At 43.0% G+C, this 115343-nt stretch carries 92 protein-coding genes, 1 riboswitch and 1 other annotated feature (2 of these 94 cut by a window edge); of the genes, 42 read left to right on the top strand and 50 right to left on the bottom strand.

What is annotated here, in order from left to right:
• From C505_RS22525 to cysD, 8 genes are all read right to left on the bottom strand, one after another.
• On the bottom strand, positions 1-144 hold the 5' portion of the coding sequence (locus C505_RS22525) for a type II toxin-antitoxin system HicB family antitoxin (RefSeq protein WP_018693402.1). The gene continues 60 nt to the left of window position 1, outside the view; the window shows 144 of its 204 coding nt (coding positions 1-144); its start codon is at positions 142-144; its stop codon lies off the left edge, out of view.
• A gap of 11 nt (positions 145-155) precedes the next feature.
• Positions 156-320, bottom strand: a complete 165-nt coding sequence (locus C505_RS24090; protein ID WP_083938354.1) for a type II toxin-antitoxin system HicA family toxin — start codon at positions 318-320, stop codon at positions 156-158.
• A 159-nt stretch (positions 321-479) separates the two neighbouring features.
• The gene (locus C505_RS0114740) at positions 480-797 is read right to left on the bottom strand and encodes a ComEA family DNA-binding protein (RefSeq protein WP_018693401.1); all 318 of its coding nucleotides are present in this window, start codon (positions 795-797) and stop codon (positions 480-482) included.
• Between the two features lie 59 nt (positions 798-856).
• Positions 857-1666: a 3'(2'),5'-bisphosphate nucleotidase CysQ gene (cysQ, locus tag C505_RS0114735; RefSeq protein WP_018693400.1), complete on the bottom strand. Its 810-nt coding sequence runs from the start codon at positions 1664-1666 to the stop codon at positions 857-859.
• Positions 1663-2259: an adenylyl-sulfate kinase gene (gene cysC / locus C505_RS0114730; RefSeq protein ID WP_018693399.1), complete on the bottom strand. Its 597-nt coding sequence runs from the start codon at positions 2257-2259 to the stop codon at positions 1663-1665. The genes cysQ and cysC overlap by 4 nt, the downstream gene beginning before the upstream one ends.
• 9 nt (positions 2260-2268) lie before the next feature.
• Positions 2269-3999, bottom strand: a complete 1731-nt coding sequence (locus tag C505_RS0114725; protein WP_018693398.1) for an SLC13 family permease — start codon at positions 3997-3999, stop codon at positions 2269-2271.
• Positions 3996-5405, bottom strand: a complete 1410-nt coding sequence (gene cysN, locus C505_RS0114720; protein ID WP_018693397.1) for a sulfate adenylyltransferase subunit CysN — start codon at positions 5403-5405, stop codon at positions 3996-3998. Before cysN ends, C505_RS0114725 begins: the two co-directional genes overlap by 4 nt.
• Positions 5405-6319, bottom strand: coding sequence for a sulfate adenylyltransferase subunit CysD (gene cysD, locus C505_RS0114715; RefSeq protein ID WP_040440050.1), 915 nt, complete (start codon positions 6317-6319; stop codon positions 5405-5407). The genes cysN and cysD overlap by 1 nt, the downstream gene beginning before the upstream one ends.
• A 283-nt stretch (positions 6320-6602) precedes the next feature.
• Between cysD and C505_RS0114710 the strand changes: the two genes are divergently transcribed.
• On the top strand, positions 6603-7013 hold the full coding sequence (locus tag C505_RS0114710) for a hypothetical protein (protein ID WP_018693395.1): 411 nt from the start codon (positions 6603-6605) through the stop codon (positions 7011-7013).
• Positions 7014-7257: 244 nt separating this feature from the next.
• On the top strand, positions 7258-9426 hold the full coding sequence (locus C505_RS0114705) for a S46 family peptidase (protein ID WP_018693394.1): 2169 nt from the start codon (positions 7258-7260) through the stop codon (positions 9424-9426).
• A 64-nt stretch (positions 9427-9490) separates the two neighbouring features.
• Here the strand turns inward: C505_RS0114705 and C505_RS22520 are convergent, their stop codons facing one another.
• The 12 genes from C505_RS22520 to C505_RS0114640 form a co-directional block, all read right to left on the bottom strand.
• Positions 9491-12094 carry a GNAT family N-acetyltransferase gene (locus C505_RS22520; protein WP_018693393.1) on the bottom strand — a complete coding sequence of 868 codons (2604 nt, stop codon included), beginning with the start codon at positions 12092-12094 and terminating at the stop codon, positions 9491-9493.
• A gap of 304 nt (positions 12095-12398) precedes the next feature.
• Positions 12399-13685: a hypothetical protein gene (locus tag C505_RS0114690; protein WP_018693391.1), complete on the bottom strand. Its 1287-nt coding sequence runs from the start codon at positions 13683-13685 to the stop codon at positions 12399-12401.
• Between the two features lie 295 nt (positions 13686-13980).
• Positions 13981-14628: an MBL fold metallo-hydrolase gene (locus C505_RS0114685; protein ID WP_018693390.1), complete on the bottom strand. Its 648-nt coding sequence runs from the start codon at positions 14626-14628 to the stop codon at positions 13981-13983.
• 74 nt (positions 14629-14702) lie between these two features.
• Entirely contained in the window at positions 14703-16517 is a 1815-nt protein-coding gene (locus tag C505_RS0114680) for a M14 family metallopeptidase (RefSeq protein ID WP_018693389.1), read from the bottom strand.
• 7 nt (positions 16518-16524) lie between these two features.
• Positions 16525-17208 (bottom strand): type 2 periplasmic-binding domain-containing protein, encoded by a 684-nt coding sequence (locus C505_RS0114675; RefSeq protein ID WP_157369071.1) that lies wholly within the window; start codon positions 17206-17208, stop codon positions 16525-16527.
• Between the two features lie 177 nt (positions 17209-17385).
• The gene (locus C505_RS22515) at positions 17386-18240 is read right to left on the bottom strand and encodes a DUF695 domain-containing protein (protein WP_018693387.1); all 855 of its coding nucleotides are present in this window, start codon (positions 18238-18240) and stop codon (positions 17386-17388) included.
• An 89-nt stretch (positions 18241-18329) separates the two neighbouring features.
• A complete protein-coding gene (locus C505_RS0114665) occupies positions 18330-19442 on the bottom strand; it encodes a LamG-like jellyroll fold domain-containing protein (protein ID WP_018693386.1) in 1113 nt (370 codons plus the stop codon).
• A 109-nt stretch (positions 19443-19551) separates the two neighbouring features.
• Complete coding sequence (gene pulA / locus C505_RS22510; protein WP_018693385.1) at positions 19552-22677, bottom strand: pullulanase-type alpha-1,6-glucosidase; 3126 nt, start codon at positions 22675-22677, stop codon at positions 19552-19554.
• Complete coding sequence (locus C505_RS22505) at positions 22674-24305, bottom strand: alpha-amylase (RefSeq protein WP_018693384.1); 1632 nt, start codon at positions 24303-24305, stop codon at positions 22674-22676. Before C505_RS22505 ends, pulA begins: the two co-directional genes overlap by 4 nt.
• Positions 24306-24451: 146 nt before the next feature.
• Entirely contained in the window at positions 24452-26893 is a 2442-nt protein-coding gene (locus C505_RS0114650) for a glycogen/starch/alpha-glucan phosphorylase (protein ID WP_018693383.1), read from the bottom strand.
• Positions 26886-29000: a 4-alpha-glucanotransferase gene (gene malQ, locus C505_RS22500; RefSeq protein ID WP_169337049.1), complete on the bottom strand. Its 2115-nt coding sequence runs from the start codon at positions 28998-29000 to the stop codon at positions 26886-26888. Before malQ ends, C505_RS0114650 begins: the two co-directional genes overlap by 8 nt.
• A 168-nt stretch (positions 29001-29168) precedes the next feature.
• Positions 29169-31169 (bottom strand): hypothetical protein, encoded by a 2001-nt coding sequence (locus C505_RS0114640; RefSeq protein ID WP_157369069.1) that lies wholly within the window; start codon positions 31167-31169, stop codon positions 29169-29171.
• A gap of 449 nt (positions 31170-31618) precedes the next feature.
• Between C505_RS0114640 and C505_RS0114635 the strand changes: the two genes are divergently transcribed.
• The 4 genes from C505_RS0114635 (at position 31619) to C505_RS22495 (ending at position 36025) form a co-directional block, all read left to right on the top strand.
• The gene (locus C505_RS0114635; RefSeq protein ID WP_018693380.1) at positions 31619-31891 is read left to right on the top strand and encodes a hypothetical protein; all 273 of its coding nucleotides are present in this window, start codon (positions 31619-31621) and stop codon (positions 31889-31891) included.
• Positions 31892-32166: 275 nt separating this feature from the next.
• Positions 32167-32421: a hypothetical protein gene (locus tag C505_RS0114630; RefSeq protein WP_018693379.1), complete on the top strand. Its 255-nt coding sequence runs from the start codon at positions 32167-32169 to the stop codon at positions 32419-32421.
• 209 nt (positions 32422-32630) lie between these two features.
• Positions 32631-33644 (top strand): cytochrome-c peroxidase, encoded by a 1014-nt coding sequence (locus C505_RS0114625; RefSeq protein WP_018693378.1) that lies wholly within the window; start codon positions 32631-32633, stop codon positions 33642-33644.
• Positions 33641-36025, top strand: coding sequence for a hybrid sensor histidine kinase/response regulator (locus C505_RS22495; protein ID WP_018693377.1), 2385 nt, complete (start codon positions 33641-33643; stop codon positions 36023-36025). Before C505_RS0114625 ends, C505_RS22495 begins: the two co-directional genes overlap by 4 nt.
• A gap of 7 nt (positions 36026-36032) precedes the next feature.
• On the opposite strand, the gene C505_RS23775 is transcribed toward C505_RS22495, so the two are convergent.
• Entirely contained in the window at positions 36033-36815 is a 783-nt protein-coding gene (locus C505_RS23775; RefSeq protein ID WP_083938352.1) for a substrate-binding periplasmic protein, read from the bottom strand.
• A gap of 62 nt (positions 36816-36877) precedes the next feature.
• On the opposite strand from C505_RS23775, the gene C505_RS0114610 reads away from it, so the two are divergent.
• A complete protein-coding gene (locus C505_RS0114610) occupies positions 36878-37153 on the top strand; it encodes an acylphosphatase (protein ID WP_018693375.1) in 276 nt (91 codons plus the stop codon).
• A 119-nt stretch (positions 37154-37272) separates the two neighbouring features.
• Positions 37273-37482: a cold-shock protein gene (locus tag C505_RS0114605; protein WP_018693374.1), complete on the top strand. Its 210-nt coding sequence runs from the start codon at positions 37273-37275 to the stop codon at positions 37480-37482.
• A gap of 204 nt (positions 37483-37686) precedes the next feature.
• Here the strand turns inward: C505_RS0114605 and C505_RS0114600 are convergent, their stop codons facing one another.
• Positions 37687-38301 carry a hypothetical protein gene (locus C505_RS0114600; RefSeq protein ID WP_018693373.1) on the bottom strand — a complete coding sequence of 205 codons (615 nt, stop codon included), beginning with the start codon at positions 38299-38301 and terminating at the stop codon, positions 37687-37689.
• Positions 38302-38617: 316 nt separating this feature from the next.
• Between C505_RS0114600 and apbC the strand changes: the two genes are divergently transcribed.
• The 3 genes from apbC (at position 38618) to C505_RS0114585 (ending at position 42914) form a co-directional block, all read left to right on the top strand.
• Entirely contained in the window at positions 38618-39688 is a 1071-nt protein-coding gene (apbC, locus tag C505_RS22485) for an iron-sulfur cluster carrier protein ApbC (protein WP_018693371.1), read from the top strand.
• 3 nt (positions 39689-39691) lie between these two features.
• A complete protein-coding gene (dcd, locus tag C505_RS0114590) occupies positions 39692-40285 on the top strand; it encodes a dCTP deaminase (RefSeq protein ID WP_018693370.1) in 594 nt (197 codons plus the stop codon).
• Positions 40286-40400: 115 nt separating this feature from the next.
• Positions 40401-42914 carry a putative bifunctional diguanylate cyclase/phosphodiesterase gene (locus C505_RS0114585; RefSeq protein ID WP_018693369.1) on the top strand — a complete coding sequence of 838 codons (2514 nt, stop codon included), beginning with the start codon at positions 40401-40403 and terminating at the stop codon, positions 42912-42914.
• On the opposite strand, the gene C505_RS0114580 is transcribed toward C505_RS0114585, so the two are convergent.
• Entirely contained in the window at positions 42903-45011 is a 2109-nt protein-coding gene (locus C505_RS0114580; RefSeq protein ID WP_018693368.1) for a TonB-dependent receptor, read from the bottom strand. The genes C505_RS0114585 and C505_RS0114580 overlap by 12 nt on opposite strands.
• A 114-nt stretch (positions 45012-45125) precedes the next feature.
• Here C505_RS0114580 and C505_RS0114575 point away from each other — a divergent pair, with 114 nt between their 5' ends.
• Together C505_RS0114575 and C505_RS22480 are read left to right on the top strand one after the other, a co-directional pair.
• Positions 45126-46247: a DUF917 domain-containing protein gene (locus C505_RS0114575; protein ID WP_018693367.1), complete on the top strand. Its 1122-nt coding sequence runs from the start codon at positions 45126-45128 to the stop codon at positions 46245-46247.
• Positions 46248-46260: 13 nt separating this feature from the next.
• Complete coding sequence (locus C505_RS22480; RefSeq protein WP_051090613.1) at positions 46261-48225, top strand: hybrid sensor histidine kinase/response regulator; 1965 nt, start codon at positions 46261-46263, stop codon at positions 48223-48225.
• A 90-nt stretch (positions 48226-48315) separates the two neighbouring features.
• Here the strand turns inward: C505_RS22480 and C505_RS0114565 are convergent, their stop codons facing one another.
• Complete coding sequence (locus tag C505_RS0114565) at positions 48316-49308, bottom strand: hypothetical protein (RefSeq protein WP_157369067.1); 993 nt, start codon at positions 49306-49308, stop codon at positions 48316-48318.
• Positions 49309-49492: 184 nt separating this feature from the next.
• On the opposite strand from C505_RS0114565, the gene C505_RS0114560 reads away from it, so the two are divergent.
• On the top strand, positions 49493-50098 hold the full coding sequence (locus C505_RS0114560; protein WP_018693365.1) for an SMI1/KNR4 family protein: 606 nt from the start codon (positions 49493-49495) through the stop codon (positions 50096-50098).
• Between the two features lie 233 nt (positions 50099-50331).
• Positions 50332-50490 carry a hypothetical protein gene (locus C505_RS24395; protein WP_018693364.1) on the top strand — a complete coding sequence of 53 codons (159 nt, stop codon included), beginning with the start codon at positions 50332-50334 and terminating at the stop codon, positions 50488-50490.
• A 19-nt stretch (positions 50491-50509) separates the two neighbouring features.
• Here the strand turns inward: C505_RS24395 and tadA are convergent, their stop codons facing one another.
• A complete protein-coding gene (tadA, locus tag C505_RS0114550; RefSeq protein WP_018693363.1) occupies positions 50510-51004 on the bottom strand; it encodes a tRNA adenosine(34) deaminase TadA in 495 nt (164 codons plus the stop codon).
• Between the two features lie 294 nt (positions 51005-51298).
• Between tadA and C505_RS0114545 the strand changes: the two genes are divergently transcribed.
• A complete protein-coding gene (locus C505_RS0114545) occupies positions 51299-52681 on the top strand; it encodes a class II fumarate hydratase (RefSeq protein WP_018693362.1) in 1383 nt (460 codons plus the stop codon).
• A 62-nt stretch (positions 52682-52743) separates the two neighbouring features.
• Here C505_RS0114545 and C505_RS0114540 read toward each other — a convergent pair whose 3' ends face one another.
• Together C505_RS0114540 and C505_RS0114535 are read right to left on the bottom strand one after the other, a co-directional pair.
• Positions 52744-53910 (bottom strand): porin, encoded by a 1167-nt coding sequence (locus C505_RS0114540; protein ID WP_018693361.1) that lies wholly within the window; start codon positions 53908-53910, stop codon positions 52744-52746.
• Between the two features lie 19 nt (positions 53911-53929).
• Positions 53930-54655: a substrate-binding periplasmic protein gene (locus C505_RS0114535; protein ID WP_018693360.1), complete on the bottom strand. Its 726-nt coding sequence runs from the start codon at positions 54653-54655 to the stop codon at positions 53930-53932.
• Positions 54656-54926: 271 nt separating this feature from the next.
• On the opposite strand from C505_RS0114535, the gene C505_RS0114530 reads away from it, so the two are divergent.
• Together C505_RS0114530 and C505_RS23770 are read left to right on the top strand one after the other, a co-directional pair.
• Positions 54927-56108, top strand: a complete 1182-nt coding sequence (locus C505_RS0114530; protein ID WP_018693359.1) for a chorismate mutase — start codon at positions 54927-54929, stop codon at positions 56106-56108.
• Between the two features lie 141 nt (positions 56109-56249).
• On the top strand, positions 56250-58514 hold the full coding sequence (locus tag C505_RS23770) for a putative bifunctional diguanylate cyclase/phosphodiesterase (RefSeq protein ID WP_018693358.1): 2265 nt from the start codon (positions 56250-56252) through the stop codon (positions 58512-58514).
• On the opposite strand, the gene C505_RS0114520 is transcribed toward C505_RS23770, so the two are convergent.
• The 7 genes from C505_RS0114520 to C505_RS0114490 form a co-directional block, all read right to left on the bottom strand.
• The gene (locus C505_RS0114520; protein ID WP_018693357.1) at positions 58511-59284 is read right to left on the bottom strand and encodes a DUF481 domain-containing protein; all 774 of its coding nucleotides are present in this window, start codon (positions 59282-59284) and stop codon (positions 58511-58513) included. The genes C505_RS23770 and C505_RS0114520 overlap by 4 nt on opposite strands.
• 128 nt (positions 59285-59412) lie before the next feature.
• Positions 59413-59772, bottom strand: coding sequence for a 50S ribosomal protein L19 (gene rplS / locus C505_RS0114515; RefSeq protein WP_018693356.1), 360 nt, complete (start codon positions 59770-59772; stop codon positions 59413-59415).
• Between the two features lie 36 nt (positions 59773-59808).
• Positions 59809-60573 (bottom strand): tRNA (guanosine(37)-N1)-methyltransferase TrmD, encoded by a 765-nt coding sequence (gene trmD, locus C505_RS0114510; protein WP_026317989.1) that lies wholly within the window; start codon positions 60571-60573, stop codon positions 59809-59811.
• Positions 60574-60576: 3 nt separating this feature from the next.
• Entirely contained in the window at positions 60577-61107 is a 531-nt protein-coding gene (rimM, locus tag C505_RS0114505) for a ribosome maturation factor RimM (RefSeq protein ID WP_018693354.1), read from the bottom strand.
• A gap of 22 nt (positions 61108-61129) precedes the next feature.
• The gene (gene rpsP, locus C505_RS0114500; RefSeq protein WP_018693353.1) at positions 61130-61378 is read right to left on the bottom strand and encodes a 30S ribosomal protein S16; all 249 of its coding nucleotides are present in this window, start codon (positions 61376-61378) and stop codon (positions 61130-61132) included.
• Positions 61379-61667: 289 nt separating this feature from the next.
• The gene (locus C505_RS0114495; protein WP_018693351.1) at positions 61668-62216 is read right to left on the bottom strand and encodes a hypothetical protein; all 549 of its coding nucleotides are present in this window, start codon (positions 62214-62216) and stop codon (positions 61668-61670) included.
• 11 nt (positions 62217-62227) lie between these two features.
• A complete protein-coding gene (locus tag C505_RS0114490) occupies positions 62228-63976 on the bottom strand; it encodes an OPT family oligopeptide transporter (RefSeq protein ID WP_018693350.1) in 1749 nt (582 codons plus the stop codon).
• Positions 63977-64388: 412 nt separating this feature from the next.
• Here C505_RS0114490 and C505_RS24390 point away from each other — a divergent pair, with 412 nt between their 5' ends.
• The 4 genes from C505_RS24390 to C505_RS0114470 all read left to right on the top strand — a co-directional run bounded on the left by C505_RS24390 (position 64389) and on the right by C505_RS0114470 (position 71356).
• Positions 64389-64583: a hypothetical protein gene (locus C505_RS24390; RefSeq protein WP_157369061.1), complete on the top strand. Its 195-nt coding sequence runs from the start codon at positions 64389-64391 to the stop codon at positions 64581-64583.
• A 36-nt stretch (positions 64584-64619) separates the two neighbouring features.
• Positions 64620-67157, top strand: coding sequence for a M4 family metallopeptidase (locus C505_RS23765; RefSeq protein WP_018693348.1), 2538 nt, complete (start codon positions 64620-64622; stop codon positions 67155-67157).
• Between the two features lie 125 nt (positions 67158-67282).
• Positions 67283-67996, top strand: a complete 714-nt coding sequence (locus tag C505_RS0114475; RefSeq protein ID WP_157369059.1) for a hypothetical protein — start codon at positions 67283-67285, stop codon at positions 67994-67996.
• Between the two features lie 309 nt (positions 67997-68305).
• Positions 68306-71356 carry a hypothetical protein gene (locus C505_RS0114470; protein ID WP_157369057.1) on the top strand — a complete coding sequence of 1017 codons (3051 nt, stop codon included), beginning with the start codon at positions 68306-68308 and terminating at the stop codon, positions 71354-71356.
• A gap of 64 nt (positions 71357-71420) precedes the next feature.
• On the opposite strand, the gene C505_RS0114465 is transcribed toward C505_RS0114470, so the two are convergent.
• Positions 71421-72005 carry a DNA-3-methyladenine glycosylase I gene (locus C505_RS0114465; RefSeq protein ID WP_018693345.1) on the bottom strand — a complete coding sequence of 195 codons (585 nt, stop codon included), beginning with the start codon at positions 72003-72005 and terminating at the stop codon, positions 71421-71423.
• Positions 72006-72191: 186 nt separating this feature from the next.
• Here C505_RS0114465 and C505_RS0114460 point away from each other — a divergent pair, with 186 nt between their 5' ends.
• The 4 genes from C505_RS0114460 (at position 72192) to C505_RS0114445 (ending at position 78267) form a co-directional block, all read left to right on the top strand.
• Positions 72192-73073: an MbnP family copper-binding protein gene (locus C505_RS0114460; protein WP_018693344.1), complete on the top strand. Its 882-nt coding sequence runs from the start codon at positions 72192-72194 to the stop codon at positions 73071-73073.
• Positions 73074-74228, top strand: a complete 1155-nt coding sequence (locus tag C505_RS0114455) for a methanobactin export MATE transporter MbnM (protein ID WP_018693343.1) — start codon at positions 73074-73076, stop codon at positions 74226-74228.
• The gene (locus tag C505_RS0114450; protein ID WP_018693342.1) at positions 74225-75382 is read left to right on the top strand and encodes a hypothetical protein; all 1158 of its coding nucleotides are present in this window, start codon (positions 74225-74227) and stop codon (positions 75380-75382) included. The genes C505_RS0114455 and C505_RS0114450 overlap by 4 nt, the downstream gene beginning before the upstream one ends.
• Before the next feature lie 182 nt (positions 75383-75564).
• Positions 75565-78267: a TonB-dependent receptor gene (locus C505_RS0114445; protein WP_018693341.1), complete on the top strand. Its 2703-nt coding sequence runs from the start codon at positions 75565-75567 to the stop codon at positions 78265-78267.
• Positions 78268-78520: 253 nt separating this feature from the next.
• Here C505_RS0114445 and C505_RS0114440 read toward each other — a convergent pair whose 3' ends face one another.
• From C505_RS0114440 to C505_RS0114420, 5 genes are all read right to left on the bottom strand, one after another.
• The gene (locus C505_RS0114440; RefSeq protein ID WP_018693340.1) at positions 78521-78970 is read right to left on the bottom strand and encodes a flavodoxin; all 450 of its coding nucleotides are present in this window, start codon (positions 78968-78970) and stop codon (positions 78521-78523) included.
• Between the two features lie 134 nt (positions 78971-79104).
• Entirely contained in the window at positions 79105-79965 is an 861-nt protein-coding gene (locus tag C505_RS0114435; protein WP_018693339.1) for an AbfB domain-containing protein, read from the bottom strand.
• Between the two features lie 185 nt (positions 79966-80150).
• Positions 80151-80759: a response regulator gene (locus C505_RS0114430; RefSeq protein ID WP_018693338.1), complete on the bottom strand. Its 609-nt coding sequence runs from the start codon at positions 80757-80759 to the stop codon at positions 80151-80153.
• A gap of 157 nt (positions 80760-80916) precedes the next feature.
• Positions 80917-81654, bottom strand: a complete 738-nt coding sequence (gene truC / locus C505_RS0114425; protein ID WP_018693337.1) for a tRNA pseudouridine(65) synthase TruC — start codon at positions 81652-81654, stop codon at positions 80917-80919.
• Between the two features lies 1 nt (position 81655).
• Positions 81656-81985 (bottom strand): YqcC family protein, encoded by a 330-nt coding sequence (locus C505_RS0114420; RefSeq protein ID WP_018693336.1) that lies wholly within the window; start codon positions 81983-81985, stop codon positions 81656-81658.
• 94 nt (positions 81986-82079) lie between these two features.
• Between C505_RS0114420 and C505_RS0114415 the strand changes: the two genes are divergently transcribed.
• The 3 genes from C505_RS0114415 (at position 82080) to C505_RS0114405 (ending at position 84166) form a co-directional block, all read left to right on the top strand.
• Complete coding sequence (locus tag C505_RS0114415) at positions 82080-83159, top strand: DUF3549 family protein (RefSeq protein WP_018693335.1); 1080 nt, start codon at positions 82080-82082, stop codon at positions 83157-83159.
• Positions 83150-83455 carry a DUF3301 domain-containing protein gene (locus C505_RS0114410; protein ID WP_018693334.1) on the top strand — a complete coding sequence of 102 codons (306 nt, stop codon included), beginning with the start codon at positions 83150-83152 and terminating at the stop codon, positions 83453-83455. Before C505_RS0114415 ends, C505_RS0114410 begins: the two co-directional genes overlap by 10 nt.
• Positions 83456-83551: 96 nt before the next feature.
• On the top strand, positions 83552-84166 hold the full coding sequence (locus C505_RS0114405; protein ID WP_018693333.1) for a hypothetical protein: 615 nt from the start codon (positions 83552-83554) through the stop codon (positions 84164-84166).
• Between the two features lie 31 nt (positions 84167-84197).
• Here C505_RS0114405 and C505_RS0114400 read toward each other — a convergent pair whose 3' ends face one another.
• A complete protein-coding gene (locus C505_RS0114400; RefSeq protein WP_018693332.1) occupies positions 84198-84410 on the bottom strand; it encodes a hypothetical protein in 213 nt (70 codons plus the stop codon).
• A gap of 258 nt (positions 84411-84668) precedes the next feature.
• Positions 84669-84797 (top strand) — a sequence feature (His leader region).
• A 19-nt stretch (positions 84798-84816) separates the two neighbouring features.
• Here C505_RS0114400 and hisG point away from each other — a divergent pair.
• Genes hisG through C505_RS0114350 form a run of 10 tightly spaced genes read left to right on the top strand, consistent with a single transcriptional unit; the run spans position 84817 to position 93218 of the window.
• The gene (hisG, locus tag C505_RS0114395) at positions 84817-85710 is read left to right on the top strand and encodes an ATP phosphoribosyltransferase (RefSeq protein WP_018693331.1); all 894 of its coding nucleotides are present in this window, start codon (positions 84817-84819) and stop codon (positions 85708-85710) included.
• A 4-nt stretch (positions 85711-85714) separates the two neighbouring features.
• Positions 85715-87037 carry a histidinol dehydrogenase gene (gene hisD, locus C505_RS0114390; RefSeq protein ID WP_018693330.1) on the top strand — a complete coding sequence of 441 codons (1323 nt, stop codon included), beginning with the start codon at positions 85715-85717 and terminating at the stop codon, positions 87035-87037.
• Between the two features lie 4 nt (positions 87038-87041).
• Positions 87042-88154, top strand: a complete 1113-nt coding sequence (gene hisC, locus C505_RS22465) for a histidinol-phosphate transaminase (protein ID WP_018693329.1) — start codon at positions 87042-87044, stop codon at positions 88152-88154.
• Positions 88151-89224: a bifunctional histidinol-phosphatase/imidazoleglycerol-phosphate dehydratase HisB gene (gene hisB / locus C505_RS0114380; RefSeq protein WP_018693328.1), complete on the top strand. Its 1074-nt coding sequence runs from the start codon at positions 88151-88153 to the stop codon at positions 89222-89224. The genes hisC and hisB overlap by 4 nt, the downstream gene beginning before the upstream one ends.
• A complete protein-coding gene (gene hisH, locus C505_RS0114375) occupies positions 89221-89820 on the top strand; it encodes an imidazole glycerol phosphate synthase subunit HisH (protein ID WP_018693327.1) in 600 nt (199 codons plus the stop codon). The genes hisB and hisH overlap by 4 nt, the downstream gene beginning before the upstream one ends.
• Positions 89817-90572: a 1-(5-phosphoribosyl)-5-[(5-phosphoribosylamino)methylideneamino]imidazole-4-carboxamide isomerase gene (gene hisA, locus C505_RS0114370; RefSeq protein WP_018693326.1), complete on the top strand. Its 756-nt coding sequence runs from the start codon at positions 89817-89819 to the stop codon at positions 90570-90572. The genes hisH and hisA overlap by 4 nt, the downstream gene beginning before the upstream one ends.
• The gene (hisF, locus tag C505_RS0114365; protein WP_018693325.1) at positions 90536-91309 is read left to right on the top strand and encodes an imidazole glycerol phosphate synthase subunit HisF; all 774 of its coding nucleotides are present in this window, start codon (positions 90536-90538) and stop codon (positions 91307-91309) included. Before hisA ends, hisF begins: the two co-directional genes overlap by 37 nt.
• On the top strand, positions 91306-91929 hold the full coding sequence (gene hisIE, locus C505_RS0114360; protein ID WP_018693324.1) for a bifunctional phosphoribosyl-AMP cyclohydrolase/phosphoribosyl-ATP diphosphatase HisIE: 624 nt from the start codon (positions 91306-91308) through the stop codon (positions 91927-91929). Before hisF ends, hisIE begins: the two co-directional genes overlap by 4 nt.
• Before the next feature lie 38 nt (positions 91930-91967).
• Entirely contained in the window at positions 91968-92459 is a 492-nt protein-coding gene (locus tag C505_RS0114355) for a VOC family protein (protein WP_018693323.1), read from the top strand.
• Between the two features lie 3 nt (positions 92460-92462).
• Entirely contained in the window at positions 92463-93218 is a 756-nt protein-coding gene (locus tag C505_RS0114350; protein WP_211215081.1) for a substrate-binding periplasmic protein, read from the top strand.
• 102 nt (positions 93219-93320) lie between these two features.
• Here C505_RS0114350 and C505_RS0114345 read toward each other — a convergent pair whose 3' ends face one another.
• The 9 genes from C505_RS0114345 to nhaD all read right to left on the bottom strand — a co-directional run bounded on the left by C505_RS0114345 (position 93321) and on the right by nhaD (position 112045).
• A complete protein-coding gene (locus C505_RS0114345) occupies positions 93321-94934 on the bottom strand; it encodes a D-arabinono-1,4-lactone oxidase (protein WP_018693321.1) in 1614 nt (537 codons plus the stop codon).
• 77 nt (positions 94935-95011) lie between these two features.
• The gene (locus C505_RS0114340) at positions 95012-96862 is read right to left on the bottom strand and encodes a carotenoid oxygenase family protein (RefSeq protein ID WP_018693320.1); all 1851 of its coding nucleotides are present in this window, start codon (positions 96860-96862) and stop codon (positions 95012-95014) included.
• 297 nt (positions 96863-97159) lie between these two features.
• The gene (locus C505_RS0114335) at positions 97160-98062 is read right to left on the bottom strand and encodes a tetratricopeptide repeat protein (protein WP_018693319.1); all 903 of its coding nucleotides are present in this window, start codon (positions 98060-98062) and stop codon (positions 97160-97162) included.
• A 145-nt stretch (positions 98063-98207) separates the two neighbouring features.
• Positions 98208-101075 (bottom strand): TonB-dependent receptor domain-containing protein, encoded by a 2868-nt coding sequence (locus C505_RS0114330; RefSeq protein ID WP_018693318.1) that lies wholly within the window; start codon positions 101073-101075, stop codon positions 98208-98210.
• A 386-nt stretch (positions 101076-101461) separates the two neighbouring features.
• A complete protein-coding gene (locus C505_RS0114325; protein WP_157369055.1) occupies positions 101462-102832 on the bottom strand; it encodes a hypothetical protein in 1371 nt (456 codons plus the stop codon).
• A 335-nt stretch (positions 102833-103167) separates the two neighbouring features.
• Complete coding sequence (locus C505_RS0114320; RefSeq protein WP_018693316.1) at positions 103168-104076, bottom strand: GGDEF domain-containing response regulator; 909 nt, start codon at positions 104074-104076, stop codon at positions 103168-103170.
• Complete coding sequence (locus tag C505_RS23760) at positions 104069-108874, bottom strand: response regulator (RefSeq protein ID WP_018693315.1); 4806 nt, start codon at positions 108872-108874, stop codon at positions 104069-104071. The genes C505_RS0114320 and C505_RS23760 overlap by 8 nt, the downstream gene beginning before the upstream one ends.
• A 209-nt stretch (positions 108875-109083) precedes the next feature.
• Positions 109084-110424 carry a lysine-sensitive aspartokinase 3 gene (gene lysC / locus C505_RS0114310; protein ID WP_018693314.1) on the bottom strand — a complete coding sequence of 447 codons (1341 nt, stop codon included), beginning with the start codon at positions 110422-110424 and terminating at the stop codon, positions 109084-109086.
• A 139-nt stretch (positions 110425-110563) separates the two neighbouring features.
• Positions 110564-110737: riboswitch (Lysine riboswitch) on the bottom strand.
• 66 nt (positions 110738-110803) lie between these two features.
• On the bottom strand, positions 110804-112045 hold the full coding sequence (gene nhaD / locus C505_RS0114305) for a sodium:proton antiporter NhaD (RefSeq protein WP_018693313.1): 1242 nt from the start codon (positions 112043-112045) through the stop codon (positions 110804-110806).
• Between the two features lie 145 nt (positions 112046-112190).
• Here nhaD and C505_RS0114300 point away from each other — a divergent pair, with 145 nt between their 5' ends.
• The 3 genes in view from C505_RS0114300 to C505_RS0114290 are tightly spaced (each overlapping or abutting the next) and all read left to right on the top strand, a layout consistent with a single transcriptional unit that may run on beyond the window.
• The gene (locus tag C505_RS0114300; protein WP_157369053.1) at positions 112191-113456 is read left to right on the top strand and encodes a hypothetical protein; all 1266 of its coding nucleotides are present in this window, start codon (positions 112191-112193) and stop codon (positions 113454-113456) included.
• A complete protein-coding gene (locus tag C505_RS0114295; RefSeq protein ID WP_018693311.1) occupies positions 113443-114063 on the top strand; it encodes a condensin complex protein MksE in 621 nt (206 codons plus the stop codon). The genes C505_RS0114300 and C505_RS0114295 overlap by 14 nt, the downstream gene beginning before the upstream one ends.
• On the top strand, positions 114060-115343 hold the start of the coding sequence (locus tag C505_RS0114290) for a coiled-coil domain-containing protein (RefSeq protein WP_018693310.1). It continues 1551 nt past the right edge of the window; only the first 1284 of its 2835 coding nucleotides appear in the window; its start codon is at positions 114060-114062; its stop codon lies off the right edge, out of view. The genes C505_RS0114295 and C505_RS0114290 overlap by 4 nt, the downstream gene beginning before the upstream one ends.

The raw sequence follows: 115343 nt of genomic DNA, 5'->3' as shown, positions 1-115343 counted from the left end.
AGCGGCTTCTCTCGTATTTGGAACAATTTCTTCAAAAGTATCTGCTGCTGAAAATGCACCATAACCACCCTGGCACAATGCGGGGATCACAATGCCAAATGCGGTGTTATCATCACCAGGTTCAATGCCGATTTTAAAAAGCATATCTACTCCTCTCACATATCATGACGGTTTTTAATTCCAGCCTGCTTCAAAATTTTATTCACAATCCCTCTTCTTAAATTCTTTTTAGGGTGTGGCATAGGGAAAGTGTTGCCATCTGGACTTTGCCAGATCTCATGTGAGCCCTTACCTTGTCGTTTTAAAACACATGCATACACACAGTCTCAAGTGTATAGTTCGCAGACAGTTCAAGGGTCTGTTGTGAACGAGGAATAAAGCGACTCGCTTCATTTAAGGAAGTGGCAGGAACAAGAAAGGCATGAATAAAGCCTATTTATTTTTAAAATAAAGCAGCCAAAAAGCTGCTTTATACTTTTTTAAAGCGTGATTCGATCCTGATTCCGGAGTACAAGGTCTTTACTAATTCCTTTGACCTTTGCCAAGTCATAAATGTCCTGAAAAGGACCATTTGATTCTCGGTAATTAACAATCAACCTCGCCCTTCGCTTCCCGATTCCAGATAAACTTCTTAATAATTTTTCATCTGCGGTATTAATATTGACCTTTGCGACGGCTTTGGCTTGAGAGACGCTTTTTTTGGTTAAGGGTGCCTCATTGGAAACGGCAGGTAAGCTGAGGACACCGAGTGTCATGAAGAGATAAAAAAGTAAGTGACGCATAATCTTTTGATTCATGGTTAGTTTCTCCATCGTATTCAATGGCCAGATCCTTCTGACCAACGGTCACTATTTAATCATTGCTTTGATTCCTTGTAAATGGGAGGCAGGAAATTTTTTACAGACGCAATAAAATAGGGATTTATAAAATCTTGTTTCTGTTTATAAGACAAAGTTTGTTCTGGGTGTAATGCTAGTGTTAGCCTGCCTTGCGCACCAAATAAAACTGCATGTGCCGCAGCAATATCCCATTGACTGGTAGGCCCCAGCCTCGGATAAACAGAAGCGCTTCCTTCAGCCACCATACATAGTTTGAGTGAGCTGCCTGTAGGCAAATATTCATACGCCCCCATCTGCTCACAGTATCCTTGAAGTCGTTCACTTGGGTGGGAACGGCTGACAACGACAACAGGTGGATTTTCTGTATCCAATACTTCAGCAAGAATTGTTTGCTGCGCTTTTACATCTCGTTTAAAAGCACCATATGCCTCACCACCCCAATACAGTAAATCTTTTGCTGGCGCATAGACCACACCAAACACAGGTATCCCATTGTGGATCAGTGCTATATTCACCGTAAATTCACCATTTCGGTTGATGAACTCCTTCGTACCATCCAAAGGATCAACTAACCAAAAAGTTTGCCATTGACGTCTGATTTCAACATCAATGTCAGCGGATTCTTCTGAAAGAATAGGAACATTTGGCCAATGCCGAAGTAAGCCTACTTTAATCACTTGATCAGCGGCCAAGTCTGCCTCTGTGACTGGGCTATTATCCTGTTTGAAAGTTGTACCCACATCGCTGTGATAAAAACGCATGATGGCTGCTCCTGCATCTTGTGTAATCTCTAAAAGCAGCGCAATGTCTTGCGTTGTTAACTTCATATTTTCCCCTTTTTTGTCAAAACCAAATCAAAGACTTGGCGGCTCGCATTATCCAGGCTTTCTCTTTCAGTATCGATGACCAAATCAGGGTTTTCAGGACGCTCATAGGGTGCAGAAATACCCGTAAAATTTTGAATTTCGCCATGACGCGCCTTTTGATATAAGCCCTTCGGATCTCGTTTTTCACAAGTTTCGAGCGGTGTATCGACGAACACCTCCAGATAATCATGGTCACCAATAATCGTTCGGATCTGTTCACGTTCCCGGGCTAAAGGCGAAATAAATGCCGCCAACACAATTGCCCCCATATCCACCATCAAACTTGCAACATGAGCGATACGCCGAAGGTTTTCATCACGATCCGATTGCGAAAAGCCTAAGTCTGCGTTTAGTCCATGCCGAATATTATCACCATCCAGTAAATAGGTGAGTTTATTTTGCTCATAGAGTAACGATTCCACATGTCCGGCAATCGTGGATTTCCCCGAGCCACTCAATCCAGTCAACCAAACGAGGCAACCTCGCTGAGAGAGTAATACTTCTCGTTTTCCACGGGTCACTGCATGCGCGTGCCATACAATATCATCATTCATACATAATCCTTAAAAAGGAAAAAATACAGGGATTAAAAATAGAACTGTCGTGCCATACACGAAGGAGACAACAACCCCCTGCCCGGCAAAGTCACGAAATGTATATCCGCCAGAGTTCATGACCATCAAGTTTGTTTGATAGCCATATGGACTCACAAAACTGGCACTCGCGGCATATGCGATCGCCAAAGCAAAAGGTAAAATACTCACCTGAAGTAAATTCGACAAAGCAAGGGCAATCGGAAACACAATCGCAGCAGCCGCATTGTTGGTCATCATTTCGGTCACCACTAAAGTCATGAGATAGACAATTATCAGAGCAACATAGGGGGTGCTTTGGGCATCCATCCAAAGCGCAATTGGACCTGCTATCCATTGGTGTAAACCGACATCAATGACCACTTGAGAAATGACTAACGCAGAACCGATGATCACCCAAAGATCGTAGGCAATTCGACGTTTTACTTCCCCTAAGTCAATGACCTTGAAAGCAACCGCAGCCAAAATAAACAACAGTAAACTTTGAAATAAGCTCATCACTTGGAATACAGCCAACCCAATACAGCCTAAAAAACCAAAGAGGGCGAATCGTTGTTGAAATACATTGAGATGAGAGGGCGCTTTTTGCTGATCGAGAATAATAAAGTGTTTTTCCAAATGATTCTGTTTGAAGAAATCTTTTCCAACAGCCAGTATCAACCGATCACCTGAGTGTAATCGAATATCCCCTATTTTTCGGCGCTGTCTTTGCCCTTCATGATGCAAAGCCACGACAACCGCATCAAAATTCGCTCGAAAGTCCAGCGTTTTGATTGTTTTGCCTATCATCGATGAGGACTGGCGAACAAAAACTTCAACGATATTCTTTCGATTGCCTAGCCCACATTCTCCCAGCAAGCTCAGCCCTTGAATATGTTGCAATTGAAAGAGGTTTTCGATAATCCCCGTAAAGACAAGCCGATCACCAGTGCACAGTGTTTCATTCGGGTGCACGGGTGAAATAAAGTGACTGTCCCGAATGATTTCGACCAAGAAAAAACTTTGTAATGAGCGAAGCCCGGCTGCTTGTACTGATTGGCCGATCAATACGGAATCCGCTGTCACAATCGCCTCAACAAAATAATCCTGTACTTTTTCTTGTGCGCTTCTTGCATCAGGGAAACGATGCCTCAGTAAAAGGATCGTTGCAAGCCCCATCCCCGCAGCCACAATGCCGACATAGAAAAAATCAAAAAACTGAAATCCTTGAAAACCATAATGCTCTAAAAAGCCATTCACAATTAAGTTCGTTGAGGTTCCGATAAGGGTCAGCGTCCCGCCCATGATAGCCATGTAAGACAGTGGAATGAGTGCATTTTTAAGGACACTAGAGCGAGATTGGCTCAATGTCCGCATCAGAGAAGCAACAACCGCAGTGTTGTTCATGATGGAAGAGAGAGACGCGACAACAATCCCCATTTTCATGTATGCCCGAGAGCGTCCACCCTCGGTAATATACTGACTCATTTTTTGTAAATAAACAGTTCGCTCAAGCGTTGAGGACGCAACCAGAATCAATAACAGCGTCAAAACACTGATATTTGCATAACTTCCGATGAACTGCTCAATATCAATATACCCAATACTCAGTAGAAAAACACTCGCACTCCCAAAGATATACGATGCTTTTCGGCTCATACGAACCAGACAAATCACCACAACAATCAGGGTGACCAGCGTCACCCATTGTGTCAGGCTCATGATTGTTTCCTTACATCCAGTGCCTGCCAGTGTGGAAAGTGTTTTCGGATCAGTTGGTTAAGCTCTAGCTCAAATTCACTCAGAGTTTCATTTGTTTCGCGATGATCAACGTTGTCAATTGAGCGTATCATCCCTCCAGCAACCGTATCATGACTGATCCGGTCAATCATGATAAAAGACCCCGTAGATGAATGTTGCTCAAAAGTATCCAATGGTACCGCTTCTTGAAGCTGAATAGACACTTCAGCAATATCATTCAGTGCAATCCCATCTTTAGACACTTTTGCGCCCAACTCATGAATATCAATATGGGCATCGACTGAAGCAATACGTCCTTGAATCGCACGATGACTAAATAAAAAGTCGTACTGTCGGTCAAGTTGTAGCGCAGTTTCATTCAACCAAACCAATTCGGCCTTGACCAATTGCCCCAAAGCCATGTCTTGATGTGCATGGATCACCACATCACCTCTGGAGATATCAATTTCACGATCCAGCACTAAAGTTATTGCTTCTCCTTCCACAGCACGACTTAAATTGCCATCAAAAGTTACGATCTCTATCACATTAGCTCGTTTCTGAGAAGGTAAAACCAGGATTTCGTCGCCTTGGCGAATCGTCCCCGAAACAACAGTACCACTAAAACCACGAAACGCCTGATCTGGACGATTGACATATTGAACAGGGAAACGGAATGACTCAGATGCAGGGGTCGCATCACATATATTCATGTTATCCAGTAAACGCAGTAAAAACTCTCCCTGATACCAAGGCATCTGCTCTGATCGTGATGCAATGTTGTCCCCACGCAATGCTGAGACGGGGACAAAGTCGATATGACGAAATGCCAGCGTATGACTCATCTGCAAAAAGTCTTGTTTTATCGACTCATATACCGATTCCTGATAGTCCACCAAATCGATTTTATTCACTGCAACAATCACGGTTTCGATCCCCATCAGAGAACACAAATATGCATGCCGTTTGGTTTGCGTGATGACCCCTTTACGTGCATCGATCAAGATCAGTGCGACAGATGAATGAGACGCAGCAGTAACCATATTTCGTGTATATTGCTCGTGTCCTGGTGAGTCTGCGATGATAAATTTGGTCTGATCTGTAGAAAAGTAACGATAGGCCACATCAATCGTGATCCCTTGCTCTCTCTCTGATTGAAGTCCATCCACCAGCAACGAAAAATCAAGCGCATCCCCAGCATTACCAATACGCTTACTCTCATCTTCGAGAAGCGCCAACTGATCATCGAATAATGACTGAGTATCATAGAGTAAACGACCAATAAGCGTTGACTTCCCATCGTCCACCGAGCCACAGGTCATCAATCTAAGCAGCTTTTTTGTTTCATTCATTGGGATGACATTCGAGATAGGTTGAATTGCTGACATTAGAAATACCCCTCACGTTTTTTTCTTTCCATCGAACCAGCCTGATCAGAATCAATAAGACGTCCCTGACGCTCAGAATGACGGCTTTGTGCCATTTCATGAACAACAGACTCAAGCGTATTTGCAGTTGACTCAATTGCACCCGTTAATGGGTAGCAGCCTAATGTTCTAAAACGGACGCTTCTATATTCTGGTTCTTCTCCTTTTTCCAATGGAAAGCGGCCATCATCGACCATGAGCAATGTGCCATTGCGCTCAACAACGGGTCTTGGCTGTGCAAGATAAAGCGGCACCAGTTCGATGTTTTCTTGCAGGATATAATCCCAGATATCCTGTTCCGTCCAATTCGAAAGCGGGAAAACACGGATACTTTCGCCTTTGGTAATTTGGGTATTAAATTTGTTCCAAAGCTCAGGTCGTTGTTTTTTAGGATCCCAACGATGGTGCGCATCACGAAATGAAAAAATCCGCTCCTTTGCCCTCGATTTTTCCTCATCCCTTCTTGCCCCACCAAATGCCGCATCAAATTGATACTGATCCAGCGCCTGCTTCAGCCCTTGTGTCTTCATGATATCCGTGTGCACAGCACTTCCATGAATAAACGGGTTGATATCCATGGCGACGCCTTCCGGGTTTTGATGAACAATCAGTTCCGCACCAATCTTTTTGATAAATTGATCTCGAAAGGAGATCATTTCTTTGAACTTCCATCCTGTATCAACGTGTAGTATCGGAAAAGGAAGCTTTCCCGGATAAAAAGCTTTTCGAGCAAGATGCAATAAAACTGAAGAGTCTTTCCCTATCGAATAGAGCATGACTGGGTTTTGAAACGCAGCGGCCACTTCACGGAAAATATAGATGCTTTCATTTTCCAATTGCTTTAAATAGGTTCGCCTATCATTTGACAAAGACATGGCAATTTCCAACTGATTGATTCGTAGCAAAATCATAGAAACCCTTATTCCTTTTCGCAATATCAAAAAAGAATGTCTTATTTTTTTGTCATATATATTTCAGAAGAAAATGGAATAAGGCGATTAAATACTTTTCGTACCCATATCTATCCAGATAGTGAAATACCATTCTGATTTCTCGATTAGTCCACCAAAATAAACATTCACAAAGTAAGTGCATTTTCGTCTCGATAGTGAAAGAGCAATTTATTCTCTTTCTTGTTTACGCTTAGAGGAATACTTAATGAACGAACAATGCGGGTGTGAACCAACACATCAAAACCAAGAAAGCTTTAATCCTTCTTTTTACAAGTTGCGTGTGTACATCACTAACTATGTACCAAAAGCTGAAGAAGATGACTGCGGTGAAGCTAGTACTGGAAACCTCAGAATTTCTATCAAACTATGTAATACACAAGAGGGTAATTACAATCAAATATCTCTTGTACAATTGGGGCAAGTCATTGACCAGGGTAATGTTGGCCCAGTGATCGCGTATCTTGCAACAACATTAGATGGCGATGGAAATTTTGAAGACAAGTGGCGCGGTTCTACAGCATTAATTGATGGGTCAATGTACCAAAATGCAGCAGGTAAAGTGTTATTCCGTGTGAAGCGTCTCTACGACATTAACCTTGTTGAGTCCGCACCCTAAATAAAAAGATGATATGAAAATCTTGGCAAGCAGATGTTGAATGTACAATCTGCTCGCCAAGTTCAATCAATACTTTTGTAAGCAATGACGTGCTTTCAGGCATGTTTTGGGAGAAATAGGAACATCACTAAACAACATGATTTTTGCGATAAACTGCAATTTTATCCTTTCAGTGCCCATCGCAGGGCAAGTTGGGTTTGTTATACTGGGGCGTTTATCCACTCAAGTGATGTTGAATTAAAAAATGAAAAATGTGATCAAAACGTCCCTGTTGCTGAGTTTGGCAAGCGGTACAGCCCTTGCAAATGAAGGCATGTGGCAACCTCACCAACTACCTGAAATCAAACAAGAACTACAACAGCTTGGCTTGAAAATTCCTGCTGATAATATTTCTAAACTCACTGAATTTCCAATGAACGCAGTGATCAGTTTGGGCGGATGCACTGCATCGTTTGTCTCACCAAAAGGCTTGGTCGTGACAAACCACCATTGTGCATATGGAAGCATTCAATACAATTCAACGGAAAAGAATAATATTTTAAAAAACGGCTTTCTTGCGAAAAACTACGGTGAAGAATTACCAGCAGCACCTGGTTCACGTGTTTTCGTCACGGAAGATGTCATCAATGTGACCGACAAAATTAATGCAAAGCTGTCTGATAATATGACTGGCCTTGAGCGTTATAAAGTCATTGATGCCGCAGAAAAAGAACTGATTGCCAATTGTGAAAAAGAAGATGGCTATCGTTGTCAGGTATCGACTTTCCATAATGGATTGGAATATTTCCTCATCAAAAAACTAGAAATCCGTGATGTTCGTCTTGTGTATAACCCAGCAGCAAGCATCGGTAAGTTTGGTGGCGATATTGATAACTGGATGTGGCCGCGCCAAACCGGTGATTACAGCTTCTATCGTGCATATGTGTCAAAAGATGGTAAGCCAGCTGACTTTAGCAAAGACAATGTGCCGTTCGAACCTAAGTCTTTCTTAAAGGTATCTGCCAAAGGCATCAATGACGATGATTTTGTCATGGTTGTGGGTTATCCAGGCAGAACAAACCGTTACCGCACTGCGGATCAAGTGAAAAACAAATTCACTTGGGCTTATCCAACAGATAAGAAAATGCGTGGCGATATCATCAATATCATCAAAGAAAACTCTGAGCCGGGAAGCGCTGAGCGTATTAAATATGAAAGTACGCTCGCAGGCCTTGCAAACTACGAGAAAAACTTTGGTGCCATGATCGACAGCTATAAGAAAGCTGGTACGCAAGCGAAAAAAGAAAAATTTGATGCCTCTTTAACTGCGTGGATCAATCAAGACGCTGATCGCAAAGCAAAGTATGCTTCTGCACTGACAGAAATGAAGCGTATTCTTGAACAAGACATGAAGACACAAGGCCGTGATAAAGTGGTTTCTTTCATGTATCGCTACTTGCCGATGTTCCGCGCATCAAACAGCTTATTACGTTATAGCCATGAGCAGCAAAAAGAAGATGCAAAACGTGACTCTGGTTACCAGAAGCGTGATGAAAAACGTTTTGTCTCTGGCTTAAAGAGCATTAACCGTCGTTTTGATGCTCAGATTAATCAACAAATTGCATTATACCTGCTTGAGTCATACGCAAAACTGCCAGCGGAGCAGCGTTACAATGCGCTTGATCAGTACTTCCATCTTGAGCAAGGCTTCAAGAAAGAAAAAGTCGCGAAACAGCTGAAAGACATGTACGCAGCAACTGCATTGAAAGACGAGTCAATCCGCCTTGGTTGGATGGATAAAAACGTTGAGTCATTTGCAAAAAGCCAAGACCCGTTCATCAAGCTTGCTGTGCAACTTTACCCTGAGCTGAAAACAAACAGAAAGCAAAGCCGCGAGCTATATGGCCAGTGGACAAAAGCAAGCGCGAAATACATGGAAGCGCTCATTGCATATAAGCGCTCACTCAATCAGCCAGTATATGCAGATGCAAACAGCACGCTTCGTGTGACTTATGGTCAGGTGAAAGGCTATCAGCCACAAGATGGCCTTTGGGCAACGCCTTTCACCACCGTAGAAGGGTTAGCGAGTAAGTATACGGGTGAAGACCCATTTGGCTCACCGAAGAAGCAACTTGAGCTCATTAAAAATAAACAATACGGTAAATACAAGTCAGAACAGCTTGGCACCGTTCCGGTAAACTATCTGTCAACTGTGGATACAACTGGTGGAAACTCTGGCTCACCAACATTAAACGGTAATGCGGAACTGGTTGGCTTGTTATTCGATGGTGTCATTGAAAGTATCATTGGTGACTGGGATTACGATCCGAAGTTCAACCGTTCAATCCATTGTGATACGCGCTACATGCTTTGGGTCATGAAGTATATCGATGGTGCAGATAACTTGCTTGAAGAGATGGAAATCGTCGAGTAATCGATAAACATTTTTATCTTCAAATAGAAGCCCCTGCATTGGGGCTTCTTTGTTTCTGGCTTTATCAAACAACGTTACGTTCCAAAAACATCAACTGAGCATCTTTATGTGACAAGCTGATCTGATCGCTGAAGTTAAACCCAAATTGATTGAATCGAGCAATCGACTTTTGGTTTCTCACATCAGGCTCAATCACGATTCGACTGATATGTTCTTTTGAGAAGACAAACTCAGTGATCACGCTTAAGACTTGATTCGTAAATCCTTTACGAGGTGCACTTGTTGGTGCAACGAAAAGGTGTAACCCAATATCACTTTCCTGACAATCATACAAAGCTGCCATTTCTTCCTCATGCGGCATATAAAGTTGGAATAGTGCAATCGGTTGTTCATCGAGTTTTAAGAAAAAGACATTGTGGCTGTCCATCGCGCTCAAATATTCATACACTTCCTTCACGTCTTCCTGAGTGTATTCTGTCATTCCCCAAAACGCTGCTCTTTCCTCGCTCACCCAACTGTATATCAACGCTGCATCTTGAATCGGGTCAATTTGAGAGATTGTATAAAGTCCCCAATCAACACCTTCTTTTTGATACGTTTCATCTGGAGTTATCACCGTCTGTTCTAGCTGCAATTGCTGCCAGTTCGTGCTCACTGGCAAGAGTTCACCGTGTCGCCATTTGTTGTATTGATCGGCATAATGCGGATCTTCTGAATGACCTGATGCCCCAAATGGGACAATCCACAAACTTTGAGAAATATCACTTAAGTCCCAGACATATCGGGCTACTGGGCCACGCCAACAAATATGTGCAATACCCGGTAAACTACTTGAAGACATCACCGTATCTTGGTCTCCGCCAATCCCAGGCCATGAGGAATCATCGTTGCTCTCTAATGCTTTCCAAGGTGTGACTCGGTGTAAATCTGCCCAACCTTTTGACCATTGCTCCTTGGATTGCGCAACATCGGCTAATGATGCTCTAACAATCAAACTCAGATCCACATCAGGGATCCCTTGTTTAATGATACTTTCCAGCGCAAAACCGATACGCGTTGTTAAGCATAGCCATGGATGGAAAAGCGGTGAATATATGCTGTCATCAACGATTAATTTGCCCAATGGTGTGAATAACGAGGTTGTAGCCAACCGCTTCACAACCGCTGTACGTAATGACGCAAACAGTGCTGCTTCTTGGCTATCTCCATCCATATTCAAATCCCACCGGCATAATTGGTCTTTGATGGACGAAAGTGGCGGTTCAAGATCCGCTTGTGCTGACACAAATTCGATCAGAAGTTTGGCAGAATCGAGTTGTGTATCAGTATGAATGGCCGTCATATCCTTTGGGCCGAACTGTTTTTTTGATGAAAGCAACTGTAGGATCCGTTCCATCCGGTGCGGTGGCGCGAACTCTGTGCCATAACTTTCCGCGAGACCCCTTTGATTTGCCATGACAACCACATCTTCTTGTGTGGAAGATTTTTTACATTGTTGGATCCCTTGCCATTGGTGCTCAATGTCCCACGCAGGAACAATTCTGAAATAATTTTTTGAAGACCTTTGGGGCACAGCGCCTGCAACCCGATAGATAAACCCACCTGATTGATCAGCTGCCTGTACAACATTGACAGGTTCTCGCCAAGCATCGCATGCTTCATCAATATCGGAGACTGTTTTTGCGCGAAGTAAAGCCCGAATTGCATCAAACCCTGAGTCTTCAAATGCACGTGCAGTTGTGCGCAAACTCAACGATATCCCCTCATCAATTTCATCGATGATGATTGGACCACGTTTGGTCTCAAGTACTTCGATTTCGAGGCTATCTTGCCCTCGGATCTCAATCGTCTCATGATGGGAAGAAACAGGCTCAAAACCTGAGACACCAAGTGCAAATATTCCATCCTCACGCCTTTCCAACTTTTCTTCGAACACATCCTGGCAGTCTGCCATCGCATTTGTAATGGACCAAGCGACTTCTCCTGCATGACCAAAATGCTGAACGCCAGGGATACCTGGTACCGCAAATCCAATCACTTCATAATCATCACAAGCAAGATGGATTTGCTGATAGCAGCCCGGCAACTCAATAATTCGGTGCGGATCTCCTGCAAGAATCGGCGCATTGTTTTGCGTTCTTTCTGCACTGACATACCAGCCATTACTCCCTGCACTCCAAACGCCTTCAGCACTAAACAGATTGATATAATTCTCTCCAAGGTGCTTTGACACCTCTTCTCTCCAAAGTTTACTGGGGAAACTGCCCAGTAAGATATGTGTGGAAAGCCAAATGCTGATCGGTGTCCAAGGCGCCCATTTTCCGGGTTGAATGTTGCACTTTTCAAATTCAGTCGTACTTTGTTTTTGCAGACCGGTGTTCACCCCTCTGACATATTCAATCAGCCAGGCTCGGGTCTCACCTTTTAGATTTCTAAAGCAACGCCGGGCCGTGTCATTGAGCTGAAGACGACGCGCAAAAATGTCCCAATCAACGAACTTTTCACCTAAAAATGAGGCACTTGTTCCTTCTGCTCGATGTCGCTCCACTTCAAGCTGCCACCCTCGATCACAAGCAGCATTGTAGCCTTGTGCAAACGAAAGCTCAGCTTCAGTCGAAGCTTTGATGTGCGGGATCCCCCACGCGTCTCTATAGATTTGAAATGTCATGAATTCACTGTCTGTTTAAGAGATATTGTCCGATATGAATAACATCCATACCCCGTGATCATGTCAACAAAGAAGCCCCATCAGGCATACATAAACGGTATTTTTGAAGAACGATAGTCATGGCTGGCAAGCTGACCGAAGAGTCTAAACGTATCATAATGAAGGGAATAATCATAGGAATTATGCGAGGGAAAATGGCTTATCGTGGAAGTATTTTGGAGAAGTGACTCGTGAGAAGATTCGGCTTGATTTCAAATCGTTGAGTTGACCTTCCTCACTCAGGTAAGGAAGGCCAGTTGTATGATTATTTTACTTTTGGCATTACATTCGCACCAGCACGAAGTGTTGCATGCTCAAGAAGTTGCTCTGGAAGTTGTAGATTCTCTAATTTTGCAACAGATACTGGGTCTTTCTTCAACTCTGTTTTTAGCTGTCCTAAAACTTCTTCATAGGCTTTCGCACGCTTGTAGCCATAATTATCTGTCGGGAATTCATGGCGTATCCACGAGCTAAGCTTTTGTGGGATCTTTCCTTGACCAAGTTCACCTTCTAACCGCTTGAATAACGCTGGGCCTCTTAACTTTTCAAGTTTTTCGAAAGTATACATTTCCGGTGTTGGTAAAGAAGATGTGCTCAACTTATCCGCTTTCTTGTCATGTGGCTCTTTCATAAAACTCTCAAAGAGACGAGTCGTATCTTTTGTTTGAACGTAGTTTGAGTCTGTTCTATCCACCCATGCTAAGGCTTGTTGTGCATTATTTGCCAAAGAATGACCATCCTTCTTTAACTGTAAAAAGATATCTGTATAACGCATTTGCGTATCGAATTCAGCCGCTGCATATTGCTGTCCGTATTCTGATGGCGTGATCTGCCCCTTCTGGTAAGCTTGGTTAATTGCCTCAAACTTTGCTGCATTTTTTGCATTACATAACTCGAAAATCAAGTTATCTAATGTTGTATCTAAAGGCGCATTTTTGTCTAACACGACCGTATTGGTTTTTGGGTCAAAGTAAGCACCTGTCAGTAACTTCGGATCTTTATCCGGTGAAGCAAGCTCAAATTTTGTGCCAGGTAGTGTATTCAATAAAAGCTGGATCACCGCTTTAAAAATGGCGCTGTTCTTGATCATATCCATCTTTGATCCAGAAGCTGATTGTTGGGCGCTTACAGTATGTACACTTGCAGCCTTAACTTTCACTTCTTCTGGCTTTTTCTGTGTTTGTTCTGGTTGCGGACTTTGTTGAGATTTTACCTGCTGAAGCAGGGTACGGGTTGAAGTCGGCTCTTTGTGTTTCGCTGGTTGCTCTTGATGCTTTACTTCCTTTTTTTGGACTTCTTGCTGTACTGGCATAGGTTGAAAAGACACTTTTTTAATATTCAGCGGCTTTCTTTGTGCTTGAGGTTGTGATGAACCTTGAACATTATTCAAATACATCGCAATTCTGTTAGAGATTTTTCCATTTCCCTTGTTAGGAAGTGAAGAGACAGGCTTATCACCGACTTGCTGAGCTTTTTCATTTTTTCCCTCAAAGAGCGCTCTTTTAGAGGAAACATTTGAAATTATCTGGGATTTTGGTTGAATCGTCGTCATTACTACATCCTAACAGTTGGTCAAATTCATGTGCCACTTCACACCGAATCTCGAATCGAAAAAATAAGCGCTATATGTCACTAATATTTTAGTAGTAACAAACGGGTCTGATTTGTTTTATGAAGATATGTATTGGATAGAAAAAGTATGACTGAGTATTCTCAATGAGCGATAAATTACCAAGTCCATACGCTTGATATATTTCATTGATTAAAAGTGACTTATTTAGGAACAGGCACTGAGCCGATCCCCAAAACAAGTCGTTTGAGTATCTCTTTTTAAGCGAAGCGTTTACCTATTGCTTCAACGATTTATCTGCAACAAAAGGATTATGTTCGCGTTCATGACCAATCGTCGATGTTGGGCCATGTCCAGGGATAAACGTGACCGAGTCACCCAATGGCCATAGCTTTTTCTGGATAGAGTCGATCAGTTGTTGGTGATCTCCCATCGGAAAGTCAGTTCGACCAATAGAGCCTTGAAATAACACGTCTCCTACCCATACAATTTGATGAGCTTCTTGATAAAAAACGACATGTCCAGGGGTATGACCTGGGCAATGATAAACAGCAAGGGATAGTGCCCCTACCTTGACTGTATCTCCTTCAACCAACCAGCGCTTCGGATGAAATGCCTCAACTTTATCAAACTGGAACATCGCAGCCTGCTGAGGCAGCATATCCAGCCAAAACTGATCATCGCGATGTGGGCCTTCTATCGGCACTTCAAACTCTTCCGCGAGTACCTTTGCTGCACCAACATGATCGATGTGAGCATGAGTGAGCAAAATCTTCTCCAGCGTAACCTGTTTTTCCTTCAATAACTGCTTTAATTTTTCTGGCTCACCACCTGGGTCAACAAAAGCAGCCTGATTTGTCTGTTTACAAATAATCAGCGAGCAGTTTTGTGCAAACGCTGTTACTGGGATCACTTTTAATTCCATCATCACACCTAGGGGTTCTGCGATTCAACTAATTGCGTATGCTATGTCTAATCGATCGCATACGCAACCGACCTTTAATACTCAAACAATACTGGGTACTGCTTGTATCGTTGATCGAAGTATTTTGATTTTTCGTAGAACCAGCGCATTCTCGCCTTATCATCTTTTGCAAACGCCTCGTCGGTCTTCAGCTTTTGTTCGAATGCTTGCTTGAGCGACGGCTCACTTTGCATCATCTGCTGCGCGAGCGGGATCAGGGCATATGGCTCGATATATTCTGTTCGTTGAAAGATCCCATTAAAATATCCCCAAAATAGTAAAGAGTCCGGCGCCTCTGGATAGAGTAATGCAAGGGCTAATTCAGATAAGTTCTGATCCATTTTGATGACATAAGAACCCGCTGGCATCTTTCGTACGATTTGGTTTTGACGAAATTCAGCTGTCACAACGGAGCGGGATTCATAGGGTTCTGGCTTATATTTGAACTCTTTGGCTTCAAACTGAGTCGCATTCACCTCTTCGGCAGTTTTGATGTGAGTGACTTCAACCCCATGTGCTTTTAATATTTCAATGACCTGCTGATGTTCTTGGGGGATCCAAATTGCCTTTGGCATCTGTGCGATGACCTTGGGCTGGTTTTGCCAGTACACGGGAAGTTGCTCATAATGCTGCGCCTTACCCGTCCAACGAACTTGCGCTTTACCCGTAATTGAGTCTGTTTGTTGCTGATAAGCCATCCCTTTGAAAGCGACTTTCTCCGTTGGTTGCTCTGGATAACTCCATCCCAGTATCACTTTATCTGGCTGACGTTGTTTATCATGGTGAATTGCTGATTTCAGTTGCTGCCCTTGTTCGGCTGCCAGCAGTTCTAATGTACTTTTTAAAAGCACATAAGTCCCTAATACGCGTTGCTTGAATGGTTTTAAACTATGGTTTTCAACCAGTATCGTTGGGACATGGCGTACATCACCATAACCATTTGAGTATCGGGGGCTCGCCGTCCAACCAGCAATGCCTTCATGAAAGTTCTTTTTATTCATACCAAATACCAAAGGCCCTGGGATATGCCCCCACTTTTCCAGGTCCTGAGAAACGTGAGGCACATACTTTTCCTTCAACCATGTCGCACTTTGAGGAGAGATCGCCGTAAATGGTTGGTTAAAGCCCATTGTAATATCATATTGATAATGCTCACCATTGGTCACGTGCACATCCAGATAAAGATCGATGTGATATTGTCGAAAGACTTTCACTAAAGCACGCATCTCAGGGGCAGCCAGCTTGGCATAGTCACGATTCAAATTTAAATTCTGAGCCGTTGTCCGCCACCCCATATTCAAAGGCCCGCGTTGATTCACTCGATGATAAGGAGACGTCCACTCATGTCCATCTACATTGAGTATTGGAATAAACAACAAGTTAACGTCATGAAGCAGCTTGGTGTTTTTACCCTTGGTCAGATCCCGTAGAAACATCAATGTCGCATCTTTGCCATCAATTTCGCCACTGTGGATCCCTGCCTGGAGCAATAATGTCGGCTTTTTTTGGAGTGCTTCTGGAGAGACTGCCCCGTGAGCAATCTTGGCAAGCCAGATGGTTCTCCCTTGCGGGCTTTGTCCAAGTGACTCCAACGTGATCCAGTCATATGACTTTTCGAGTTGCTTGAGATAAGTCACCGTCTCTTTGTAACTCAAGGTTTTCGTAAAGTCGGTTTTTTCTGTCAGCGTCTGTTTATCCGGATTTTTTTCGATCAATTGCAGGCTTTTTCCATGCCAGGGTGTATTTTTGGGCAGTAAAGATTCATTTGGAAATAGCGTTGCGCTGATTACAAGTTGGCTACTAGTGACACAGAATAATAGTGCGATCTTACAGAGATGAGAAAACAACATGTCCCCCTTATTTATCTTTCGTTAAGCCCTCCTCCAGCACAGTTAATCGCTGGCGACATCCAACATAATTTCTTGAGCATATCGCGTAAACGGGCATTTCATGGATGAGCGGCTTGCCTATCCAACGTAGGCTATTCTTCTTGGTTGTTGGGATGAATTCAAGTAGTTCATCAAGCATATATTTTTCAACCACCATAAAATCAATCTTTTTTCCGGTAATTGCTTCGATATTTTGCAGATCAGATGGGGCTTCAATTATTTTGAGGTGAGTCCGAAATGCTTCAAACTTTTCACCATAGGTCACCGATGATGTCACGCCAATTCGAAAACCACGTAAGTCATGCAAATGTTTCCAATGGATTGTTGTGCTTTCCTCGGTCAAAAGGCCTGTTTTCAATATAAAAAGAGGTTTTGAAAAGGCCCACTTTTCCATAAGTTGGACGTCTTTCTGATAAGTCAGCGTTATCGCTTTTTCTGGATGCAGCCTCGGGGGGATGTTTTGCCATAAGTCAAAGTACAACTCCAACTCCTTGTCATTCATCACAAGCACATCGGAAATTTTTTCTACAAAAACGCCCTTCCCAGAACTGTACGGGTCCACATAAGGCGGGTTCTCTTCCACTATAAAGCGGTAGACTTCAGCTGCGCCCAAGCTTGGCCAAACCAAAAAAAATACCCAAAGAAGTCTCAATTGTCCTCCTTCATCTCCTTGACTCTTCTCATTCTTGCGCAATAAATTTCATATTGTTTTGCCTTATACAGTCTATGAAAAGATATGGTTTATGAAAGTATTTGATTTACGATAGTATTTGATTGATGAAATTATAATAATAAGGCAATGTCCCACAAGAAAAGCCAGGGGGTTGATTCATGGGTGCTGAGTCCAATTTTTGAAACGCTGTATCAAGTCAACTTTTTCCTCTTTAGAAACCTCATCCCCTTTTGCTTCTTTATCGTCTATGTGAGTATTAACTTCTTCTTTGACTTCCAGCTTTTCCACACTGCTCTCCCATCCATCATACTCTCCGCCTAACTCACCGACAGAACGGGCAATTTTCAATGTATGGCTTGAAATATCACTGAGCCGCATCGTACCGATATGATAAAAGCGAACACAAAATTGCTCATCTTGCTCTGTCACAGACTGAAATTGGTAACATTCCTGCACTAACCAATCTGAAAAATCATCCACCTGCTCCTGCTCAGTAAAATAGACCCAATGAAAGACCTGACGAGCAATTCCTTTATTATCACCATGTTTATTCAGCTGATCGAGCGTCAGCAAATCCCGGATCATTTGCCAATCATCATCGGAAGGGTAAAGCATTTGCCAGTAAAATAACTTTTGAGGGTCATGCTCCATCACAAATCTCGCTTTGTATCCCGATTGATCCAAAATCGGATGGAGTAAGCTGGACAATTCACTTCGCGAACAGGAAAAATAAAATGAATAATAACGACGGCCATCATAAGTCACACGCCCAACAAAAACACCGTTTGTTGAACAAACCGCATCCACGATGATATCCTCGAGGGCACATAGTTTTTCATATTCCTCGTTAGTTGGCATGCCTTCCCGAGTTGGCTTTTTCAGTTTAATTTCTATCCTTAGCAGGTTCTCTCTAGAGTCTGACTCTGCAATATCATCATAAGATTCATTAAAACTAATCCATAACTGACGTTCATCCATCAGCTTAGGATAAAAATGCCAAGTATCGGCCATCGTTACCTATCCGTTTGGAAACTACTTAACCCAGTATACCCTACTATCTAAGAAGCAATTTCCACTGGTCACTTTTTGCCGATGTAAAATTACAGCAATCCCCCCTTTGCTCCAATGCTGTAGCAGCGTCGGCTATTCCCTTTTGCAAAGCGTTGTTTGACTTCCCGTGGTCCTATGCGGCGATGAAATAAGTTTAAATCACCGATATCACCATCAAATAAACCTGTTAAATAAGATGAGCGACTCCCGACACGGAGCACACTGTCGTTTGCCAATGAGTCCTGTCGATCTGTCGGGTCTTGAACTGTGACCAGTTCACCATTTTGATAAAAGCGCAGCCCTTCCTGATTATCTCTATCCACAGATACAATTAAGTGGTGCCATTGCCCATCTGCAATAAACCCTTGAGATTCATAAATTGAACAAGACGCATTAGGCTCATGGCAGTACCAGCTTCCACGGCCCGTTGCGAGCTGTAATGAAATATTCCCTTCATCAATATAGAGGACATAGCCGTGCACATTCTCAACTTGATCTTCATAGCGCTTATCTAAAATAACACGCTGTTCGAGGGAATTCGTTCGTATCCATGCTTCTATTGAAAAGTCTCCTTCTTCAACATCCAAATGATCCTGATCCGCAAATTCAACGTAGTCATCATACCCATCAAGACAATACGCTTTATCTAATTGTTCTGGTGCTAGATAAATCACAGGTCCGTTTTTCACTTGACGACCTGTATTGGATGAAGCGGTGCTTCCTTCAGAGAAATATAAATAACTCACAAAAATACTGGCACAAAATAATGATGAAGCTGTACCAAATATCGTCCACTTTTTCATACTTGGTTTTTGTCGATGCTGAGTTGAATCCTTTGCTATCCACTGCAATTCACTTGAAATAAAATAGCCTTGCCCACGTTTCGTATGAATATACTGATGGCTCTCGTCAGATAATGCTTTGCGAAGGAGACTAATTCGCTGTTTGACGTTTTCTTCACCGGTGATCACACCATTCCAAACCAAATGGATCAGTGCATCATGTGAGAGGGGCTCTGGTGCATATTCCAAGAGTGTTTGCAGAAGCTGAAATGACAAAGTGGAAAGTGGTATTTCCTGTGCGTCTCGGTAAATCTTTTGTTTTTCAAAACAAATCCATAAATCATCAAGCCGTACTGCTTGATGGGCATCCTTTTTTTTCATTATCAAATCTTATTGATTATTTTCCGGAGAAATTAGGGTAAAAGTGTGTGAATTTCAAGTAAATAGGCCGAAAAAATCGGCCTATTTGGTTTCAATTTATTTCCGTTTCTTAAAACGACACTTCTCTGGATTGTTTTTTCTCCAATATCAGTGTTGTAATCGCAGGTATGGTTATGTTTCCATCTGCTTCTACCGTCGCCTGCTGCACGAACAAATCCTTAGAGTTTTCTTGCACAACATGTTGATTCATCCCTTTGAGTGCATCCGATTGGAATTCAACCGCTTGATTTGTACCATTGATGAGCACGACAATGCTTTCACGATTCGGGTCGAGGTCTTCATCCCCAGTTTTGTCAGATATTTTCATCACAATCAATCCTGGGATCTGCAATGGCCCAGTATTGAAAAACTGGATACGCTCCTTCACTTGCTTCGCTGTTTTTAAATGAAACAGCGCACTACTTTGACGAATACGGAGGTGTTCTTGAACCGTATCTCGTAAAAGTGAAAGCTGCGTCGGGGTTAACCCTTCACCTCGCTCTTTTAAAACCTCTCGGATCATTGGCCAGTTTTGGCTGTCCTTATCTTCTCTAGGCAAACCGACATTCCAATTGTGTGATTCTAGAGAAAAATCCACAGCATTGAACCAATCTCCGGAATCAAAGCTATCTCGCTCCATTGACTTTGAACGCGCAAACTCAGATCCCATATGAATAAAGGGGATCCCCTGACTGAATATCGGGATACTGAGTGCCAATCGATGTAAGCGGATCAGCTCATCCATTGTCCACGCAGGTTTTGATTTATACATCAGATTATCCCATAGGGTCTGGTTGTCATGTTTAGACACGTAATTCACAACATCCAACGGACTTTTTGCATAACCAGCAGGCTGTCCATTGTAATCAATGGCTTTTCCCAAAATCGTTTTTCCTTCGTGATCCACCAATGAATAGTCCTGTAAATTCCCGGCCATGGATAAACGAAGCATATCCACTTGATGCAGCGCTTTCTCTTTCAACTCATCAACCAACCTTTCAAAAAATAATCCTGAAGCAAATCCGCGATTTTGACGAAGCGCTCTTTGTGAATCAAATGGGCCACCACCACGAACCATATCTCGCAAACGATCATTAAACGTGGCTATTTCTGTTCCTGCCATATTCCATTGGGTTGCATTTTGTCCACGAGCGTTATTCAAGACTTCTCCGAAGTCCCAACCTTCACCATAAAACTGGGTATCTGAATCAACAGCTTGCACTGCCTTGTATGCATTTTGAATATTTGTACGAAGGTGATGACCCATGAGATCAAAGCGGAAGCCATCAATTTTGTACTCTCTTGCCCAAGTCACAAGTGAGTCAACCATCAACTTTTCCATCATCCGATGCTCTGTTGCGGTATTCTGGCAACAAGTTGAAGTTTCGATTGCACCGGACGATGGATTTTTTCGGTGGTAATAACCCGGGACGATTTTATCGAGGACAGAAGTATTCGCAAGCCCCGCAGCATTGGTGTGGTTGTAGACAACATCCATCACCACACGAAGCCCCATTTGATGAAGCGCCAGTACCATCTTCCGGAATTCGACAATCCGAGTTGTACCTTCAGGGTTCGTCGCATAACTGCCTTCCGGAACCGAATAATGATAAGGATCATATCCCCAGTTAAAGCTATCGATTGGACGAATATCAGCCATCAACTGTTGTGCTTTTTCTGAAGTTACATCTTGTGATTTGAGCACTTCGCGGATTGTCTTTGATTTATCTTCAGTCTGACAAATGGCAACATCTGGCCTCATTTGGCATAACTTTTCCAATTTATCCGATAAATCAACACGTGCTTTTGCATGCTCATTGACTGTCGCAATATCAAAGGCAGGCAGCAGGTGAATCGTATTTACGCCATCTTGTTTCAGTTGCTTCAGGTGTTTGATCCCATGACTGTCCTGTTCTGTAAATGCCAAATATTTGCCCCGATATGCTTGAGAAACCTCATCATCCATCTGAGAAAAGTCACGAATATGTGTTTCATACACAAGCATATTTCTATCTGTTGGCAATACCGGAACCATATGACTGTCCCATAATTCAGGCTTAAGATTTGGTTGAGTGAGATCCACTACCTGGCTGTATTCACTATTCGTAGATAAGCTCAGAGAATATGGATCTGTCACTTCATAGGACTCAACTTGACCGCTTTGAGGATGGAAAACCGTCACACCATAACGATAGAACTTTCCTTCAATATCCAGCTTTGTGTCTAAACGCCAAACACCCTTCTCTTCTTCCATGTGTTTTGGATAGCCTGCTAATCGCTTCTTTTGTGCATCATAGACATGTAGCGAAACAGATTGCGCACTTGGTGCCCAGAGCTTGAATTGGTATGCGTCAGTTACTTTGATTGCACCTAAATTTCCATCGTAAGCATATACATCATCAAGCACACCAGGTGTCTGTACACGGGTTGCTTTCATGACTGTCCCATCTTTTTCATATGCGACAGCAACAAGTTGGCCTTTGAGTGCTGTTTGGATCACATCTGCGGTGGCTTTGACTTGCCATTGTGAAATCTCGTTCAAATGGGGAAAACGAGTTTTTTGAGCGTCAGACTTTTTCTCCAGCTGAATGACTGTCCCATTTTCAATCTTGTGATTTTTCGGACGAATATCCGCATCAAATGCGTAACGCAACTCCACTGTTTCCGCTTTTGCAGCAACATCCCAAATCAATGTATTTTTATCAACCCAATGAGCTGATGCTCCTTCAATTTCTAAGGGATTTCGCCAATCTGGAGAATAATATACGATTGGATCACCATGACGTGTATAAGCAACTTTTCCTTTTTCCAGCTCTATTTTCTGATCACCATCCCCAAGTGCTTTTTCATCGCCCCGGTGGATGATAAAGTGACCGCAGCCATCCATTTTCACCGTATTCAGAATGAAATAAGCACCGAGCGTTTGATGGGTTCCCTCTGGTGGAAGTGGTTTGTCCCAACTGATCCCTTCTAGCTGGATATCCGAATATAGCCCACAGGCTTCATCATTCCATAAGTGCAGCCCCCATCCCTCATAATTTGCATCATCACGCTTGTAGAAAATCGCCACTTGATTTTCTTTGAGCTGAAATGGCAATTTCAATTGTGAGTCCTTCTTCCCACCATCATCTGAACACGCCACCAATGTGGTGGCGAGAGAACACAACAGCAGTCGATGAATTTTTCGTATATTCACTGTTTTTCCTTTTTCTTTTGATGTGTTGAACTATAAACGGTAACCTGCCCACCTTGTGTTTGAAACTCTCCCCAGCCTTCGTTATCAATACGGACACAACCACCTTGCTGATGAAATGATTCTGTAAAACAGTGTCCCGCATGGTGTTGGCCAACATACATACGCTTTACACCACCAGGGCCATCTGACATCACCACTGCGAGTCCATGAGGATGAGTGTCTGTCCCTTCTCGTGTCCAACCAATGATATCCGTATGATCAAAATAGGAATGTTGTTTACCGTATGCATACTGCTGACGTAGATGAAGCAATTGGTCGATATGTTTTTGATGGGACTCAAGGACAATCGTTTGTCCTTTATCGTTGTAAGTTGCACCATAGTAATCTGCATGAAAAATCATGGGATACCCTTCTTCTCGCAGCAAAATAACCGCATAAGCAAGTGGTTTAAACCAGTCTTTTACTGGAGATTCCAGCTGTTGAAGGGGCTGGGTATCATGGTTTTCAACGAATGTGACTGCTTGAATAGGCGAGCGAGACATCAACGTGTTATCCAACAAACCACGCATATCAAAGAAGCCATTCCCGGTCGATGCCTGATGAAAACGAAGATGGAGCGGCGCATCGAGAAGGGACATACGAAAATGTGTTTTATTGAGATATTGAATGAGCCGATCCGTGTCATAGCTCCAGTATTCACCCATCGTAAACAACTCTTGCCCTGTGTGATCGCGCAGTACCTGGAGCCAGTTGGCTAGAAATTCGCTCGACATATGCTTCACTGCATCTAAGCGAAACCCATCTACATGGGTTAAATCCAGATACCATTTTCCCCAGCGAGTCAGCTCTTCAACGACTTCCGGATGTTCTAAATCCAGATCAGCGCCCATTAAGTAGTCATAATTTCCGTTTTCCCAATCAACATCCTGTTCCCAGTTTTTGAGGTCTCCTCGAAATTTATAAATTCGTTTACAATCTGAGGTGACACATCCATCGTTTCCGAGGTTCTGCGCCCAATCAATGCCATCAAAGTGATACCAGTGCCATTGAAAATCTGAGTACTTTCCTTGTCGTCCTGCAAAGTCAAATTTAACCCAGGCATCAATATCGACATCACCCCAGTACTCTGTATTGCGATCATTCTGATCAACACGCACTGCTTTGATCCGCTCCGTCCCATCCGCGCCAAGCTTATGATTAAAAACAACATCTGCATAAATTTGTAATCCCGCATCATGGGCAACGACGATACTGTGTAAGTACTCATCCTTAGTTCCGTACTTCGTTGGGATACTGCCCTTTTGTTGAAATTCTCCCAAGTCATACAAATCGTACGCGCCATACCCGACATCATATTGCCCATTCATCCCTTTATAAGCCGGAGGTAGCCATAACGCGGTGATCCCTTTTGCAGCAAGTGTATGCGCTTCATCTGCGACTTGGTTCCAAAGATCCTGATCGGCGGGAGAGTACCAATGAAAATACTGCATCAATACACCGTTTTGATCATTGCCTTGAGGAGAAGGAAGTTGTTGAGGAGGCACATTTGTGCGTGCAGTCACATTCAAGATGGACAAGCACGCGAAAACGCCGAGGCAAGCCCCAGCTTTTTGAATTATTTTTTGCATCTCTTTATCCTGTTTATTTGCGTTTTTTATTGACGTTTAACGTCTTTTTGTTTTAGTGTTAAAACGCTGTATCTCATACAAAAGTTATTTTTTTGTGGATAAAGTTGCAAACAAATATTGAGGCGCAATTTGCGCCCCACCGTGGATCATGAATGTGCTTTTGTAAGCCTCCAGATCCGTTCTACGTAGTCTTCAATTGAGCGATCTGAAGTAAACTTTCCAGCCTTAGCCGTATTCAGAATTGCCATTCGCGCCCAACGCGGTTTATCGAGGTAAGCTGTCGCAGCCGCGGCATGTGCCTCGCAGTAGCTATCAAAATCGGCAAGGCTCATAAAGTAATCTTTATTCGTGAGGTCTTGATAAAGACGCTGTATCTCAGGTGCATTGCCGAATTTACCATTGTTTAGCCAAGAAAGTGCTTTCGCAAGTGCTGGGCTTTGTTCGATGAACTGCTTTGGTTGATATCCTTTCATTCTCAGAGCATCCGCCTCGTCGACGGTCATTCCGAAGATGAAAATATTCTCATCTCCGACTTCTTCTGCAATTTCAACATTTGCACCATCCAATGTACCAATCGTCACTGCACCATTGAGTGCAAGCTTCATATTGCCTGTCCCAGAAGCTTCTTTTCCTGCCAATGAAATTTGCTCGGATAGATCTGCTGCTGGAATGATTTTTTCGGCCAGACTCACCCGATAATTCGGTAAAAACACGACTTTCAATTTACCGCGAATGCGTCCATCTTCGTTGATCACATTCGCCACTGTATTGATGGTAAAAATGATATCTTTTGCCATCTCATAAGACGGAAAAGCTTTCGCACCAAAAATAAACACACGATCGGGCACATGCATCTCAGGGTTTTCCAAGAGCTGTTGATACAGGTGAACAATATGCAAGAGATTGAGTTGTTGGCGTTTGTACTCATGTAAACGTTTAATTTGAATATCAAATAATGCATTTTCAGACACTTCAATCCCTGTTTCTTCACGGATCACATCAACCAGCTGGCGTTTGTTCGCCTGCTTGACAGCCATAAACTGTGCTTGAAACTCTGTGTCATCTGCAAGTGAAGCAATTCCTGATAATTTACTCAGTACAAGCGGCCAATCTTTATCAATATGACGATCGAGCAGTGCAGTTAGAGCAGGATTACATAACTTCAACCAGCGCCTTGGCGTAACACCATTCGTCACATTGGTGAATTTAGACGGGTAGATCGCATCAAACTCTGGGAATAATTGTGTTTTCACAAGCTTAGAGTGGATTTCAGCAACGCCATTGACCTTCTGAGAACAAATCACCGATAAGTTACCCATATTGATACGTGTCCAGCCATCCTTTTGCACAATCGCTAATTTCTCATGCGTCACAACATCATTCGGCCAATGCTGAGAAAACTCTTCGTTACGGATCAAATCATCCAACTGATAAATGAGTTCAAGGTGTCTTGGTAGTAGCTTCCCAATGAGATCGGTCGACCAGCATTCCAGAGCTTCTGGTAGCAATGTATGATTTGTATATGCGAACGTTCGACGACATAAACCCAGTGATTCCGTAAAGCTCAATCTTTCTTCATCATGGAGTAAACGGAGCAACTCAACAATCGCAATTGCTGGGTGGGTATCATTGAGCTGGATCACAGCGAATTCAGGAAGCGATGACCATGGAGCTTGTGTTGCTTTAAACTTGCGCACAATATCTCCCAAAGAACAGGCACTAAAAAAGTACTGCTGGATCAAACGCAGTTCTTTTCCTTCTGGATGCGCATCATTCGGATAAAGGAATTTATTCACAGACTGTGCAAAATTCGCTTCTTTCTGAGCTTCATGAAAGGCGCCAGATTGAAACTTATCCCAATCAACGATTTGCTCTGCGCGCGCTTCCCACAAACGAAGTGTATTTACTGTTTCCGAACCATAACCAATGATTGGTACATCCCAAGGGATCCCACGGAGTGTGACGGCTGGCTTCCACACTTTCACACGAAGGCCCTCAACTTCTTCTGTCACGACCTGCCCCATTAGACCAATTGATTGCTGAAACTCAGGTCGAAGGCGCTGACTTCCTTCATCAAACTCACGCCAAACTTCTGGTGCTTCAACTTGGGCTGCGCCATGAAATGACTGCTTAAACAAACCATGTTCATACAAAATCCCATAGCCTGTCACCGGATAAGACAAAGCTGCCGTCGAATCAAGAAAACAAGCGGCTAAGCGCCCCAATCCGCCATTACCAAGTGCCATATCTTCCTGAGATTCTAAGATATCAGACAAGCTCAAATCCAGCGTGTCAAAAGCAGCCACTGCTGTTTCCAGCAGCCCCAAATTCAACAAGTTATTACTGGTCATTCTCCCCATTAAATACTCGGCAGAAAGATAAAAGGCCTGACGCTTTGCTTGCCTATCATCTTTCGAGAGCTTCCGAGTGTTCACCTGCTCAGCAATATAAAGTTCAAGGACTCGATGCCAGTCTTCTGACGTTGCCGCGGAGACTTGTTTTCCAATCTGACTGTTTAGTACCCCTTTTAACTCCAAGCACATAGCTTCAACGCTGATCGCGTGTTGTGATAAGTTTTCTTTATTCATAATTTGGCTCTTTCATCAGTGAATGCTGGACAGACAAACGAGTTTGTTGAACGGCTGTTGTCAATTGATGGACCGAAGTTTCCTGAAAGATTTCTGACACAGTTTTTGTCATTCTTAAGCGCCAGTTCGGGTATTCTTTCCAAGTTCCAGGGATATTGACTGCTTTTGTCTGTCCAACCAAATCTTCTAGCTGAACAGTCACCATATGCGAACGGCATGTCGCAAGATGCTGATGCAACGCGCAATTCACAACTTTTGAAAATGCATCGCTGCCTTGGGGTAATTCAAGCATCGTCTGTAGCTGTATCTTCTCTTGATAACGTTGCTGTAATTGCGCCTGATAAACATCTTCCGTCGGAAACAGCCCTATCGACTTGCGCTGTATCAGATCTTCTCCAGACCAGAATCCAGCAATTGTCGGTAAATCATGGGTCGCTAAAACAGCCATGGAGTTTTGCGGGTATTCCTGTGGTGGAATGTATGTCTCATCCTGCTTTTCAAAGAAAAAAACCCGATAGGATAGCAAACCGTATTGCTTCATCTTTTCCCGCATCTGGTCAGGCACAACGCCTAAGTCTTCCCCAATAATCTGACATTGATAACGATGGCTTTCCAGTGCGATAATCCCAAACAGGTCATCGATTGGGTAATGCAAATAAGCACCCTCTGCTGCCGACTCTGCCTCTGGCACACACCAAATCCGGAGTAAACCAAGAACATGATCAATACGCAATGCACCGGCGTGGCGCATGCTTTTTCTGAGCAACTGGATAAAAGGTGCATACCCTTGTTGTTTTAATGTCATTGGATGGAATGGCGGCAATCCCCAATTCTGTCCTTTCAGGTTCATCAGATCAGGGGGAGCGCCCGCGCTTGCTGTCATCAGGTAACACGCTGGATTAGACCAAGTATCAAAACCGCCACGATGACAACCAACGGCCAAATCCTGATACAAGCCAACTTTCATACCGACCTGCTTTGCAAATTCATGACAAGCACTCAATTGCTCTTCTGTTTGCCATTGCAAGAACTGAAAAAATCGAACACGCTTGGCATTTTGCTTCGCAAATGTAATCACAGCTTCAGCATCCACCTGTTGATATTCTTCTGGGAAAGATTGCCAACCAACATAATCATGCCCAGTATCAAAAAAGTGTTCTACCAAAGCCTCAAAAATCGAAGCTTGGTGTAAATGTTCACCTTCATGCTTCAGGTACGCATCAAAGGCTTTCTTTACTTGCTCCTCAGGTGGTCGAACTTCAAATTGTAAAAAAGCTTGATATAAGTTCGACTTTTTTGCCTCATAAACTGCAATGTAATCGACCTCAGGTTTTGACTCGATTGCCGATAGTTCTAAATTCTGCGCACCTGGTACACGCGTAATATCTAAATAAATCCAGTTTAATTGCTTTCTGCTAGAGGGTGAGTAAGGGCTTACATCATGTTCAAAACGGTAATTCAGATGAATAGGGTTGATTCCGATATAGTCAGCCCCTTTTGCGGCAGCTTCATGGATCAGCATTTGTAATGCTGTAAAATCACCAATTCCTTGGTCATTTTCACGACGCAAACTATATAGTTGTGTACTGATCCCCCAAATTTTTGCCTGGGGGTGAGGATGGAAACATCGCGACGGCGTCACAATCAGGGTTATTTTCAGGCTTTGCTCACCAACACCAACATCAACTCCCAGCTCATGATAGCCAGATTGAGTGATTGGCTGCAAAGTGCAAACGTATTGGACGAACTTCTGCTTACCGATCGTTATTTTTTTCGGTTGTGTAAGCGTCAGCTCTCCCGTACTTGATGTCCCATCCTCGGTCGTCAGGATCCAACGGGCAGTGGATAACTCTGACGGTAGGGTAAGTCGAAATTGAATAGGGAGTTGTTGCTGTACAACCAATACCCCTGGGTGAGTCTCTGGTAATTCAGACACATCATGAGGCTCCATTGTATCCAAATGGGCGTCGACACCCAGTGCCCGAAGCACTGATAGTTGCGCACTGGCAGGTATCTCTGTTTTGTTTCCCCATGCATCAATAAACTCATCCGCAATATTGTAGTATTTTGCGAATGCTCGGATTTGTTCAGCTTTATACTGCAACAAGCTATTCTCCCAAGGGTGAGAGACAATCCGCCAAATGTACATCATGCAAGTGGCGTTGCTCTATTTAACACGAATAGCCAAAGTTTACTGAATGCTTTTTTTTGGAACATTGTCGAAACGCGCCAAGCTCTTGGGTCAAATACGCAATTACAATTTACAGAAAATTTGTCAGGTGACGTAAACGGTGGAATTGTTGGACTGAGACTCGGTATGAACACGTTCATGAAGCTGTCTAAACTTCACAAGCTTTATCGCAAAATAAATAGTCCAGAGAAAAGAAATGAAGAAAAATAAAACGGCACGCCAAATCTCAACTGCTGATTGTTGATTCGGTATCAGTAACCGATGATTTTCAACGTATTCATCTGAAAAAACAGAAAATGGTATCGAAGGCGCCTGAACAATCATCGTGCCAGTCATTTCCTGTGCTTTTTCTTGCATGAATGATTGAAATTCAGTCCAAGTCATCGTTGTCAATGGCTTCAGCTCTTGATACTCCATTTGCGTATTGAATGAATAAAAGCGCCCATATTCAATGGAAAAATGTTGTTCCGCCCAAATATCTGGCCATTTGATCAGTGGGTTTTGCTTCAGTGTATCTTCACGCCACTTCGTCATGGCGATCGCCACCGTATTCAGATATTCATTCACATCGTGTGTAATTGAAAATGGCATAGCATCAATGAGCCAGCGCTCTAAAACACCTGGTTTTAAGACAGTATATGTACTTGTCTTGCTTGGAATTTGGATTGATTCGAACTGAGGGTGAAGCTGTCCGCCTTCATCAAACAATGGCTCTGCTTTTGTCGGCAATCTCGATGCTAAATATCGGCATATTCTCTGGATACTCAGTTGAAGGCACTCGCCTGTTAACCAATGTACAAGGTCGGCCGGGGAAAATAAAACAACACGATCATGCAAAACCACCACGTGCTTTCTTACTTGTTCATTCAAGCGCAACCAGCCTTGAACATCTGTGGATGAAAACGAAGGAATATCCAGCTGGTCTAAGTCTCGAATATCAGCCAACCGCCACCAGCCGTTACGATTTAAATTATCAGCACCCATTTCTCTCACGAGCCATATTTGCTCAAACTGAAGAGATTCAAATAATTGAAACCGTCTCTGTTTTAACTCTAAAATCTGATCGATTTTTATTGCTGGTTTTACTTCAGAGAATGAATGTTGAATGTAATGCCAGGGTGAATCAAACCGACAGAGCATAAAGAGGGAAATCGCACAGGCAAACAATCCATATCGAAATGCAGAGGTATATTTCAACTTTGGTGGCGTATAACGACGCGCTCGATATTTATTTTTGGGTAATAGCATCGCCCGTTGATAACCATAATTTGCAGGAATATAAATGTCTCGACTCTCACAGTCCGACAGAACCTGTTCTGATGAGCCATCGTCATGGAATGAAATCCCAGAGAAATCACCCGCTTCACGAAGTTTCCCTTGCAAGGTATAAACAACACGACGACGAGGTGGATCACCATCCCAGATTTTCTTCATTAATACGACGCAGACGAGCGATCCGAAAAATAAGACACAAGATGAATTTAACTGAGCGTCATAAAACACAAGACTAATAAACACACAGAATAAGATAAACTGCGGCCAGGGCGCGTGGCCTTGATTCAGTAAGTACGCTTCACGTCGTGTCATACGGCGTTTATTGATCAATGTTACTTCAGACGTTTCATCGAGTCGTCCACTTTTTTCCTTTTCAGATTCAACAGTCTGTAGTATCTCGTATTGCTCGACTAAAGAAAATTTGTCCTCAATATTCAATATGATTGGGCATTGACCTGGATCGTCCAGCTCGACTAATGTCACTTCAACAACTTGACCACATAGATGATGCCAAGCGGGCAACAGTCTTGCTATCCCATCCAGAAAAGTGACATGAACATGCCGTTTTTGTTTCTGATCCACATCTTGAACTGGCCCTAGATACCCAGCTTGCTTGTACACCCTTAACTCGCTATGGAAGGGGCTAAAGTCGTAAAACTGACCAAAAAAACGGTTGAGGGCGTTTACTTCTGTAGAAGAAAGCTTACGGTGCTTATGTCCAAGTGTGACATGTTTCTCTTGAAGTAACTTTTGATGGAACCCCTGCTCCCGATAAGCACGGAAAAACGGAGCCAATAGAAAAATGCCCATTCCAAGTGTGAATAAGAAGAAAAGAAAAAACGAATGGAACCAGAAAAACATCATGGCTTGGTATAAACTAGCCGTGTCTCAAACAGTTCGGCGTATATTCACAGGGCATCAGCAACCAGCATTTTCCGAGAACTTGCCCTGCAAACACCCGGAAACTAATCTTACAGCATTGAATATTAATACCACATTGATCATCTTTACCGAAGGGGTACATTTGACACGTCCTTATTACAATCTCCATTAGCAAGAACGTGTAGCATAATGATATCTATTAAAAAAATCTAGTGGTAAAGCAGAATTCATGATGAACATCTATCGAGATCTCCTTCTCCGTCTATACTAATAAAATTATATCTTGATCGACGCAAGATAAAACTGAATCTTGTTTTATGGCGAATTATGAGCGCTTTGATGTTCGTTTGTGACGCTCTGCTAGAGGTTTATCAGTGATGAAATTGGAAATCGGAAAGCGCTATCGCGCGAAGTCACCAAAAGAGGTGATTGGTTACTTTAATGATCGTTATGTAACTTCAATTGTCAATGACACTGTCTTTTACCGTACCCCCGAATCTTTTTTTCTAGAAGAACGTGTGATGAAAACGCATATTGAAGAGTTCTTTAGCTGGGTGGACACACAAGCAACCCCTTCAGGGCCTGATGAATTATTTGAAGTGTGGCAGCTCAGCCAAGATGAGTTTGAAAAGTTACAGTTGGGGTGCTGAGGTTGCAGCCTTGAAACAACACGCTCATACTTTTCTTTACATTTTTGCACTGAAAGCTGACATATTTTCGTATAAATTAATATTTCCTACGTAAGATTTGGCTTAGTGGATTATCCTCAAACCTAATCTATTTCAGTAGAGTTAACTAGACTTCGGTAACAAAGATCGGATCCCTCCATCCGGTCTTTTTCTTTTAGTTCAGCTTACGTTCAGAAAAGGCCTGTACAATATTCATACTATTTAATTGTGATGCAGTTGTTTTGTGGTGGTATTGTATGAAATCGTCTCTTGCTCAAATTCTTTCTCTTTTATTTATCTTAACGTCAATCGGTGCAATGCAAGCGAAAGCAACTGAGTCATTATTTGTCGAATTGGTTCATATTTACTCAAATGGAAAACGTGTTAAGACATATAAAGCAATCCGCCCGGGCAACATTAAAGAAGCCTGCTACGAATTCCCAATTGTTGAGTTTCAAAAAGAAACAAAAATTACCGTATGTTCCGATTACATTGTCGAAATTGTTCGGTAATCATCCCAATTTCATGCCCTTCGATTGGGCATGGAAAGAATTAATCCCTTGCAATTTATCCTGATCAGTTTTATGTTCCCTTGAACATAAACTTTGAGTTTCTTTTGATGCATTCTATGCTTTAAGAGCATCAAACCAAAGAGATACTTACTCATTGAATTTTAAGAATTTATGTTAAAAGGATTGCGTTCAGGGGATTTACTCTCAAAATGACCTTAAAAGATTTTGTTTTTTTATGCATTTCATTTGTGGCATGTATTGTATTTATTATTGGTTACCATCTGCATAAAAATAAAACGATTCAACACGAAGAAGTTTTTTCTCCGACACAGTATACATTTCAGACTGTCGAAGGGCCGATTCAACCGCTCCCAAAAGAACTCGTGGTTGACAAAAAGTGGGCTCGTCTTGGCGAAGCGCTCTTTCATAGTACCCTTTTATCGAAAGAAAATGATATTTCCTGTGCATCATGCCACTTTGTAAATGAAGGCGGTGATGATGGGTTAGCCATCAGTATTGGGCATCAAAATCAATCTGGAACACGGAACTCCCCAACCGTGCTCAATGCCGTATTTAATTTCCGCCAATTTTGGGATGGAAGAGCTGCCAGTTTGGCTGAACAAATGGATGGGCCTATTCATAACCCAGTAGAAATGGCTACTTCTTGGCAAGAAGTCATCGAAAAACTCAACAAGGATAGTTATTACCGCTCTGCATTTTACAAACTCTCTCCTGAAGGCATCAATCAGAAGAACATGAAACGTGCCTTGGTGACATATTTGGAGAGCTTGATCACCCCAGATGCGGCATTTGACCGCTATTTACTTGGTGATCAAACGGCGCTCAATGAACAACAGAAGCGTGGATGGGAGAAGTTTCAATCCTTTGGCTGTATCACATGCCACCAAGGTGTGAACATTGGCGGAAATTTTTATCAAAAGTTAGGTCGGGTTGATCTAGTCCCTGAAAAACTACTTAACGATAAAGGGTTGCAAGAGTTTACCAAGCAGGAAAATCATGCCTTCCTGTTCAAAGTCCCTTCTTTACGCAATGTCGCAAAAACAGCGCCTTATTTTCATAACGGTACTGTTAAAGAACTCCAAGAAGCGATTCGAATTATGGGGCGAAGCCAGCTAGGAATGGAACTTGCCGATCAAGATGTTGCAGATATCGAAGCACTGCTTCACAGTTTTTCCGGGGAATTAATGAGTCAAGCGCTATGAACCGATTCCTATTTTTATTCATTGAGATGGCACTCATGTTGCTGTTTACTTACGTTGGGACTCGATTAACCGATCTCGACCTGCAAATTGAGTCACATCAGGAAACCAAGGCTCTGCTTCAGGATATTCGTCAGTCTGTCAATAACTATCAACTTGAAACCTTGAGTGTTGGTGTCGAAGTTTCTCCACATTACGATGAGCAGGCGCAAGTGCAGCTCTATCTCGATAACCTATTGGATGAGTATCAGAAATTACAGCCTGAATCCTCAAAAGAATTGGTCTCAGAAGTGAATACGCTTCATGAAGGCGTCATCGAATACCTATCCATCGTAACCATGATGGGCACATCAAAGCGTTTGATAGCCAGTGCTGAAAAAAAGCTACTTCAGCTTGCGAACCAAGAAAAGCTGGATGCTGAAACACTTCAGACTTTCACACAGCTTCGCGCTTTACTTGTCAAAGTTTACACCTATCAAGTCAATACTGATGAGACTCTTTACCAGTCGATTCAAGATGATTTACGTGTCTATGCACCCCAGTTTAGTGAACTGAAGCAAATAGATATTCAATGGAGCGTGATTGAGAAACATTTACGCTTCATCATGAAGAATGTCGTCCGAGCAAATATTCTCCTCGAAAAATTACGCAATCAAAGTGTCATCGAATCTGTAAATCGTCTCTTCACAGAGGAAGATGAAACTTTATACCAAATTAAAACCGAGTTTCTTGTCCTTGTTATCACAGCGATGAGTCTGTTCTTCATGATTGTCATGTTAATTATGCTGCAACTAGGGCTGGCACTAAAACAAAGTAATCGCCGTGTCGTTGAGGCCAGTCAGGCAAAAGAAAAATTTCTGGCCAATATGTCTCATGAAATCCGTACACCCATGAATGGCGTCCTTGGCATTACTGAACTTTGCTTAAAGAAGGAAAAAGACCCGACAATTATCCAGTACTTAACGAACTTAAAATTCTCAGCAAAATCTCTCGTAACGATTTTGAATGATATTCTTGATTTTTCTAAAATCGAATCTGGCAAATTAGAAATCGAAGCGATTTCTTTTGATATCACGAGCGTGCTCGATAACGTCAAAAACTTATTTCAACAGCATATGAACTCCAAAGCAAAAGTTCAGCTGTTCTTTGAGATGGATGTAAATATACCAAAGTTTATTCAGGGTGATCCTGTTCGATTAGGGCAAGTTATCATCAACCTTGTCTCAAATGCACTGAAGTTTACGGAAAAAGGGACTGTGACAGTATCCATTGATGCAGAGGTTAACGACAGTGGGCAGATGTTCTATCGTATCAAAGTCGTGGATACTGGCATCGGTATGACAAAGGAGCAGCAAAATCGCATCTTCCAAAGCTTTGTTCAAGCTGACCAGTCAACCACACGTAAGTACGGTGGTACTGGACTCGGCTTAGCAATTTGCGAGCAGCTTGTTCGACTGATGGATGGGCAGATATCCGTTTCCAGTGAAGTCGATAAGGGGACGAGCTTTAGCGTTCAGTTTCCATTGGTGATCCCCCAGCTCCACTCTCATAAAGAACAAAATTTACATACGTTGCGTAAACAGAATGTTCTCATCGTCGATGACCATATCATTGCCCGAGATACAATACGAAGCATGTGTGAATATCTGGATATGCACGTGACGACAGCCCATAATGCTCAATCAGCCGTAGAGAAGCTCACCTCTTCATCAATTACCTTCCATTATATCATTCTGGATTGGGAGTTCCCCATGGAAACAGGATTGGATATTGCCAAAAAGTTGAATGATGAACTGGCACATAAGGCCAAATTTATTTTGATGACAGCCTATAGTAAAGAGGAGCTTTATTCTGGCCCAGAGATGGATGTTTTTCATCATTATCTTCAAAAACCATTCTCATTAAAAGAACTGACCGCAGCACTTCTCAATATCGATCAAGACGATATGGAACTCATGGATGAACAAAAAGGGGCACCAGCTTTGCCGACCTACCCCAACAAACATGTTCTCCTCGTTGAAGATGTAGAAGTCAATCGACTCGTCGCAGAACATATGTTGCGCGACTTTGGGCTGAAACTCACACTTGCAAAAAATGGTGAGGAAGCCATTGAGCATGTAAGGCAAAGACATTTTGATCTGATCTTCATGGATATTCAAATGCCAGTGATGGATGGTCTTGAAGCAACAAAAGCAATCCGTGAGAGTGATACGAGTACACCGATCATTGCTTTAACAGCCAATGTATTGAAACAAGAAATCGAAAAATATATAAAGATTGGTATGAATGGCCACATCGGTAAACCATTTGAACAGGATACACTTGGCGAAATACTTGAGACCTTTTTATCTGAAAATACAGCGAAAGAGGTTCTAGCCGACTAAACCCTGTTTATCTTTTCTTACCTTTCAGTTCTGTATTCACTTTTTTATCAAACTTCCCTGTTTCAAGTTCTCTGAGGAGAGCTTGATACTTTCCATTTGCCCTAATACGGGCCAGTCCAATATTGAAGGTTTTCACCCAGTATTGTGCTCTCAAAGCACTTTTGGAGATCATCACATGATATTGACGTGTATCCAGCACACGGGTATCGCGTTGGATCACTGCGCGCTGTTTCGGCGTTAGGCTCGTTCGGATTAAGTATTCACCCACAATTTCTGTCAATGGCGTAATATCCACTCGGCCAGCGAGTACTTTCTGTAATTGCTTTTCGTAAACACCACCTGCGGTATAGTTCAGTTCTCCAGCATCAAGTGCTGCTTGGAGGGCTGGGTATTTTGCATGGCTGTTCAATCCAATCACAAATTTTTTTAAGTCTTTGAATGTCTTCCAACGAAACTGAGTGCCTTGTTTAAAATAAAAGAACTCACGATCTTCAATCACTGAATGCGTAAACAGAAACGATTTTTCTCGCTCCTGAGTCTTCACCCATAAAACTGTGCCGTCAAGCGACCCGACTTCCGCTTTATGATAGGCCCGCTTCCACGGCAGAAATTCCCAATACACTAAGACACCTTGCTCAGCAAAAGCAGCTTCTACAATTGCAGAGCCAAACCCATGTTCTAGAAGATTTTCTGACAAAATTGGCGGCCATTCCCCATTGGTCAGCAATATTCGAGAGCCAATCACGGGCTGGTTCCAAAACATACACAAGAATAAAATAAAAATTCTCATATCATGACCAAGACAATACCTGTAACATCAAGTATAGGGTGTCAAGCAGAGGAAAATAGAAAATGACACAACACGAAGCGATTCTTGCCCTTGTTTCAGGCAAGGTACAAGGGGTATGGTTCCGCGCATCAACTCAAAAAGTTGCACAATCTCTCCATCTGATTGGCTATGCAAAAAATCTTCCAGATGGGCGTGTTGAAGTCAAAGCTTGTGGCGACCATGATTCGATTCAACAACTTATTGACTACCTTCATCAGGGACCAGAGCTTGCCGAAGTCAGTCAGGTCGATTTGCAACACATTGATCCTTTCGAGGCATCAGCATTTAGGACGATATAGACTCAGTAACAAATGTTTGCGTGTAATAAATACACAACTTGTACCGATAATGGAATTGACGTTCAGATCCCATCACATATAATGATAGGTGCCTGTTTAAACGAGTAAGGGTTATTTACATGTCAAATCAATCAGTTGGTACTGTGAAGTGGTTCAATGAAGAAAAGGGTTTTGGTTTTATTCAAGATGAAGGCGGCAGTGATGTCTTTGTCCACTACACAGCACTACGTAATGCGGGTGTTCGTTCTCTCGCTGAAGGCCAGCGCGTTCAATTCTCCTTAGAGCAAGGAAATAAAGGGCCTAAAGCTGAAAACGTTGTCGTTTTATAAGTACAACTTATAATTACAACACCCAAGATAAGCAGGTGCATTGAGATAATTTTTAGCTGCGTGTCTATCTGCACTTGTTTATTCAATTCTTACTGGTTTCACTCCATAAAAAAGGCGCTCTAAAGAACGCCTGATAGAAATCAATCAATCACCGGACTGGTGCAATTGATTTCCCAAGGTCATTGGTCAATAGACAGATTGAACTTATAGAAACTTTTCTAAAAACTGTTGTGTTTCTTTTGAACTTTGTAAGAGTGCATCGGTTTGCTGCAACACGAAGAAATAAGAGCGTGGTGTATCATATGCCAAATACTTCGTCTCACCTTCTTCTTGAATTTGATCACCATACACTTTCCTTAAATTTTCGATTGCTCGCGGAACATCAATAGCTGATACAGCAGGGCGAATTTTCTGGAAATGCACACCAATATTTAATAATTCATCCACATACTTTCGGCGTGTAAACATGATCCCATACTTTAAACCCATTTTCTGAAGTTGCGTATAGGCTGCAAACAATAATTTATATTTGTTTGTCTGGCGATCTTCCACAAACTTGAACAAATTTGTTACCTCTTTTCCTTCCGATAACGTCCCTGGAAGCGCATAGTCATATTCTTCAACAACGAATGGATAAGACTGCTCCGTCAGCGTTGCAATCGCAACCCCACCCAGAACTTGTCCAGCGTCATCCTGATGAATGATCCATGTCTCCACGCCTTCCGCAATCATATAAAAGCCAAATCGCTTGTGGTGTTCTTCTTGTATTTCGTTGATGAGCTCAACATTGTCATTTGCTGAGAAAATGAGCATGCCCATGAGGACCCCCTTTCTTGCTTTTGTTTTTTATTGTTATCTTTAGACTCAAGTTTACATATTCACACTTAAGTATTCGTACCTCTTTGCGAATCACAATCAAGCTTACGTGAAAATGTACCTAATTTATATGTCGTTTATGTAAAGAATGAAAATAGGGTGTCTAAAAATTTGAAAGAATCCTGAAACAGCCTCGAAGAGTCATAGCATCAATCCACTGGACTCATGTACAATACACAACTTGACAATACCATTGTGTTGGAGCGCACCATTTCGTTTCGCGGATATAAACTTGCTATCAAGAAATAGAGTAATTGCCATGACTGGTTTTTTTCCAAGATTTTTTTCCAAAAAAGAGTCTAAACCTTCTGCCGATATCCAAGCACGCATCAAGAAATTTACCCATGAGCTTCTTCCAGAAGGACTCGCGAAGTACACCCATTTTCTGTCCTCAACATGCTGTGTTTTCCAAATTCCATTTCCTGTTGGTCATACTTTGGAACAAGACCTGACCGATTTGTTTTCTGACTCACCTGACTTTAAGTGGTCCATTGAGTTTGTGCCAGATCACTCTCAAAAGACTTATAAACAGATCCAACACATACTACTTGTCTCTTCTGGAAAAGGTGGTGTCGGTAAGTCAACAACAGCTGTTAATTTAGCACGGGCACTTGCGGAAGATGGTGCCAAAGTTGGATTACTGGATGCCGATATTTATGGGCCTTCTATTCCGCTCATGATGGGCGTCAAAGATCAAAAACCCGTCACAGAAGATCAGCATCAACTCAAGCCCATACTGGTCGATAGTGTAAAACTCATGTCGATCGGCTTTTTGGTACCAGAGGAAAAAGCAACGATCTGGCGTGGGCCAATGGCATCTAAAACATTACAACAGCTTCTTTCAGAAACCGACTGGGGAACACTTGATTACCTTATTGTTGATATGCCGCCAGGTACAGGTGATATTCAACTGACGATGTCTCAGCAGGTGCCTTGCTCCGGTGCTGTCATCGTCACAACGCCACAAGATATTGCACTTGCAGATGCAAGAAAAGGTCTGACAATGTTTCAAGAAGTGAATGTACCAATCATTGGCTTAATCGAAAACATGAGTTATTATCACTGCCCCTCGTGCGGCCATGAAGACATGATATTTGGCCAAATGGGTGCACAGGACCTAGCAACAAGATATCAGGTTGAAGTGTTGGGACAGTTTCCACTTCAATCTTCGATTCGTGAAGCAGCTGATTGTGGACATGCACTCTCCCATTTGGATACGCAGGTCGCAGCGCTTTATCGACAAATTGGTCAAAAAGCAGCAAGCAGACTTCACTATGCACGCCAATACGCACAGGCGAAACAACCAGAAATTATCATGACGGATGACTAACCGATGAGACTTTGCGATAAAGATATCGAACAAGAAATTGCACAAGGCCGAATTCAAATCGAGCCAGCACCAAAGAAAGACATGATCAGTGGTGTCACTGTTGATATGCGCCTTGGGCATAGCTTCCGCGTCTTTCGCGATCATGCAGCACCCTTCATCGACCTCAGTGGGCCGAGAGACGAAGTTCAGTCTCAGCTCGAATCAGTGATGAGTGAAGAAATTTACATTTCTGATGACGAAGCTTTTTTCCTTCATCCGGGCGAACTCGCACTTGCCATTACTTATGAATCAGTAACTTTACCCGCTGATATTGTAGGATGGCTTGATGGGCGTTCTTCTTTGGCGAGATTAGGGTTGATGGTACACGTCACTGCGCATCGGATTGATCCAGGTTGGTCTGGCAATATCGTCCTAGAGTTTTACAATAGCGGAAAGCTGCCACTTGCTTTAAGACCACTCATGAAAATTGGCGCAATTAGTTTTGAGACCATGACAGGTGAAGCTGCACGTCCATATCATGCACGCACCGATGCAAAATATAAGCACCAAAGCAGTGCTGTTGCCAGTCGGATCAACGAAGATACAGTTGAAGGGTAAGCTCATCTCCGAAGATGTATGCGATTACTCGAGCGATTTAAAGCGTCGTTTTGGTTTTTTCTGAAAGATTGTTCATACTAGAAAAAACCAATAACGACAATAAGTTCTTGCCACTATGCGCCTAAATCTGGCTGGCTCTCCTAACGATTGGTTCCAATTTCTTCCCATTTTTCTCACTGCATTCCTGATGCTGAGTTGCCTTGGTCTGGTGATCGCTCATGCAAGCGCTTCCAGCTTGGAAATGAAGCAACAACTTAATCATGATGATTCAACCATCTATGCGGTGAATGGTATTAAAATTCAGTCACAATATATCGATTCAACGGATGATGGTGCTGGGGTCGCTCAACATCGCTTTGGCTTTTATCTCTCGAACGATACCGATAAAACCAACCGAATTGTACTCACACCAAATACCATCAACTTTCGTTTGGAGTCGATTCAAGAAACACCAGAAATCCGAGAAAGCTTTCATAAACACGAGCTTTATCTTGTTGAGGTCAACCGAACAAATAACTATGTTATCGTCACACTTCCACCTTATGAAAGCCTGTTCTTCGTGTTATCAAGCCGAGTCTCAAAAAATAACCCATGCTGCCGATTTATCATCACTGACTCTGAAAATTTCGAAACAAACCGCAAACTCTCAACGTTTTTCTGGGGTGGATGCTTTGGTGTTGCATTTTTGACTTGTGCTTATTTTTTGCTTTTATTTTTTCGACTACGTGACCTATCCCTCCTTTTTTTAACCTGCTGGTTGTGCTGGTTTTTATTTGATAGCTCACTGGCAACACCAGTCTACTTGTGGCCATTCCCGCCCATACACCTGAGCACATTTGGTAATAACCTCTTGTCAATTCGACTGACAACGGTTATCGGTCTGTATTTAATCTGCCACGGGCTCGTCGATGCCAGGCGTCCAATTTGGCTTCACTTCATCACCTTTTTATCCTTAGTTGCTTTATCGATTACATCTTCATTCTGGTGGCCTGTGTATACAAATGATGCGCAAGGCGTCCCCTTATTTCTTATTTCATTGATTGCGTTTATTCACCTATCTCACTATGTACGGAGTATTCACTATTCCTGGACACGCCCGATGTTGTTGGCGTGGTTTTCGTTTTTATTTAGCCTTGGACTCACCGTAAGCTCTGATGGTTGGTCATCCTCAACCAATTTCTTCCATGACAATGCTATTTTCCTAAGTAACTTTATTACTGCAACATTACTCGTGTTATCGATGATCAGTCGACTTCGCGAAGGAGAAGCCGCCAAGATTTACTATGTTACCCACGATATTACAACGGGGCTTCCAAACCACCTTGGTATTGAGCACAGTTTGCAATACCGACATGAGCAACAAAAGCCGTATACGCTTGTTCTCATCCGAATTGACATGTTGCAACAGTTAAAGCCATCCATTGGTGAACGAAACGTGAACCGTTATTTATCAGGGATCAGCCATAAAGTCAGAGATGCACTGTTAGCACTGACTGATCTGCTGGATATCGACACCCATGCCAGCAGTCATTGTAAACTGGCAAAAATCGATGAAGATCACTTCGCTATCGCGATTGATGGTACCGTCGCGCGTGACGAGCTGAGTTACTATTTTTTAGCTTTAAAGGATGCTTTCTGCTCACCCGTACAAATATCAGGATTTCGAATTTCAATCCCTTGCTATATTGGGGCCGCATACTTCCCGCAACATGGCGATAGTGTGAAAACAATTATCAAACGAGCGATTCAGTCCATCGAACTGGCACGCTCAAGTTTGGATAATTGTGCTATATTCAGCCCAAAGCAAGGCGATGACTTGCAAGAACACCTCTCCTTGGCTGCCGACTTGCAGCATGCATTAGAAACCAAGTCCCTTCAGCTTTTCTTTCAACCACAAATTAATTTGAGGACAGGCATGATTGTAGGCTGTGAAGCGCTCCTTCGCTGGAATCATCCAGAAAAAGGCGAAATCCATCCAAAAGTTTCTATCCAACTGGCAGAAGACACACGACAGATTAATCAACTTACAGAGTGGATTATTACAGAAGCTTTTCAGTGTCAGGCGAAATTTGCTCAGCTCTCTTCAAAACACAGAATCGCTTTGAATATTTCTCCACGTAACTTAAGAGATAGAGGCTTTATGGCACACTTGCTGACACAGCTCCATGAATACAATCTTTCTCCATCACAAATCATCCTAGAGTTGACGGAGTCCACAACGGTCGAGGATCCAGCAAAAACAATTGAAGTCGTTGAACAACTCAATGCGCTTGGGTTTCGTGTCGCCATCGATGACTATGGCTCAGGGTATTCTTCTTTACATTTTTTGAATGATCTTTCTTTCCATGAATTGAAAATTGACCGAACGTTCATACAAAATATGGCGCTGAAGAAACGCCATGCAAATATTGTAAAAGCAACGATAGAAATGGCAAACAGCCTTGGTGTCCTCGTGATTGCAGAAGGAATTGACCCAGAAGCAGGCGAAGCAACCGCAAACTTGCTGAAACAATACGGTTGTGATCTGGCCCAAGGATATTATTTTTCTGAAGCACTGCCCATGGATGCTTACTTAAAATGGTTGAATGTCAAAAATGAAACCAGACAAACAAAAGTATCAGAACTGTAAGGTCATACTGGCGCCAAACGTCCTTCCACGGCTTGTTGAGCGAATAAATCCAATGCCTTCCAATTCGTTGAAGTCGCTGGGATAACGCTCATCCCACACATTTTTGATAAAAAGAGAAAACCTGAGATCGTCTTTATCCCAATGTTGAAAAATGTTGAGTTGTTGCGTAGCCGATGCACGATGAGTATTCTCAACATCGGTGAAGTAATGTCCTTGGAATAAGTAATCGAGGCGATGCAGCAACGACCAATGGTTCGGTGTTTCCTTCAATAAATTTAGGGTAAAAACCCCACCATAATTTGGCATCATCGGTGATCGTTTTCCATCTTTCACCAAGCCATTCAAGGTGCCTAGTGATAAGGATGTATTCACATTCGGATCCCATTCGTGATGCCACTCAACTTCCATACCTGTGATCTGGGTTTGTGGAATATTCGTTGTTTTACGAAAAGGCGGCGTACTAATCACGGTTGAAAACTGCTGATCGGAATAATCGATTATAAAGATAGAACTATTGAGTCGACTATCGCCATTCAACGTATATTTACTTCCGATTTCATGGTTGCGTGTATGCTCCGCTCTCGTATGATTGCCTGTATTAAAAAAACCAGGACGAAAACCGACAGAGTAGGTATAAAACCACATAAAATCATCTGTCATTTGATTGGAAAGGGATAATTTAGGCTGGAAACGTTTATCTGTTTTTTCCAGTATCGACACAGATGTTCCACTATGTGGATCTGTGGATAAAATACGGTTAGCAAATCCCTCATCGCTAAACTGCTGATTATCATATTGAATATAGTCATATCTGAGCCCAATCGTCAGCTCCCAGTCAGGCATAAAGTCATAATTGATTTGTGTGAAAATGGCAGCAAGCCGATCATATTTTTTATCTGCACGAATATAGATGGATGGTCCAATTACATGGCCCTCCAGCTCTAAAGGAAGCGCGAGAACGACTTTTGCACGCCGAAACTGCCCATAGATACCGCCAAGCCAACGAAAATCAACATCGTCTGCGGAGGTAATCCGAATTTCCCCACTATACACATCAAAATCATCGGATAATTGTTGTAATCGACCAAGGACATTGAAATCAGGGAACACATAGTTGAGCCCTAGAACATCCGTTGCATGCCAATCCGAATCAGCAATAAGATTTTGATCGGCTGAAGCATAAGCGAAAGTTCCTGAGAAATCGGCCCAATCGAGCATTCTTTTCAACCGAATCGAACCTTGCTTAAACTGTCGCTGTTCCCTTCCGATAAAACTCCGCTCTGGTTTTGGGTCATCGGTATCATTCAGATCTGCTGCTGTGGCGACGACATCCTGAAGCACCGCACCCATTTTATAGTTTTGGATCATCCATTGGCTATCGATCAGCCAGTCATCATTATCAAACAGCACCCGACCTTTTAAATAATTTTTATCTTTAAAGTCAAGCCGATCACCCTGTTGGGACTTTAATGTTCCATCTGCTGACTCAATCCCCCCGACTAATCGATAGGTCCAGTATTCATGAAAAAGGCCACCTGAAGACATCCCATCAAACCGAGACAAATCCCCCTGCCCTTTTCGAAAAGCAATTTTATGCTCTGGATCGATGGAAGGCATTCGCGTTGTAATGTTTACAGCACCCGCCATTGCACCGGACCCATAAAGTGCGCCTTGAGGTCCACGTAATACCTCTATCCGTTCTACATCCACCAGTTCCTGGTTCACAAAATCTAGCGCTGCAACCTGAACACCATCAACCACATAGCTGACTGGGGCCATGCCCTGCTGTGCAGTACCAATCCCACGCATCGAGATAAATGATGCACCAGCACGAAAAGTTTCTCTAAGAAATAAGTTAGGGGTTAATTGGATAAAGTCTGAGGGCTCCTCTAAAAATGCTTTCTCGATTACATCATCTCCAAGCGCAGTAATAGCATCTGGAACAGATTGAATCGATTCAATCCGACCACGGGCAATGACTTCGATGATCTCAATATATTCTTCTTCGCCTTTTTTAGGTTGTGATGCGGTAGCGAGACAAACAGGAGCGCACAAAGGGCATAGAATACTCAGAAAAAATCCATACTTTTTATCCATTGAGTTTCGATCCTATACTTATATTTTGGAAACAAATCCTTCGCTAAAGTTTAGACAATGCGAAAAAAAAGCAAGTGAATTTATGATGCTTTTTCAAAAAGCCTGGAGGGCAGGATGGAGACGATCACTTTAACAAACAATGATTTGGAAAACATTGCTTATGGCGCAGCATTCCTTGGATGTGGAGGCGGAGGCCCACTACATCGTGTTGGCGGTTTCATCGAAGCCATCAGTTCCAATCAATATTCCCCAAAATTAGTCAATCCACAAGACCTGTCGAATGACTCATACGTTTGTTGTATCTTCGGAATTGGTTCTCAAATTGATGCACACAAGTGCTCCGATATGATAAGGGCACCATTAAGAGCGACCCAACTTATCCAAGAAGAAGTCGGGATCCAACTGAATGCAATCGTCCCTGCTGAGTTAGGTGCTCTTAATTCAATTATCCCATTTCTGGTCAGTGCACAAACCGGGTTACCTGTTGTTGATGCTGATGGAGCCGGGCGTTCCTATGCTCATGTGGATATGAGTACTTTTAATCTAGTCTCACCTGTCGATCCATATATTGTCTGCAATGATGCTTCTACGCCTGAAGATTTCGTTGCTGCATCGCTTCAGGTGAACTGTCCTAAAAAAGCAGATGAGATATGCCGCGGTATCGTTCGACAGCCTGCATTTGAAGGCGCTGGATGTTGCGCAACCTGGTTTATGAAAGCAGAACAGATGAAAGTCGGTGCTGTCGAATGTGGTATTTCCAGAGCCCTCGCGCTTGGAAGGTTACTCCGCCCGTATCGAGAACGACAGCAAGATCCATTAGAAGCACTCCTCAATTATTTTGGCGAAGATTGCCAGCATCTCGCAACTGGAAAATTATCAAAATTGGACCATCATACTAATCGTTGCATTGACCTCAGTCATTTCGAAATCGTCGATGGTAAACAGTTTGTCACTATTTTCACCTTAAATGAAAATATGATCGCCTGGTCGAATCAGGCACCCCACCCCTTATGTATTGCACCAGATTCAATCTGTTTTATTACAAGTAAAGGTGAAACATTTTCGAACTCTGAAATTGATAAATACAAAGGTGAGGTGGTGCACCTGATTGCAGTTCGCAGCTCCCCGCTGCTCCGGCACCCCAAGATAGTCGAACGATACTTAGATGCTTTACATAAAATTGGATACCCTGGTGGATATTTATCTCTAGAGCAACTTCAGGAACAGTCTAAATAACAGGAGATTTCACATGGCCAGTCTTGACGATCGTGTAACATTGGAGTGTTTGAAGTTGTTGTGGCAGTTTTCTCCAGACAGTATGTTTATTATCAAAAAGTCTGGTGACGAATTTTATATCTGCGACTCCAACCCTGTACAGGAAAAAGCACTTCCACAAGGCCGGGACTTTCGTCGTATCCCATTGTCAAAGATCATTCCCGAAGAAAATTATCAGGGAATTGTCGAGCGATATCATCGTTGTTTAAAAACGGGTCTGCCACTCAGTTATGAAGAAGCAGGTATTGCTGATGACTACTGGTATACCCTCCTTGTGCCTTTGCAGGGAGATGATTCGACGGAAGATAGCTATATCGCAGGGGTTTCGAGAAATATTAAAGAGCTCAAACAGACACAGTCCCGTTTAAAGCAAGCGAAAGAAAGCGCAGAGCGTCTGAATCAGGCTTACTTGAAACTGAATGCAGAATTGGAGCTTCGCGTCGAAGATCGCACAAAAGCATTAGCAAAAGTGAATCAAAATTTAGGGCAACTCGCCAATGACCTGCAAGAAGCGAACGAAGCGAAAACCCGATTCCTTGCCAACATGAGCCACGAGATCAGAACACCTCTCACTGCAATCATTGGGTATGCGGACGGGATCATTGCTGGCGATCTCGATGACAGCGAGATCCAGCCTGCACTCCAAACTATTAGTCAAAATGGTACTCACCTGCTTTCTATCATCAATGATGTCCTCGATTTGACCAAAATCGAGTCAAATAAGTTAGACATTGAATCCATTGATACTGAGTTCTTCGACTTTATGGCTCAGGTAGATTCTTTTGCTGGAAAAATGGCTCGAGATAAAGGGCTTGCATTTGAGATCCTCTTTCAGTTTCCATTACCAACCATCATCAAAACTGATCCAACACGACTACGACAAATCTTGTTCAACCTCATTAATAATGCTGTGAAATTTACCGACAGCGGTTTTGTCACAGTCACCGTTTCGAGTGAGCAAAGTCAGATCTTCTTCGCCGTTCGTGACTCAGGGATCGGCATGTCCGTAACGCAACAAAAAAATCTATTCCAAGCATTTAATCAAGCTGATAACTCAATTTCGAGGCGCTATGGTGGCACTGGACTTGGGCTCAACATTTCTAAGAATTTATCTGAGCGGCTTGGTGGCTATGTTCAGCTGGAAAGTGAGCAAGGCAAGGGAACAACATTTACGGCGTCAGTTGCTTGCGTCCCTTCAGAAGGGGCGAGCTGGGTTTATAACAAACCGCAGGTATACAAAGACAAATCGATTTTGTCGATTCAATCCATCAGTCTGACAGGCAATGTGCTGCTGGCAGAAGATCATCCGGATAACCGAGCGTTGATCACCCGTTTACTGGAGCGGATGAATCTGGATGTTACCGCAGTAGACAATGGCAGCAAAGCGGTCGAAAAAGCATTAGTGATGGATTACGATCTGATTCTACTCGACATCCAAATGCCCGTCATGGATGGTCTGGAAGCCTTTGACCTGATCCAACAAGCAGGCAATGTATCTCCGATCATCGCCTTAACTGCGAATGCAATGAAGCATGAAGTCGATCACTATCTCGGTCTTGGATTTACTGACCACCTCGCCAAGCCAATTGACCGAAAAACCTTTGCCAAAAAAATCATTCAGCACTTGGATATTCAGAGCCATGATGATTTTGATTTACAGTTGAGCGAGGAGGAAATGGGGACACTGAAGAAACAGTTCCTCAAACGACTGGTACACGATATCGAACAAATCACAGACGACCTGCAATCCATGGATATGGATTCTCTTGCGAAACATGCCCATGCATTGAAGGGGTCCTCAGGTTGTTTCGGTTATGAGCTGATCCATAAAGCGTCTTCTAACCTCGAACAAGCAGCGATTAACTGCAACCTGGACGCTGCTCGACAATGGACAAGTAACATTGAAGAAATGGCACAGCACGCTTTAAAGCAAGCATAACGTTCATGATGACAAAAGAATGAGGATGAGGATAAAGAAGGAGGCAAATGCCTCCTTTTATTAACTGTTATCAAAATCAAATATTGAAAACTATGCTGACTTGGTTGGCTTCGATATCAATGTTGGAAATAGTTTTTCAAAGAAGCCCGCTATAAACGCCAAGACAATCAACCCCGTCAGGTGCTGCAAGGTATCAAAAGCAACTGTCCCTTTCGTTTGGGAAAATAATTCAGGGATAGAGGCCTCAATGCCAAGTGGTGCTGGCATAAACCCACTGTCTGCAATAAAAAACAAAATCACACTCGTTCCAAGCCCTATGATAGGTCGCGAAAGCACATTGCTAAAGCGGTAGAGTATTTTCAAATCATCTTTATCTGCATTTTCGAGGTGTGTACGAACGCTCAATAACTGACTAAATGCCCCACCCCATGCTCCCGCAGCACCAACAATCATCACGAGCGTCATTTGTGATGTCACGGACAAGCCAAGAGAGAGGCCAAATACGAGAATCGACACCAAAAACACACTTGTGACGCGATACGAGTATAATTGCCAATAATGGCGTACTTCCTCTCTAATTGTGTAATTCCAATGAAGGTCATTCACAATACGTTGAAGTAAAGCCACTTTGCGCTCGCGTGAAAACCCATCTGTATTTTCCTGTTTAAATTCCTTTTCAATGAAGTCACATAGCCATCGATCCAAGTTTTTCTCGGCTTCAATCTTTCGTCTATCCAACTCGATATCGAGCACCTCATTTTTAAGTAATGGGATCATCTGCTGTTCTATTTGATACAAACGACTCCAATCAGCACAGTTTTCGTTCACCCATGTCTCATTCATTAATAAAAGTGACTGCATGATCCGTGCAACTTTTTCCTTATTCTCTGGGGTACTATCATCCAGATCACCTGCCTGTGTAATTAAAGTTGCAATAAATTGTTGTGTCAGCAGTCGTTGATGATGTAATCCAAATAAATTACGCAATATTTGGAACGGGAAAGCCAGCAAAGAGCGGATAAAAAAATAAAACCGCCGTTTTGGCGAATGGAGCGCTGTGTCTTGTAATTGTTCGTAAATCACTTGAGTGTAATGTTTTGGGAAAAATTGTGTACATATTAGGAAATTCTGATTTATTTTCAATGATTTCTTGTCTTTTTCATAAAATTCATTAGGATGATTTGTATGGTTTTTCATCACCGTATTGTTATTTATCCAAGTGCAAGATGCACAACACATGAAGATACATCGGAAAAGGAGCTTTCGTATGATGACACAGTATCGCCATATTATGATTGAAGATTTTGATGGCAGCCCAACACAATGTGAAATCGCAGCAATTCAATTTGCATTTGGTAAAAAGCTTCCGGACAGCTTTTTAGATTTCCTCGCTGTCGCTAATGGTGGCTACCTCGATTATATCTTTGTCAAAGAAGCCGGGGTAACAGACAAGATCCGCCCTATCTGTTCCATATTCACAACGCGGAGTGACGGTAGGCAATCTCAATTTTCTGATCATTTTTTATTTGAATTGGAATACGCACAACAAACTTATCAATTGGAAAAATTTATCCTTCCCTTTGCTAGGGATCACGAAGATAATCGATTTTGTTTGGATCTGACAAAACCAGATAGAGAACGCGTTATTTTTTGTCGCCAATCTTTTGATTATGGAATGGTGGTGGAAGTTTTAGCCAACCAGTTTTCAAGTTTTCTCAAGCAACTTCAACCTGATGAAGAGTTATTCCTCGAAAAATTAGAGTATGCGGAAGCGATGGGGGATGAAGAAATGTTAGCTCGACTCCAACAAAATCTAAATCGAATTCTCCCCCACTGGAAACTATTGCGTGCTTTCCAACCTTATGTTTCATAGGACAGGTGTCATCAGAGCTTCATACATCTTGATTAAGATTAAGCAATCTGTGGGGAAATCAAAAAACAATACTTTTGTATGATAAAAAGGTAACACATCAGAAAAAGCTTGAAATCAAACCATTTCAGCCCCAAAGTGTTATTGTGATCATTCATAAGATTTCGTAATTAGAACAGGTCATGAAGATAACTTGGCATTCTTGAAAGAAATTAGTCTCACGTGAGGAGGGAATGATGTTAAGACGCCGCCGCATTGCATCAATTAAACGCTATGCATTACAACAAAACTCAACGCGTCGACGCATTTATATGCGCAATCAACACCGTAAGGTCATGCTAAGAAGAAATAAAATGTTTATTCAGCACGAATCTGAGTCACAGCCAACAGCATAACACCGCTGTGGCTGTGTGTTCAGTTCATATCCTTGGTTTGTTGTTTTTCGGCTTTCTTTTGTGCTCTACGCATTTTAAAGAAATCACTGAGTAACTGACCACATTCGGTGTCGAAAACACCTGATGTGACTTCAATTTGATGATTGAGATTTTCCGACCTGACGATATTCATCACAGAACCTGCCGCCCCCGTCTTTGCGTCATTCGCACCAAATATCAATCGACGAATTCGACTGTGCACCAGTAACCCCGCACACATGGGACAGGGTTCAAGCGTGACATAAAGGTCACAGTCCACCAAACGGTAATTCATCATTTGTTGTGATGCCTGACGAATAGCAATCATCTCTGCGTGAGCAGATGGGTCATGACAGCCAATCGGACGGTTCCAGCCTTCCCCAATAATTTTCCCATCATGAACTACAATCGCCCCAACCGGGATCTCCCCGGCATCCCAAGCTCTTTGTGCCAAGGATAGTGCTTTTTTCATCCAATATTCATCATCATGTGACATGCAATGGGTCGACCTCATATCTGACTATCATTTTCTGCAAGTCTAACATGAATCCAGTGCTGACCTGTAATTCAGCACTTATTCAGCTCATTCCTTGCTATTCCATGTCACTTATCAGTCCAACACAAATCAACAAATGAGAATAATTATCATTTACATATAAACTGGCTTGTTGCATACTCCAAACCAGCAAAGATGTCATAGATAAACTATGCTTCAACAATCTATCTTTCATCAATTTATTCTTGAACAAATGGACGTTCAATCAAATAGTTATCATCTGGAGACCAACCCATGGCAAATACAAGAATCGAAAAAGACAGTATGGGGGAACTCGAAGTCCCTTCTGAAGCACTTTATGGCGCACAGACACAACGGGCAGTCAACAATTTCCCAATGAGTGGCCTCACGATGCCAAAGCAGTTTATTCGAGCGCTCATTTATGTAAAACAAGCTACGGCGAAGGCAAATGAGTCACTCTCCTTACTTCCCACTCCAATGGCCAATGCGATTGTCAAAGCTGGCGATGACGTTCTGAACAACGAGCGTTATGATCAATTTCCTGTTGATGTGTTCCAAACGGGTTCCGGCACCAGCTCGAATATGAATGCTAATGAAGTACTCGCAACGCTTGCAACAACAGACTTAGGTGAAACCGTTCATCCCAACGATCACATCAATATGGGTCAAAGCTCCAATGATGTGATCCCAACAACAATCCATGTCAGTGCTGCACTCTCCCTCCATGAACAACTCATGCCTGCATTAACGCATTTAGAGAAAACAATCCACGATAAAGCAAACAGTGTTGCTCATCATATCAAAACTGGCCGGACACATTTAATGGATGCAATGCCGGTGAGTATGGCACAAGAACTCAGAGCCTGGGCGCATCAGATCAAACTGGCACGCCAAGGAGTGGAGCATCACCAAAAAGATATTCTGGCATTAGCCCAAGGCGGAACCGCGGTTGGCACTGGGATCAATGCTCATCCTGATTTTGCACGGGTATTCGCACAGTCGTTAAGCCAAATGACAAAGCTACAGTTCCGCACCAGTGAGGATCTGTTTACATCCATCGCGACTCAAGACAGCGCCGTGGCTTTATCAGGTCAGCTCAAAACCACAGCAGTGGCACTGATGAAAATCGCCAATGATTTACGCTGGATGAATTCAGGACCACTGGCAGGACTCGGAGAAATCGAACTTCAACCGCTTCAACCGGGTTCTTCCATCATGCCAGGTAAAGTGAATCCCGTGATCCCTGAAGCAACAGCAATGGTTGCAGCCCAAGTCATCGGAAACGACGCCACGATTTCTGTTGCTGGACAGTCGGGGAACTTCCAGCTCAACGTGATGCTCCCTGTGATTGGTTATAACCTCCTCCAAAGTATTGAGATCCTTGCAAATGCAGCAACGCAACTTGCTGATAAAGCCATTCACACATTTAATGTCAATGAAAATAATCTGAAAGATGCACTGGCAAGAAATCCGATTCTAGTCACTGCCCTCAACCCGATTATCGGCTACAGTAAAGCCGCAGAAATCGCGAAGAAAGCTTACAAAGAAGGAAAACCGATTGTTGATGTTGCATTGGAAGAAACAGACTTACCGAGAGATGAACTAGAGCGCCTACTCAACCCTGAAAAACTGACAGAAGGCGGTATTCAGTCATAGTTTGTTTCTGATAGACAAAAAAATACCGCTCAATTGAGCGGTATTTTTTTAGGCTTCTCTTCTTAGAAATAATAGCCGACATTCATGTAAAAACGACCACTTGACTCATCAGTCATACTATCCAATGTTCCACCGATAAATGGCATATTCTTCGCCCAATAATAATCCATGACTACGTAGACAGCACCTGCACCTAAAGTCACCCCTGTGGCATTAAAGAAGGTATCTTCTATCTTATCTGTAGGATTCACTGACTTATCCCACATCAGACTAAGGTCATTGTAAACTTTTAATGTTTTAAAAGGTCCCATATTCACATTAAATGTATAAGCCAAGTTTAAATTACCTATTTTGGCTTCCCCTGGAATTGTATCATTGAAGTCAAAATAACCAATAACAAGCCGCTGCATGTCCCCTTCAAGATCATATTCATACTGCGTATATTGAGCCATCACGTTAAATGCACCAAATGTAGCATTAGTATGAAGTGCATATGCGGTCTTTTCACCAAGGTTTTTGACTAAGCACCCATCACTTTTAGCGCAACCATTGAACATTCTCTGGTATTGAAAAGACGCACCAATTTCCCAGTCCTTCGCTACATTAAATGCAAGCCGTCCAATTAAGCTATCGTCTTCTTGTAATACATTAGAAGCGACAACTGCAGTATTCGGTCCTTCTACACCACGTGTTGTGGTTCTAAAGCCAATAACATCAGGTGCATACCGTTCATTTGTAGATGATGAGCCATATTCAGATGACATAAACCAGCCAAGGTCAAGCCTCATCATATCATTTGTATATCGATAGAGAAGGCCCGTATCAAATTCATCTTCCAATCCCACATAATAGTTAATCGACTCAAAGAAATTATTTGAGTTAAATGGCGTATTACCAAATGGGATCAGCTGTATTCCTAACTGTACTCGACTGTTCTTATCAATATCGTAGCCAATCCATCCATGATGAATAAAGTGGTAATCATTATAAAATCGATATTGGGTTGAAAAGTCTATTTCGCCATTTTTACCTGAAACACCAATACGAAAAACATCAAGACCGGCATCACCCCAGCGGTTTTCATTATCCTCAGATGCCCCTTTAGGATAATCCTTCACGGAATATGTAAAACGGATCGCACCGTTCCAATTTACCTTATCCTCTGCTGCCACATACCCCGAGGCACAGACAGAGGCGACTGCTACTGCAATTGTTGCTAGCTTGCGCATAAGAAGCTCCTTTGTATTTTTATATACCAAACTCTTTAATTAAATTATCGAGTTCACCAGACGCTTCTAACTGTTCTAGCGCCTTGTTGATATTCTCTATGACAGTTTTTGCATTAGGGGTACGTTTCGATACAGTCATGAACAAATCCTTTTTCTCAATAGGCGTGGAATCAAAATGCAGGTTCTTCGCCATGCTCCCCAAACTCTTTTTTGCGGTATAAGACAAAACAATCTTATCTCCGATCGTAAAGTCCACGCGACCACGCGCGAGCTTTTTTAAATTCTGTTCAACCTTTCCGACATAGGACTTTGGAATAAAGTCTGCGTCTAATAATGCTTTTGGATAGCTATACCCGCGAACAAGTCCTGCATTTTTTCCTTTTAGAGAGTCATAACCTTCAAAGCTGAGTTTTTTGGCAGCGGGACTCACAACAACCAGTTCATTCGCAGCATATGGTTTTGAGAAAAACATATATTCTTTCCGCTCTTCATTTATCCATACAGCGGGTAAAACATGATAAAGTCCTTCCTCGACCCCTTGTAAAGACCGCTCCCAAGGGACAAATTTAAAATTCACCTGATAACCTGCGGTTTCAAGTGCTTTCATGGTAATTGCAACTGATAATCCGTTTTTAGGGAGATCCTTTCCAGAAAATGGCGGCCATTCGATCGCGGCCACTTTTAAAGTCTCTGCATAGCTTGAAAAACAAGTTAAAAAACAGATAAAAACAAACCCACGAAGCATTCTTTTTCTCAGTTGTTAACATTTGGCCCCCCTAAGTAAAGATCATAACTTCCTTATTCGCCAAAAAATTCTTACTAATTAGTTGACAAGGCCCATATTGCGCGTAGAGTAGAGTTTATGAAACAGATTCAAAGCACAGCAATTCAGTTTTATTTTTATACGCCACCTTAATCTCAGGAGGCGTTTTTGCTATGCGAAAAACTTTAAAAAAGCCTCCCACAACGGGAGGCTTTTTTTTTACCCATTTGAAAGAAACCGAAACGAGGACCCCATGACAGAGCAACTATTGGAATATCGAGAAAAAATTACAGAAATTGACAGTAACCTACTGAAATTACTAGCAGAAAGAAAAAGTCTAGTACAAAATGTTGCTGCTTTTAAGCTTGAAAATAACATGGCGGTACGTGACTTAAACCGTGAAGAGAAACTGTTACTCAAGCTGATTGAGCAAGGTGAAGCACTTGGGTTGCACCCTGTTTTTATCAGCCAAGTTTTTCATGCCATTATTGAAGACTCAGTTCTAAACCAACAAGCGAACCTTCAAGCCAATGTAAATCCTGGCGCACTTGGCCCAGTTAATAAGGTCGCCCATTTAGGTGCTCACGGGTCGTACAGTTATTTCGCAACGCAAAAATATTTTGCGCACCGCGAAGGACAATTGGTCGAAATCGGCTGTGATACGTTTATCGATATTATTGATCACGTTGAAAAAGGGCTCGCTGACTTTGGGATGCTTCCGATCGAGAATACATCCTCAGGTAGCATTAACGAAGTCTATGACCTTTTACAACACACAAATCTCTCGATTGTTGGTGAAATGACGCAACCCGTTCGTCATTGCCTCATGACCGCTGTCGATACAGAAGTGCATGATATCGAGCTTATCTATGCTCACCCACAGGTCCATGCACAATGCAGTCAGTTCCTCAATCGATTGAAGAATGTTACAGTTGAACATTGTCAAAGTACCTCAGATGCTTTTGAGCGTGTTAAAAATGCAGCGTCACCAAAAGTAGCTGCGATTGGTAGCGCTGAAGGCGGAAAAGCGTTTAATCTTTGCGTCATTAAAGAAGCACTTGCAAATCAGAAAGAAAATCACAGTCGTTTTATTGTCGTCGCAAGAAAACCTGTAGTCGTGGCGGAGCAAATTCCAGCAAAAACCACCTTTATCATGGCCACCGATCAAAAGCCTGGCGCACTGGTTGATGCATTGATGATCTTAAAGGCCCACAATATCAATATGTCTAAGCTAGAGTCCCGCCCTATCCAAGGCAACCCCTGGGAAGAAATGTTTTATGTTGATGTGCTGGCAAATAATGTAAACCCGAACTTCAAAGCGGCGATGACAGCTTTAGAGCATACAACACGCTTTATTAAAGTACTGGGGTGCTACCCAAGTGACTCCATCAAGCCTGTATATGTAGCGGAGCAACACCTGCGCTCTGCCAACTAACCCTAGTTCAGGTCCTCTTTCAACAGTGAGGTCATTGCCTCCTCAAAAAAGCCATCGTACTTGTGTGCGATGGCTTTTTTCTTCCAACGTCCTAATATATAAAACGTATCTGATGAATTGCGCAACGCGAATGGCAGAGGAATGAACCCTAGGATCCAGCGACTGAGGTTTTCAACCTACTTTATTTATCTGATTGTCTTTCTTCTTGGCAGTATGCTCTCTGCCTTGGTCTATTTTGATATGGAGGAAATCGAATCTCATTTTATCGGCTTAATTGACGAAAAAATACCAACCCTCAGCCATATTCAATCCTTCAAAGCCCATTTATCTGAGCAAGAACGAGAGCTATACGAATACTACGCGACGACCGAAGAAAAGTATTATCAAAAATTCCAGCTTCTTGCTGAAAAGTCTGATCAACTGATTCTTCTGATGCACAAAGAAGATGAAGCAGGCATTGAGACACAAAATATCTTTATGTACCAGAATAAGATCAAAGATATATCTCAGCTTTTTCATATGAATATGGCATCCTCAGATACCAATTGGGATAAAGCCCGTGAGCAGCTGATGGTCATGAGTGAACAACGAAGAATGATGCTTCCTTTACTGACAAAGATGGAAAGTAAAATCGCATCACAAGTCCGATCTGCATACGATTTAACAAAAAAAGAACTCAACTCTACAGGTGTGACTGTCCTCATTTTTAGTATCAGTATTATTCTCATTGCATTATTTATCGGTCGGTATATTAATAGTTACTTACGTATTTCTGCAAAGAATGAACGCCTCGTTCTATTCACCCAGCGGAACCCAAACCCGATCATCAGTATTACAGAAAGGCAGGGCGTCATCTTCTCAAATCCTGCGGCTAAAAAACTGCTCCATACGCTCAAGTTAGATGCCGACCAAATCAAGTCACTCATCCCTGCAAACTTTGGCCAAATCAAGCAAACGCTGTTTAACTCAAAGGAACCTTGGATACGCATTGATCGGGCATTAGAAGATCGCATCTTAGAGTATGAAGTGCATTGGCTCAAAGATATGCATACTTACGATCTGCATATTATGGACATCACGGAGCGAAAGATTGCTGAAGAACAATTGAATTATCAAGCAACCCATAACCCTACAACTGGATTACTCAATTTATATAAGCTTCAACAGGTGATCATCCAAAGATTGGCATCTGCTAGTGAACAAGAATTTACTTTAGGTCTCATTGAAATGCGTGAGTTCAATCGGCTCATCCGTAGTTACGGCATTGAAATAGCGACAGAGGCTAGAAAAACACTCGCGACACACCTTCGCGCATGTATTGAACAAAAAAAATCCGCTCAAATTTATCAAGTCAATGACCAAACATTCGCGCTCATAATACCTGGAAACCTCTCACTGACAGACATTCAGACTCTCGTATCATCTCTCTTAGAGACTTTAAAAACGAGCGCGTTGACGGCTTGCCACACGTATATCTCACAGCTGGATTTTGGTTTTTGTCATGCACCAGGACACGGTACAACCGTTCAAGACCTGATGCACAGCGCTGGGATTGCACTCGAAGACTCGATAGAAAACGCAGGGGCACACTGGCAGGTTTTCTCTGATGAATTAGGACAAAAGGTTCATCAACGTCTCGAAATTGAGCAGGCAATCCGTGATGCGATCGATCATCAAGAATTCGAGCTTTATTATCAGCCTCAATTGGATATTCAAAATAAAAAGATCATTGGTGTCGAAACCCTGATCCGCTGGCATCATGAGGACCGCTGGATATCCCCTGTTGAGTTTATTCCAATCGCTGAACAAACTGGCCTCATCGTGCCACTCGGCGAATGGATCCTCAAACAAGCATGTATTCAGGCAAAGACTTGGCAAGCATCTGGGTTTCCTGCACTCATCGTCGCTGTTAACATCTCTCCCGTCCAGTTCCGTCACCCAGAGTTTATTGAGATGGTTACCCGCACCATTGAGGACGTCGGCATTGATTCAGCGATGATTGAACTAGAGATCACTGAAGGTGTCGCGCTTTATAATGAACAGGAAACGATTCATATATTAGAGCAACTGCGAGGCCTGGGATTAAAGCTCTCAATCGATGACTTTGGTACAGGCTATTCTTCCCTATCCTATCTACAACAGTTCCCGATTGATAAGTTGAAAATTGATCAGTCATTTATTCGTGATATGACAGAATGTAAAGAAAATCAGGCCATTGTCCAGACCGTTATCGATCTAGCCCAGAACCTTCATTTAAAGGTGATTGCAGAAGGAGTAGAAACACAACAACATCAGGATTTCTTATTGAATAACGGCTGCGATGAAATCCAAGGATATTTGTTTAGCCGCCCCTTAAGCCACCAACAAGCAACCCAGTTTATCGAACAATATATGTCAGGCCCCTAATACGCATACCGAAACCCAAGGGCATAGGTAATATCTCGCCTTTCTACATCAGCGGCTGGCCGGCTGTCATAGGCAATTGTTACGGATGACTTCAAATTGAGACGATCGGTGAGTTTGCTTTCTATTGATGTCTCATTGAATGCACGAAAATCACCAAGATCATCGATTCGGGGCTGCGCTGCAAATGAATTGTTGAATAAGACATGGTCGTTGATCATCGTGTGATAGTGCCAGTACCCATTGAGTCGCCACGTGGATTTTGCCGGGGTATCCGGGGTAGAGAATTTATCTCTTTCATATGTCAAACCAATCCCCAATGCATCTTTATCCTTTTCCCAGCGTCGGCCAGCACCGAGTAACCAACGTAAATCCAGATCTTTAAACTCGTCATGTTCTGCCTGAAGAAAAACTTCGTTCGACCAGTGTTCATCTTGGTAGCGAGTCCAGCGCAAGTGTGCATTCCCCTTATTGGTATCCTTTTCTTTTTGGCTGCTACCATATTCCTTAGAGAGATAGAGCATATAGTGATCTTGTTCAACACGGCGAGATGTAAAGCCAGAGGCGCCATATTGCTGCTTATCTGTATTACCAGCCTTTCCAGCAAACTCCAACTCCACAGCAAGGTATTTTGTTTTTTCAACGGACTGCGCCCTTTCTGCTTCAAAATCCATCGCGGCCTCAACAGGAAAAGCATTTAGCATGAATAAGATAAGAAAAGATTGAAAAACTGGAATTTTTATCACAACGCCATAAGAGAAGAATGTACGCATGACTGACCTTATATACCTATATTTGGTACTTATTATATAGAAAAAAGGCCGGGGATAAACCGACCTTTCCTGCAAACCAAAATAACCGACAACAAATAAAGATAAATCTCAACTTGTTGCCTGTCGTCTTAGTTAAGCTTTTCTTTGATTCTCGCAGACTTACCAGAACGCTCGCGCAAGTAGTATAGTTTCGCACGACGAACCGCACCACGACGCTTAACTTCAACGCTGTCGATTAGAGGGCTGTGTGTTTGGAAAACACGCTCAACGCCTTCACCGTTAGAAATCTTACGTACTGTGAATGAAGAGTGAAGACCACGGTTACGCTTTGCGATAACAACGCCTTCGAACGCCTGAACACGCTCTTTTTCACCTTCTTTTACACGTACTTTAACAACAACAGTGTCACCAGGACCAAATGCTGGCACATCCTGTTTTAATTGAGCTTCTTCAAGCTCTTTGATGATATTGTGACTTACTTTACTCATTGATAAATCTCTCTTATACCTAGAGTTAACTGTCATCTAGCTGCAAGTGCAATCATACTCACGCTTGAAATCTTCAAGCAGTTTCGCTTGCTCCTCAGTCAGAGCTAGGTTTTCCAGTAGATCTGGACGACGTTGCCAAGTCCTTCCCAATGACTGCTTTAAGCGCCATTGTCGAATTGCTTCGTGATGACCACTCAGCAAGACATCCGGAACCTGTTGTCCATTCAGAACTTCTGGACGTGTGTAGTGAGGACAATCCAGTAACCCTTCCGAAAAAGAGTCTTGTTCTGCGGACATTTCATGCCCGAGTACACCGGGTACCATGCGCGATACTGCATCAATCAGTGTCATCGCTGGTAACTCACCACCACTTAAAATAAAATCGCCGATGGACCACTCTTCGTCGATCTCTGATGTGATGACGCGTTCATCAATTCCCTCATACCGCCCGGCAACCAGAACAAAATGTTGATGTGTCGCAAGTTGCTTTACACCTTCTTGATCCAGTTTTCGACCTTGCGGCGACAAGTAAATTGTTTTGACATTGTCACCTGCGGCAGCTTTCGCTGCACGAATTGCATCTTGTAACGGCTGGACCATCATTAACATGCCTGGGCCACCGCCATAAGGTCTATCGTCTACCGTCCGGTGTTTATCATGGGTGAAATCACGAGGATTCCAGCACTTGATATCCAAAATTCCGCGTTTTACGGCTCGACCAGATACACCCTGCTCGGTGATTGCGTGAAACATCTCTGGGAATAGGGTCACTACTCCAAAAGAAATACGTGCTTGTGACACGGCTTAAAACCCGGGGTCCCAGTCCACCAAAATCTTTGATCCCTCTAGATCAACAGACTTGATGACGGTATCCATCACGAACGGTAATAAGCGTTCACGCTTACCAAAAGCGTCGTTGCTATTCGCTTTCACAACCAGCACATCATTTGAGCCAGTTTCCATCAGATCATCCACTTGCCCGAGGTTGTAGCCTTTTTCAGTTACAACATCGAGGCCGATGAGATCTCGCCAATAAAAATCTTCATTGCCAAGTTCAGGCAATAACGCACTGTCCACACCGATTTCGGCATTGGTAAAGCGCTGTGCTGCGTCTCTGTCTGATAACTCAGCCAGTTTCACAACAAGACCTTTATTATGACGTCGCCATTCAGCAGGCAGGAATTCCTGCCATTGTCCGCCAACGTGAATGCGCCACGGACTATATTCGAAAATCCCTTCGGGATCATCGGTGAAGGAGTGAACCTTCAGCCATCCTTTAATGCCGTAAGGGGCACCGAGTTTCCCCAGGACGACTGTCTCGCTTTGCGTTGCCATTCCTACCACCTCAACCAGTTAATTAAGCAGCTTTACGCGCGTCTTTAACTAGTTTTGCTACGCGATCAGAAAGCGATGCGCCTTGACCTACCCAGTGTTCAACACGGTCTAGATCGATGCGTAAACGCTCTGCTTGACCAGCAGCGATTGGGTTGAAGAAGCCTACGTTCTCGATGTAACGACCATCGCGTGAATAACGGCTGTCCGCAACCACAACTTGATAGAATGGACGCTTCTTCGCGCCACCACGTTGTAAACGAATTGTTACCATAACGTCCTCTAATACATTTTGGTTGTTTGCAAACTCCCCCGACAGGGTCGGAGAAGCCCGTGAATTTTACGGATTTTCGCTCTAAATGCAAGGAAAAAAGCCATCAAACCTAACAAAAGTGCTCACGGAACAAACAATTTGTCCAATGGGTAAGCATAGTCAAATCATCATAGATGGCGAACCCTTCCCTGAATTAGGGTTTTGAGCAGCTTTTTCCCCTTCTTTTATCAGCAAAAAATAAAAAGCCCGGATTGAAGTTCCGGGCTTAAAAGCATATTCGAATAAATGATTAAGCGTTTTCCTTTGTTTCTTCGAAAAGCTTTTCAAAGTGCTGCTCTGACTCCCGAAATTGGATCAAGGCTTTTTCCAGATAAGCTTTTACTTCATCCACATAACCATCAGTCGATGCTGACCAGACTCGGTTGACGTAACGCTCACCAGCAGCAAAGCCACTCATCACATCTGCATAATGTTGAAGTCCAAAACGTTGCACCATCGCATTCCGAGACTCCGCAAAGTTGGTGAGATCTTCCCGAAGCAATCTATCAATCTCAAATCGTGCTTCATACGGTGGTAGCGACTCTTTATTGCGATTCAGCTCTTCCAAGTTTTTTACGATGTTTTTTATGCTATCAGACAGAAGATCCATATTTGCACTTAAATGCACATCACACTGGGCTGCTTTTTTCTCACCAGATTTAAGTAGAACGACACCAACACAACCAACAATAAAGAGCGGGACAAAGATAAACCAGTTTACTTTTTCTGGGTCAAGCACACAGATAAAAGAACCCGACAGGAAAGAAATTGAGATAAGTGCGTAAGCAATATTTTTCATGAGCGCTCTCCTTAGATCGTCGACTGGGCGATTTTATGGATGGCAAAGCCTACACCAGCCAGTGCTTCACCGACAATCAAACCCGCCGCAATCGGGATCCCTTTTTCTTCAGCAAAACGCTCACCATATTTCCAGTTGGTCGCCAAGCGCAGTGCAGTACCGATGCTGTAGGTCAAAACAATACTGAAAGGTAGATAGAACCCAAGACCAACTGTAATACCTAGCCCACCAGCCGTTGCACTGAGGAGTGCACCAAGTCCAGCACCAGCCAAGTATTTCTCAACAGGGACATCCCCGCCCAAAATACCTTTCATCATACTGGCAAGTGCCTGCCCCTGTGGTGCAGGCAACTTATCACTACCCAGTGTGTATGCTTCATGTAAAAGGAAGATCAAACCGATAATGAGAATCGGACCGAGCCACGCACCGAGAAACTGGCCTAATTGCTGCATCCGCGGGGTTGCACCAACCAAGTAGCCTGTCTTTAAGTCCATCATCAGATCGGTCGCTTGAGACATCGCAACACAACAGGCCGCACCAACCATGACAGATGCAATAATTGCAGCACGGTCACCAATACCACTGGCAATAAAGATAAGGAGTGTCACCGCAATCAAGGTCATGCCGCTCAGCGGTGACCAGTTTGTCCGGCCAATGCATTCAGACAAAATCACGCCCGCAAGCCAGACCCAAAGTGTCCCAAATACAGCCATCAAAATGCCGCGGCCAATTCCCATTTCTTCTGTTGAGGAAATTGCAATCGCACACAATAAAACAGCGGAACCAGCCACTGCAAAGTAAAGCAGTTTAATTGGCATTTCATCTTTTGATAATGCTGCACCAGATTTCGAAGCATTCTGCATGCTCTTCACCGCAGAGACAACGAGTGGGAACGCAAGAAATATCCCCATAATTGCCCCACCAATGATCATGCCAATCCCGACGGGCTTATAAAGTAAGTCTTTCAAATGATGTGGATCAGAAAGCACTTTGCCAGTCTCTGGATCTGTCGACATCAACCCGGTGACATCCAACAATGGCCCTAGGAACCAGTAACAGACAAAACCACCGATAATAAATGCAATCCCGCCTTTTCCAGCGATATAGCCAACACCGATGGTTAATAAAGAAAGGTACCAGATCCCATTCATATATTCTGGCATTCCAATCACAGCACCCAAATCGAAGTACTCAAACTCATTGGACACCGTCAGATAGCCTGTCACTGCTGCTAATAACGCAGAACCAATCAGCAATTGTGCTTTTTGAATACCTGCACCTGGAGATTTAAGAATAGTTGCCACCGCAACCCCGCCAGGGAACGTTAAGCGTTCATAGTCAATCATTTGCTTACGCAATGGAATGATAAAAGCAATCCCAAGAAAGGCACCAGCCATACAGCCAAAAGCCATCAAGTATGGGTTAAAGTTTGTTTCACCAAGAATAAATAAGGCAGGCACTGAGAACATCATCCCAGATGAAGCACCATTCACAGCACTCGCAACCGTCTGTGTGATGTTGTTCTCAATAATACTGTTTCTTCTTAATAAACCGCGCAGAATCCCGAAGCCAAGTATCGCGGCCAACTCCGACCCTTCAATCGAAAAGCCAAGCGTTAATGATGCATAGCCGATACTTAAAGCAATTACAGCTCCCAAAAAATATCCAACGAGTACCGCGGGAAGCGATAGCTCCGGATATGGTCCTATCCGTACAGGTTGTACAGAGCTTGACCCCGTCGTCGCACTGACCTCAGACACATGATCCCCCTTATGCTTATATTTTTTGATGTATCCGTTTTATTCAAGCCACCCAGGATGTTTTGGAATCAGTGGATTGAATAAAATACAGACACACTTTTGCATTTTTCTTTCGATAAATCTCCGTGTTTTACCACAGGTATCGCCTAGGGAAAATAAAAAATGAGTTTTAGTGCAAGAAAATCCAGACGAAGTTCATCAAAGCATCTGGGCAGATGATGATTCAAATTGATATGTATTTCAGCCAATACAATCCATCACTCAACCCAAAAGTGAAACAAAATGTGAATACACCCGTGTTTCTAATGAACTTTTTTCCTATTTTATTAAAACAATCAAACTTAGTTCCAATTGAAAATACACAATAAACCCCGCAACATTTTCCGCTGCCGTTCCAAAGAGGAAAGAATTTATGAAACTGAGTAAGACAACCTGCTGCGACTACAAAGAGCGTCGTGACGTACGTTTAAGCAGCCCTTGTTCAATTTCCCGAATGGCCTACTTATTTCAATACTGGTGTTTACCTGTGACGGTGATCAGGTATCCACTTGTATTCGAGTCCTATCGTGCGAAAGCCTCTCTTCATTGGTTTCTTTCTATCCGTTAACCCGTTATTTCCTGGCTGTTGGTATTAGGAGTCGTCATGATAACGAAACTATTTCCACTCATACGTTATTTGATGAGCATTTGCTCAGTCACATTGATTTCTTCTGTTTCTGCGACAGAATCAGTCTCTTTTTTTAATCGAACGGAAGCTTTGAACAAGCAGTCTTCGATTGAAGAAGCCTTTTATACGCCTTTCAGGCATGCTCGCATTCATATTGCGAGCCAGTCTTTTGAAAAAAAGCTTCGTAAGCGGCTTCACAATCACGCACAGTTATCCAGCCGTGATCAGCTAAAACTTAGCCATACTAGTCATACGGAGTCTCACCGATATCGAACTTATCAGCAGTATCATATGGGGCTTCCTGTTCTCGGCGCAGAACTCACTCTCGTTTTGGATAAGCAGGATCGCATAATACAGTCCTACGGCACGCTCATCAAAGGGCTTGAAGAGACTGAGTTTTACCCACGGCAGCAAGTCACAACAAAAGATGCGCTCTCAATGGTAAAAAGAATTGTCGACCCAGAGTCTCGTTATCAAATCCAGTTGCAATCCATACAAAGGGCTATTTTTCTCACCCCAGAAAACCACCCTACATTCGTGTTTGAAACAATACTCTTCATGGACACACATGAAGGGCAACAAGATCCAAAGCGTTTATCGATTTTCTTTGATCCACAATCACAATCAATTGTGGAACAAGTTGAAATGCTAACACATTGGCAACCCCCAAAGATTTCGGACGACAGACCTCAACTGAATACGCAGATTATTGTCAGTCAATCCCGTCGCATTGCAGGTGGTGGTCCTGGTGGTAATGAAAAACAACCCCATGCAGGCTACCCAGCTTTAGAAGATGCATTAACAACGTATCCACCGAAAACTTTTTCCGTCTTGGAAAATACTTTATCCGGCGGTAAGAAACAGTGCCTGTTTTCTTCTGATGATGTTGAGACGAGAGACGCCAGACATTTGTCTTCTACCGATCCGCTGCCAGAACACCCCTATACATACGATTGTACAGACTCTAAAGAAAACACCTATCAGTCAATCAATGACGCTTTATCGCCACTCAATGATGCACACTATAGGGCCCAGATCACTTCACTCATGTTTCATGAATACTTTGGTGAAAAACCATTAGGAAAGCTACCGATTATTCAGTATGTCCATTATGGACAACAATATAACAATGCTTTTTGGAATGGAAAGTATCTTGCCTTTGGTGATGGAAATGCAAAAAGCTACCCGCTCGTTGCACTAGACGTCGTCAGTCATGAAATTGCTCATGCATTTACTGAAAAGTCAGGCCAAAAACACAAACGTATGGCACGCCGTGAAGCAAAAGCCATTAATGAAGCATTCTCAGATATGGCAGGAGAAGCCACTGAGCACTTTCTTTATGGTTCGAACGACTGGCAGCATAATGATGAATCTACACGAGGGGATGGCGCGCTCCGATATCTGGATGATCCGACACGCAATGGGCATGGCATCAAGCATATTCGAGATCACTTCCCAAGACAGTCACCTTATGATGCCGCTGGGGTTTTCACCCATGCATTTTATCAACTGGCAACGATCGATAAGCCATGGAATACAAAATATGCATTCATTGCTTTTGCGAAGGCGAATCAGCATTGTTGGCAATCACGCTCAAGCTTCATTGAAGCCGCTGATTGTGTCATGCAACAAGGTGAAGCTGTCGCGTATAAAATGCGTCAAGATGGGGTCAAAAAACCCGATGGAACTCCCTATCCAGCATTTGAATTAAAAAACCATATCCGTAAGGCATTTCAGGTTGTTGGGATCCAACTTCGTCTAAACGATGGCGTCACTGCAACGTTTCAGGCGACACCTTCATTCCTCCAAGTCCAGTTTGTCGCTAGTGCAACTCGGGAGGGGGACGATATTCCCGAAGAACAACTCTCGAACTGGCAGATCCACTGGGATTTTGGAGATGGGACACAACTTGATGGGACTTTAAAGCCGCTCTATCGTTACACACAGGCTGGCGAATATACAGTCACAATGACCCTAATCTCGCCACAAGGTGAAGAAGATCAGATCAGCTTACCGATTTCAATCCAAGCTGATTACTGCCAGGCAATCGGAAAAACAGCGAAGCGAAACTGGCTGAGTCAAGTCGAAATTAATCATGTGAAATATACTTCTGATATTGCACCTTACTCTGATCGCCGTGCCATTCCGGTTCATATTAAGAAAGGGACACATGCGAACTTAAAAATCATTGGAGAGACCGATCTAGGTATTACCCGCCGTCAAAGCAAAGTATATTACCTTTGGCTCGACTTTAACCGAGATGGTCGGTTTCATCCGTCTTTGGAGCTTGTCATGCGAAAAGTCACGGATAAGGACACAATTGAAACATCTATTGATTTAGCCAAGTTCTCTGGACGTTCGCTTTCTGCTCGTTTTATCGTTTCTCCAGAGTTGATCCGCAAGCCTTGTGGCCAGTTTTCCGGTGAGGTTGAAGATTATCGTCTAGAAATGACAGACGAAGCCCCGCTTCGGATCTTGAATATCGGGCGGGGCGCTTCCGTCCTGAAGCCGTAAGTTTCTTGCCAGCCCGCAAGAGCTACACGCAGGCTCACGCGTACGGCCGTGAGCCACATACCGTTCAGCTCTACCGTATAAGTTTTCGTAGCGCTTCTTTTTTACAATATCTGACAGGTGATGTCATGAAATTCAATCTATTGTCTGTATCCTTATCACTGTACACTTTTCATGTTTCAGCCATTGTTGAAACTTCAATTCCCAATGATAATCAACCCGTATCGTTCCGATGTACTCCCGTCGATGACGGTCCCAAACAAGGAGTGAAGTCTTGGTTTGAAGCCACAATTGAGCACCCTTTTGACCTCAATGGTGATCAGCAGGTTCTTGTTTGTTTAAACCGTCATGATGAATCATGTGATTATCATCCAGAAGACAACCCGCACATCCGTCAAGAACTCAATTTGCCATTTAAAGGTCGGATCATCTTAAATGATGCGCTTTATTACATCTACGATACGGGAAATGCGCCGAGGAATCGATTTCGCGTTCAAACCAATATTCATATTCGAGGTCATCAAGGCCGATGGATCCCGATTAACTGGGAGAATAGCCGCCACCGCATGATTGATTTTTTTAACTATCACATTAACTTTGAGAAGAAAATTACCACCATTAACTGGAGTATTCCAAGAAGAGCAGGCGCGTTTGGCAACATTCGGCAATTTTCTCCGAATCAAGCACTGGATTGGCGGATCACCTTTGCTGTTGAAGGCTCACCTGGCTTTCAGCCGGGAACAAAACAGTATGTCATCGAACTCACATCCGGCCCATCGTCGCAAAGTGCCCATTCTTATCCTGTATTATCTCCACTCACCCTATCTCTTGATGGCCGGTAATAAAATTGGCTAAGACACCAACTTTCATCCTCGAAAAGTATCACTATGGAAACAAAGAAGAGTCTCATTGAGACTTTTCTTATATCCACCCTCAACAAAGTTCATGCTATCCACACACATCGTTTACTCTAAATTATCTTTACCATTCAACATATTAAATTATGTATAGCTCATGAAAATAAGCTTAAAGTTACTTATTACTTGAATATTAATTCTTTGGTGTTAAAATAGCTCTTTTTTTGAACAACTCCCAGTAACAAGCGAAAACTATCAAAAGGATCGTTTTCGTCATTTTTTAGTGAGAAAGAAGTGAAAAAACCCGTGATCAACTTTGTACTCCTCTGTATGGGTCTAGTGCAACTCCCAATTTATGCAAATACAACCGCGACAAGCGAAATCGTACAAGGTGAAGCCAACGTATTTCCTGTGAATCCAGTCATTGCTTTGCAGCGTGATGATATTTCTGTCAATACACCCGATTCCATCCTAGCAGATGCGTATAAACCTCGAACGCTCCCAGAAGTCACAAAAATAACAACACAAGATGGCCGAGTGACATATCACCTAAAAGGCTCAAAAGCTTATATTTCTAACTATGCATCTAACGCTGTATCAAATAATGGTCAGTGGCTCCATAGCCGACGTGACGGTCAAGCATTCCAATATGCGAATGCCTATTATCTGGTTGATGCAGCTCAGCGTTATTACGAAAGTTTGCTTCCTGAGGATAAAAAGGAAAGTTGGTCGATTAAGCCAATCCATATTGTTTTAGATAGTACATCAGGCTCTTCCTATAAATCTGACTCTCACACACTTGTTCTTGGTGGTTCAAATATTTTGAATGCTACAAGATGTTCAAATGGCTCAGAGTGTTCAACTGCACCAAATGCAGAAGATAGCGATATAGTTATCCATGAATTTGCGCATATCATTGGTAGCCAAGTTGTTGGTCGTCGAGACTTAAGCATTGTTACAGGTGATTGGCATACAATGGATGAAGCTTTTGCCGACTACTGGGCAATGAGTTATCGCTGGGGGATTTCCAATAGGAATTTTAAAAAGAATACTTGGGCAGTTTGGGCTGAATCAAATAGAGTTAGAAGTGTTAATCAACCAACAAATAAATACGATCCAGAAAAAACGTATACCGGACACCACGATCACTCAGAGCCTGTCTGGTCTACCCCACTGTATCAAAGCTTTCTAGAGTTAGTAGAAGGAGGGCTAGCCCATAAAGATGAAATTGATAAAGTGATAGTTCTCTCCATGGAGAATTTATCACTCCATTCGAATATGCCATTATGGGCAAATTCAATTATAAGTACAGCAAACAAGCTATACCCAAATAAACCAATTGCAGAAGTTTTTGAAAAGCACTTTATTCAACAGGGCATTTTAGAACCTCGAGTTGATATACATCACGTCGATGTATCAGATTTATTGATCCCAGGTCATACGTGGACAATTACGCCAGTGATCAATACGCCTGAATCCAGCAAGTTGACACAAATTTCGGCTGCAATCACTCCAAAAACAGATAATATTGAGGTAATCACGGGTACAATTCATAACACTTCACCAAACCCGTTCTCTTTTTCTGAATTCTCTCAGCCACTTGCAATAAGTACGAAAAATTCTCAGTGTGGTACTAATGCAGAGTTTGATTTAACAATTAGTGCTATTGATAAAGGCGGAAAAGAAGTAGAGTTGAAAAAGTCTTTTTCTGAAACTATCGGCTACCCAATGGAAGAAATGTGGCTTAGATTAAACCGCCTTGACTCAATCGATGATAAAGATAAACGTTCTTCTTCTTTCTTTATTTCTGGTACTAATAAATTAATTAATCATATTAGAATTTGGGTTGATCTGGAGCTAAATGAAAAAATTACGGAGCCTTTTGAAATTATTCTTGAATATGGCTACCCTAGTGAAGAGTTCATCATCTATAGAGGCTCAACAGATAATGGGCGATTGCAACAGTACTTACCAATTTTCCATTCAGAAAAAAATAGTTTAGAAGCTTTAAAAGGAAGAAGCTTAGATACACAATGGGCACTTAAAGTCAGAACAGGGCAATCGACGTATACAAATGGTCAGCTTGATCTTGTTGTGAAACAATGGGGTGTTATTCACCAGACAAAAAGCTTCACTTGTGAGGCTCAGCATCGAGTTATCAAACAAATCTATGCTCCGGAACACACTGAGCAAGAAATCAATACTTATTATCCAGGCTTCCAATCGGATAAAAAATTAGAAAGTTGGTCAACTCTTGAGCAAGAAGGAGTGATCAATACAAGTGTCATACTGGATAAGCTTAAGCTTTCGGTACACAAACTACCTGAACAACAACAACCTGTAATTAATCAAAAGTTTGATACAAACTTGGAATACGCTCAGAACAAGTTAAGCGAAAAGATCGAAATCATTGTGCCAAGTGTATCGCACCCATGGATCATCGAGCCAAGATTGAAAAAAGCTGTTTTTACATCAAATGAAGTCGTTCACATTGCACCAACATTTAATAAGCTGGCAGAAAGCTATCTGTGGAAACAAGTTGATAGCTCAGGCATTAACATAGATCTGAGTGATGCTGAGCATTCTTTAACATTTTTTGCTCCCATTGTGACTCAAAAAACAAATTTAGTTTTTGAGCTTGTTGCTGGTGATAAACAATACAAAAGCGCACCTGTTCGCTTCGAAGTCACCGTTGTCCCAACAAAGCCAGAAATCGTCCGTATGGATAAGAGCTTGCCACAAATCCAATCTGGACAAATGTTGACAGTCCGTTCCAGCATCTTGAACCTAGATCAATCCGGGCAGACTAGATATCAGTGGCGCGGTAAAGATGGCTTGTCATTGAGCAGAGATACAACTCAGGGTTCACTTTCGTTCCAAGTGCCAACGGTCACCACTCAAAAAGAGATGGCGCTAGAACTTATCGTCAAACAAGATGGTATCGAAAGTTCACCAAGAACTGTGTCATTTACAGTACTACCAAAGGCAAGTGCACCATCAAACCCAGTCGTAAACCCACCTTCGACAAATACAGGTGGATCAACACCGCCAAATAATAACTCAGGCGGCACTGGTTCTAATGACCCAGTTCCACCAAAAACGGACACAAATACGGATCCAAAAACACCGGGGGTTACGCCACCGCCGACAAATACTGGGTCAGACGATACTGGATCGAATGACACTGGAACGAACAACTCGGATACAGATAACAATGGACACAATGATGATGTTCCTCAGTTTGAACAGCCACAACAACCTATAAACTCAGGTGAGAGTGGTGGCGGATCGATGTTCTATCTGCTGTTATTACTCCCTGTTGTTTTACGCAGGGCTGTGCGTTAAGGCATTCTTTGCTTAGGACTTGACGCCAATCTTTTATTCTTGAAAGGTTGGCGTTAATCCCATTTCACTTATAGCCTTCAATGACTTCCGATCTGCGATAGCAATCCAAACTATGATCGTTCACCATGCCTGTTGCCTGCATGTGAGCATAGCAGATTGTCGATCCAACAAACTTAAATCCAAGTTTTTTTAATACCTTGCTCATTTGATCGGACTCTTTGCTGGTTGCGGGATAATCACTCAGCGTGTTTAACTCATTGACGATGGGTTGCCCATCCACGAACTGCCAAAGAAACTCACAAAATGAACCATGCTTATCCTGCACATCCAAAAATAGCTGTGCATTATTCACGGCAGAATGAATTTTGAGTTTATTGCGGACAATCCCCGCATCTTGAAGCAGAGAAGCTATTTTTTGGTCATCATATCGCGCGACTTTTTCTGGATTAAAACCATCGAAAGCAGCACGGTAGTTCTCGCGTTTTTTTAAAATGGTATACCAGCTTAAGCCCGCTTGAGCTGATTCTAACATCAAAAACTCAAACATTTTTTGCTCATCCCAAACAGGCACGCCCCACTCTTCATCATGGTAGGCGATATAATCGGGTTTCGTCAGGTCCACCCAAGGACAACGGCATGTGTTTTCCATTGCACTTTTCTCTTTACTGTATAAAAACACAGTTAAGCTAGCTGAATATTTCTTCAACGTCAAGCACTTCCATTGATGATTGTTCAATCATACCAAGGATGGTGTGACAATTTGTCGCATTGCGCCTCACTTGAAATTCAGTATCTTTGCTCCATTATTTTTCCGTCATTTTAAGTTGAGATGCAGATGAAAAAAACCGCCCTATTTCTGACTTTTCCGATATTTTCTTTGCTCAGCGCATGTGGGGGTAGCTCGGACAACCCAACGCCGAAAAACTCCCCAGAACCGCAAACGGAAATGAAGTCTTATACCATTCACTTCGCTGCGAAAGTTGCTGACCAACCAATCGCGTGCCAACAAATGACCGATGCACCCGTCGGTACAACTGGGGTGTCTCCGGAATTTCGTGACTTTCGGATGTATATTTCTCAAGTCAAACTGGTCAACGACAAAAATAAATCTGTCGAATTGAAACTCAAACAAGATGGCGCTTGGCAATATCAAAATGTTGCTTTATTAGACTTTGAAAACGGTCAAGGGACTTGTAAAAACGCAACGGAAGCGATGAATACGAAAATCATTGGCAGTGCGCCTCAAGACAATTACACCGCCATTGAATTTACGATCGGTGTCCCAAAAGCGCTCAACCACAAAGGGATTGATGGCGAAGATGCGGTTTCACCGCTTGACGTAGCCGGAATGAACTGGACATGGCAAAAAGGCCATAAGCATATGCGCATTGATGTAAAGAACATGTTCATTCATCTGGGCACAACAGGCTGTGAAGTCACAAATGCGGATAAGGAAGACATCGATTGTACCAATGCACGACCCAATCGTCCAAACTACCAACTCAAAAACTTTGACCCCGCAAAAAGTACCATTGTCTTTGATTATGCAGCGCTCATTAAAAACAATGATATCTCAGTATCTTCAAACTGCATGTCCAGCCCAACTGAAGCGTGTACGGACCTCTATCAAACCCTTGGCCTAGATATTGACCGAGGCGTCTGCCCTGATGGTGAAGAGTCACTGTGTTCAACACAATCCTGGGTTAGAGTTGAATAAATGAAAAAGTTGCAGTATCACTGGGTACTTTTGCTAGCTGGGTTATTCCTGGCTGGCTGTAATCAATCAGAGTTTGAACATGAACCCTTGGATGACGAACCATCGCCGGATGGGTTTTCATTTCAAAGAAAACATTTTCCAAAGCCAAAGCAACCCGAGGAAAACCTAGCGACAGAGGCAAAATTTCAGCTGGGTCGTCATTTGTTTTACGATGTTCGTTTATCCGGGAATCAAACCCAATCCTGTGAATCTTGTCACTTGCAACAATTTGCTTTTACTGATGGAAAGGTGACGCCAAAAGGTTCCACAGGGGAGCAACTCGCACGTAATTCTCAGACGCTGACCAATATCGCGTATAACGCGACTTACACCTGGGGCAACCCACTCCTTCATCAAATTGAACAACAATTGGTGATCCCTATTTTTGGTGAATTACCAACAGAGCTTGGTGTGACGGATAAGAATAAACCGGAAATTCTCGCCCGATTTCGTCATGTGCCTAAATATGTGTCTTTATTTGAAGCGGCTTTTCCGGATGAAGCCGATCCGATAACCTTTCCGCGAATCATCGATGCACTCGCCGTGTTTAACCGTGGATTGATTTCAAATAACGCCCCTTTTGATCGTGGCGAGCTAAGCCCTTCAGCAAAACGTGGGCAGGCACTATTTAACTCAGAAAAAATGGAGTGTTTTCATTGCCACAATGGATTTAACTTTAGTGACTCTACTGTGCATGCGGATACGAAGTTCGTCAGCCGCCCGTTTTTTAATACAGGGCTATACGACACTGACAGACATGGTGCATACCCAGAAAACAATACAGGTATTTTTGAAGTGACGAATGAAGCTGATGATATGGGGAAGTTTCGCCCACCAACGCTGCGTAATATTGAGCTGACAGCGCCCTATATGCACGATGGTTCGATTGCAACATTGGATGCAGTGATTGATTTCTACGCCGCTGGTGGCCGCAATGTCACATCTGGTCCCTATCAAGGCGATGGCCGGTATAACCCATTCAAAAGTGACTTCGTGAAAGGCTTTTCCATTTCAACGCAAGAAAAACAAGACCTGAAGGCGTTTTTACTGAGTCTGACTGATCGTGACTTTATCAACAATCCAAGATTTTCGAACCCGTTTGAGCAGGAACAATGAAACCGTATTTTTATATTATGTGTGCCTTTTCTGCCGGCACCTTATTCTCCAATCCTACAATTGCAGATCCATTTCACAAAAAATCGGACCAAGGGATAGCTGCACTCATGCAGGCTGGTTGGTATCAAGACTCACGCGAAACCAATACTTGGAAGATCCCTGGCTTTATTGTTCCGGGAAATGCAGGACCGCACGATGAAGGATTCAACTTGATGCATGCTGAAATTGCTTTTGCTGCTTATCGGCCGGGTTTGGGCTCTGGTAAGTTTGTGATTGGAAAGCATGCAGATGAAAACCTGACTATTGAAGAGTTTTGGGCCAGCCCAGAGCTACCATGGGAACAGCTGCAACTCAAAGTTGGCCGTTGGTATGCGCCAATCGGCTGGCACAATGGTGTTCACCCACATAAATGGCGATTTATCGATGCAAGCCTCAGCCAACAAGCTTTTTTAGGGGAGCACTTTAACGATGTCGGCTTATTACTAACATGGGCAGATCATTTTCACCGTGTGAATTTTTGGGCAACAGGCGGCGATGATTTTCCCGCAAAAAGTGCGAAAGACAGCTCAACACCAGCAGCTGGTGGACTCAGCTATTTTGGTCACCAACATATCACAGATGTGGACATTCATTTTCAAACTTCTCTCAGTTATTTTCGTGCTGATGAGCGCAGTAATTTGGATGTAGAGCATACCCATAACCAGCTACAAAAAGAGATCATCTTCTCTGGAGATAGCTATTTATGGACCGCTGGAATGGATGTGCAATATCACCAGTTTGGTTGGCAATTTGAATATGCATACCGTGATGAATCCGGTGAGCTAAGAGATGTCCAACAGATCAAGGCGTTGTACGAGAGCCAAAGTGATGGATGGTGGCATGAGCTCTACTGGAAAGGCAACTCGATGGGAGCAGCCATTCGATACGAACAATTAGCAAGCGATAACAAACTAAAAACAGATAACCTGAGTACGTTTTCGGAATTTATGTTCTCAAATGGCCACGAGCCATCCCGAATCAGCGCGATGTTCAACTGGCAATTTCAGCATGGGCAAGATTTGAAGCTCCAATTGACGCACGACCAAACAACAGAAAATACTGAAAATCAAATCTGGCTCGTTTATCAAGCCACCCTCGATATAGGCAAATTTTAAAGCTTTGGTTCTGGCTTTACGATGCAGTTGAAAAGTATTGCCAGAGCTTCCTGGGACATTCACCTCCATATCACGCGCTGAAAGCCCACAATCGCCTGTTGCCTCCCCCACCCCAAAGTGTTAGAAAGATAACCTCAAAAAGAATAAATATCTAACAATAATGAGTTTTTATTAAATACAGGATGGTCATGATGGAAATTAAGAAAATTTTCCGAATTTCAAGCTGTGCGCTAGCAGTCACAAGTTATTTTACTCTGTCTTCTCAAGCAATTGCCGCAGATGAAGAGATAGAAAGAATCGAAGTCACGGGTTCCCATATCAAACGAACCGATTTGGAAGGTCCTTCCCCAGTCACATCCATGTCTTCCGAAGATATCAAAAAAACAGGAGTCACCGATCTTATTTCACTTTTCCAAAAGTTGCCCATTAGTGGAAATGGTACATTTAGCGCGCAAGGCAATGATAGTGATGATACCGCCAATGGTTCCGCAAGTGTCTCACTAAGAGGGCTGGGCGCAGACTCTACACTTGTATTGATAAATGGTCGTCGCGTCGCAGTCAACCCTTTTGCAAAAAGCATTGATACCGCATTTGTAGACTTAAATAATATCCCGCTTTCTGCCATCAAACGTGTCGATATTCTCAAAGATGGTGCATCTGCAATTTATGGCTCCGATGCGATCGCTGGTGTCGTCAATATCATTTTACGCGATGATGTTGAGGGAACTGAATTTACAGTAAAACATGGTGACACAGCGGATGGCGGAGCAAAAGAAACCAGTATGTCACTCCTTTGGGGCAACAGCGGAAAAGATACGAGCCATACGGTGATCTTGGACTACACCAAAAAAGAACAAATCTTGTTTAGTCAGCGCGAGTATTCTCAATCCGCCAACCAAACCCGCAACGGCGGTGATGACTTCAGAAGTTCTTCCGGTTACCCGGGCACCTTTAGCCTTTGGGCAGATGAATTTACGAAAGATGAAGCGAACAAAGATAAATTAAAAGAGTGGCAAAATGATCCAAACTTTATAAAACACCCTGCTTTACTTGAATATGCTGATGTGTACGGTACTGATCAATGCCCACAAAGTGATATCACAAAAAGAAAAGATGGTACAACAACCTGCCGTTATGATTATGCCCCCCACTCAACCCTGTCTCCTTCATCTGAGCGCGTCGGATTCACATATCTTGGCAAGCGAGAGTTTAGCGACTGGATTCGCTCATTTGCAGAAATCAATATCAGCCATAATTCAACTTATGTTCAAGGTGCAGGAAGCCCCGGATTTAATGAACTATTTATGTCTGCCAATAACAAATTCCACCCACTGAAAGACTTGCCCGATCATGCGCTTCATGGTCTTCCACTACAAATGCGCCGTAGAATGGTTGAGCTTGGTAATCGCCGTAAGCAAGTCGACTCAGATTATTATCGATTCGTTCTGGGTCTAGAAGGTGACTTTGGGGATTGGAACTGGAATACAACCTATTTAAATATCCGAAGCTCAGCAACAGAGCAAGGACTCAATGGTTTTGCGAACCAAAAACGGATCCAACAACTCATTGATGCAGAAGAATATGACATCTTCGAACCATCGACAGTACTCCTGTCTCAAATCGACAAAATGCAAGCACATACATTGCGTAAGGGAACATCAAGAATGGAGAGCTTCTCAGCAAACCTGAATGGTGCTGTCACAGAAATGCCATATGGTCCACTTGGCCTTGCCGTTGGCGTTGAGTATCGAGAAGAATCCATCAATGACACGCCAGACAATCAATATCTGAATGGTGAAATCTTTGGAACTGAGGCAACACGCGCTTCAGGAAGACGTGACAATACTGCGATCTATGCCGAGCTTGCAATCCCAGCACTCGAAGATCTAGAAATTCAGCTTGCACTACGTCACGAAGATTACAGCGATTTTGGCACAACAACCGATCCTAAAATTTCATTTCTTTATACACCAACCGATTTCCTCAGCGTACGTGGTTCTTGGGGAACGGCTTTCAGAGCGCCTTCACTACACCAGCTTGGTCTAGGACAATCAGATCAATCTCCAACTCTGGTTGATACGATGCGTTGCGCGCAAACTGGCGAAAAGAACGACTGCTCTCCTGTTGAATATACAGTTATTTTTAAAGGAAACCCCAACTTAAAGCCAGAAGAATCAGAGAGCTATAACTTCGGCATCATCATCGAACCTATGGATAGCTTCAGTTTCGCTATTGATTATTGGCATTATGATCAAGAAAATTTGATTGATTCGAATACGCAGGCACTATTATCGAGCCGTGGCGATGACCCCAGTGTTGTTGAAAGAAATTTATCGAATGCGGGTGTATTAGGTTCAATTCATCGAGTTCACGATCAGTTCCAAAATATCGGCCGACAAAAAACATCAGGCATCGATTTTGACGTGACTTACACCTTGGACTCCAATGCAGGTGAGTTTAAAACATCACTGGCAGGCACCTTCGTCAATTCATTCGAAGAAACACGACCAGGCTTAAATGCAGACAACAAACTCGTCGATATCACCAAAGAACGTGCTGGTGAATTCCAACACCCTGAGTGGCGTTGGACAGCAGCGATTGATTGGGCTTATCAAGATTACACAGCCAATTTTCGTCTCAATTACATTGGAGAATATAAGGATAATGATGAAGCCAAGAAAGGCCATCACACCGTCGATGCATGGGAAACCGTTGATATCTCCGGCACCTACCATGGCCTAGAAAACTGGACATTCACATTAGGTGCAAACAACCTATTCAACGAAGAACCACCATTCATCTATTCTGATTTCATGGGCTATGACACTGCGACACATAGTGCTGAAGGACGATTTGTCTATGGTAAAGTGACGGTGAGTTTCTAACTCAACTTGGAGCGGGTGCATAGCCTACTCGCTCAAAGTAATCTCTATCATCTCTTTTCAGTCTTTGGAGGGATACTTTATGTCTTCTCGGGCAAAATGACTCGGATCAACGATCTGTGTTTAACCGATGAAGGGGATGCATTATCTGAATGCCTTAGACAGCGATTCTTGAAGTAACAACGATATAGGGAATGGGTAAATCGAGATTATCATTTCGTATGAGAAGGGCTTTGCAAAGCCCTTCTTTATTTTATTACAGGTTTTCTGCCCAAGATTTTATCCAAGGTAATGCTGCATCTTCTGGTTGCATGTATTCACATGCATCTATTTTTAGCATACCTTTTAATCGCGTTGCTTGTAGCTCTTCAAACAGTGCATCCAATTGAGCACCACCTCCACAATAAGTTTCACCATAGCTTGAATCACCAAGTGCAATGACGGCAAACTGTTTCCCTGTGAGTAACGGGAATTGATCTTTCAGATTGACATAAAACTCGGTAATATTCGGTGGTAAATCACCGGCACCCGTTGTCGAGCTGATTACAAGAATGAAGTCAACATCAGGCGCTGTAATCTTTGAAACTTCAGGGTCGTCATAAACATTGACTTGGTGGGATAAACCTTCAAGTACTTCCGCGGCTTGTTCAGCAACAAACTGAGCTGCACCATAAACCGTCCCGACAACAATCGCTATTTTAGCCATAATTTATCCTTATATATTTTTCAAGCAAATGTTTGCTTCAAACCAATAGACCATCCACAAAGCCTCATGCGTTATCATACTGAATACACATGCGAAGTGGAAGCACCCTACAATACCTCCACATGCCTGCGTCACTAATGAACGACAAATTCAAATGACGTATCTTTGGTGTCTAATTCTGTTTGTACATTGTCAATGATAAAGGCGTAGTTCTTGTGGCGAAGATATAAATTGTCCGTAAATGGGATACGAAAGGCAAACCGATTTAAGTCTGCATAGCTTTGGACGGCCCAAAAAGACGCATCAGATTTTAGCTGGAGTTTATCCGTGCTAGATGAGAGTTTATCCATGCGCATTTTATAACTCTTGTGCCTTAGATAATACCCACGGTGACTGACTGACTCAAAGGAGATTTTATTGTCACTATCAAGCAGTCCAGGCACAACTTCAAATTTAAAATCATTATTATTGAAATCACATGGACGAAGGTACATCTGGAAGTTCTCATGCTTCAAGCACATATTGGGATAATTCTGTGAACGAAGGGAGATGATTTGATTCAGTGGCACATCGCTTGAAATATGATCCGGGATCGGACGCGGAGGATACTCTCCTCGACATAGCCAAGCATTTGAGCAGCTGCCTCGTAACGGCAAAATTTCTGGGAGACTATTATTCCCTAAGATATTACAAAAATAAAAGCGACTGTCATGGCTTAACGTATACACTTTCGCATGTTGTTTTGGCGATGTCACAGGCCACATACGGAGTTTGCAACTCCCTTGATTACGCGCACAATCGAGTCTGTTTTGTGCATTCACCCCCATCTTGGCTTTCCCGTATGGGATCCACATCGCGGAGTCATTGCCATTAAAAATTTCGATGTTCACATCGACATTGATCCCACGACAGTGGTCAGCGTAAATTTGTGCCGCAGTAGAAACAAAACTTGAGGCAAGTAATAGTAGACCTAAAATATACCGATTTTTTTTCATGGTGTTTCCCACACTTTATCGTTTTAAAAAGGGGAACAAGAATATCGAATTGAATGAACTTTGCAAGTGATACAATTTTGCAAGTGATACATTAAAGTCTATCTTTCGGTTGAGATTTCACGACAGAGAAAATATCAAACGCGATAATGATTCTCTGTCGTAATAAAGAAATGGAAGGATATCGTTTAGTTCGGCTCGCCGATTAAACAGCGAACTTCCTCTAACAAATCATGATTACGAAAAGGTTTTTCTAAACAACTATCAGCACCCTCAATACAGGCAGATAAAAGGTCACCCCGTGAGAGACCTGAAATAACGAGAATTTTAACGTCTTGGCAGTTTTCTTCTGAACGAATGAACTCCATCAAGCGGTAACCATCCATACCAGGCATTTTCAGGTCGAGCGTAATCAAATCCGGCTTAAAACTATATAACATTGCTCCGGTTTGAAAGCCGCCATTGGCAATCGCGGTGTTGTAACCTTTTCTTTTCAAAACACGCTCAATGGCACGAGCCATATCGTTTTCATCATCCACGATGAGCACACGACTTGCTGTTTGTTTTAGATCGTCAGGAATGGGCATCTCATTTTCCTGTAAAAATCGAATCAGTTCTTCTTCTGTGATACGATTATCACCTCTTCCAGGTAACGTATGTGCAGCTATGTAGCCTTTTTCAATCCATCGGATCACAGTACGAAAGTGAACACCACAATAATTTGCAACTTGTCCTGTCGTAAAAAATTTACGACGATTTTGAAGAGAATGATTTCTCATCGTGTGGGTCGAAAACATCTTGCCCTCTCATCTACAACGATACAACATCATAAGTATAGATGATCAAGGACAATCCTGACTGTTGTGACAAAACGACCTTTGTTTGCATCACAGACTTTATGGACAAAAATGACTCAGGGAACACACTCGATTGAATCGAAAAAGGTGCGATAAATCATATTTTGTAATCTGATTCTTGTGCAGGCCATCCCAACTTTTCAAACAATGTCAGGACTTCTTCCCCAAGAGGTGCCTGAATTTCTAATTTGGTTTGCTTAACCGGATGAACAAAAGACAACTTCTTCGCCACCAGCAATAGACGTCTTACCGAAAGATCATCTCGAAACATCTTGTTATGCTTGCCATCACCATGCGTTGTATCCCCAATGATTGGATGGCGCAAATGAGATAGATGCCGGCGGATCTGATGCTTTCGCCCCGTCTCGGGAATCGCTTTGACCAGGGAATACCTTGCAGTCGCATATCGGCCAACAGGGACATTCAACTCGACCTGATTGATTGGATAAAAACAGGTCACTGCATCTTGTGCTTCCTTATCCTGATCGGCAAATTTATCTGCGATTTTATCCAACTTCTCTTTAAGCGGATAATCCAGGCGTTGTGCTTCTTTCAAATAGCCACGAGCCACAGCCAGATACTGTTTTTCCATCTCTTTATTGGCAAAAAGCTCCGTCATCAAACGTGCAGTATCCGAGTCTAATGCAAATAAAAGAACACCAGAAGTCGGCCTGTCTAATCGATGCACAGGATATACATGTTGCCCAATTTGATCCCGAACCATTTGCATTGCGAACTGTGTTTCATGGCGGTCAAGAAAAGAACGATGCACTAGCAAACCACTCGGTTTATTCACGGCAACCAGCCATTCATCCTGATAAAGTACTTCTAACATCTTATGAACGCGTCCGCTTACCACTGAGTAATTCATCAATATCCGCAAGAATATCAATCACCTTGATTGCTGATGGCCCCTTCAACGCTTCTTCAGCCATTGGACATACAGCAATATTTTCCGGAAGCGGCAAATGGCCATCCAATAACGCATGCATTCTCGGAATAAAAATGAATTCAAGCCACTGCTCAAAATCCAAAGTATCGCAGCAAAAAGGTTGTTGGCTGTTTAATGCTTCCAATGGGGGTTGTTCAGTTTGCCAAAGATTGGCTTCTTTCATCGCGTGTTCCAATGCGATAAGGAGTTCGCGGGTCCGTTCTACTTTTGACATGGGATCACCTTGTGATTCATCTACTACACACTGATCATACCATTCATGCTTGAAAATAAATATAATGAACGCCGAATGAAAGGTAGAGAAGATTATGTCGCAGTCAGATTTGAAACAACAAGCCAATATTTCAACGATTTATCACCTATTGGACACCTCAAACACGCAGTACCGTGTTTTTGATCTTGGCCGTAGAGTGAGCAAAATAGCCGCATCAACATTCAAAGATATCGAAGATCTAAAAACCCCATATCCATTCCCATTTCAAGGACATGCTTTGATAGGAATTGCCTTTTGGGATAAATCACGCAGCGACGAACAATTTATCTGGTTTTTGAAATTTCCTTTGGATGAACAAGGGTTGCTCAATCCAACTGCACGCAATCATTTCATTACCATGGTGATCCAGGCTTTAGGTACCCAAATTACTGGAAACCAAGACATTCAGGAAAAACTGAACAACAACCCTTACACCTTTAAGCCCAATCAGCACAAAAGTGCTTTGTTCAACAGCTTATTAAAAGTCAGCCTAAAGTTACCAGCATCAATATACTATGAACATGTTGAACAATACATGAAAGGCCAGCACCCTTGGGATGACTGGTCCACAATTGGTTATCAGGGGATCGCTGATTTTGCATCCCGCATTGATCGGGGCGAGAATGAAAAAGCGCTCCTGAAGAACTATACAAAGTTGGCAACAGAAGTCCGCCTTCCTCTGCTCTCTTGCTTGGAAAACCAAACTATTTCAACTCAACTAACAGAGCTTTTCTCCGCGCAGCTAAAACTTGCGATTGAAAACCAAAATATCACGGAAGCTGCGAAGTTATTAAGCGCAATGGCAGGCAGCCAAGCAACAGCACTTTGCTACCAAGCTGTCATGGATGTCCTCGATTCTCCTCTAAATCAATCTTTAGAAATCCTCGCAACCATCGCCGGCAGACTTTGGCATACCCTTGAAAACAGTGCGATTCGTACCAATTACTTAAATACACTCGCTCAAAACCCAGACGGGCAAGCTGTATTTAATGCGCTTTTTGCGGATTTAACCGCAATCCCGTCATTACGTGAGCTGATTTGGGCATCGATCCGCAGTGAGGACCGGACTCCAGCACTCAGCGCGGCTGTCGGTGGACTGTTTACACAACCACAAGGAAATCCAGAATGTCACTAGCAGACATTTTGATATTGATGCTGCTCGTGTACATCATCGGGCAGTTCATCCATATTCGGAACATCGCAGAAAAAGCACGCCTAGCGGCAGTGCGACATTGTGAGCAGCATCAATTGCAATTTATCTCAATCGCAAGAAGCAAAACCAGCATAAAGAAAGGACGTCGGGCTGTATTTGAATGGGCTCATCAGTTCGAATTTGAATTTAGCAGTACGGGAGAAGACCGTTATCAAGGCACATTGACCATCGAAGGCAACCAGGCACCACGGTTTGAGCTTCCGCCCTATCGAATATAAGTAGAAAGCGCTATATTTTAGGCCACAATGTCCATGCTAGTATCCTCAGGATGAATTCAGGATCCGCATCACGCGTTCAATTAAAATGGAAATTTCATGGACACAATCAAGAAAATCTTACTCGCCCTCACAACACTATCTGTCATCAATGGTTGTGCAATTGCCCCCTACTCAGGTCCTACAACAGCACAATCCGTTGGAAAAGGAAACTTCCAAACAGCGACCAGTGTTTTGCCAGTCCCCGCGCAATCCATTGCTTATGGATTAACTGACAATACGGATATTGGTGCGTTAATTGAAATGCAAATGGAAGTGGTGTCTTCTATTTGGGTCAAACACCAAATGTCCAAGAAAAACAACCCACATCGCTTTGCTCTCTTAGCTGGCGCGTATATGTCCGATGATGATGCAGACTCGAAAGGCTATTATCTAGGCCCAATTTGGAGTTATCAAACAGGTCAATGGGAGCCTTACACACGGCTCAGATATAATTATGTGGATTGGAAAGGATACTTTGATCTGGATAGTCATGACCGGGACGACTTAAGCAATATCTTTAAGGAGCAAGATCACACTTTCTCCTATCTTTCTTTGGATACAGGCACAAAATACCACTTTACAGATACTTTCAGTATTGGCTTCGGGCTTGTTTCTCTTTACAAAGATGAACTGGATGTTGGCTATCAGCTCAACTTTACCTGGAATTTATAAGCCGTTTAAATTCCCAAAACAACCAACTTTTCTAGACAAAAATATCGAGATGCTCATCATTGACGACTTGCTCTTCTTGCTCTTCGATGGTGAGCACTTCTGTAGGTTCTGGATTATTGAGTGCGGGGTCGGTATCTTCCACCAGTTTTGATGGCTCATCTTGGACAGCAGGGGTCACTACCCATCTAATTTTCATTGGTTTATTCACGGGCTGGCGTAAAATAAATGATGTAAAAATGTCCATTGCTCTCTTTGACGCATCACGCGCAAACCTCATATTGTGGAACTTATCATCTTCTTATCGGCTGAAATCAATGAAACTTAACGTAATATTTTTTTATTATTTTTCAGTGAAATAAATAAAATTTTCTGAATAGGGGTTGCCAGAGGCAATCTTTTTGTATTAGTGTGAAAGGAGTTGCGCACAAATGCGTATTTTAAAGCTCGATATTGAAGAGAAACGAATCGACATGAATTTACAATTGACCCTGAACACAATGCATCATCATCACCATTCATCGGAATAGCCTTTCAGGGTCATTTCGCTGGAGGCTATACAAGCGTCTCCAGCGGCAAGCGACAGTTATCAAAATCGAAAAGCCCGGAGACCAACCTCCGGGTTTTTTGTTTTTAAATTGGGATAAATCCAAATGCTTGATAACAATCGCTTACGCATCGCCATCCAAAAGTCCGGCCGTTTAAGCCAGGACAGTCAACAATTACTCCGCCAATGCGGTCTCAACTTTAACCTGAAAAGTCAGCGCCTTCTGGCACACGTTGATAACGAAGCCGTCGATTTGATGCTGGTTCGTGATGATGATATTCCTGGCCTTGTCATGGATGATGTGTGCGATCTTGGTATTGTCGGAGAAAATGTTCTGGAAGAAGCGAGACTGTCCCGTGGCCTTGAAGAACAGCCGTTCGAAGTCCTCAAAAAACTTAGCTTCGGCGCATGCCGCTTGTCTTTAGCCATTCCACAAGAAATTACCTACACCGACCTATCTTGGTTTGAAGGAAAACGAATTGCTACCACATACCCGCGTTTAACAGAGCAATATTTTCAATCCCAAGGCATCAAGGTGCAGTTGGTTGAACTGAATGGCTCTGTTGAAGTTGCGCCACGCGCAGGGCTTGCGGATGCAATTTGTGACTTGGTCTCAACGGGTTCAACACTTGAAGCAAATGGTCTTGAGGAAGTCGCGGTCATGATGCGTTCTACTGCGGTTCTGATCCAACGTAAGTCCATGCAAGATGAAATGAAAACGAGCCTGTTGAATAAATTACTCCCACGGATTCAGGGTATTCAACAAGCCAAGGAATGTAAGTACATCATGTTGCACGCCCCCGTGATGAATCTTGCAGACATCATTCGTCTTTTGCCAGGTGCTGAGTCACCAACACAGATGAAACTCATCAATGATGACACTCGGGTTGCCTTACATCTTGTCAGCAAGGAAGCGATTTTCTGGGAAACCATGGAGCAGCTCAAAGCACTCGGTGCCAGCTCGATTCTCGTTTTACCAATTGAAAAGATGATGGAGTAGTTCGATGTATATTTGGGAAGACCTAACCCCTGCTGAGCAACAACTTGCATTAGCAAGACCTGCAATTGCCGAGCAAACGAGTCTGAGTCGAGATGTCGCAATGATCCTGCAACGTGTCCGTCAAGGCGGAAATGCAGTCTTACGTTACTTCAACGAAAAATACGATGGCGTCTCAACACCATCTCTGCGCGTAGAAAGCAGCCAACTTCAAGCTGCCGCAGAATTGCTGACCGAACAACAAAAACAGGCGATTGATACCGCTTATTCAACCATTTATGCGTTCCACGCAGCGCAAAAACCAGAAAATATCCAGGTTGAAACCACACAGGGTGTCCAGTGCGAATTGCGTTATCGCCCTCTGGAAACCGTCGGTTTTTACATTCCTGGTGGCTCCGCTCCTCTGCCTTCGACCGTACTCATGTTGGGTGTTCCGGCACAAATTGCAGGCTGCCTGCAAAAAGTATTATGCACACCCCCAAGCCAAGGGGAACAAGTCATCGAGCCAGCCATTGCCTACGCTGCATTAAAATGTGAGATCAACGAGGTCTTTCTTACCGGTGGCGCGCAAGCCATAGCTGCGATGGCCTATGGTACTGAAGAAAACGGGACAGTCACCATTCCCAAATGCCAGAAAATTTATGGTCCCGGCAATCGATATGTGACTGAGGCGAAGCGCCAAATTACAAACGATCCAAAGGGTGCCCAAATTGATATGCCTGCTGGCCCATCGGAGGTCCTGGTCATTGGAGATGAAAGTGCGAATGCTGCTTTTATCGCGGCCGATTTACTGTCTCAGGCAGAACACGGGCCTGATTCTCAAGTGATCTTACTCTCAGACAGTCAAGCGCTCATCCAAGAAGTGAAAGTAGAACTCTCTCGACAAAACCAACAGCTCAGTCGAAATGAGATCACATCGCAAGCGTTACAACATGCCAGGTTAATCTTAGTGAAAGACATGACGGAAGCGGTTTCACTTTGCAACCAATACGCACCAGAACACTTGATCATTCAAACCCAAAACGCATCAGAAATTGCTGATCAAATCACGAATGCAGCCTCTATCTTTGTCGGTCCATGGACACCAGAATCCGCAGGAGATTATGCCAGTGGCACGAATCACGTTTTACCAACCTATGGTTATAGCAACGCATATTCCAGCTTATCCCTGATTGATTTTTATAAGCGCTACACCCTGCAAACACTCTCTGAGTCTGGACTGAATGCCCTTGGCGCAACAATTGAGACACTTGCAGATTTAGAAGGACTTGATGCACACAAAAATGCGGTCTCGATTCGCTTAGCAGCAAGCAGTATGGCTCGGAGATAAGCCCATGACAATCAAACAATTACAAACAGCAACAACAGCCAAACTCAAACCTTATCAGTCTGCGCGTTCGACAGATTTAACCGGTTCCGTCTGGCTCAATGCGAATGAAAACCCTTATCTAAACCCTGCAATCAAAGGCTTGGAAATTCATGCAAATCGTTATCCACAACCCCAGCCTGAAGTGCTAATCCAGGCATATGCAGATTATGCCACTGTTGCGCCAAACAATGTCCTTGTTACGCGCGGCGCTGATGAAGGGATTGAGTTGTTGATTCGCTCCTTTTGTGAGCCAAGCCAAGATAGTATTCTGATCACCTCCCCCACTTATGGGATGTATGCTGTGAGTGCAAACAGCCAAAACGTCGGAGTGATCGATGTACCACTTGATCAGGACTTTCAACCCATCAAAGATGATATCTCCGCACAAATTGCAGCAACGAAGATCGTCTTTTTGTGCTGCCCAAATAATCCAACAGGATCGCGGATTCCACTTGAAACGATTGAGTCCATTCTTCAATTGGCTCAAGGAAAGTGCCTGGTTGTTGTCGATGAAGCTTATATTGAATTTTCTGCTCAACCTTCAGCGGTCAATTTATTGGAAAAGTATCCAAACTTAGTGATCTTACGCACGCTTTCTAAAGCATTTGGTCTTGCAGGGATCCGTTGTGGCTTTGTTCTTGCAAACACCGACATCATTCAAATCATGAAAAAACAAATTGCACCTTATCCGTTATGTTGCTTTGCCATTGATACCGCCATTCAAGCCCTTCAAACACCATACCTGGCGTGGATGAAAGAGAGTGTCAAACAGATCAACCAACAAAAGCAATCACTACAAAGCTGGCTGAAAGAAACTTTGAGTTGGACACCGCTTTGTACAAGCGATACGAATTTCATCGCCTATCAATTTGATACCGAGGTTGCTGACTCTCTGTTCTTCTTTTTGGCCGAACAAGACATGCTTGTTCGTAAATTTGATACTGTTCAACCGAGTCAATCAGAGATCAGGATCACCATGGGTACCCCTCAAGAAATGAGCCAGTTAAAAAAGTACCTGTCCTTATTTTTCGCAAAAAATGATAACAGAACAGTGAGCAATGCAGGAGTAACCGTATGAGCAATCGTCAACCTATTTTATTTATCGATCGCGATGGTACATTGGTTGAAGAACCACCTGTCGACTTCCAGCTTGATCGCCTAGATAAGCTCTTCTTCGAACCTAATGTGATCCCTGCTTTGTTGCAATTACAGCAAGCGGGTTTTCGCTTAGTCATGGTGAGTAATCAAGATGGCTTGGGGACAGACAGTTTTCCAACGATAGATTTCGAGATCTGCCATGAACGCATGATGCAGCTTTTCCAATCCCAAGGCGTCATATTTGACGATGTGCTGATCTGCCCTCACTTTGACGCCGACGATTGTGCTTGCCGCAAACCTAACTTAGGACTGGTGAAAGATTACCTACAACAGGGCAAAGTCGATTTTGAAAAATCCTTTGTCATTGGTGATCGAGATACCGATATTCAACTTGCAAATAATATGGGGATCCGTGGCCTCAAATATGACCGTGAGACGCTTAACTGGAATACAATTTGCGAGCAATTACTTTGCAGCGAACGGCAAGCAACCATCCAGCGCAAAACGCGTGAGACTGACATTACAATTTCGGTTGATCTCGATCAACAACGCTCACCAGTGATCCAAACAGAGCTTGGCTTTTTTGGCCACATGTTGGAACAAATTTCAACCCACGGAGGCTTCTTTATGGATTGCCAAATCGTAGGTGATACAGAAATCGATGATCACCATACCATTGAAGATACCGCGATTGTTTTAGGACAGGCACTCAAGCAAGCATTGGGCAATAAACGTGGTATTGGTCGTTTTGGTTTTGTTCTTCCAATGGATGAATGCGAGGCGCAATGCAGTCTTGATTTATCTGGTCGTCCTTACCTCGTCTTCAATGCAGACTTTAGCCAAGATACGGTGGGACAAATGAATACCCAGATGGTCCAGCACTTCTTCCGCTCACTGTGCGATGCCCTTGGTATGACGTTGCACTTGCAAGTCACAGGTGAGAATACGCATCACCAAGTCGAAGCTTTATTTAAAGTCTTTGGAAGAAGTTTACGTCAGGCAATTCGAATCAATGATGATGCCCTGCCCTCCTCCAAGGGGGTATTATGACCGTTATCTTAAATACAGGCTGCGGTAATTTGAACTCCGTTCGCTTTGCTTTGGAGCGTCTGGGTCAAACGGTCGAAATGACCGCAGATAAGGCGACAATACTCAGTGCAGAGCGCGTGATTTTTCCGGGTGTAGGCAGTGCTGAATACGCAATGGAACAGCTTCGTCAATCGGGCTTAGATACCCTTCTACCAGAGCTTTCTCAGCCTGTACTCGGCATTTGTCTAGGCATGCAATTGTTGACTGATTCATCCACAGAAACAACTGAGACTGTCACGAAAACATTATCGCTGATCCCAGGTCAAACAGAGGCGCTTTCAAACGAAGGGGTACGTCTGCCGCACATGGGATGGAATCAGCTGCAAACAATCAGCGACCACCCATTATTCCACGGTATCACGCAAGAAGACTTCTTCTACTTTGTACATGGCTATGGCGTGAAGCCAAGTGAATATACGATTGCAACTTGTGAGTACGGCCAAGCATTCTCAGCTGCAATTGCAAAGCAAAATATGATGGGTGTCCAGTTTCACCCAGAACGATCTGGTTTATCTGGCGAAAAAATTCTACGCAACTTTTTGGAGATCTCCGCATGATTTTACCAGCTTTGGACTTATTAGACGGTGATGTCGTCCGCCTTTATCAAGGAGACTATCGCCAGAAGAAAATTTATACCACGAATGCGCTACAAAGAATGAATCAATATGTAGCTGAAGGCGCGCAGTGGGTGCACCTTGTCGATTTGAATGGCGCAAAAGATCCGACACAAAAGCAACAAGATATCGTGCGTGAATTGGTTGAAAACTGCAATGGGCAAGTCCAGCTTGGTGGTGGTGTACGCACCGAAGACGATGTTGCTTTTTGGCTGGCGCTTGGCGTTGGGCGAGTCATCATCGGCAGTACTGCCATTCGATCACCTGGAGTCGTCGCAAAATGGATAGAGAAATATGGCTCAGAACGTATCGTTTTAGCTTTGGATACCTATGCAGACGACGATGAGGTTTTCGTTTTACCCACCGATGGCTGGTGTGAGCGTTCAAACCAAACGCTTGCTGATAGCCTCGATTTTTATACGCGCGTTGGTGCAACACATATCTTATGCACGGATATCAATCGGGATGGAACCATGACAGGTGCGAATAACAATCTGTATCGGTGGATGTGCCAAACCTACTCTGGATTAAAAGTTCAAGCCAGTGGCGGCATCGCGACACTCGAAGATATAACCGAGGTGCAAAAAACAGGCGTCGATGCCGTTATTCTTGGAAAATCATTACTTGAATCACAATTTACTGTCAAGGAGGCAATCACATGCTGGCAAAACGCATCATCCCCTGCCTCGATGTAAAAGATGGCCAAGTTGTCAAAGGTGTCCGCTTTCGCGATCACAAAATTGTTGGCGATATCCTTGAACTTGCCGAGCGCTATGTAGAAGAAGGCGCAGATGAATTGGTATTTTACGATATTACGGCATCCAGTGACCGCCGTGTCGTCGATAAATCTTGGGTTGAACAAGTCGCAAAAGTTTTGAATATTCCGTTTTGTGTCGCTGGTGGGATCAAAACCGTGGATGATGCAGCCACACTCCTTGCGATGGGTGCAGATAAAATCAGTATCAACTCACCTGCTTTAGCAGACCCTGGCTTTATTCGTACTCTGGTTAATACCTTTGGACAACAATGTATCGTGGTTGGTATTGATAGTTATTTCGATATTGAGACACAACAATATCAAGTCTACCAGTACACAGGCGATCCAAGTAAAACCCAAAAAACCAGATGGCTGACGCAAGATTGGGTTCAAGAAGTACAAACGCTTGGCGCAGGTGAAATTGTCCTCAACTGTATGAATCAGGATGGGGTGAGAAAGGGTTACGATCTTGCACAATTATCAGCAATTCGTACATCCTGTAAGATCCCGCTGATTGCTTCAGGAGGTGCAGGCGCGATGCAAGACTTTGCGGATGTTTTCCGAAATACGGATGTTGATGGTGCTTTGGCTGCCTCTGTATTTCACTCTGGGCAAATTGCCATTCCACAACTCAAATCATTTTTAAGTCAACAGTCGATACAGGTGAGGCCATGACATTCACAACAGATATTCTTTCCGAGATAGATTTTGAGAAAGGGGATGGTCTCATCCCCGTTATTGCACAGGATGCAGATACAGCCCAAGTCCTCATGTGCGGCTTTGCAAACTTCGCTGCAATCCAAACGACTTGCGAAACAGGCTACTTAACATTTTACAGCCGCACAAAACAACGCTTATGGACCAAAGGTGAGTCATCCGGCAATCGGCTAGAAATCGTCGATTTAAGCCTAGACTGTGATAACGATAGTGTTTTAGCACGTGTCCGTCCCGCAGGACCAACTTGTCACCTTGGCAGCTATACCTGTTGGCAAGAAGACAAAAGCACATCTTATCAGGTGCTCACTGAACTCGAATCGACCATTCGATCCAGACGCAATACCGACTCCAAGATCAGTTATACGGCTGCTCTATTCGAGTCAGGTATCGCAAAAGTAGCGCAAAAAGTTGGAGAAGAAGGCGTCGAAGTCGCTTTGGCTGCTGTCTGTGAGTCCGATGAAAACCTGTTGAATGAATCTGCCGATCTGCTGTTTCACCTCATGGTCGTGTTGCAAAGCCGTGATCTCTCGCTCGACCAAGTCTTGCAAATCCTGAAAAATCGCGCAAATCAGTCATAATTGAGAAAAGGTGAATCGGAAAATCAGGAAAAGGTATTATGACGACACCAGCACATGGGCCAGTCCCGGATAAAATGACATCGCTTACTACCTACTTGTTTTTTAATGGCGATTGTCAGACAGCCATTGAATATTACCAAACGATATTTGGCGCTGAGCCTATCGGCCACCCTGTGTTTTGCCCAGATGGAAAAACCGTGATCCATATGATGCTCAAGGTTGGGAATGCTTGTCTGATGCTCGCTGATACACAACCAGGGAGCTGGGAAAAAGGACCAGAGGAATTTGCAACTGCGGGGTTGTGGATGTACGTTCCTGATTGTGATTCACTCTTTGAAAAGGCGGTTGATGGCGGCTGCGAAGTTCTTCTGTCTTTGACAGATGCATTCTGGGGCGATCGATTCGGTAAAGTCAAAGATCCTTTTGGTCACTGCTGGTCGATTGCGACACATAAGTTCGATATTTCTCATGACGAACTTGAGCAAGCGAGGGAGAAGTGGATCCAGTCGATGAAGTCTGAGAATGAGTAAATGATGCAGCGCTTATTCGTGCTTGGCGCCTTATTTAGCTCCTTTGCCTTTAGCTACGAGATCCGTTTAACAAATGGCGAGTGGGCACCTTTTTTAGGTGAAGACCTGAAACAATATGGTGCAACGTCTCATCTCGTCACACAGGCTTTTTTAAGGCTTGGGCATAAAACTAAGTTTGAGTTTCTTCCTTGGCCACGAGCACTGGAAGCAGCCAAACGCCCACAAATTCATGGTACTTTAGCTTGGACCATCACCAAAGAAAGAGCAGAAAGCTTTTACGCCAGTACCCCTGTGATCATCACCCAAGTTGTTTTTTTCCATCTCAAAGATAAAGTATTCGATTGGAAAGATTACCCAGATCTCAAGCAACAACGCATTGGGATCATGAATGGCTACGATAACGGGAAAGCCTTTGCGCTTGCAAGAAAAAAATATCAACTGGAAACGGATACAACAACCACTGAGCTTCAAAATCTCACAAAACTACTCAGGAAGCGCATTGATATTGCTTTGGTTGGCAAAACTGTTGGCCTGGAACTCATCCGTAAAAACTTTACGGAAATGGAGCAACAACAATTCACCTATCACCCAAAACCAACCATGGAAAAAGAGTTGAGGATTCTCTTTAATAAAAACATCGCTGGAAATGCGCTTTTAGTGACACAGTTTAATCAGGCATTTTTAGCATTAAAAGCCGAAGGGATCGTCGATGATGTTTACAACAAAATGAATCAAGGAGAATACAACCCACCTCAATAAACGACTTTCTCGACGAGCCAAAAAATCATGGTAAACACCTAGTGATGCTTACCATGATTAAATCGCTGATGATTAAAAATCCAGGAACTACAAAATGACTGATTATTTACAGATTTTCGCCCCATCAAAGTAACCACCAACCTGGCAAGTTGTGCCGGACTCACAATGATCATCTGTTTCACAATAGCATTCACCGCGCACATTACATTCTGGCGTCAGATAATTACTCAATGGCTCTTCACCACTTGCACGGCGCCAAAAAGCATTGGTAAAGATATTATGCGGATCCATTTCTTGTTTAAATGCCACAAAGTCATTCCATTTGGGGAATCGTGATGGCATATTTTCAAAGATTGCGACTGAGTTTTTGCCCCAATGTGGACGCGCATTGTATTTACGTAGGGACATCTGTTCGATTTCTAAATTGACAAAGTAGTTTTTCGGAACAGCATTTCCTTCTTTTCGTAACGTATACTCAATGCCAGCAAAAGCAGAATCACGACCTGCTGTCATCCCTAAATAGCTGTCAGATGCTTTACCAAAGCGGAAATAAATGCCATTAAGCGGGAAGCATGTCCGTGGATGCGCATCGAGAATTTTTCGAACATCAGTGATCCAGTTTGGCAGCTCTTCAAGTGGCATCGCGACTTCTTGCAGTGCAATGGGTAATTTATCCCACACACATTTTTCTGGATCTTTACACTCGAAATATTGCATCTGATCAGAGTGTCCAACGGGGTCATTCACCACGCGACCAGAATCTAGATCGCGATAGTAGGAAGAGTCCCTCGCCCCATAGCGAATTCTTGCAGCTAAACATTGTAATCCTGTTCCTGGGAATTCGTGCAGCGCATCAAATAACAAGCCAAAGAAGTACTCTTGAATATCGGATACATCTGCCTGTGCATTATAGGCATTCCCTGGCGTATCGAGCGGCACCGGAGAATAGGTGGTCACCGTGTACTTCCCAAGACCTGGGAACCATGCAACGTTGGCAGAATAGTTATTGCGGGCAATATCCAGAATTTTATCTTCTAAGTCGCTGTCATTTCGATGCCCTGTCACGTTTGCACGAACCTTAAAGGCATCTTCTAACTGAATGGTCACTTCAACAACAACGCCCAGTACACCCAGGTTAACACGGGCCGCATTCAGTTCCTCACCTGTAATGACCCGCAGATTGCCAAGGCCATCCACAATTTTCATTTGGGTCACGTAGTCTGCGATCATATTGCTTTTTTTATGTAGCGTAGAACCATGGGTTCCACTTCCGAGCATCCCACCAATCGTGAAGATCTCCAGCTCAGTGACCATATTCACGGCCAGCCCTTCTTCTCGTAGAATATCGTTCAAATCATTAAAGCGCATGCCAGCTTGAACGGTGACTGTCTTCGCTTCTTTATCCAAATGGAGGAGTTGGTTCATGTTTTTTAAAGTGATCTGAACCTCACCATTGTCTGTACACGCTGCATCAATTTGACTCGCATAACGACGATTCCCTGTCATGATGGTGCTCCCATCATTCAAAGCTTTCTGAACAATTTGTTGTACTTCTTCAACGGACTCAGGATCATAAATAATCGCAGGATGACACTCGTAAGTATTCTGATAGTTTTTGAGCGTCTCCTGTACACCATCCAATGAATACAGGCTGAATGAACCAGCCATAATCAAGGTTCCAGCAGCAAGAGAACAGAGTGTTGTTTTTAACTTCATTCTTTTTTTCTCCGATCAAGATCGTGATGATATGGGAGCCTGCCACTGCAAACTTCGATCAGGCTCAGTATTTTGGCTTAACCAAACCGAGGGAGGATGTGATTTTCAAGAATTTGTTTCACATCTCGTGAATGGGATGGCATTTTGTCACGGAAGTACTGAGCGACATCAGACCGATACGCATAACCTGGGCGTGGACCGATAGATGGCGTCCATAGGGCATGATTCGTCGTAGCAAAGTTTAAGTTGGGATTTGAGAGAATACACAGTGGTCCTTTCGCAAGATCTTTTGCATCAAAGATCCAATATTCTTTGCCGTTCGAATCTGCGTGGCTTGGGATTTTACGAACCACAGCCGCAAAGATATAACCATCGTCCTGATCCGTAGACTCACGACGTGACATAAATTGCGGCGTACGCATCACACAATCTTCGGGGAACACATATTCATCCGAGACCTGCATTTGACGACAATCCATATGGATCAGTGCCGAGGGGATCGCCTCTTGGGGTAAAGTATCATTGGTAAATAGACGATTAGGATAATTTTCGTAAGCTTTTGCCACACGACGAACCAAATGTTCCGGTCGATAACCAATCGCAGCCCAATAAATATGATCAAAGCTCTCAGGAAATTGAAAGTGCCCGCGGTAAGCCGGGTCATTCATGTCCCACATTAAAGATTCATCTCGGATCACATGAAAATCGTCTTTGATTTCCCGTGCCCCTTCCGCTGTCACTTGAATACGCGCTCGTACCAACCCTCCGACATCAACAGGCGCAACAGGATAGCCCGATAAAGGCTCAGGGACACGACCACCAAAAAAGAGTTTCTCGAAGTTGAACTGGGGTTCTGACTTATCCATCGCACCAAGGTATTGCCCGAATAAAGTGACTTCACCCGCATGATCATCGTAGTTACACATGATGTCTGAGGTATCAAAATCCAAAACAATTCGATCTGCAACGACATCGTCATGTCCTTCGACCAAGTCTGATTTTCGGATGATCCAAACGGCTGTTTTATGCTCTTGAGGCGTCACTGTATGTGTACCGATGACACGTGTATTTTCCACTCGAGCCGCGGTTTCGAATATTAAGATGTGATTTCGCGTTACCCCCAAGGAATGCGAGGTGGCAACGATAAATGCATTACTGCCATCACGGTGTTTGATATTCCAAGCTTTAAGCGGTCCATCTAAGTCCCATTGGATCACACGAATAAACCCACTGGATGTCCCTGTCGTCCCTGCGTTACCACCATAATTGATGGTAAAGCACTCTCCTTTTTCCAAATCAAAGAATGGATGTCCTGTCGTCCGTACCTGAGGAAACAGCCATTTATCTGGGGTAAAGAAATCTGCAATCGGCGGCAAGCTGGTTTCCCATTCATTGATATGTCCGATTGGTGTCACCAGCTCAAGGGTTGTTGCATCAAATTCGAAGGGGATCCCGCCTTCATAGCTCAGTGCAAAACGATTATCACCCATATAATTTGGTGCGGTATTACAGTAATTCATAAAGCCAAGATTTGGACTGTAGTAAACGGTTCCCCCAAGTAAGTAAAAAGAATCAAACCAGCCATCCACGTGATCCTGCATGATCGCAGATGGGGTTTCGATCATCTTTCGTGTAAAGGTGATCTGATCCGAACCAAAATCTACTCGAGTCAGCGCACCTTTACCATTTGGTGTGAGATGGTTTTCTTCAAGCGGGATCCCTTCTGCAACGAATACATGTCCGTATAGGTCAGGAGGAATTTGTCCGGCAATGACTTGTAATTCTCCACTAGAAGCTTCTTTACTCCCTTGCATAATCGACATTGGGAATGAAGAAGCATAGGCTGGCGAGTAATATTCTTCAGAAAGGGCAATACTGGGCATCATGGATACAACACCCGCGGTTTTCATAAAGTCTCTGCGATTCATTGTTTGTCTCTAATGATTTTTATTGTCAGACGCAATGTACCAACAGCAACCTAAGTTTTTGGTTTATTAATTCTACAAAAGAAATACTTTATGACCAAAACCTCGGTCTGATACGCAACACCAGCTTCTCGATTAATCAGACTATTGTCAATAACAACTTGTTGATTTTTATCAAAATAATTTATAAATACGAAAATGGAATGAAAATAAAGTCAGAATAAAGTGAGAGGTTAAAACCTCTCACTGAATGATTGAATAAATGCTGATATGCATGATTTATTGATGAATCGAAAAGGGCTACACACTACCTGTTTTCTCAACAAGCTCCATAAAGAGTGGACTTTCGCGGATGTCATCAAAAGCAGGCTCCAAATTGATATCTTTAATAAAGTTGGGTGAATGTTCGATCGCCCGTTTGATATCTTCGACAGCACTTTCAACATTCCCTAATACAGCATGGGCACAACCACGTTGCCAATAGGCGTATCCATACTTGTCATCAATAGCGATTGCTTTATCACACAAGTTGAGTGCCCACTCTGCTTCATCCAGTTCTAAAACGGCATCCGCTTTATACGACAGTGCTTCAACATCATCTGGTTTGATTGCGAGGATTTCATCATAAATATCGATTTTGGATTGCTGACTGGTTTCCAGACCACTTCGCATCCAGAGTGAATGAAGCTGGTTCGTTTTCGCGATTTGCTCTTGGTTCGCAATAATCTCTTCCGAGCGTTCCTTCAGGCGGGTTTCTACCACTGCTAGGCGCGCTTCATAATCTTCCGTGATCCCCATAATTTTCTTTTGAACCACATTTTCAATCTGTGCTTTGACATCCCGCATCGAGTTCCAACCGACGATGACAAGAATAGAGGCTGCCGCTGTAATGATATAGAAAATAATATTCATTGTATCGGTTGTATATTCTAAAGCACGATCCGATGCTTTGAGCTCTGACTTTGCAATCCGCTGGCTAACTTCCGCTCGTAGGTTCTGTTGATCAACACGGACATTTTTTAATTCGTCTAGAATATAGCGCTCCACCAGTGGACGATACATCGGTTTATCCAGCTTGGACAACTCAGCTTCAGCAACACCTGCCATTTGTTCTGTTGCTTCTGCTTCTTTTTTCTCAGTTTGAGACGCTGACAATACAGGTAAAGAAAATAAAAGGCAAAACGCCAGGATCAGTCGATACATCAAGGAATTCACTCATTATAATTCGCAGGGGCTTATGGGGGTAGTTTAGCGTAGCTGGATCAACAAGAGAAGAAACACGCCTCTAAAATAACAAAAAAGCACTGGTTTTGAGGCCAGTGCTTTTAAACAATAAAATTGTATCACTTTAGAAACTATAAGAAAGACCTGCGTAGAACTTACGACCGATATTGTCATAAATCGCGTTGTCTACTCCTGCACCATTCAATCCCCAAGGTGCGTCCTTATCTAATAAGTTATCAATGCCCACATATGTTTCAAACTCATCTGTAAATTGATAACGCACTTGAACATCATGATAGGCCACAGAGCCAACTTTATGCGGTGAAATAGCATCAGGGTTTGCAGAAAGCGCCTCTCTGTCATTCGTATATTGTCCACCTACATACTGGATATTCCAGTTTACTGTCAGGTCTTCAACCATGTACGACGTTTTTAAAGACCCTTGCCATCTTGGGTCACCGAGTTCTGAGATTTTCTGATCTTTTTCTGACAAATCTTCCTGGAACGGGTAATCCGCTCGCTCCATCAAGTATGTTCCCAAGAAGCGCGTATTCACCTCGCCAGAAAATGCTTCAAATTGGTAAGCGAATTCGAAATCTATCCCTTCCGCTTCTTTCTTTGCAAGGTTTTGTACTCTTGAAACTGCACTTGTGATCATACCCGATGACGCATCACGTGTGATCTGACTACAGTATTTATTTTGAATACCGCTTGGGGAATCAACACAGTATTGTGCTAGTTTTTCAACCGTGACCGATGAAATCACATCATCGATTTCAAAGTACCAGTAATCAACGGTTGTTGAAAACCCGTCTAGGAAACTCGGTGTATAAACAAATCCAATTGTTGTACTCGTTGATGTTTCCGCACCAACATTTGGATTTCCGCCTGATTTGTATGGGATGTTTCCAGATCTTGAATCCTGATAATCCGCTGGAACACCCAGCGCCTGACAGTTCGCTTTTCTAAGATCCAAATTCGTCCCATTCGCAATATAACGCTTATCACACGGATCTTTCACCCATGCAAAGTTACCGCCTAAAGGAGAGTATAATTCATCAATATTTGGTGCACGAACCGCCTTTGCAAGAGTGTAGCGCGCTCTTAAATCTTCATAGATTGCCCAATCGATACCTGCTTTCCAAGTGGTTGCGCTACCAATCGTGCTATAGTCCGAGTAACGAGCAGCAAGATCAAGTGTCATTAAATCAACACCCGGTAAATCAGCAAGGACAGGAATGGAAAACTCTGTAAAAGCTTCAGTCACATCAAATTGACCGCTCAACGGTGCAATCGCAGTTAAGAATGTTTCGCCTGTTGCGACACGATCATCATAACCACTGGAAGCGGTTTCTTTACGATACTCAGCACCAACCGCAAAGCCAACATCACCCGCAGGTAATTCAAACAATGCACCATTTGCAACGGAGGCAGAGTAAACGGTCTGCGTTGTTTTACCCTCAAATAGCGAAGTCGTCATAAACCAGTCTCTTGAATCCTGGCTTAAACGTCCGTTACCCATGACATTCGCAGCAACACAGTTTTTCACATTTGGATTTGATGCTTGTTTTGGATCCAGTGATTGACGACATACAGCACGACCTGTATTAGGATCGATCACAGCATCGACTGCATTCGCGTAACGCGCTTTGATCAGATTGTTGTAGTTCTTTCTTGCGGATGTTGTTTGACCCCAAACGGCTGAAACATCATAGTCCCAATCTTCAAACAGAGCACCTTTAAGACCAGAGACAAAACGCGTTGTTTGCGCAACATTTTCTTCGCTACGAAGGCCCATATCCGTATGTGAACGCTTGACGGTAATCGTATCGATACCATTTTGAGCCATCAGCTCGACGAGGTCAGCATTCATAAATGCATTGTCAATCGAAATTTCTTGCGCACTTGTGAAACTAGAAGTGCCTCTTCTAAAGCCATCCGTCTTGGAATATTTACCTTGGAAGTAGAGTAAAACATTCTCATGCAATTCGTAGTTTAATTTAGAGTTGAATGTAATACGTTTATACTTTGGCTGATACTCACTTTCTTGTGATCCATCTTCTCTGTCACAATTACCGACACAATAATAGTCATCAGAAAGGGTACCTAAATTTTGTTTTCTAAATGTACCGTCTTCAAGGAAGATGTATGGCGTATCTCCAATGACAAAACGACCATTCGGAGAATAGAGGTGTAGACCAGCATTTCCAACACGGATACGGTCAGGGTTGCCATCATGCATACCCGCCTCAGGCTCGTTATTCTCTGGGTTATCCAGTGTTGCATATTGTGAAATACCGCGATCCGCTTGTGTAATCGAGTTTTGGCCTGCAACTTCAAGTGAGATTGCCGCATTTCCTTTACCGTTATCAAACTCACCACCAGCAGAGAAAGCATACTTATAATCAGAGAAACCACTATCGTCAGCTTTACTTTTTTGCGCTGTGAAGTGAACACCTTCGATCGTCTCTTTCAATATAAAGTTCACAACACCAGTGACAGCATCCGCCCCATAGACAGCAGAAGCACCACCAGTGATCACTTCAACACTTTTTATCCATTCGGTTGGGATCGTATTTATATCAACCCTTGCAGAGCCAGCAGATGAAGCAACATGACGTTTACCATCGACAAGAACAAGCGTTCTATCTGCTCCAAGGCGGCGTAGGTCGAGGAAACTGCCGCCCACAGTTCCGATGTAACTTGTTGAACTAGACATCGAATACGTATTGCCAAGCGCAGGCAAAGAGTTCAGTAATTCGCCAAGATTTGTGGCACCGGAAGCCTTAATGGTATCTTCACCTAAAACGGTGATCGGTGCAGGTGCAACCACACCTTCACGAAGAATTCGTGTCCCAGTGACCTGAATACGCTCAACGTCAGCATCTGCTTCTGATTCTTGTGCAAATGCAGTATTTGGTAGTGTGCTGACGGCAGCAACAGATAGCGCGAGCAATTTTACGCTATTGGAAATAGGGTTTAGTTTAAACATCCATAACTCCGTTTAAAACTTCAAAATATGTTTTATGAGTGGGTACGTCTGAAATATCGATTGAGGAAGGGTGAAATGAATCATTTCAAACACTGCAAATTACTACAGGTATCCTACCTAATTTCATGTTTTATTTTGAATTTTCAGAAAAATTTCGTACTCGGAGAAGTTACATCATTTTCTTCCGACAAATCAAGTAGTACTCGATGTAATGCATGATTTTCTGTTGTAAGAACAATAATGTGTGGAATAAACGGCTCATAGAGTATTTTTACTGAACAACATGGGCTATTGAAGTGTGTATGACACTAAGGTGTTTATTGGAAGAAAGCTCCTGGCTTTATAATCAGCCAGAAGCTCTTAGGATATTTCAAGGACTTGTCGTATTAGTCTGGGTTAATCTCTATCACTTTAATCCTAACATCATTCGGCGTGCTTCCATTATATAAGTACACATGATAATTTTTTTCTTTCCCAAGAGAGAATGGACCTGCAGCTTTTGCCATAAGGGCTTGACGAACGTTATTGACAGGCTTGTATAAATGAATGAAATACTCCCCAGGCTTGAAATTAGTTGATTGAATCGCGGACCTAACAGTTGATGAATCCGCAGTCAGATCCTTTGTTTCAAAAAGAGGAAGAATATCTGTATTTACGAAATAAACATCCACAGAAGCAAGGTCCTCTCCTTCTACCGTACCTGACAGACGATTAATCACTGTCACTTTACTTGTTTCGTAAATTCCCTGCTTTACATCAGGGATCACTCTGGTGTCTGGGTTAACACTGGATAAGATGACATAGTGAACGTTATTTGTGACCCCGACCAATTCCTGAATACCTACTGATATTGCGGGTGTACCTGTAGCTGAAACAAAATTAACTGGCGAAAGCTTAAACTTCATCTCATCTATATCATTTGCTGGAAATGACTCTTCAAAGGTAATTGCTGCAGAAGATGTGTTGCTAGCACCGGTATCTGTGTTTGTATAAGCTATATCGAATGAACTCCCATTGATCAAATTAATAGTCCTTGAATGAGTGTCTCTTTGCTTATTTTGAGGTGGCAAAACACCAACCGTCTCAGAAGACGAGCTATCCGTTGTCGTTGTTGCTTGAGTCAACATAAATGGGTTACCAGCAATTTTCGTCCCCGGGAAGGTAGAAAGAAAAACTTGACCGTTGATCTGTTTATCGGCAAGCGCGAATGTTGCAATAGGAACGAGGCTATTTGGTTCTGTAATAGTAACTAAAATATCCCTTGTATTTTCATCAATAAACTCCTCGGAAACTGCGTCTTTTGCCAAAGATACTTTAAAAGTTCCGTCATTAGAATCACTTTTCGGCTGGAGGGTTTCTCCGACCTGGTGAACATGGAAGTCTTTTGCGCCTTCTTCATCATCTGCTCTTTGTATTCGATACAAAAAGCTGCCTGTTGCAACGGTTTTTATCTCTGTAGAGCTTTCGTGAAAACGTATACTATTATCATCATCATCCTTAATCGTTCCTGTGATCACGACCGTTTTCAATGTACCCGCCGCGACGTCAAATTTTTCTCCTGAATGGACCAGCTTTGTTTTTTCATCATCCCCTTCTTTCACTGGTAAAAAGGCAGTAATATCCAAACTAACATTGAAAGTCCCAGAAAAATTCTCCAGAGAGTAAGATACAAACCCCCCCCGATTTATTTCTAGCTCCGCACCACTATCAAGGTTGATCTTCAACCGGAGCTTTTCTGCATTGAGGATATTGTTCACAAAGAGGATCCTGCCCGTATCTGCATTTGCGGTTGTATCCCCACCATCTGTACTTGTAGTCGATCCTGATGATGTTCCACTACCCGCAAGGCTCGTATCCTTTTCCTCGAATGTACTCCCCCCCCCACAAGCAAACAAGAAAAAGAGCGTTGTAAGTATTGAATAAATTCTGAACGATTGCATCGCGTCACCCATTCTTATTTCGTTCCTCTTGGATGTTACTTTTCTAAGCTTAGTCGCGAAATAAATTCATGACGCTTTTTTCTTAATCAAAAGTAAAAATAAGCAGGAAAGAATCAATGAAATGAAAAAAGTCTGGCTAAAAATCAAACGAATCAAGGTGTAGGCAATTCGTCGAATACAGTTTGATCGATCACAACCTGGTTCCTTCCGGATGCTTTTGCTTGGTATAACGCAGCATCTGCACGCTTTAAACATTCGCGAAAACGATGCTCATCTGGTTTTAATTGTGAAACACCAATACTCACAGTGATGCGAATATCATCCGGCTTCCTTTCCTCAACTTGCTTCCTGATAACTTCCGCTTTTAACGCAGCATCTTTAATATCACAATGCTCAAGCACCATGACAAACTCTTCGCCACCAAATCGTGCTGCGATATCTTCATGCCGACAAGCTTTTTTTAATACATCAGCAAGCTCAATCAACACTTGATCGCCTATCAGGTGACCATAGGTATCATTGAGTTTTTTAAAGTGGTCAACATCAATAATCAACACAGAGAGCGGTTGATGATGACGATTGACCGATGAGATCCTCTGCTCCGACACAGCAAGTAAATAATATCGGTTGTATAAATCGGTGAGCTGGTCATGCATTGCGAGATGTTCCAACTTATCTCGCTGATACTTTAACGTCAAGTGAGTATTTACTCTCGCTTTTACAACCGCCGGACTGATGGGCTTTGTGATGTAATCTACCCCACCGAGCAGAAAACCATGCGCCTCATCTTCTTCTGAATCTTTGCATGTAATGAATATTACCGGAATGTTCTCGGTAAATTTATCCGCCTTGAGCTGTTCGCAGGTTTCGTGGCCATTCATATTCGGCATTTCTATATCGAGAAGCACGATATCTGGCTGTGGATCATCATGGACCAGTTCTAAACACTTTTCACCCGATGTTGCGATTCGAATATGGTAGTCTTCTTTCAAACACCCAGCAATAATCTGAATATTCGAAGAGGAATCATCAACGATTAACACAACAGGGGGTTCATTCATGCTCTAACACCTTCTCACCTTTTTCCTCAAATAGCACAAGACAATCATGAATATGCGTCTGTGCTTTGTCAAAATCAAAAGATGAAATAGACTGCTCCAGATTGTCTAAATGATGCCGCATTTGTTGATCCGTCACTTGTGCCAACATCAACTCAATATCATTCGGATCGATATATTCGCTGAGCGCGATTTGATTCGAAATCGAAGTGAGTTTTTCCTTAAACGCCTCTTGAGAAATTGCCTCTTGAGTCACACTTTCACTTTTTGGATTGTCTTTTCGTCTTTGCTGGTATTGTTGAAGGGCTTCTGAAAATGCACGGTAAGTTTGTCTCAATAATTGACGTGAAGCACGAAGCTGCTCAGCATTTTTGTCCATTGCTGCGGATTCAATTTTTGCCCCTATCTGCTCAAGCTGAAGGCCACTTAAGTTGCCCGCAGAGCCTTTGATCGTGTGTGCAAGATGATATGCCTGCTCAAAATCATCTGCATCAATTGCCCGAATGAGTTGCTCAACAAAATGTGGCGTTTCTTTAAAAAAGACCAGCACCAATGTATCCAACAATTCTTTTTTTCCGCAGACACGCTTGAGAATCGCATCTTCATCCCAAACCAAATGCTTTTCCTGCGTTGGTTGGTGACTTTGTTCAATCTGCGGAAGTTCTATTTGATTCAACCACTGCTTGAGCTTCTGATATAACACATCCTTATCGATTGGTTTGGCGATATAATCATTCATCCCTGCTTCCAGACACTTCTCTTGATCGCCTTGCATCACATTTGCGGTCATCGCAATAATCGTCACATTTTGGTGGGCATTTCCCCCCTCACCCACCCGGATCTGACGAGTGGCTTCATATCCATCCATTTCAGGCATCTGGCAATCCATCAACACAAGGTGATAAGGTTCCTCGGCTGCCGCATCATGCAGGCTAGCTAATGCTTCGATACCATTGGCAGCAATATCTGCATTTAAACCGAATTCTTCCAAAATCCCACTGGCAACAAGCTGGTTCACTTGATTATCTTCAACAAGTAACACTCTCGTCTGAGCGGAAAATTGACTCTTTTTATCGAGTAATTCATGATTATCCGCCCCAGTCTTACCCTGGCTTTGCTCTTGGGTTTGTTCCTCGCCTGTTGTTACTGCCTTAATGACACGATGTAAGTCATGAAGAGTCACTGGTTTTGGAAAATATGCGCTAAATCCGAAAGATGCGTAGTATTGCAAATCTTCCTGATGATGCATCAATGTCATAATGACAAGTTTCATCGATGATAACTGAGGGATCAGCTTCAACCTTTTCGCCAGTTCAATGCCGTTCATGCCAGGCATTTTCAAATCTAATAACGCGACATCATACATTGGTTGTTGTGCGTGAATACGTTCATCGCACAACACAAGTGCTTCAGCTGCATCCTCACAGCTTTCAACACAAACGCCCCACTGTGAAAGCTGTGCCGTGATCATATTGCGATTTGTCCGATTATCATCGACGATTAAAACATGGAGAGCATATTCAGAAAAATCGATTCGTTTATCGCCTGCCTTTTCACTCTTTTCCAAAAGAATATTAAACTCAAAACAGCTTCCAATGCCGATTTCACTTTGCACATCAATATCACCTGACATTAACTCGCAGAGCTGTTTTACAATAGCTAATCCAAGCCCAGTTCCACCATATTTACGCGTAGTGGATGCATCAACCTGACTAAATGGCGTGAAAAGATCGGCGCGTTTATCTTCCGGGATGCCAATTCCTGAATCTTGAACTTGCGCTTCAAGTTGCCAAAATTGCTCTGACATTGTGTGAAGTGTCACTCGAACAACGATTTCGCCAGAAGCGGTAAATTTAATCGCATTACTCACCAAGTTTGTAAAAATCTGACGCAGCCGACCCGGATCACCTTGCACCATTGCATATTCGACACCCGTCACATCCAAAATCAGTTCTATTTTTTTATCTTGTGCAAGATGGCCAAAACCTTCAATAAAATCACTCAGCATTTGATGTAAATTAAATTCAAGAACTTCTAATTCCATCTTTCCAGAATCAACTTTAGAAAAGTCCAAAATATCATTGATTAATCCCAACAATGACTTTGCACTACTCTGAGCAACAGATAAACGGTGTCGCTGATCGGATGACAACTGAGTATTTAACACAAGTCCCAGCATACCTAAAACGCCATTCATTGGGGTTCTAATTTCGTGACTCATACAAGCTAAGAATTCAGATTTAGAACGAACTGCGTCTTCAGCTCTTTCCTTAGCAAGGACAAGCTCCTCTGCAACTCGCTTTGTCTGTGTAATGTCTCGAACCAAGCCCATGTATAACAATCCCTTTTGCGTCATAACCTCAGAAATGGATATCGATAATTGGAAGAGGCGACCATCCTTTCTTAAGCCGCATAACTCAGTACCCTCAATTAATAATTCCAACTGAGTGGCATCACTATCGAGTTCTGATACCTCTGAAAATAACGTCTGTAATGAAGAACCCTTAATTTCTATTTCAGAATACCCGAACATTTTTTCCGCAGCTGGATTAAATGACTGAATAATACCAGCCTCATCCACCGTAATAATGCCATCAACCGCAGCGTCTAATATTGCTTGAAAACGCTCTGAAGATTCCTGTGCAACCATGGCTAATTCATGTTGTGTCTGAATTGATTCATTCATGCGTAAAATCAAATTATGAAATGAGCGCGCTAAGACACCAATTTCATTTTGAGAGTGCGTTGGGAATTGACTTGTCGTCTCACCATCGTGATGCTGCCGAACAGCATCGCTCATCGTCGTTAATGGAGAAATGACGCGACGTGAAATCAAAATAGTGAGTGCAAGCGCAAGTAATGAAGTCGCAATTCCAAGCAAGATACTTCGGTTTCTTACACTTGCAATCTCTTGATGTAACGTTGTATTGTTATGCTCGAGTAATAAATAGAGTGAGCTGAAATCACCATAATCTTCCATATTAATGTAGTGCAGATAACTTGTTGATTCCTCTCCTTCTAGATTCTTCAAATTCATAAAGGGATGTGATGCATTTTGCTCAAGAAAAGTCTTCGTCAACTTTGGGTAAATATCTTCTAACCTTAAGTCCGTGATCTCATCCGATGGTGTGCCTTCCATGAGTATATTCCCATGCGCATAAAACAAGTTGCCGTGCTTGTCTGCCAACATATACTTCAGACTTGCTAAATCAGTCTGATTGAGGGTATTTATAAATTCACTAAAACGGATCTCCGCAATAATTGCCCCAAAAACCTCTCTCGTTTCAGGGTGAAATACAGGTGTGGCAACCCGGGTATGCAACTCTGATCTTAAGCCTCTGATCGCGTTTTCAAAAATGGGGGAGAAGTTCACTTCTCCTTCATTCATACTGAACGTGTCTTCAATAAAAATATCATCATGATTAGATACGTAACGAGAAGGGGGCGTTTTAAATATACCTGTTGTTCGGCTAACAACTTGAACAATTTCTTGCTGGAGATCTCCCAGCCCGACATATGTGAGATTTGAATAATAGGGCTTACTACTGAGCATTTCTGTGAACACCCGTTCAAGCCCTTCTCGCCAAGCCGTTTCTTTTTCCGTGTCATTCGCATCAATTGCTCGAATGAGTCCAAACACAGCAGGCATTCGACTGATAAAAACAACATCATTTCTTGCTTGTAAAAAAAATTGCTCTAGATGCGGCTCAGAGAGATTGCTTTCAATAATAAGCTGCTCAATCTCTTTTTGATATAAGTGATGCTTTGCTTCAAAGTAATCTAAAAAGCTGATTGTGAGAGAGATCAACAAGGTCAGAACAAAAACCATCACTGGAATTAAGATCCCTAATGACCATTTCGGTTTTCCAACCTCTAAAGCTGCCTCATTTTTTCGCGTAGAAAAGGCACTCTCCTGCTCAATCCACATTCGTGGTTCTCGTAAGCCTTCTCCTTTTATTGTGCGCTCTTGATGAACAATATCATAAAGTATTGCAGCCAAAGCTATCATATAAGACATCACTTTGAGGGCATGTGCAATATGAAAATGACTATCAAATAATCGCTCTGAACCAAATGCAATATGACATTGAAGCATAATGCTGGGCGCAACAATCAGGAATAATAAACATCGAGAAATACATATCCGCTGTGTATACCAGATCCAAAGTAAGACCCCATTCACCACAAAAATAGCCAATGGCAGGATGTCAAAAGGGCGCTGAATAAATGCATCTTGGTAGATCGTTTGAGGCAATGTCTTTTGCGAGAGAGTCCAAACGATCAAAGCACCAAGAATCGTCATAAACACAGCCCCAACAGCAGCAAAAAAGTAGAAATCTTTATTGACTGAGTTTGGCAATGGAATGAAAGTAAATTTGGGATACCAAATCGCAAGGACACAGCCAGCCATCAAAATAAAGGCAAAAAAGATACGCGATAGGACCCAGGTGAACATCATCAGTTCGGACTGTGGCGACAATAACTCGATCATTCCCATTGAAGCAATTGAGTGGAAGCCATCCATCACGCCAGCACTAAACAAAGATATACCAATCAAGGGAATTGCAGGATCATGTTTTACTTGATAGTGAAGCAAAGAGGTGATCAGAATAAAGAAAGCAATGGAGACTGAAGACCACTCAGTTAACGTGTGAATCATCATCCCTTGTGGGTCTTCTGTACTCAGCTCCAGGCCTAGTAGATTCAAAATCGACGGGAATAAACTTAATCCAACCACCCAAACAATCAGTGTGATGTTTGGAAATTCATAAAAAATATCTTTTAAATTCTCTTTTTTCATCCAAGTTTTTTGAATATCTTTTTGCCTCTAGTTCCTAAAACCTAGCTCAAGGACGGCAAAAAATCTTTTCTGAATTCATAAAAGAGTACTGCATGAATGGGGACAATAATCGTTCAATTGAACTATTCAAGTACAGCCAGAGAAAGGCCTGAGTTTTTCAGGCCTGAGGTTTTATAGCGGTGTTTATCGAAGAACTCGATGCGTTTCTCTTAGAAAAGCTGTGCATGCAAGTCAGAAACAATTTTGCTTGCAACCTTGTTTTCTACTAAGAAGCAAAGATTGTGCTGGCTTGCACCATGACAAATCATGCGGATGTTGTATTGATCAAGGGAGTGGAACACTTTGGAGCTTACACCCTGGGTTGAGTGGAGTTGGTTTCCAATAATCGCAACGAGTGCTAAATCACGCTCGATGGTCACTTCACAGCATTCTCGTAGCTCTTTGAGACATTGCTCTGGCAAACGTGTCTCTTCTGGTCCAGCCGTATGATCCAATGTCAATGCCACGCTGATTTCTGATGTTGTGATCAAGTCAACACTGATTTGATACTTACTTAAAATTCCAAATACTTGCGCCAAGAAGCCCGTTGCATGAAGCATTTCTGGGCTTTTTAATGTTACCAATGTTTGGTTCGCACGCAATGCAATAGCACGATAGGCTGGCTTATCGTCCGTACTCAAGCGGATCCAACTGCCGCCCTGCTCCGGTGCCCTACTTGAGCCAACAAAGACATTAATATTTTGGCGGATCGCCGGGATCAATGTTGCAGGGTGAAGGACTTTTGCACCAAATGTTGCCATCTCCGCAGCTTCATCAAAGCTGAGCTCTGGCAGTGGATATGCCGAAGATGTGAGACGTGGATCGGTTGTATAAATACCAATCACATCGGTCCAGATTTCAAGTGAAGCAGCTTGAGAGGCTTCTGCAAAAATTGCTGCACTATAATCTGAGCCGCCTCGTCCTAAAGTTGTTGTTCGTTTTTCACCCGTTGAGCCGATAAAACCTTGCGTCACTACGACGTTATCTTTTAAAAGCGGAAGCACATGTTGTTCGACGTTCTCACGCGTTTGCTGTGCATCAGGCAACGCTTCACCAAAACGGGCATCGGTTTTTAAAATGTCTCTTGCATCAAACAGGACCGCACGAGTACCTTGCTGTTGCAGAAGTTGGGTAAAGAACATTGTTGAAAAACGCTCACCAAATGAGAGTAAATAGTCCTTCTGCTCTTGGCTCACAGACTCGGATAAATCACCAACAAACCCTTCAAATTCCTCTATTAGATTTTGATAATTGGATGAAATAACCTCTGGTTGCCCAAGCGCTTGCCAGATACCTGATTGAATATTCAGAATGGTTGTTACATGTTCCTGGCGAGCAGCCTGCTCATTTGATTGACCGATAGCAACAAGTGCATTGGTCACCCCTGCAGAAGCACTGAGCACGACAATACGACGATTTGGATCAGCCGTGACAATATCCGCACAACGCTGCATGGCTTCTCGGTCCGCAACACTGGTTCCACCAAATTTGGCAACGATATGATTTAACACGGAGTGACCTCCATCAGCTGGAGATGAATAGATATAGTTTGAATTCTATTTGAAGGATCCATGGTCTCTTCCTTTTTTCACATCAAAAAGAAGAGCGTAGGCTAAAAAGAATAGAAAAAGATACGGCTTTCATTCATTTTCAGCCAGAAGCTCTCCACTGTTAACCAGTGACAGCTGTAGGGATTCAACCCGGACAGCCGAACAAACCACACCTTTTTATGATTTATTCTCGGCGTCATACCCCTTCACAAACCTGCATCGAAAAAAAGGTTCCTTCAGTTTGTTATCTGGCTGACGCGCCTCTTCTGGACTTAAAAAGTCTTAAGTAAAGCGATTCTAACGCTTAATGTCGCGTTCGTACACCCACCTTTTTAAATATTTAAACAAAATGTCCCATCATATAGCTACCGCCATAACCAACGGTGTATGCAATAAGAAGATACACGCTCATTCTGAGGTAAGAAATAAACGTCAATTCCTTCACTTTACTCATTGCAATAATCCCCGCAGCAGAGCCGATAATTAACATGGAACCACCGACGCCTGTTGCATAAGTCAGCGTGAGCCATTCGTGTGTTGACATCGTCACATCGGCTTTGAGCAACGCCGCTGTCAGTGGCACATTATCCACCGCAGCAGAGAGCAAGCCCATCACATAGTTTGCAGTGACTGGCGACAAATGCGCATAAAGATTCGTGATCTGCTTAAGGACACCAATTTCTTTCATGATCCCCACAAGAAGCAAGACGCCTAAGAAAAATAGCAAGGTATCGAATTCTATCTCACGGACGTAGTTTAATATGCTCTTCCCAGGGCGATTGCGCATCAGGAACTGTGCTGTTAAGAACATGATGCTCAGACCAAATAAGAAAGTCAGCAACGGTGGAATTTGATATGCGACATTTAAAACCAACGTCCCTACAATAGTGGTCAGGAAGATCGCAGCAATCACAAAGTCCATCTTTTCAATCGGTTTTTTCTGGCGCTCAAATGTAATCGTGCCATTCATCCCAACAGAAAGCATGCATGCAAGAAGTAGTACACTCACCGCCGCTGGCGCAACCAACAACAACAGATTACCAATTGAGACTTTGTCTGCGAGGAAAATCATCAATGTTGTCACATCACCCGTGATGAGGGATACACCACCGCTATTGACCGCAAAGACAATCAAGGTTGCATATTTTAACCGCTTTTTTGGATCTAACTTGAGTGACATCACGACCGCAAGTGAAACAAGCGTTGCGGTGATATTGTCCGAAAGTGAAGAAAAGCAGAATGCAAACATCCCAATCAGGAACATCAGCTTTTTTTCTGACATTTTTTCGGGTAATACCCGATGAACAAGATTTTGAATAAACCCTTTACTATTGAGGTACGCGACAAACGTCATTGCCGCCATTAAGAAAAGCCAAAGTACCGCAATCTCAAGTAAATTTTCTTCCAGATGATGTTGTACAGTTTCTGGAGTTGCACCATTAATGGGGAATATAAATGCGATAATCCAACATAATGTACCAAAAAACAGCGTAGATTTTGCCTTGTTAACGTGGATAATATCCTCTATAACAATAAGCACGAACGCGAGAACAACTAGCGAGAGTATTAAGCCCGAAACCATTTTTCACCACGACCCTTGTTACGAAAGTTTATTTTTTTGGATAGAATAAGCGGTCGCGTAGTCTAACATCGAAAAACGTATAAAACCACAGCGATTGGTCGTTGTATTCATGATTATTGATTAGGGAAGATGATTATTCATCCAAGTGAGCAACATAAAAATGATCCCACCAAAACGATTATTGACCTGTTTTGTTGAACATTGGGGAACAATTGAAAAGCTGCTGTTGCATTTTTCGCATCGTAGCTTTTCTTTGCAAGATGTCCAAAACATACTCAAAGCGCTCAATCCAGATTGGCGAGGCGATAAAGTCTACAAAGAACTGCAACGTCTGATCCAGCTCGAACTGATCATTCCAATGGCCCGTTCCAGCCAGTACGAACTCAATCGAGCTGTACATGAATTTTCTCAATATCTGTTAAAAGAACACGAATTGGGACTGGCGGATGAAATCAACGTACTTGTGGAAGATATCATTCACGTCAGTGACCGTTTAGCCACAGCCGCGCAAGATAATGATAAATATGATGTGCAACGCTACTGCTGGCGAATGGATGATCGTGTCCGCCAAGTCATCAAACAATTTCAACAAAATGAAAACGCAATCCATGGTTTGGCAGAACGGGCAAAATACGATTTGCAGTTGTCCTTATCGCACCGTTATCAGGCCGTCATGGAAGCATTCGACGAATATATCGAGCCGATGTTAGATATGGTCAATATTCATGGACCATTCCAGCAATCTTTTGATCAAGTCGAGGCTCGGATCACCGCCATTCTTGATCAGATCCAAAAAATGGGTCAGCTTCAAAGCGAAAAAGAGCAACTGATCCAACTTCGCACACGTATTCTAGATATGTATGCGATTGGTCAAAATAGCCTGAGAAAAAGTGCAGATATCCTCCTGCCATTGCGGGAAGAGCTGCGCAAAAATACACGCCTTGCCAGAAAAGCCAGCGCTGTACTCTCCATGGCCCGTAAAAAAGGCGTTGACCAAACACTTCTTGGCAAAATGCCGGGAATGTCTTCAGATTTTCAGCGCCATACTTTGGGAACCGCCAGCCAAATGGCTGCATTTATGGCCGAGTTAGAATCCTTCGAATCTGAAGAATATCAACTGCCAGAGCCGGATAAGGAAGTCGTATTCTTAAGCCCAAATGCTCCAAAGTATAAGAATATTCGAAGTGCAGCACTCAAGTCTGCACGTCAAATGCCAAACTTGTTGTCTTGGCTCAATACCAGCTATCCGACTTTAGAAACCGACGAGCTGCTTTATCTGTATCAAAAGTTGGCGAATGATGATGAAATCGTCGCCGAGCACGCAAAAGAAAAACAAACAATCCAAATGCAAGACGTCAGCTTGACGCTTTATCCAATGGAGGCCTGTGAGGTAACTGATGAACACCATTGATCTCAACGAACTCAAACATCTCAAAGAAATCAATAAACGCCTCGTTACAGGCTTTCATATCAGCGAAAACGATATTACGCTTTGGCATGAATTAGAGTCTCAGCAAGACGCCTACGAAGCCCTGTTCGAAAAAATGGGTTATCGACTGTTGCGCGATAGCCGTGGATTTTTTTACTTCGACGTTCAAGATCCTACCGTCACAATGGGTAAGATCTCGCGGTTATTCGCGCTGTCTTTATTCTGCCTGATTGAGCATTATGCAGATAGTGGCAAAGACCCGATGCAATCTTTGTTTGATGAAGAAATTGATTTAGAGCTTTGCCAAACCTTGATCCAAAACCATTATCAGCTTTATGAGCAACTGGAGATCACGACCGGCTCTGAGCTACGTAAAGATGCGTTTCAGCGCATGCTTCGCTTTGGTATAGCCAAAGAAACCGCATCAGGAAATATCAAATTATTGACCCCAGTACATCGCTATCTAGATGCATTGATGAACTTCAATCATGCTGCAACTGAGCCTTCTTTTGAAGGTGAACAAGAAGAACGAAAACAACCCGCTTTCGAAGCAGAATTATCAGAAGAAACGGAGGCACTTGACGCATGAGTAACACAAGACAAAAACATTATGGACTCACAAAGCTCATGCTGCTCAATACAGCAGGCTATGCCAAATGTGTGATCCCGCTTGATCGTGCAGCATCCATTTGTGCGCCAAATAACACCGGAAAATCCTCCGTCATTAATGCATTGCAATTCCCTCTCATCAACGATTTACGTTTGACTGAATGGGATGGTCATGACTTAGATGACACACGCAAATTCTATTTCGCAACCGATCAGAGTTATATTCTTCTCGAAGCAGATCTTCCCCACGGCAAAGTCGTCATTGGAGTCGCTGGTCTGGGTAAAATCTCTGGCTATGCGCACCAGTATTTTTGTTATCATGGTGAGCTGGACCAAGCCCATTACACAATGGGCAAATCTATCATTAAATACACGCATTTATTCAATCATTTAAAAGCACAGGGACTAGCGCCATTTGAGATCAAAGCACGTGAATTGAACGCGTTATTAACGGGTGCCGCAACACCATTCGATGCCGATCTCAACTTAAAAATGATCCCGCTGAATAACGCCTCTGATGCACCAACTTACAAAGAAATCTTCCGCCGGATGCTGAACTTGCATAATCTTGGTGCGCAAGATGTGAAAAAGTTTATGCTCAAGGTCTTTGAGCGGCATATGTCGAATACAAAAGTCGACTTTTTTGATGTGTGGAATCAGGCATTCGATAAAGTGAATCGTGCAAAACGCGAATTACGGATTTTGGAAAGCCAACAAGAAGCGATAGCTGCTTTAGAATCCATGCTAGATAACAAATCCGTCCTCAAAGGTAAAATCGCCGCCTATGCAGCAAAGATTGATCAAACCCTCGTTGCATGGCATGATTTTGTGGAATCGTCACAGGATGAATTTCGTGAAAAATTAAACGAAGTGGCAGAAGAAAAGTCCTTACTCGAAGGAAAACAGTCACTCTTTGTCGATCAGCTCAAAGAGATTGCACGCCGCAAAAGTGAGCTAGATCGCTGGATTGCAGACTTTGATGTCCTGCAAGGGAAGTTTGAACTCACCAACGAAACAACACTGCAAAATAATCTGGCGCAAATCAAGTCAGAATACGAAGCACTGTCTCACTCACTCAGTGGTGTCAAACACCAAAGTATCGATACCATTCGTCTGCGTAAGCAGGAGATGAAAAAGCAACTTCGCAGCTTACAATTGCAACAGACAAACTTGGAGTACAACCTCTTTACCCGTCTGTGCGAAGATATTTCTCTCAATGAAGTGAAAGCGCTGAGTAAAGTCCTCAACCCGGACTTACTA

Source organism: Algicola sagamiensis DSM 14643, assembly GCF_000374485.1.
Classification (GTDB): domain Bacteria; phylum Pseudomonadota; class Gammaproteobacteria; order Enterobacterales; family Alteromonadaceae; genus Algicola; species Algicola sagamiensis.
Note: the sequence above shows the minus strand (reverse complement) of the source record. Positions and strands in the feature narration are given on the sequence as shown.

Coding starts and splice junctions, on each gene's coding strand:
- C505_RS0114575 (WP_018693367.1), top strand. CDS start 45,126: ATGGAGACGATCACTTTAACAAACAATGATTTGGAAAACATTGCTTAT.
- C505_RS0114450 (WP_018693342.1), top strand. CDS start 74,225: ATGAAACCGTATTTTTATATTATGTGTGCCTTTTCTGCCGGCACCTTA.
- C505_RS0114710 (WP_018693395.1), top strand. CDS start 6,603: ATGAACGAACAATGCGGGTGTGAACCAACACATCAAAACCAAGAAAGC.
- C505_RS0114495 (WP_018693351.1), bottom strand. CDS start 62,216: ATGAAAAATATTGCTTACGCACTTATCTCAATTTCTTTCCTGTCGGGT.
- hisA (WP_018693326.1), top strand. CDS start 89,817: ATGATTTTACCAGCTTTGGACTTATTAGACGGTGATGTCGTCCGCCTT.
- hisH (WP_018693327.1), top strand. CDS start 89,221: ATGACCGTTATCTTAAATACAGGCTGCGGTAATTTGAACTCCGTTCGC.
- cysC (WP_018693399.1), bottom strand. CDS start 2,259: ATGAATGATGATATTGTATGGCACGCGCATGCAGTGACCCGTGGAAAA.
- C505_RS22505 (WP_018693384.1), bottom strand. CDS start 24,305: ATGCAAAAAATAATTCAAAAAGCTGGGGCTTGCCTCGGCGTTTTCGCG.
- cysD (WP_040440050.1), bottom strand. CDS start 6,319: ATGTCTTTGTCAAATGATAGGCGAACCTATTTAAAGCAATTGGAAAAT.
- C505_RS0114545 (WP_018693362.1), top strand. CDS start 51,299: ATGGCAAATACAAGAATCGAAAAAGACAGTATGGGGGAACTCGAAGTC.
- C505_RS0114400 (WP_018693332.1), bottom strand. CDS start 84,410: ATGGACATTTTTACATCATTTATTTTACGCCAGCCCGTGAATAAACCA.
- C505_RS23770 (WP_018693358.1), top strand. CDS start 56,250: ATGAACCCTAGGATCCAGCGACTGAGGTTTTCAACCTACTTTATTTAT.
- C505_RS22515 (WP_018693387.1), bottom strand. CDS start 18,240: ATGGCCGATACTTGGCATTTTTATCCTAAGCTGATGGATGAACGTCAG.
- C505_RS0114585 (WP_018693369.1), top strand. CDS start 40,401: ATGCGCCTAAATCTGGCTGGCTCTCCTAACGATTGGTTCCAATTTCTT.
- C505_RS0114665 (WP_018693386.1), bottom strand. CDS start 19,442: ATGAAAAAAAAGGATGCCCATCAAGCAGTACGGCTTGATGATTTATGG.
- C505_RS0114680 (WP_018693389.1), bottom strand. CDS start 16,517: ATGTTGTTTTCTCATCTCTGTAAGATCGCACTATTATTCTGTGTCACT.
- C505_RS0114560 (WP_018693365.1), top strand. CDS start 49,493: ATGATGACACAGTATCGCCATATTATGATTGAAGATTTTGATGGCAGC.
- C505_RS0114330 (WP_018693318.1), bottom strand. CDS start 101,075: ATGTTTAAACTAAACCCTATTTCCAATAGCGTAAAATTGCTCGCGCTA.
- C505_RS0114340 (WP_018693320.1), bottom strand. CDS start 96,862: ATGAATCGCAGAGACTTTATGAAAACCGCGGGTGTTGTATCCATGATG.
- C505_RS0114605 (WP_018693374.1), top strand. CDS start 37,273: ATGTCAAATCAATCAGTTGGTACTGTGAAGTGGTTCAATGAAGAAAAG.
- C505_RS23760 (WP_018693315.1), bottom strand. CDS start 108,874: ATGAAAAAAGAGAATTTAAAAGATATTTTTTATGAATTTCCAAACATC.
- hisIE (WP_018693324.1), top strand. CDS start 91,306: ATGACATTCACAACAGATATTCTTTCCGAGATAGATTTTGAGAAAGGG.
- C505_RS0114540 (WP_018693361.1), bottom strand. CDS start 53,910: ATGCGCAAGCTAGCAACAATTGCAGTAGCAGTCGCCTCTGTCTGTGCC.
- hisB (WP_018693328.1), top strand. CDS start 88,151: ATGAGCAATCGTCAACCTATTTTATTTATCGATCGCGATGGTACATTG.
- C505_RS0114410 (WP_018693334.1), top strand. CDS start 83,150: ATGTCACTAGCAGACATTTTGATATTGATGCTGCTCGTGTACATCATC.
- C505_RS0114530 (WP_018693359.1), top strand. CDS start 54,927: ATGACAGAGCAACTATTGGAATATCGAGAAAAAATTACAGAAATTGAC.
- C505_RS22520 (WP_018693393.1), bottom strand. CDS start 12,094: ATGACATTTCAAATCTATAGAGACGCGTGGGGGATCCCGCACATCAAA.
- dcd (WP_018693370.1), top strand. CDS start 39,692: ATGAGACTTTGCGATAAAGATATCGAACAAGAAATTGCACAAGGCCGA.
- C505_RS0114345 (WP_018693321.1), bottom strand. CDS start 94,934: ATGAAGTTAAAAACAACACTCTGTTCTCTTGCTGCTGGAACCTTGATT.
- C505_RS0114610 (WP_018693375.1), top strand. CDS start 36,878: ATGACACAACACGAAGCGATTCTTGCCCTTGTTTCAGGCAAGGTACAA.
- C505_RS0114705 (WP_018693394.1), top strand. CDS start 7,258: ATGAAAAATGTGATCAAAACGTCCCTGTTGCTGAGTTTGGCAAGCGGT.
- C505_RS0114435 (WP_018693339.1), bottom strand. CDS start 79,965: ATGAAAAAAAATCGGTATATTTTAGGTCTACTATTACTTGCCTCAAGT.
- C505_RS0114455 (WP_018693343.1), top strand. CDS start 73,074: ATGAAAAAGTTGCAGTATCACTGGGTACTTTTGCTAGCTGGGTTATTC.
- C505_RS0114460 (WP_018693344.1), top strand. CDS start 72,192: ATGAAAAAAACCGCCCTATTTCTGACTTTTCCGATATTTTCTTTGCTC.
- rimM (WP_018693354.1), bottom strand. CDS start 61,107: ATGGCAACGCAAAGCGAGACAGTCGTCCTGGGGAAACTCGGTGCCCCT.
- C505_RS0114740 (WP_018693401.1), bottom strand. CDS start 797: ATGAATCAAAAGATTATGCGTCACTTACTTTTTTATCTCTTCATGACA.
- nhaD (WP_018693313.1), bottom strand. CDS start 112,045: ATGGTTTCGGGCTTAATACTCTCGCTAGTTGTTCTCGCGTTCGTGCTT.
- C505_RS0114650 (WP_018693383.1), bottom strand. CDS start 26,893: ATGAATAAAGAAAACTTATCACAACACGCGATCAGCGTTGAAGCTATG.
- C505_RS0114335 (WP_018693319.1), bottom strand. CDS start 98,062: ATGTATCGACTGATCCTGGCGTTTTGCCTTTTATTTTCTTTACCTGTA.
- C505_RS0114405 (WP_018693333.1), top strand. CDS start 83,552: ATGGACACAATCAAGAAAATCTTACTCGCCCTCACAACACTATCTGTC.
- C505_RS0114685 (WP_018693390.1), bottom strand. CDS start 14,628: ATGGAATTAAAAGTGATCCCAGTAACAGCGTTTGCACAAAACTGCTCG.
- apbC (WP_018693371.1), top strand. CDS start 38,618: ATGACTGGTTTTTTTCCAAGATTTTTTTCCAAAAAAGAGTCTAAACCT.
- C505_RS23775 (WP_083938352.1), bottom strand. CDS start 36,815: ATGAGAATTTTTATTTTATTCTTGTGTATGTTTTGGAACCAGCCCGTG.
- hisG (WP_018693331.1), top strand. CDS start 84,817: ATGCTTGATAACAATCGCTTACGCATCGCCATCCAAAAGTCCGGCCGT.
- tadA (WP_018693363.1), bottom strand. CDS start 51,004: ATGTCACATGATGATGAATATTGGATGAAAAAAGCACTATCCTTGGCA.
- C505_RS0114445 (WP_018693341.1), top strand. CDS start 75,565: ATGGTCATGATGGAAATTAAGAAAATTTTCCGAATTTCAAGCTGTGCG.
- C505_RS0114440 (WP_018693340.1), bottom strand. CDS start 78,970: ATGGCTAAAATAGCGATTGTTGTCGGGACGGTTTATGGTGCAGCTCAG.
- cysQ (WP_018693400.1), bottom strand. CDS start 1,666: ATGAAGTTAACAACGCAAGACATTGCGCTGCTTTTAGAGATTACACAA.
- C505_RS0114630 (WP_018693379.1), top strand. CDS start 32,167: ATGAAATCGTCTCTTGCTCAAATTCTTTCTCTTTTATTTATCTTAACG.
- C505_RS22495 (WP_018693377.1), top strand. CDS start 33,641: ATGAACCGATTCCTATTTTTATTCATTGAGATGGCACTCATGTTGCTG.
- C505_RS24395 (WP_018693364.1), top strand. CDS start 50,332: ATGTTAAGACGCCGCCGCATTGCATCAATTAAACGCTATGCATTACAA.
- C505_RS0114355 (WP_018693323.1), top strand. CDS start 91,968: ATGACGACACCAGCACATGGGCCAGTCCCGGATAAAATGACATCGCTT.
- hisC (WP_018693329.1), top strand. CDS start 87,042: ATGACAATCAAACAATTACAAACAGCAACAACAGCCAAACTCAAACCT.
- truC (WP_018693337.1), bottom strand. CDS start 81,654: ATGTTAGAAGTACTTTATCAGGATGAATGGCTGGTTGCCGTGAATAAA.
- C505_RS0114430 (WP_018693338.1), bottom strand. CDS start 80,759: ATGTTTTCGACCCACACGATGAGAAATCATTCTCTTCAAAATCGTCGT.
- C505_RS0114725 (WP_018693398.1), bottom strand. CDS start 3,999: ATGAGCCTGACACAATGGGTGACGCTGGTCACCCTGATTGTTGTGGTG.
- C505_RS0114535 (WP_018693360.1), bottom strand. CDS start 54,655: ATGCTTCGTGGGTTTGTTTTTATCTGTTTTTTAACTTGTTTTTCAAGC.
- C505_RS0114640 (WP_157369069.1), bottom strand. CDS start 31,169: ATGGGCATTTTTCTATTGGCTCCGTTTTTCCGTGCTTATCGGGAGCAG.
- C505_RS0114625 (WP_018693378.1), top strand. CDS start 32,631: ATGACCTTAAAAGATTTTGTTTTTTTATGCATTTCATTTGTGGCATGT.
- cysN (WP_018693397.1), bottom strand. CDS start 5,405: ATGTCAGCAATTCAACCTATCTCGAATGTCATCCCAATGAATGAAACA.
- C505_RS23765 (WP_018693348.1), top strand. CDS start 64,620: ATGATAACGAAACTATTTCCACTCATACGTTATTTGATGAGCATTTGC.
- C505_RS0114350 (WP_211215081.1), top strand. CDS start 92,463: ATGCAGCGCTTATTCGTGCTTGGCGCCTTATTTAGCTCCTTTGCCTTT.
- C505_RS0114635 (WP_018693380.1), top strand. CDS start 31,619: ATGAAATTGGAAATCGGAAAGCGCTATCGCGCGAAGTCACCAAAAGAG.
- C505_RS22480 (WP_051090613.1), top strand. CDS start 46,261: ATGGCCAGTCTTGACGATCGTGTAACATTGGAGTGTTTGAAGTTGTTG.
- C505_RS0114475 (WP_157369059.1), top strand. CDS start 67,283: ATGAAATTCAATCTATTGTCTGTATCCTTATCACTGTACACTTTTCAT.
- hisF (WP_018693325.1), top strand. CDS start 90,536: ATGCTGGCAAAACGCATCATCCCCTGCCTCGATGTAAAAGATGGCCAA.
- C505_RS0114415 (WP_018693335.1), top strand. CDS start 82,080: ATGTCGCAGTCAGATTTGAAACAACAAGCCAATATTTCAACGATTTAT.
- rplS (WP_018693356.1), bottom strand. CDS start 59,772: ATGAGTAAAGTAAGTCACAATATCATCAAAGAGCTTGAAGAAGCTCAA.
- C505_RS0114690 (WP_018693391.1), bottom strand. CDS start 13,685: ATGACGACGATTCAACCAAAATCCCAGATAATTTCAAATGTTTCCTCT.
- C505_RS0114465 (WP_018693345.1), bottom strand. CDS start 72,005: ATGGAAAACACATGCCGTTGTCCTTGGGTGGACCTGACGAAACCCGAT.
- hisD (WP_018693330.1), top strand. CDS start 85,715: ATGTATATTTGGGAAGACCTAACCCCTGCTGAGCAACAACTTGCATTA.
- C505_RS0114295 (WP_018693311.1), top strand. CDS start 113,443: ATGAACACCATTGATCTCAACGAACTCAAACATCTCAAAGAAATCAAT.
- C505_RS24390 (WP_157369061.1), top strand. CDS start 64,389: ATGAAACTGAGTAAGACAACCTGCTGCGACTACAAAGAGCGTCGTGAC.
- C505_RS0114520 (WP_018693357.1), bottom strand. CDS start 59,284: ATGCGTACATTCTTCTCTTATGGCGTTGTGATAAAAATTCCAGTTTTT.
- C505_RS0114420 (WP_018693336.1), bottom strand. CDS start 81,985: ATGTCAAAAGTAGAACGGACCCGCGAACTCCTTATCGCATTGGAACAC.
- rpsP (WP_018693353.1), bottom strand. CDS start 61,378: ATGGTAACAATTCGTTTACAACGTGGTGGCGCGAAGAAGCGTCCATTC.
- C505_RS0114600 (WP_018693373.1), bottom strand. CDS start 38,301: ATGGGCATGCTCATTTTCTCAGCAAATGACAATGTTGAGCTCATCAAC.
- C505_RS0114580 (WP_018693368.1), bottom strand. CDS start 45,011: ATGGATAAAAAGTATGGATTTTTTCTGAGTATTCTATGCCCTTTGTGC.
- C505_RS0114320 (WP_018693316.1), bottom strand. CDS start 104,076: ATGAATGAACCCCCTGTTGTGTTAATCGTTGATGATTCCTCTTCGAAT.